Origin of the sequence: Micromonospora sp. NPDC049836, assembly GCF_044465125.1 — a bacterium.
Lineage (GTDB): Bacteria > Actinomycetota > Actinomycetes > Mycobacteriales > Micromonosporaceae > Micromonospora.
On record NZ_JBITLH010000003.1, the window covers coordinates 702,483 to 803,981 of the forward strand.

The 101,499-nt window shown below is 74.1% G+C and carries 97 protein-coding genes and 1 riboswitch; of the genes, 29 read left to right on the forward strand and 68 right to left on the reverse strand.

Annotated features, from left to right (window positions below; genetic code table 11):
• Positions 1-14: 14 nt before the first annotated feature.
• Entirely contained in the window at positions 15-620 is a 606-nt protein-coding gene (locus ACIBPB_RS11125; RefSeq protein WP_396839386.1) for a hypothetical protein, read from the forward strand.
• A 9-nt stretch (positions 621-629) separates the two neighbouring features.
• Positions 630-797, forward strand: a complete 168-nt coding sequence (locus ACIBPB_RS11130; RefSeq protein ID WP_396839387.1) for a hypothetical protein — start codon at positions 630-632, stop codon at positions 795-797.
• A 97-nt stretch (positions 798-894) separates the two neighbouring features.
• Here ACIBPB_RS11130 and ACIBPB_RS11135 read toward each other — a convergent pair whose 3' ends face one another.
• From ACIBPB_RS11135 to ACIBPB_RS11155, 5 genes are all read right to left on the reverse strand, one after another.
• Entirely contained in the window at positions 895-2,952 is a 2,058-nt protein-coding gene (locus ACIBPB_RS11135; RefSeq protein ID WP_396839388.1) for an acyl-CoA dehydrogenase family protein, read from the reverse strand.
• Between the two features lie 218 nt (positions 2,953-3,170).
• Positions 3,171-3,674 (reverse strand): DUF6328 family protein, encoded by a 504-nt coding sequence (locus tag ACIBPB_RS11140; RefSeq protein ID WP_396839389.1) that lies wholly within the window; start codon positions 3,672-3,674, stop codon positions 3,171-3,173.
• A gap of 270 nt (positions 3,675-3,944) precedes the next feature.
• The gene (locus ACIBPB_RS11145; RefSeq protein ID WP_396839390.1) at positions 3,945-4,694 is read right to left on the reverse strand and encodes a sugar isomerase domain-containing protein; all 750 of its coding nucleotides are present in this window, start codon (positions 4,692-4,694) and stop codon (positions 3,945-3,947) included.
• On the reverse strand, positions 4,691-5,515 hold the full coding sequence (locus tag ACIBPB_RS11150) for an aminoglycoside N(3)-acetyltransferase (RefSeq protein ID WP_396839391.1): 825 nt from the start codon (positions 5,513-5,515) through the stop codon (positions 4,691-4,693). The genes ACIBPB_RS11145 and ACIBPB_RS11150 overlap by 4 nt, the downstream gene beginning before the upstream one ends.
• A complete protein-coding gene (locus ACIBPB_RS11155) occupies positions 5,512-6,336 on the reverse strand; it encodes an alpha/beta fold hydrolase (protein WP_396839392.1) in 825 nt (274 codons plus the stop codon). The genes ACIBPB_RS11150 and ACIBPB_RS11155 overlap by 4 nt, the downstream gene beginning before the upstream one ends.
• Positions 6,337-6,425: 89 nt before the next feature.
• Positions 6,426-6,532, forward strand: a riboswitch (TPP riboswitch).
• A gap of 72 nt (positions 6,533-6,604) precedes the next feature.
• Here ACIBPB_RS11155 and ACIBPB_RS11160 point away from each other — a divergent pair.
• From ACIBPB_RS11160 to ACIBPB_RS11170, 3 genes are all read left to right on the forward strand, one after another.
• On the forward strand, positions 6,605-7,183 hold the full coding sequence (locus ACIBPB_RS11160; protein WP_357322539.1) for an ECF transporter S component: 579 nt from the start codon (positions 6,605-6,607) through the stop codon (positions 7,181-7,183).
• 116 nt (positions 7,184-7,299) lie between these two features.
• The gene (locus tag ACIBPB_RS11165) at positions 7,300-8,715 is read left to right on the forward strand and encodes an ABC transporter ATP-binding protein (RefSeq protein WP_396839393.1); all 1,416 of its coding nucleotides are present in this window, start codon (positions 7,300-7,302) and stop codon (positions 8,713-8,715) included.
• Positions 8,716-8,827: 112 nt separating this feature from the next.
• Positions 8,828-9,628 (forward strand): energy-coupling factor transporter transmembrane component T family protein, encoded by an 801-nt coding sequence (locus tag ACIBPB_RS11170; RefSeq protein ID WP_396839394.1) that lies wholly within the window; start codon positions 8,828-8,830, stop codon positions 9,626-9,628.
• Positions 9,629-10,173: 545 nt separating this feature from the next.
• Here ACIBPB_RS11170 and ACIBPB_RS11175 read toward each other — a convergent pair.
• A complete protein-coding gene (locus ACIBPB_RS11175; protein ID WP_396839396.1) occupies positions 10,174-10,416 on the reverse strand; it encodes a hypothetical protein in 243 nt (80 codons plus the stop codon).
• Positions 10,417-10,851: 435 nt separating this feature from the next.
• Between ACIBPB_RS11175 and gndA the strand changes: the two genes are divergently transcribed.
• Entirely contained in the window at positions 10,852-12,294 is a 1,443-nt protein-coding gene (gene gndA, locus ACIBPB_RS11180) for an NADP-dependent phosphogluconate dehydrogenase (protein ID WP_396839397.1), read from the forward strand.
• Between the two features lie 7 nt (positions 12,295-12,301).
• On the opposite strand, the gene ACIBPB_RS11185 is transcribed toward gndA, so the two are convergent.
• The 5 genes from ACIBPB_RS11185 to recO form a co-directional block, all read right to left on the reverse strand.
• Positions 12,302-13,075 (reverse strand): pirin family protein, encoded by a 774-nt coding sequence (locus ACIBPB_RS11185; RefSeq protein ID WP_396839398.1) that lies wholly within the window; start codon positions 13,073-13,075, stop codon positions 12,302-12,304.
• Positions 13,072-13,293 (reverse strand): thioredoxin reductase, encoded by a 222-nt coding sequence (locus ACIBPB_RS11190; protein WP_396839399.1) that lies wholly within the window; start codon positions 13,291-13,293, stop codon positions 13,072-13,074. Before ACIBPB_RS11190 ends, ACIBPB_RS11185 begins: the two co-directional genes overlap by 4 nt.
• 139 nt (positions 13,294-13,432) lie before the next feature.
• On the reverse strand, positions 13,433-13,618 hold the full coding sequence (locus ACIBPB_RS11195; RefSeq protein WP_396839400.1) for a hypothetical protein: 186 nt from the start codon (positions 13,616-13,618) through the stop codon (positions 13,433-13,435).
• Between the two features lie 68 nt (positions 13,619-13,686).
• Positions 13,687-14,487, reverse strand: coding sequence for an isoprenyl transferase (locus ACIBPB_RS11200; RefSeq protein ID WP_396839505.1), 801 nt, complete (start codon positions 14,485-14,487; stop codon positions 13,687-13,689).
• Positions 14,488-14,495: 8 nt separating this feature from the next.
• Positions 14,496-15,350, reverse strand: coding sequence for a DNA repair protein RecO (recO, locus tag ACIBPB_RS11205; RefSeq protein ID WP_396839401.1), 855 nt, complete (start codon positions 15,348-15,350; stop codon positions 14,496-14,498).
• A 102-nt stretch (positions 15,351-15,452) separates the two neighbouring features.
• Here recO and ACIBPB_RS11210 point away from each other — a divergent pair, with 102 nt between their 5' ends.
• A complete protein-coding gene (locus ACIBPB_RS11210) occupies positions 15,453-16,238 on the forward strand; it encodes a DUF4097 family beta strand repeat-containing protein (protein ID WP_396839402.1) in 786 nt (261 codons plus the stop codon).
• Here ACIBPB_RS11210 and ACIBPB_RS11215 read toward each other — a convergent pair.
• The 8 genes from ACIBPB_RS11215 to ACIBPB_RS11250 form a co-directional block, all read right to left on the reverse strand.
• Complete coding sequence (locus tag ACIBPB_RS11215) at positions 16,225-17,376, reverse strand: acyltransferase (protein ID WP_396839403.1); 1,152 nt, start codon at positions 17,374-17,376, stop codon at positions 16,225-16,227. The two genes, ACIBPB_RS11210 and ACIBPB_RS11215, sit on opposite strands and share 14 nt — an antisense overlap.
• A gap of 180 nt (positions 17,377-17,556) precedes the next feature.
• Entirely contained in the window at positions 17,557-18,456 is a 900-nt protein-coding gene (era, locus tag ACIBPB_RS11220) for a GTPase Era (protein ID WP_396839506.1), read from the reverse strand.
• 70 nt (positions 18,457-18,526) lie between these two features.
• A complete protein-coding gene (locus ACIBPB_RS11225; RefSeq protein WP_046571551.1) occupies positions 18,527-18,913 on the reverse strand; it encodes a hypothetical protein in 387 nt (128 codons plus the stop codon).
• On the reverse strand, positions 18,906-20,318 hold the full coding sequence (locus tag ACIBPB_RS11230; protein WP_396839507.1) for a hemolysin family protein: 1,413 nt from the start codon (positions 20,316-20,318) through the stop codon (positions 18,906-18,908). The genes ACIBPB_RS11225 and ACIBPB_RS11230 overlap by 8 nt, the downstream gene beginning before the upstream one ends.
• Entirely contained in the window at positions 20,294-20,767 is a 474-nt protein-coding gene (gene ybeY, locus ACIBPB_RS11235; protein WP_046571555.1) for an rRNA maturation RNase YbeY, read from the reverse strand. The genes ACIBPB_RS11230 and ybeY overlap by 25 nt, the downstream gene beginning before the upstream one ends.
• 17 nt (positions 20,768-20,784) lie before the next feature.
• A complete protein-coding gene (locus ACIBPB_RS11240) occupies positions 20,785-21,843 on the reverse strand; it encodes a PhoH family protein (RefSeq protein WP_396839404.1) in 1,059 nt (352 codons plus the stop codon).
• 131 nt (positions 21,844-21,974) lie between these two features.
• Positions 21,975-23,351, reverse strand: a complete 1,377-nt coding sequence (locus ACIBPB_RS11245) for a serine hydrolase domain-containing protein (RefSeq protein ID WP_396839405.1) — start codon at positions 23,349-23,351, stop codon at positions 21,975-21,977.
• A 21-nt stretch (positions 23,352-23,372) separates the two neighbouring features.
• Positions 23,373-23,723, reverse strand: a complete 351-nt coding sequence (locus ACIBPB_RS11250; protein WP_046571561.1) for a histidine triad nucleotide-binding protein — start codon at positions 23,721-23,723, stop codon at positions 23,373-23,375.
• Positions 23,724-23,815: 92 nt separating this feature from the next.
• On the opposite strand from ACIBPB_RS11250, the gene ACIBPB_RS11255 reads away from it, so the two are divergent.
• Positions 23,816-24,577: an SDR family NAD(P)-dependent oxidoreductase gene (locus ACIBPB_RS11255; protein WP_396839407.1), complete on the forward strand. Its 762-nt coding sequence runs from the start codon at positions 23,816-23,818 to the stop codon at positions 24,575-24,577.
• A 290-nt stretch (positions 24,578-24,867) separates the two neighbouring features.
• On the opposite strand, the gene ACIBPB_RS11260 is transcribed toward ACIBPB_RS11255, so the two are convergent.
• The 3 genes from ACIBPB_RS11260 to hrcA all read right to left on the reverse strand — a co-directional run bounded on the left by ACIBPB_RS11260 (position 24,868) and on the right by hrcA (position 27,842).
• The gene (locus ACIBPB_RS11260) at positions 24,868-25,602 is read right to left on the reverse strand and encodes a 16S rRNA (uracil(1498)-N(3))-methyltransferase (RefSeq protein WP_396839408.1); all 735 of its coding nucleotides are present in this window, start codon (positions 25,600-25,602) and stop codon (positions 24,868-24,870) included.
• A gap of 1 nt (position 25,603) precedes the next feature.
• Positions 25,604-26,746 (reverse strand): molecular chaperone DnaJ, encoded by a 1,143-nt coding sequence (dnaJ, locus tag ACIBPB_RS11265; protein WP_396839410.1) that lies wholly within the window; start codon positions 26,744-26,746, stop codon positions 25,604-25,606.
• A 73-nt stretch (positions 26,747-26,819) separates the two neighbouring features.
• The gene (gene hrcA, locus ACIBPB_RS11270) at positions 26,820-27,842 is read right to left on the reverse strand and encodes a heat-inducible transcriptional repressor HrcA (protein WP_396839411.1); all 1,023 of its coding nucleotides are present in this window, start codon (positions 27,840-27,842) and stop codon (positions 26,820-26,822) included.
• 224 nt (positions 27,843-28,066) lie between these two features.
• On the opposite strand from hrcA, the gene ACIBPB_RS11275 reads away from it, so the two are divergent.
• Positions 28,067-28,714: a DUF4870 domain-containing protein gene (locus ACIBPB_RS11275; protein ID WP_357322595.1), complete on the forward strand. Its 648-nt coding sequence runs from the start codon at positions 28,067-28,069 to the stop codon at positions 28,712-28,714.
• A 51-nt stretch (positions 28,715-28,765) separates the two neighbouring features.
• On the opposite strand, the gene hemW is transcribed toward ACIBPB_RS11275, so the two are convergent.
• On the reverse strand, positions 28,766-29,989 hold the full coding sequence (gene hemW, locus ACIBPB_RS11280) for a radical SAM family heme chaperone HemW (protein ID WP_396839412.1): 1,224 nt from the start codon (positions 29,987-29,989) through the stop codon (positions 28,766-28,768).
• A gap of 19 nt (positions 29,990-30,008) precedes the next feature.
• On the opposite strand from hemW, the gene ACIBPB_RS11285 reads away from it, so the two are divergent.
• Positions 30,009-30,794: an enoyl-CoA hydratase-related protein gene (locus tag ACIBPB_RS11285; RefSeq protein ID WP_396839413.1), complete on the forward strand. Its 786-nt coding sequence runs from the start codon at positions 30,009-30,011 to the stop codon at positions 30,792-30,794.
• Between the two features lie 156 nt (positions 30,795-30,950).
• Positions 30,951-31,811, forward strand: coding sequence for a hypothetical protein (locus ACIBPB_RS11290; RefSeq protein ID WP_396839414.1), 861 nt, complete (start codon positions 30,951-30,953; stop codon positions 31,809-31,811).
• 137 nt (positions 31,812-31,948) lie between these two features.
• Here ACIBPB_RS11290 and ACIBPB_RS11295 read toward each other — a convergent pair whose 3' ends face one another.
• From ACIBPB_RS11295 to ACIBPB_RS11330, 8 genes are all read right to left on the reverse strand, one after another.
• Positions 31,949-32,593 (reverse strand): MOSC domain-containing protein, encoded by a 645-nt coding sequence (locus ACIBPB_RS11295; protein WP_396839415.1) that lies wholly within the window; start codon positions 32,591-32,593, stop codon positions 31,949-31,951.
• Positions 32,594-32,638: 45 nt separating this feature from the next.
• Complete coding sequence (locus ACIBPB_RS11300) at positions 32,639-33,469, reverse strand: carbohydrate ABC transporter permease (protein WP_357322609.1); 831 nt, start codon at positions 33,467-33,469, stop codon at positions 32,639-32,641.
• Complete coding sequence (locus tag ACIBPB_RS11305; protein ID WP_046571572.1) at positions 33,466-34,452, reverse strand: carbohydrate ABC transporter permease; 987 nt, start codon at positions 34,450-34,452, stop codon at positions 33,466-33,468. Before ACIBPB_RS11305 ends, ACIBPB_RS11300 begins: the two co-directional genes overlap by 4 nt.
• Positions 34,449-35,741, reverse strand: a complete 1,293-nt coding sequence (locus ACIBPB_RS11310; RefSeq protein WP_357322615.1) for a sugar ABC transporter substrate-binding protein — start codon at positions 35,739-35,741, stop codon at positions 34,449-34,451. The genes ACIBPB_RS11305 and ACIBPB_RS11310 overlap by 4 nt, the downstream gene beginning before the upstream one ends.
• Before the next feature lie 225 nt (positions 35,742-35,966).
• Complete coding sequence (locus ACIBPB_RS11315; protein ID WP_091269914.1) at positions 35,967-36,251, reverse strand: GlsB/YeaQ/YmgE family stress response membrane protein; 285 nt, start codon at positions 36,249-36,251, stop codon at positions 35,967-35,969.
• 440 nt (positions 36,252-36,691) lie between these two features.
• Positions 36,692-36,979 (reverse strand): GlsB/YeaQ/YmgE family stress response membrane protein, encoded by a 288-nt coding sequence (locus tag ACIBPB_RS11320; RefSeq protein WP_396839508.1) that lies wholly within the window; start codon positions 36,977-36,979, stop codon positions 36,692-36,694.
• 418 nt (positions 36,980-37,397) lie between these two features.
• Positions 37,398-39,275, reverse strand: coding sequence for a translation elongation factor 4 (lepA, locus tag ACIBPB_RS11325; RefSeq protein WP_396839416.1), 1,878 nt, complete (start codon positions 39,273-39,275; stop codon positions 37,398-37,400).
• A 92-nt stretch (positions 39,276-39,367) separates the two neighbouring features.
• Positions 39,368-39,904, reverse strand: a complete 537-nt coding sequence (locus tag ACIBPB_RS11330; RefSeq protein WP_396839418.1) for a DUF4240 domain-containing protein — start codon at positions 39,902-39,904, stop codon at positions 39,368-39,370.
• 63 nt (positions 39,905-39,967) lie between these two features.
• Between ACIBPB_RS11330 and ACIBPB_RS11335 the strand changes: the two genes are divergently transcribed.
• Both ACIBPB_RS11335 and rpsT read left to right on the forward strand, forming a co-directional pair.
• Complete coding sequence (locus ACIBPB_RS11335; RefSeq protein WP_396839419.1) at positions 39,968-40,993, forward strand: aminoglycoside phosphotransferase family protein; 1,026 nt, start codon at positions 39,968-39,970, stop codon at positions 40,991-40,993.
• Between the two features lie 349 nt (positions 40,994-41,342).
• Positions 41,343-41,609, forward strand: coding sequence for a 30S ribosomal protein S20 (gene rpsT / locus ACIBPB_RS11340; protein ID WP_396839420.1), 267 nt, complete (start codon positions 41,343-41,345; stop codon positions 41,607-41,609).
• A gap of 223 nt (positions 41,610-41,832) precedes the next feature.
• On the opposite strand, the gene ACIBPB_RS11345 is transcribed toward rpsT, so the two are convergent.
• The 10 genes from ACIBPB_RS11345 to nadD all read right to left on the reverse strand — a co-directional run bounded on the left by ACIBPB_RS11345 (position 41,833) and on the right by nadD (position 51,171).
• On the reverse strand, positions 41,833-42,294 hold the full coding sequence (locus tag ACIBPB_RS11345) for a hypothetical protein (protein WP_396839421.1): 462 nt from the start codon (positions 42,292-42,294) through the stop codon (positions 41,833-41,835).
• The gene (gene holA / locus ACIBPB_RS11350; RefSeq protein WP_396839422.1) at positions 42,291-43,271 is read right to left on the reverse strand and encodes a DNA polymerase III subunit delta; all 981 of its coding nucleotides are present in this window, start codon (positions 43,269-43,271) and stop codon (positions 42,291-42,293) included. Before holA ends, ACIBPB_RS11345 begins: the two co-directional genes overlap by 4 nt.
• Positions 43,272-43,488: 217 nt before the next feature.
• Complete coding sequence (locus ACIBPB_RS11355) at positions 43,489-43,872, reverse strand: hypothetical protein (RefSeq protein WP_396839423.1); 384 nt, start codon at positions 43,870-43,872, stop codon at positions 43,489-43,491.
• Positions 43,873-44,096: 224 nt separating this feature from the next.
• Positions 44,097-46,535, reverse strand: coding sequence for a ComEC/Rec2 family competence protein (locus ACIBPB_RS11360; protein WP_396839424.1), 2,439 nt, complete (start codon positions 46,533-46,535; stop codon positions 44,097-44,099).
• Positions 46,532-47,512, reverse strand: a complete 981-nt coding sequence (locus tag ACIBPB_RS11365) for a helix-hairpin-helix domain-containing protein (RefSeq protein WP_396839425.1) — start codon at positions 47,510-47,512, stop codon at positions 46,532-46,534. Before ACIBPB_RS11365 ends, ACIBPB_RS11360 begins: the two co-directional genes overlap by 4 nt.
• Before the next feature lie 256 nt (positions 47,513-47,768).
• The gene (locus ACIBPB_RS11370) at positions 47,769-48,536 is read right to left on the reverse strand and encodes an SDR family NAD(P)-dependent oxidoreductase (protein ID WP_396839426.1); all 768 of its coding nucleotides are present in this window, start codon (positions 48,534-48,536) and stop codon (positions 47,769-47,771) included.
• Positions 48,537-48,541: 5 nt separating this feature from the next.
• Complete coding sequence (locus ACIBPB_RS11375; RefSeq protein WP_396839427.1) at positions 48,542-49,387, reverse strand: DegV family protein; 846 nt, start codon at positions 49,385-49,387, stop codon at positions 48,542-48,544.
• A gap of 48 nt (positions 49,388-49,435) precedes the next feature.
• Positions 49,436-50,065 carry a histidine phosphatase family protein gene (locus tag ACIBPB_RS11380; protein ID WP_396839429.1) on the reverse strand — a complete coding sequence of 210 codons (630 nt, stop codon included), beginning with the start codon at positions 50,063-50,065 and terminating at the stop codon, positions 49,436-49,438.
• A complete protein-coding gene (gene rsfS, locus ACIBPB_RS11385) occupies positions 50,062-50,463 on the reverse strand; it encodes a ribosome silencing factor (RefSeq protein ID WP_396839430.1) in 402 nt (133 codons plus the stop codon). Before rsfS ends, ACIBPB_RS11380 begins: the two co-directional genes overlap by 4 nt.
• 111 nt (positions 50,464-50,574) lie before the next feature.
• Positions 50,575-51,171 carry a nicotinate-nucleotide adenylyltransferase gene (nadD, locus tag ACIBPB_RS11390; protein ID WP_357322658.1) on the reverse strand — a complete coding sequence of 199 codons (597 nt, stop codon included), beginning with the start codon at positions 51,169-51,171 and terminating at the stop codon, positions 50,575-50,577.
• 152 nt (positions 51,172-51,323) lie between these two features.
• Between nadD and ACIBPB_RS11395 the strand changes: the two genes are divergently transcribed.
• Together ACIBPB_RS11395 and ACIBPB_RS11400 are read left to right on the forward strand one after the other, a co-directional pair.
• Complete coding sequence (locus ACIBPB_RS11395) at positions 51,324-51,962, forward strand: PadR family transcriptional regulator (protein WP_396839431.1); 639 nt, start codon at positions 51,324-51,326, stop codon at positions 51,960-51,962.
• 153 nt (positions 51,963-52,115) lie between these two features.
• On the forward strand, positions 52,116-53,321 hold the full coding sequence (locus ACIBPB_RS11400; protein WP_396839432.1) for an FAD-dependent monooxygenase: 1,206 nt from the start codon (positions 52,116-52,118) through the stop codon (positions 53,319-53,321).
• A gap of 48 nt (positions 53,322-53,369) precedes the next feature.
• Here ACIBPB_RS11400 and pepN read toward each other — a convergent pair whose 3' ends face one another.
• Complete coding sequence (gene pepN / locus ACIBPB_RS11405; RefSeq protein ID WP_396839433.1) at positions 53,370-55,886, reverse strand: aminopeptidase N; 2,517 nt, start codon at positions 55,884-55,886, stop codon at positions 53,370-53,372.
• 65 nt (positions 55,887-55,951) lie between these two features.
• Here pepN and ACIBPB_RS11410 point away from each other — a divergent pair, with 65 nt between their 5' ends.
• Positions 55,952-56,170, forward strand: coding sequence for a DUF397 domain-containing protein (locus ACIBPB_RS11410; protein ID WP_046571600.1), 219 nt, complete (start codon positions 55,952-55,954; stop codon positions 56,168-56,170).
• 10 nt (positions 56,171-56,180) lie between these two features.
• Here ACIBPB_RS11410 and ACIBPB_RS11415 read toward each other — a convergent pair whose 3' ends face one another.
• Positions 56,181-56,567, reverse strand: a complete 387-nt coding sequence (locus ACIBPB_RS11415; RefSeq protein WP_396839434.1) for a hypothetical protein — start codon at positions 56,565-56,567, stop codon at positions 56,181-56,183.
• A 280-nt stretch (positions 56,568-56,847) separates the two neighbouring features.
• Between ACIBPB_RS11415 and ACIBPB_RS11420 the strand changes: the two genes are divergently transcribed.
• Positions 56,848-58,095 carry a cytochrome P450 gene (locus ACIBPB_RS11420; protein WP_396839435.1) on the forward strand — a complete coding sequence of 416 codons (1,248 nt, stop codon included), beginning with the start codon at positions 56,848-56,850 and terminating at the stop codon, positions 58,093-58,095.
• Positions 58,096-58,155: 60 nt separating this feature from the next.
• Here the strand turns inward: ACIBPB_RS11420 and ACIBPB_RS11425 are convergent, their stop codons facing one another.
• From ACIBPB_RS11425 to ACIBPB_RS11440, 4 genes are read right to left on the reverse strand one after another with little or no spacing between them, the layout of a single operon-like run.
• A complete protein-coding gene (locus ACIBPB_RS11425; RefSeq protein WP_396839436.1) occupies positions 58,156-58,614 on the reverse strand; it encodes a hypothetical protein in 459 nt (152 codons plus the stop codon).
• A gap of 1 nt (position 58,615) precedes the next feature.
• Entirely contained in the window at positions 58,616-61,063 is a 2,448-nt protein-coding gene (locus tag ACIBPB_RS11430; RefSeq protein WP_396839437.1) for a molybdopterin oxidoreductase family protein, read from the reverse strand.
• Positions 61,064-61,106: 43 nt separating this feature from the next.
• Positions 61,107-62,285, reverse strand: coding sequence for a zinc-dependent alcohol dehydrogenase (locus tag ACIBPB_RS11435; protein ID WP_046571607.1), 1,179 nt, complete (start codon positions 62,283-62,285; stop codon positions 61,107-61,109).
• Complete coding sequence (locus ACIBPB_RS11440) at positions 62,282-62,920, reverse strand: cyclase (RefSeq protein WP_396839438.1); 639 nt, start codon at positions 62,918-62,920, stop codon at positions 62,282-62,284. Before ACIBPB_RS11440 ends, ACIBPB_RS11435 begins: the two co-directional genes overlap by 4 nt.
• A gap of 145 nt (positions 62,921-63,065) precedes the next feature.
• Between ACIBPB_RS11440 and ACIBPB_RS11445 the strand changes: the two genes are divergently transcribed.
• Entirely contained in the window at positions 63,066-64,172 is a 1,107-nt protein-coding gene (locus tag ACIBPB_RS11445; protein ID WP_396839439.1) for a glycosyltransferase, read from the forward strand.
• Positions 64,173-64,312: 140 nt separating this feature from the next.
• On the opposite strand, the gene ACIBPB_RS11450 is transcribed toward ACIBPB_RS11445, so the two are convergent.
• The 3 genes from ACIBPB_RS11450 to ACIBPB_RS11460 are packed head-to-tail and all read right to left on the reverse strand — an operon-like array spanning position 64,313 to position 66,220.
• Entirely contained in the window at positions 64,313-64,951 is a 639-nt protein-coding gene (locus ACIBPB_RS11450; protein WP_396839440.1) for a DUF3618 domain-containing protein, read from the reverse strand.
• Entirely contained in the window at positions 64,948-65,412 is a 465-nt protein-coding gene (locus ACIBPB_RS11455) for a phage holin family protein (protein WP_396839441.1), read from the reverse strand. The genes ACIBPB_RS11450 and ACIBPB_RS11455 overlap by 4 nt, the downstream gene beginning before the upstream one ends.
• A gap of 31 nt (positions 65,413-65,443) precedes the next feature.
• Complete coding sequence (locus tag ACIBPB_RS11460; protein WP_396839442.1) at positions 65,444-66,220, reverse strand: hypothetical protein; 777 nt, start codon at positions 66,218-66,220, stop codon at positions 65,444-65,446.
• A 199-nt stretch (positions 66,221-66,419) separates the two neighbouring features.
• Between ACIBPB_RS11460 and ACIBPB_RS11465 the strand changes: the two genes are divergently transcribed.
• Both ACIBPB_RS11465 and ACIBPB_RS11470 read left to right on the forward strand, forming a co-directional pair.
• On the forward strand, positions 66,420-66,902 hold the full coding sequence (locus tag ACIBPB_RS11465; protein ID WP_396839443.1) for a DUF4383 domain-containing protein: 483 nt from the start codon (positions 66,420-66,422) through the stop codon (positions 66,900-66,902).
• Positions 66,903-67,027: 125 nt separating this feature from the next.
• Complete coding sequence (locus ACIBPB_RS11470; protein WP_396839444.1) at positions 67,028-67,687, forward strand: DUF6766 family protein; 660 nt, start codon at positions 67,028-67,030, stop codon at positions 67,685-67,687.
• A 40-nt stretch (positions 67,688-67,727) separates the two neighbouring features.
• Here ACIBPB_RS11470 and ACIBPB_RS11475 read toward each other — a convergent pair whose 3' ends face one another.
• The 11 genes from ACIBPB_RS11475 to ACIBPB_RS11525 form a co-directional block, all read right to left on the reverse strand.
• Complete coding sequence (locus ACIBPB_RS11475) at positions 67,728-68,177, reverse strand: GNAT family N-acetyltransferase (protein WP_396839445.1); 450 nt, start codon at positions 68,175-68,177, stop codon at positions 67,728-67,730.
• An 86-nt stretch (positions 68,178-68,263) separates the two neighbouring features.
• On the reverse strand, positions 68,264-69,751 hold the full coding sequence (gene obgE, locus ACIBPB_RS11480; RefSeq protein WP_396839446.1) for a GTPase ObgE: 1,488 nt from the start codon (positions 69,749-69,751) through the stop codon (positions 68,264-68,266).
• A 90-nt stretch (positions 69,752-69,841) separates the two neighbouring features.
• A complete protein-coding gene (rpmA, locus tag ACIBPB_RS11485; protein ID WP_013288010.1) occupies positions 69,842-70,096 on the reverse strand; it encodes a 50S ribosomal protein L27 in 255 nt (84 codons plus the stop codon).
• 11 nt (positions 70,097-70,107) lie between these two features.
• Positions 70,108-70,422 carry a 50S ribosomal protein L21 gene (gene rplU / locus ACIBPB_RS11490; protein ID WP_046571626.1) on the reverse strand — a complete coding sequence of 105 codons (315 nt, stop codon included), beginning with the start codon at positions 70,420-70,422 and terminating at the stop codon, positions 70,108-70,110.
• 165 nt (positions 70,423-70,587) lie between these two features.
• On the reverse strand, positions 70,588-71,064 hold the full coding sequence (locus tag ACIBPB_RS11495) for a hypothetical protein (RefSeq protein WP_357322709.1): 477 nt from the start codon (positions 71,062-71,064) through the stop codon (positions 70,588-70,590).
• A 118-nt stretch (positions 71,065-71,182) separates the two neighbouring features.
• Positions 71,183-74,257, reverse strand: coding sequence for a ribonuclease E/G (locus ACIBPB_RS11500; RefSeq protein WP_396839447.1), 3,075 nt, complete (start codon positions 74,255-74,257; stop codon positions 71,183-71,185).
• 131 nt (positions 74,258-74,388) lie between these two features.
• Positions 74,389-75,108: a TIGR03936 family radical SAM-associated protein gene (locus tag ACIBPB_RS11505; RefSeq protein WP_396839509.1), complete on the reverse strand. Its 720-nt coding sequence runs from the start codon at positions 75,106-75,108 to the stop codon at positions 74,389-74,391.
• A gap of 313 nt (positions 75,109-75,421) precedes the next feature.
• On the reverse strand, positions 75,422-76,918 hold the full coding sequence (mycP, locus tag ACIBPB_RS11510; protein ID WP_396839448.1) for a type VII secretion-associated serine protease mycosin: 1,497 nt from the start codon (positions 76,916-76,918) through the stop codon (positions 75,422-75,424).
• A 10-nt stretch (positions 76,919-76,928) separates the two neighbouring features.
• Positions 76,929-78,368, reverse strand: coding sequence for a hypothetical protein (locus ACIBPB_RS11515; RefSeq protein ID WP_396839449.1), 1,440 nt, complete (start codon positions 78,366-78,368; stop codon positions 76,929-76,931).
• Between the two features lie 13 nt (positions 78,369-78,381).
• Positions 78,382-78,822 (reverse strand): hypothetical protein, encoded by a 441-nt coding sequence (locus tag ACIBPB_RS11520; RefSeq protein ID WP_396839450.1) that lies wholly within the window; start codon positions 78,820-78,822, stop codon positions 78,382-78,384.
• Positions 78,823-79,001: 179 nt separating this feature from the next.
• Entirely contained in the window at positions 79,002-81,041 is a 2,040-nt protein-coding gene (locus ACIBPB_RS11525; RefSeq protein WP_396839451.1) for a TIGR03960 family B12-binding radical SAM protein, read from the reverse strand.
• Between the two features lie 638 nt (positions 81,042-81,679).
• Here ACIBPB_RS11525 and ACIBPB_RS11530 point away from each other — a divergent pair.
• A complete protein-coding gene (locus ACIBPB_RS11530; protein WP_396839510.1) occupies positions 81,680-82,804 on the forward strand; it encodes a hypothetical protein in 1,125 nt (374 codons plus the stop codon).
• A gap of 56 nt (positions 82,805-82,860) precedes the next feature.
• Here the strand turns inward: ACIBPB_RS11530 and ACIBPB_RS11535 are convergent, their stop codons facing one another.
• Together ACIBPB_RS11535 and ileS are read right to left on the reverse strand one after the other, a co-directional pair.
• Complete coding sequence (locus ACIBPB_RS11535; RefSeq protein ID WP_396839452.1) at positions 82,861-83,550, reverse strand: lysophospholipid acyltransferase family protein; 690 nt, start codon at positions 83,548-83,550, stop codon at positions 82,861-82,863.
• A 158-nt stretch (positions 83,551-83,708) separates the two neighbouring features.
• Positions 83,709-86,879: an isoleucine--tRNA ligase gene (ileS, locus tag ACIBPB_RS11540; protein WP_396839453.1), complete on the reverse strand. Its 3,171-nt coding sequence runs from the start codon at positions 86,877-86,879 to the stop codon at positions 83,709-83,711.
• A 277-nt stretch (positions 86,880-87,156) separates the two neighbouring features.
• Here ileS and ACIBPB_RS11545 point away from each other — a divergent pair, with 277 nt between their 5' ends.
• From ACIBPB_RS11545 to ACIBPB_RS11560, 4 genes are read left to right on the forward strand one after another with little or no spacing between them, the layout of a single operon-like run.
• Entirely contained in the window at positions 87,157-88,179 is a 1,023-nt protein-coding gene (locus tag ACIBPB_RS11545) for an ArsR family transcriptional regulator (RefSeq protein WP_396839455.1), read from the forward strand.
• Between the two features lie 60 nt (positions 88,180-88,239).
• Positions 88,240-89,250, forward strand: coding sequence for an ABC transporter ATP-binding protein (locus ACIBPB_RS11550; RefSeq protein WP_396839456.1), 1,011 nt, complete (start codon positions 88,240-88,242; stop codon positions 89,248-89,250).
• Complete coding sequence (locus ACIBPB_RS11555) at positions 89,247-90,017, forward strand: ABC transporter permease (RefSeq protein ID WP_396839457.1); 771 nt, start codon at positions 89,247-89,249, stop codon at positions 90,015-90,017. The genes ACIBPB_RS11550 and ACIBPB_RS11555 overlap by 4 nt, the downstream gene beginning before the upstream one ends.
• 11 nt (positions 90,018-90,028) lie before the next feature.
• Positions 90,029-90,814, forward strand: a complete 786-nt coding sequence (locus tag ACIBPB_RS11560; protein ID WP_396839458.1) for an ABC transporter permease — start codon at positions 90,029-90,031, stop codon at positions 90,812-90,814.
• A gap of 84 nt (positions 90,815-90,898) precedes the next feature.
• On the opposite strand, the gene ACIBPB_RS11565 is transcribed toward ACIBPB_RS11560, so the two are convergent.
• Positions 90,899-92,449 carry an alkaline phosphatase D family protein gene (locus tag ACIBPB_RS11565; protein ID WP_396839459.1) on the reverse strand — a complete coding sequence of 517 codons (1,551 nt, stop codon included), beginning with the start codon at positions 92,447-92,449 and terminating at the stop codon, positions 90,899-90,901.
• A gap of 192 nt (positions 92,450-92,641) precedes the next feature.
• On the opposite strand from ACIBPB_RS11565, the gene ACIBPB_RS11570 reads away from it, so the two are divergent.
• Positions 92,642-93,082, forward strand: coding sequence for a carboxymuconolactone decarboxylase family protein (locus ACIBPB_RS11570; protein WP_396839460.1), 441 nt, complete (start codon positions 92,642-92,644; stop codon positions 93,080-93,082).
• Positions 93,079-93,963 carry an RNA polymerase sigma-70 factor gene (locus ACIBPB_RS11575; RefSeq protein ID WP_396839461.1) on the forward strand — a complete coding sequence of 295 codons (885 nt, stop codon included), beginning with the start codon at positions 93,079-93,081 and terminating at the stop codon, positions 93,961-93,963. The genes ACIBPB_RS11570 and ACIBPB_RS11575 overlap by 4 nt, the downstream gene beginning before the upstream one ends.
• Positions 93,964-94,017: 54 nt before the next feature.
• On the opposite strand, the gene ndk is transcribed toward ACIBPB_RS11575, so the two are convergent.
• Positions 94,018-94,443 (reverse strand): nucleoside-diphosphate kinase, encoded by a 426-nt coding sequence (ndk, locus tag ACIBPB_RS11580; RefSeq protein ID WP_357322753.1) that lies wholly within the window; start codon positions 94,441-94,443, stop codon positions 94,018-94,020.
• A gap of 144 nt (positions 94,444-94,587) precedes the next feature.
• On the opposite strand from ndk, the gene ACIBPB_RS11585 reads away from it, so the two are divergent.
• Positions 94,588-95,904, forward strand: a complete 1,317-nt coding sequence (locus tag ACIBPB_RS11585) for a VOC family protein (protein ID WP_396839463.1) — start codon at positions 94,588-94,590, stop codon at positions 95,902-95,904.
• A 24-nt stretch (positions 95,905-95,928) separates the two neighbouring features.
• On the opposite strand, the gene ACIBPB_RS11590 is transcribed toward ACIBPB_RS11585, so the two are convergent.
• Genes ACIBPB_RS11590 through ACIBPB_RS11600 form a run of 3 tightly spaced genes read right to left on the reverse strand, consistent with a single transcriptional unit; the run spans position 95,929 to position 100,407 of the window.
• Positions 95,929-96,399 carry a DUF4233 domain-containing protein gene (locus ACIBPB_RS11590; RefSeq protein ID WP_396839464.1) on the reverse strand — a complete coding sequence of 157 codons (471 nt, stop codon included), beginning with the start codon at positions 96,397-96,399 and terminating at the stop codon, positions 95,929-95,931.
• Positions 96,396-97,730: a bifunctional folylpolyglutamate synthase/dihydrofolate synthase gene (locus ACIBPB_RS11595; protein WP_396839465.1), complete on the reverse strand. Its 1,335-nt coding sequence runs from the start codon at positions 97,728-97,730 to the stop codon at positions 96,396-96,398. The genes ACIBPB_RS11590 and ACIBPB_RS11595 overlap by 4 nt, the downstream gene beginning before the upstream one ends.
• Positions 97,731-97,788: 58 nt before the next feature.
• Positions 97,789-100,407 (reverse strand): valine--tRNA ligase, encoded by a 2,619-nt coding sequence (locus tag ACIBPB_RS11600; protein ID WP_396839466.1) that lies wholly within the window; start codon positions 100,405-100,407, stop codon positions 97,789-97,791.
• A gap of 69 nt (positions 100,408-100,476) precedes the next feature.
• Here ACIBPB_RS11600 and ACIBPB_RS11605 point away from each other — a divergent pair, with 69 nt between their 5' ends.
• The gene (locus ACIBPB_RS11605; RefSeq protein WP_396839467.1) at positions 100,477-101,154 is read left to right on the forward strand and encodes a hypothetical protein; all 678 of its coding nucleotides are present in this window, start codon (positions 100,477-100,479) and stop codon (positions 101,152-101,154) included.
• Positions 101,155-101,499 lie beyond the last annotated feature (345 nt).

A 101,499-nucleotide genomic window follows, 5' to 3' on the forward strand; every position in this document is an offset into this window, starting at 1 on the left:
GCACGCTGTCCGGCGTGAAGATCTACGCTGATCGCTTTCCGATCGCCCTCCGTCAGCTCCTCACCGACCTGCTCGTGGTCGCCTGGGTGTACGCCTCGATCCGCTTCGCGCTCTGGCTGCACGACCTCATCGAGAAGCTCGCCGTACCGGGACAGAAGCTGGAGGGAGCCGGCGGCAGCCTCGCCGACAACCTGGCCGAGGCGGGCGGCAAGGTCGGCCGGGTGCCGCTGGTCGGCGACGAGCTGACCGCCCCCTTCAACCGGGCCGCCGACGCCGCCCGGTCGGTCGCCGAGGCGGGCCACGACCAGCAGGAACTCGTCGGCCAGCTGGCCCTCGGACTGAGCATCGCGGTGCTGGTCGTTCCGCTCGGCCTGGTCCTCGTCGGCTGGATGCCGCTGCGGCTGCGCTGGATGCGCCGGGCCGGCGCGGCGAAGCGGCTGGCCACCGCACCCGCCGGCCGGGACCTGCTGGCGCTGCGCGCGCTCGCCGGGCAACCGCTGGGCCGGCTGACCCGGATCGATCCGGACGTGGCCGAGGCGTGGCGGCGCGGCGACGACGCCACCGTCGACGCGCTCGCCGAGCTGGAGCTGCGCAGCCTCGGCCTGAGGACGGGCCGCTAAGGTGTGCCGGTGCTGTACTTCCTGATCGTCGTCGCGGTGCTGCTGCTGATCTACGCGGGCGTCCTGGTGAGCTTCGTCCGCAAGGGTCGCCGCATCCCGCCCGTCGCGTACCTGGTGCTGGCCGGCCTGAACGGGCTGATCCTGGCCGGGGTGATCGCCTGGGCCATCGCCCGCTGACCCGGCCGGCTCCCCGCCCGTTTCGTCGGCGCGCACCCGGACCGACCGCCGCCGCCCCGGCCGGTGGGTCGGGACGGCGGCGGGAGCGAACCCGGGGTCAGTTGGCGGGCGGGATGCGGCGGCGGACGTCCTCGGCGGTCGACGGGCCGGGCTGCCAGCGGGCCACCCAGGGCTGCTCCGCGGGCGGGGTCGCCACCCCCTCCTCCAGGGCGGCGTACCGGCCGGCGAGGATCCGCTTCGCGGCCGCCACGTCGACCGCGTCGGTGTTGGACCACAGGCCGGTGAAGAGCTCGTCGATCCGGAGCCGGGCCTGCCGGCAGAACAGGTCGGCCAGCTCCACGTTCTCGGGGTGCTCGGCCCGCTCGGCGGTGGCCCGGACGCAGACCGCCGACATCGCGAACAGCTCCGCGCCGATGTCCACCACCCGGCCGAGGAACGCCTGCTTGCGCTCCATCTTGCCCTGCCAGCGGGACATCGCGTAGAAGGTGGAACGGGCCAGCTTGCGGGAGGTCCGCTCGACGTGCCGCAGGTGCCCGGCGAGCGGGCCGAACTCGTGGTACGCCCCGGGCGCCTGGCCCCGGCCGACGGCGAGGGTGGGCAGCCACTTGGCGTAGAAGGCGCCGGCCCGGGCACCGGCCTTCGCCTTACGGCCCAGCCCGGCGTCCGGGTCGATGATGTCGCCGGCCACCGAGAGGTGCGCGTCGACCGCCTCCCGCGCGATCAGCAGGTGCATGATCTCGGTGGAGCCCTCGAAGATCCGGTTGATCCGCAGGTCGCGCAGGAGTTGCTCGACCGCGGCCGGCCGCTCGCCCCGGGCGGCCAGCGAGTCGGCCGTCTCGTAGCCGCGTCCGCCCCGGATCTGGATCAGCTCGTCGGCGATCTTCCAGGCCATCTCACTGGCGTACAGCTTGACCAGCGCGGCCTCGATCCGGATGTCGTTGCGGTCGTCGTCGGCGAGCAGGCAGCTGAGGTCGAGCATGCTCTCCATGCCGTACGTGGTGGCGGCGATGAAGGCCAGCTTCTTGGCGACCGCCTCGTGCTCGCCGACCGGCCGTCCCCACTGGACCCGGTCGGCGGCCCATTCGCGGGCCACGTTCAACGCCCACTTGCCGGCCCCGACGCACATCGCCGGCAGCGACAGCCGGCCGGTGTTCAGCGTGGTCAGGGCGATCTTCAGGCCCTTGCCCTCGCCGCCGATGACGTTCTCCTTGGGCACGAAGACGTCGTGGAACCGGGTGAGGCTGTTCTCCAGGCCGCGCAGCCCGACGAACTCGTTGCGCCGCTCCACGGTGATGCCTTCGCTGTCGCCCTCCACGACGAAGGCGGTGATGCCGCCGCGACGCCCCTCGGCGGCCGGCACCCGGGCCATCACCACGAGGAGGGTGGCGACCGTGCCGTTGGTGGCCCAGAGCTTCACCCCGTTGAGCCGGTAGCCGGTGCCGTCCTCGGTCGGCTCGGCCGTGGTGGCCAGCCGGGCCGGGTCGGAGCCGACGTCGGGCTCGGTGAGCAGGAACGCGGAGACCTCACCGGCGGCCAGCCGGGGCAGGAAGTGCTGCTTCTGCTCGGGCGTGCCGAACATCTTCAGCGGCTGCGGCACGCCGATCGACTGGTGCGCCGAGAGCAGCGCGCCGATCGCCGGGTTGACCGAGCCGGCCCGCATCAGCGCCCGGCAGTAGTGCAGGTTGCTCAGCCCGAGGCCGCCGTACTTGCGGTCGATCTTCATGCCGAACGCGCCGAGCCGGGCCATCCCGTGGAACACCTCGTCGGGGATCCGCGCGTCCCGTTCGATGGCGGCACCGTCCACCTCGGCGTCCAGGTACGCCCCGAACGCGGCGAGGAACTCCTCGGCCCGGGCGGTGTCGTCCGGGTCGGCGCGCGGCCACGGGTTGATCAGGTCGAGCTGGAACCGGCCGAGGAAGAGTTCCTTGCCGAAGCTGGGCCGGTCCCAGGCTGCCTCCCGGGCCGCCTCGGCGACCTGGCGGGCCTCCTTCTCGGAGACCTGTCCGGCCTCCGAGGGCAGCGGACCGGCCCCGCCCGCGGCGTCGACGGCCGCGGCGCTGCCGGCCGGCGGTCCGGGATCGTCGATGGGCGCCACCCGCCCGGTGGGGCCACCGTGTCCGGCGGGGTCGGGTCGACTGTTCTGTGTCGTGGTCACGGCTGCCTCCTGGAGACCTCGGTCCGGCTGCGTCGACGTGCGACGAAATCGACGCTACTCCCGGGTGTTACCCAGGGGTAGCGTCAGCGGCACGTCCGATTTGGCGGGACCCGGCGCACCCGGCACGCCGTGGATCCGGCGACCAGCACCCGGCCGGGCAGCCCGAGCACGGCGACCGCCACCGGGCCGGGCAGCGCGGCGCCGCCGTGCCGGGCGGCTCAGTCGCCGACCAGCACCTGCGGATCGTCCTCCTCGTCGTCGATGTCGTCCTCACCCCAGTTGCGCCGGGCGAACGGCAGGATCACCCAGAAGGCCAGGAACCAGGCCCCGGTGATCCCGCTGAGCAGGAAGGCGATCGGCCGGCTGAGCACGAAGTCGGTGATCAGCAGGACCGCGCTGACCATCGAGACGAGCATGAGCCCGAGGCCGCCGCTGGCCATGAGGTGGGCGAAGCGGACCAGTTCCGGCTTGCGGCCCTGCCGGAACAGCGCCCGGTGGAAGGCGACCGGTGAGATGATCATTGCGGTGGCCCCGGCGGCGGCCAGCAGGGCGACGACGTAGACGTCCTTCTGGAACGGCGTGGTCCTCGTGAATCCGTTGCTGAACGGCAGGGTGAGCAGGAACGCGAAGAGGATCTGCACGCCGGTCTGCGCCACCCGCAGCTCCTGGAGCAGGTCGGCGAAGTTACGCTGCCAACGCTGCTTCTCGGTCTCCTTGGACACCCATCACCTCCGGGCGAGACGCCTGACGCCGGTGGGGGGTCGCCCACCGGCAGCCAGGGTTTGCCCGTTCGGGCTCGCGACGAAACCGGCCCCCGCCGCGCCGCCCAGGGCTCACGACGAAACCACCACCCGCCGCCCCGCCGCGCCGCCCGGGGCTCACGACGAAACCACCACCCGCCGCCCCCGGCCTCGCCGCCCGGGGCTCACGACGGAACCACCGCCCCTCGCCCCGACCACGCCGCCCGGCGCTCGCGGGGAAACCGCCGGCGCTCACGCTCCCCGGCGGATGCGGCCGGCGTACCGGGCCTCCAACTCGGCGTTGTGCTCGTCGCCACCGGTGATGTTGGCCGACAGGTAGACCGGGGGCTGCTCCCCCGCGGCCAGCAGCCGGGCCACCACCTCCGCGACGATCTGCTGCGCCAGCAGCGCGGCGGTGATCGAGGAGACCGCGCCGACCGCGCCGCCGCCGGGCAGCGGCAGGGTGGCGTCGCCGTACGGGGCGCCGTTGTCGAGCACCACGTCGGCGAAGTCGGCGAGCTTGCGGCCGCTCGGGTGCCGGGAGGTCATCCGGGCCGAGTGCGCGGCCGAGGTGATCGCGACCAGCGGGTGCCCGCGCTCCTTGACGATGGCCGCGAACTCCACCATCGCCCCGTTGACGCCGGAGTTGGAGGCGAGCACGAAGACGTCCTGCGGGCGGACCGGGGCCAGCTCGTAGAGGCGGTGCGCCACGGCGGGCTCGCGTTCCAGTTTCGGGCCGAGCACGTCGGCCGGCTCCCCGCCGTACAGGACCAGGTCCCGCAGGGCGATCCGGTTGGTCGGGACCAGCCCACCGGCCCGGCCGGCGATCTCCATGGCGAGGGCCTCGGAGTGCCCGGTGCCGAACGCGTGCACCACCCCGCCGGCGCGCAACGATCCGCTGATCAGCTCGGCCGCCCGGGCCACGTTCTCCCGCTGCCCGGCGGCCACCCGCCCGATCGTCTCGGTCACCACCGCCAGGTACGCCTCGGCGCTCACGCTCATGCTTCCTCCGTCCGTCGGTTCCGGGCCAGCCAGTCCACCGCGAAGTCGACCGCCGCCCGCTGCCTCATCAACCGTCCCGTCCCGTCGCCGACCGGTCCGAGCCGCACCGCGCCGGTGGCCTCCAGGTCGACGCCGAGCCGGTCGAAGTCCTCCTCGTCGAGGCGTACGTCGTCCCACCACACCCAGTCCCGGCCGCCGTCGGCGGTGAGCACGGCCGCACCGCAACGCTCCCGGGGTGGCGCGGGTTGCCGGTACTCGGCCAGGTGCAGCGAGGTGTTGCTGCCGTGGTCCACGCCGAGCAGCAGCACGTCGGCGTCGAGTTCGTACAGCCGGGCCAGCGGGGAACGCTCGCCGAGCATGTCGGCCAGCGGGTGACCGGCCACGATCCGCTCGGCGGCCGGCCCGAGCGCGGCGAACGAGACGTACGGGTGCGCGCTGCGCCGGGCGCCCGGCCAGGTGCGGACCTGCTCCGCGAAGGCGCCCATGAACCGGCTCGGGGTGACCGCCGGATCGAAACCGGGTAGCTCCGCCCGGATCACCGGCCACCAGTCGGGCGGCACCGGCGGGTTGGTCCAGCCGGCCGGGTCGCTGTTCCCCGGGGTGTGGGTGGGCACCACGACCGTCCCGTCCGGGCCGAGCACGTCGCGCAGGGCGAGCAGCACGGCCTCCGGGCCGCCGCAGAGGAAACCCAGCGGGCGCAGCGCGGCGTGCACCAGGACCGTCCCGCCGGGGCGTACGCCGAGGGCGCGGAGCTGGGCGGCGAGCGACGCGCGGGTGTGCGGGCGGGTGTGCGGGCGGGCCGGCCCGGCGGTGGCGCTCACCGGCCGGCGCGGGCGAGGATCGCCTCGGCCAGCGGGGCCGGGGCCTCGTCGGGGATCCAGTGCGTCACGCCGGTCAGCGTCACGAAGCGGTAGTCGCCGGTCACGTGGCCGGCGCAGGCTTCGGCGGCGGTCCGGCCGATCGCGATGTCCCGGTCGCTCCAGACGAAGGTGGTCGGCACGTCCACCGGCCCGACGGCCTTCATGTCCGCGCCCGACATGGCCCGGTACCAGTTCAGCGCGGCGGTCAGCGCGCCCGGCTCCCGCATCGGGTCGGCGTAGCGGGCCACCCGGGCGGCGTCGCCGACCCCGGAGAGCATCCGGCGCAGGGTGGCGGCGTGCAGCGCGAGCAGCACCTTCTCCGCCTTGCCGGGCCGCCGGAACAGGGCGATGTAGGCGGAGCGGGCCTTCTGCCGCGGGTCGGTGGCGAGCGCGTGCCCCATCGCGGCCGGGTGCGGCACCGAGACCGCGGTGAGGGTGCGGACCCGCTCCGGGTGGGCCGCCGCCAGCCCCCACGCCACGATCGCGCCCCAGTCGTGGCCGACCAGGTGCGCGCGGGTCACCCCGAGCGCGTCGAGCACGGCGGCCGCGTCCGCCACCAGCTCCGGGATCCGGTACGCCTCGACGGCCGCCGGTCGCGCCCCGGGGGCGTAGCCCCGCTGGTCGAGGGCGTACGTGCGCAGCCCGGCGGCGTGCAGGGCGGGCACCACGTCGTCCCACTCGCCGGCGTGCTGCGGGAAGCCGTGCAGCAGCAGGACGGGGTCGCCGTCCTCGGGGCCGCCGGTGCGTACCTCGAACGTCAGACCTCGCGCCTCGACCCGCATGATCGCCACCCTACCCACCGGTCCACCCGGTGATCGCCCTGCTGGGCCGCGGGTGGGGGTCGGTGCTAGCGTCTGCGACGAGACAACTTCACATCCGACAGGGGAGCGCACAGCGCTGAGAGTGCGGGCCGGTGCCCGCAGACCCTCGAACCTGATCTGGGTAATGCCAGCGCAGGGAGTTCGGTCGACCTCCAGCCGCGCCGCCGTCCGGTGATCCGGGCGCGGCGTGCGTCTTCTCCTGGTTCGCCTGACGGAACTGGGAGCAACCATGGACAGCACCAACCGGTGGCGCACCATCGACATCGTCGTGGCCTCCGTGCTCGGGGTGGCCTTCGGCATCATCTTCTGGGCCTGGGGCCTGCTCTGGAACGGACCGGCGGACGCCATCCCGCTGCCCGGCCGCGCCGTCCTGTACGGCGTCTGGCTGGTGCCGGCCGTGCTGGGCGCGCTGGTCGTCCGGAAGCCGGGCGCGGCGCTCTTCACGCTCACCCTGGCCGCGCTGGTGTCAGTGGCGTTCGGCACGAGCTGGGGCTGGACGATCGTCGTGCAGGGTCCGCTGGAGGCGGCCGCCGCCGAACTGGCCTTCGCGCTGTTCGCGTACCGCAGCTACCGGCTGCCGGTGGCGCTGCTGGCGGCGACCTTCGCCGGCCTGGCCGCGTCGATCTACGACGTCTTCGTCTGGTACCCGGGCACCGCGTGGGGCAGCTTCCGCCTGCCGTACATCCTGCTCACCGCGGCCAGCTCGCTGGTGGTGGCCGGCCTGGGCGGCGTCGCCCTCACCCGGGCCCTGGCCAACACCGGTGTCCTGGACCGCTTCCCGGCCGGCCGGGAACGCGCCACCGTCTGACCGTCCCCCGTCGACCGCGTTGGGCAAGGAGTTTGCGTCGGCCGAGGCGATTCCGCGGACGCAAGCTCCTTGATCAACCAAGCTGGGGCCCGTACGGGCCGGAGGAGGGGTGCGGGGTGGGTGCGGTGAACCTGCGCGGGTTCGGGTGGCGGCACGCCGGCCGCAAGCAGTGGGCCGTACGCGGCGTCGACCTGCGCGTCGAGGCCGGCGAGCGGGTGCTGCTGCTGGGGCCGTCGGGGGCGGGCAAGAGCACCCTGCTCGCCGCCCTGGCCGGCCTGCTGCCCGAGGACTCCGGCGAGCAGGAGGGCACCGTCGAGATCGACGGGCTCGACCCGCGTAAGGCCCGGGAACGGGTCGGCATCGTCTTCCAGGACCCGGAGAGCCAGCTCGTGATGGCCCGCTGCGGCGACGACGTCGCGTTCGGGCTGGAGAACCGCGGGGTGCCCGCCGACGAGATCTGGCCCCGGGTCGACGAGGCGCTGCGCCGGGTCGGCTTCCCGTACCACCGGGACCGGCCCACCGCCGCGCTCTCCGGCGGCGAACAGCAGCGGCTCGCCCTGGCCGGTGCGCTGGCCCTGCGGCCGGGGCTGCTGCTGCTCGACGAGCCGACCGCCAACCTGGACCCGGCCGGCGCCACGCTGGTCCGGCGGGCCGTCGCGGACGCGCTCGACGCCGACACCACGCTGATCCTGGTCGAGCACCGGGTGGCCGAGGCGCTGCCCCTGGTCGACCGGGTGGTGGTGCTGGAGCCCGGCGGCGGGGTGCGGGCCGACGGCTCACCCGAGGCGGTCTTCGCCGCGCACGGCGACGCGCTGGCCGACGCCGGGGTCTGGGTGCCCGGCCGCCTCGTGCCGCCCCGGCGGGCCACCGCGACGCCCGGCGCGGTGCTGCTCACCGCCGACCGGCTCGGCCTGCCGCCCCGGCTGGCCCCCACCGACCTCGAGGTACGCGCCGGCGAGGCGCTCGCCGTCCTCGGCCCCAACGGCGCCGGCAAGTCCACCCTGGCCCTGCTGCTCGGCGGGCTGCTCCGCCCGGGCGCCGGCGCGGTCACCGCGAGCGAGGCGCTGGCCGGCCGGGACGCCGGCGCTCCCCCGCACCGCTGGCGGGCACCCGCCCTGGCCCGGCGGATCGGCTCGGTCTTCCAGGACCCGGAGCACCAGTTCGTCACCGGCAGCGTCCGCGACGAGCTGGCGCTCGGGCCGCGCCGCACCGGCCAGCCCGAGCCGGCCGTGGCGGCGACCGTGGACGCCCTGCTGGCTCGGCTGCGCCTGGACCGGCTGGCCGGGGCCAACCCGTACACCCTCTCCGGTGGTGAGGCGCGGCGGCTGAGCGTGGCGACCGCCCTGGCCACCGCGCCCCGCCTGCTGATCTGCGACGAGCCGACCTTCGGCCAGGACCGGCGCACCTGGCGGGAGCTGGTCGACCTCCTCGCCGAGCTGCGCGACGCCGGCCACGGCGTCGTGACGGTCACCCACGACCCGGACTTCGTGGCCGCGCTGGCCGACCGGACCGTCACCCTGGAGCGCCGATGAGCGCCGCCGCGGGATCCCCGGCCGCCGATCCACCGTGGCCGGGTCGACGCCCGGCGCGGCCCCGGTTCGACCGGGCCGTCGCCGGGGACCGGCGGGCGACCGGAGGCCGGCGGTGATCGGCGTCGAGCCGATCGCGGCGGCCGGGGCGCCGCTGGCCCGGCGCAACCCGGTGGCGAAGCTCACCGCCGCGCTGCTCTTCTCCCTCCTGCTGATCGCCACCCTGGACCCGGTCGCCCCGGCGATCGCCATCGGGATCGAGCTGGCGGTGCTGCCGCTGTTCGGCATCCGCCACCGGGTGCTCGCCCGGCGGGCCTGGCCGCTGCTCGCCGGTTCCGGCGGCATCCTGCTCACCCTGGTGCTCTTCGCCGCCGACCGGTCCGGCCCGGTGCTGCTCGCGGCCGGCCCGGTGCTGGTCACCCAGGGGGTGCTGGTCACCGCGCTGGGCCTGGTGCTGCGCATGCTCGCGGTGGCGCTGCCCGGGATCATCGTGTTCGCCACCACCGACGCGACCGACCTGGCCGACGCGCTGATCCAGAACGCGAAGGCGCCGGCCCGGTTCGCGCTCGGCGCGCTGGCCGCGTTCCGGCTGGTGCCGCTCCTCGAACAGGAATGGCGGATGATCAGCATGGCGCGCCGGGCCCGCGGCGTGGACGCCGGCCGCAACCCGGTGGCCAAGCTGCGGCTGTTCGCGTCGACGGCGTTCGCCCTGCTGGTCGGGGCGATCCGGCGCGGTACCCGGCTGGCCGTGGCGATGGACGCGCGCGGCTTCGACGCGGGCACCCCGCGCACGGTCGCCCGGCGGCAGCGCTTCACCCGGGCGGACACCCTGCTGGTGGTGGCCGCCGGGGCGCTGGGCGCCGCGGCGCTGGCGGTCAGCGTGCTGCTGGGCACCTTCCGCCCGCTGCTCGGCTGACCGCCGCCCGCCCACCACCCGCCGATGAGCCGCTACCTCGTGGAGCCCGGCGGCCCGCCACCGCAGCCACTCTCAGCGGACCGGCACCGAGGCAACCGCTGGCGGGCCGGCACACTCAAGCCCGATATGCCGCTGCGTCATATCGTTCGAAGCGCTGCACCGCCCCGCCCGGCACGCGCCGCGTCTCCGCGGCCGGACCGGCACCACCCGACCGGCACCACGGCAACCGCCGGCGGCCCGACATCCCCCAAACCGAATATGCCCACCAGGCATAAAGATGCCGCAGTGGCATATCGCCAGACAGCGCTGTGCCTTGCCGCCCGGCGCGGCAGATTGGTCGGCGCGGCCAGATTGGTCGGCGCGGCCAGGTCAGGCGAGGCAGCCAACCGTCCCGCGCAGCCGGACCAGGCCGCCCAGCCGAGTCAGGCGGCGCAGCCGAGTCGGGCGGCGCAGCCGAGTCGGGCGGCGCAACCAGAGTGGGGTGACGGGGTCGGGCGGCGCGGCCCGGACCGCGTGGCGTGCGGGCCGGGCCGCGAGGGGCGGGATCAGCTGCGCCGGAAGGCGTAGAACCGGGTCTGGCCGGCGCGCTGGCTGCGCCCGGCGAGGCGGGCGTCGCGCCCGGCCGGCGGGCCGGCCTTCGGCGGGGCCGGCTTCGCCGCCCCGGATGGCGTCGGCACGGCCACCGGCTCCGCCGGCGCCACGGTGAGGGCGTCGAGGTCCGTCGGGGTCACCTCCAGCAGAGACGGCGACGGCTTACGGGACTTCTTCGGACTGCGCTTGGCGGGCATCCGCGTACCTCCTGACTGTCGGGTGCCGGGGCGCGGCCCCGGCGCGAGGGCTCCGGCAGGTCCGATCAGGAAGACACCCGGCCGACGGCGGCGGGGAGAAGGATGCGGACGCCCGGAGCGGGACGGGTCCACGGCGCGTACGGCGGTGGACCGGGCTCGGCGGAAGGGCGTCAGTTACGCATGCCAGCAGGCTAACCGGCGGCCCGCCGCCGCGCACCCGAATTACCGGCCCGATCGAGGACATGCTGATCGCGTTCCCGATCACCCCGCTGGGCGTGGGTGAGTCCGTGGGTGACCTGGTCGGTCCGACCGCCACGAGGCCGCCGGTCCGGGAGTGACAGCACGGTCACCGGCCGTCGACGTCCCGGCCCGGGCCCGCGCGGACCGCGATACGGTCGCAGCACGGGCAGGTCGGACCGAAGGGTGGCGGTACGCATGGCAGAGCGGGCGACGGCGCAGATCGGGGTCACCGGCCTCGCGGTCATGGGCCGCAACCTGGCCCGGAACCTGGCCCGGAACGATTTCACCGTGGCGGTGCACAACCGCTCGCCCGAGCGCACCCGCAGCCTCGTCGCCGAGCACGGGGCCGAGGGCGCCTTCGTGCCGGCGGAGTCCATGGCCGACTTCGTCGCCTCGCTGCGACGCCCCCGCGCGGTGATCGTCATGGTGAAGGCGGGCGCCCCGACCGACGCGGTGATCGACGAACTGGTTCCCCTGCTCGACGCGGGGGACATCGTGGTCGACTGCGGCAACGCGCACTTCGTCGACACCCGCCGGAGGGAGGAGGCGCTGCGCGGACACGGGCTGCACTTCGTCGGCACCGGCGTCTCGGGCGGCGAGGAGGGCGCGTTGCACGGGCCCAGCATCATGCCGGGCGGCTCGGACGAGTCGTACCGGACGCTCGGCCCGATCTTCGAGAAGATCGCCGCGCAGGTCGACGGCACGCCGTGCTGCCGGCACATCGGCCCGGACGGGGCCGGCCACTTCGTCAAGATGGTGCACAACGGCATCGAGTACGCCGACATGCAGCTCATCGCCGAGGCGTACGACCTGTTGCGGGCCGGTCTGTCGGCGAGCCCGGCGGAGCTCGCGGAGATCTTCCGGCAGTGGAACGGCGGCGAGCTGGAGTCCTTCCTCATCGAGATCACCGCCGACGTGCTGGCGCACACCGACGCCGCGACCGGCCGCCCGTTCGTGGACATCGTGCTCGACCAGGCCGAGCAGAAGGGCACCGGCCGGTGGACGGTGCAGAGCGCCCTGGACCTGGGCATCCCGATCACCGGCATCGCCGAGGCCACGTTCGCCCGGTCGCTGTCCGGGCACGCCGACCAGCGGGCCGCCGCCCGCCGCGCGTTCCCCGACGCCGGCGAGAAGTGGCAGGTCGACGACCGGGAGCGCTTCGTCGAGGACGTCCGGCGCGCACTGCTGGCCAGCAAGATCGTCGCGTACGCGCAGGGCTTCGACCAGATCCGGGCCGGCAGCCGGGAGTACGACTGGGGCATCGACCTGGGCGGCACCGCCACCATCTGGCGGGGCGGCTGCATCATCCGGGCCCGCTTCCTGGACCGCATCCGGGCCGCGTACGACGCGGAGCCGGAGCTGTCCACGCTGCTGGTCGCCCCGTGGTTCGCCGAGCAGGTCAGCGCCGGGGTGCCGGCCTGGCGGCGGGTGGTGGCCGACGCGGCCCGGGCGGGCGTGCCGGCCCCGGCCTTCTCGTCGTCGCTGGCCTGGTTCGACGCGCTGCGCGCCGAGCGGCTGCCGGCCGCGCTGATCCAGGGCCTGCGGGACAACTTCGGGGCGCACACCTACCACCGGGTGGACCGGGAGGGGGCGTTCCACACGCTCTGGGCCGGCGACCGCTCCGAAGTGCCGGCGTGAGCGCCGGTCAGGCGCCGCTGATGGTGGCGTGCATCTCCCAGACCAGGATCTCCGCCGGCTCGGCGGCGACCACCCGCTGTCCACCGGTCATCGTGATCCGCGCCGCGTCCCCCTCCTCCAGCCGCCCCGCGCCCTCCAGGGTCACCGCGCCGCTGGGCACGTAGAGGTGCAGGTACGGCGCGTCGGGGAGGTCGACCTCGTCGCCGGGGGCGAGCCGGGCGGCGTGCAGGGTCGCGTAGCGGTTGCGGATCCGGATGGCGGACGCGCCGTCGTACCGGTCCATGCCGGAGGCGACCGGGACCAGCCCGCCGCGGAGCAGCTCGTCGCCGATCTCCAGCTGCTCGTAGCCGGGGTCAACGCCCTCCTCGTCGGGCAGCACCCACATCTGCACGAAGTGGACCGGGTCCCGGTGCGGGGCGGTGTTGTCCAACCGCCAGGAGTCGTTCTTCTCCGAGTGCAGGATGCCGGTGCCGGCGCTCATCCGCTGGGCCAGGCCGGGGTAGATGACGCCGGAGTGCCCGGTCGAGTCCTGGTGCACCAGGGAACCGCGCAGCACCCAGGTCACGATCTCCATGTCCTGGTGCGGGTGGGTCTCGAAGCCGGTGCCCGGGCGCACCACGTCGTCGTTGTTGACCAGCAGCAGGCCGTGGTGGGTGTTCGCCGGGTCGTAGTGCCGGGAGAACGAGAAGGAGTGCTTCGAGTCCAGCCAGGACAGCCGGGTGGCGAACCGGTCAGCGGCCCGGCGTACGTCCACCGCCGGGGCGGGGGCGACCGCGGTCACCAGGCACGCTGCCCGGTCTCGGTGGGTGCCCAGGTCAGCGCCGGTTCGCCGGTGGCCAGCTCACCGATCTCGCCGGCGCGCAGGGCGGGCGTGTGGCCCAGTTCGGCGCAGTGCTGCTCGGCGATCTCCGCGCAGATCTCGGCCACCTGCTCGCAGATGGGATCGCCCAGGTCGGCGGCGTTCAACGCCATGATCAGTTTGAACCGGAGATCGCTCATCCCCCACCCCCGTGGCGGGCGCGTCCCGGCGGCGCGCCCTGCGCCGATCGTACGCGCGGGCGCCCCGCCCCCGGCCCGAAAGCCGGATGCGGGGCGCCCGAGGAAAGGCCCGCCGCGACGCTGCGCCGGGCCGCCGGCGTCAGAAGAACCGACGCCGCTTGGCCTTCTGCGGCCGGAGCATGTCGGCGCCCTTGGTGAGCAACCGGCTCGCCCCGCTCGGCCCGCGACGGGACTCCAGAGTGTGGCTGAGCCGGCGCGCACCGGCCGCCGCCAGCGGCACGGCGACCGCCATGACCGCCCACTGCGCGATCCGCTTCTGAATCATGTGGGTTCACCTCCGCGATCGTCTGCTGTACGTTCTGGTACCCAGTGCGTCGCGTCGGTAAGCCTCGCCTAGCCGGTCGGCGCCACCGGGTTGGGCAGCGCGCCGCCGAAGCGGCGGTCCCGCTGCGCGTACAGCTCGCACGCGTACCACAGGTGGCGGCGGTCGAAGTCCGGCCAGAGGGTGTCCAGGAAGACCAGCTCGGCGTACGCGCTCTGCCAGAGCAGGAAGTTGGAGGTGCGCTGCTCGCCGGAGGGGCGCAGGAAGAGGTCCACCTCGGGGACCTCCGGGTGGTAGAGGTATTTCCCGATGGTCTTCTCGGTGATCCGGTCCGGGTGCAGCCGGCCCGCGGCGACGTCCCGGGCGATCGCGGCGGTCGCGTCGGCGATCTCCGCCTGGCCGCCGTAGTTGACGCAGAACTGCAGGGTCAGCGTCGAGTTGCCGCGGGACATCTCCTCGGCGGTCTGCAACTCCGAGATGACGCTCTTCCACAGCCGCCCGGCCCGGCCGGACCAGACCACCCGGACGCCGAGGTCGACGAGCTGGTCGCGGCGGCGCCGGATCACGTCCCGGTTGAAGCCCATCAGGAAGCGGACCTCCTCCGGCGAGCGCCGCCAGTTCTCGGTCGAGAAGGCGTACGCCGACAGGTACGGGATGCCCAGCTCGATGGCGCCCTCGATGGTGTCGAAGAGGCTGTGCTCGCCCTGCTCATGGCCCCTGGTGCGGGGCAGGCCGCGCTCCTTGGCCCAGCGCCCGTTGCCGTCCATCACCACGGCGATGTGCCGCGGCAGCGCGTCGGCCGGCAGGGCCGGGGGCCGGGCGCCCGACGGGTGCGGAGTCGGTGGCACCGGCTCGCGCCGGCCGGCCCTCATCGATCGGATCACTCGCTAATCTCCCTGTTCACGCCAGCGGTGGCCGGTCCGGCGCCGGCACCCGGCGGGACCACACCCGGCCCCGCGCCGGCCGCCGGGGCGCCCCGGTCGACCAGCGGCAGCGAGCGTAGCGCGCGCTCCAGATGCCACTGGAGGTGCGCCGCGACCAGGCCGCTGCACTCCCGGCGCACGCCGGTCTCGGTGGCGTCGGCGTACGCCCAGTCGCCGGTGGTCAGCGCGGACATCAGGTCGATGGTGGCCGGGGCCGGGTGGGCGGCGCCGGGGGGCCGGCAGTCCGGGCAGACCGCGCCGCCGGCCGGCACCGAGAACGCCCGGTGCCGCCCCGGGGTGCCGCAGACCGCGCAGGCGGTCAGCGCCGGCGCCCAGCCGGCGAAGGACATGCCGCGCAGCAGGTACGCGTCGAGCACCAGGGTGGTGGCGTGCTCGCCGGTGGCCAGCGAGCGCAGCGCGCCCAGGGTGAGCTGGAACAGCCGCAGCGAGGGCTCCCGCTCGATCGGGGTGAGCCGCTCCGCCGTCTCGGCGATCGCGCTGGCCGCCGTGTAGCGGGGGTAGTCGCCGAGGAACCGCTTGCCGTACAGGTCGATCCCCTCGACCTGGCTGATGCTCTGCAGCGAGCTGCCCTGATTGCCCTTGGGGTCGCCGGCGAGCTGGAGGTCGACGTGCCCGAACGGCTCCAGCCGGGCGCCGAACCTGCTGGTGGTGCGCCGCACGCCGCGGGCCACCGCGCGCAGCCGACCGTGCCGGCGGGTGAGCAGGGTGATGATCCGGTCGGACTCGCCCAGCTTCTGCACGCGCAGCACCACCGCGTCGTCGCGGTAGAGCTGTCGGCGGTACCCGGCCATCGGGCCATTCTCCCTCGGGGTGCGATCTCAGGGTCGGCTCGGGGTGGATCGGCGGTGGATCCCGGATGTGCCACCCCGGCGGTGGGTCGTAGCGTGCTCGCCATGGCTCTGCACCGGACCGCCGTCGCCGTCACCGCCGCCGCGGCCTCGCTCATCCTCCTCTGCGGGTGCGACAACCTGTCGTTCCGACGGCTGGACTACGACAACACCGAGGCGACCGGGATCAGCAGGATCACCGTGCCGTCCGGGGGCGCCGGCGACGTGGCCGTCCGCGCCACCGGGCCCGCCGGCCAGGTGCGGATCAAGCGGGTGGTCCGCTACCAGGGCGGGCAGCAGCCCGACACCCGGTACCAGATCAAGGGCGACGAGCTGGTGCTGCCGACCGACTGCGGCGCCCGGTGCACGGTCTCCTGGGAGGTGACCGCCCCGGCGGGCGTGGCGGTACGCGGCGAGACCTCCTCCGGCAACGTCGAGCTGGCCCAGGTCGGCACCGTCGAGTTCACCCTGCGCTCGGGGGACCTCAGCGTGAGCGGGGCACGCGGCGATGTCCGCGCCGAGACCACCTCGGGCAACATCCGGGTGGTCGACGCGGCCGGCGCGGTCCGGCTGCGCGCGTCGTCCGGCGACATCGAGGCGCGCCGGCTGGGCGCCCGGGTGGACGCGGAGGCCACCTCCGGCAACGTCACCGTCGAGCTGGACCAGCCGGCCCCGGTCCGGCTACGGGCGTCCAGCGGCGACATCGACCTCACCGTGCCGGACGACCGCTACCGGGTGCGGGCCAGCGCCCGGTCCGGCGACACCAACCTGGGCGTGCCCGACGACCCGGCCGCGTCGCTGCTGCTGGACGTCGCCGCCACCAGCGGCAACGTCCGGATCATCCGGCGCTGAGGCGGTCCGCGCGCGACGCGGTCGGCTCGGGAGCGCGGCGCGGGGCGGGCACCCGGCCGGCGCCGACCAGTTCGGCCGCCGCGCCGGCCGGCGCGGGGCTGGCCGGCGCGGTCGCCGCCCGCTCGGCTCCGGTCCGCCCGTGCCGGCCGGGAAACAGCTCCGGGGTACGCCGGGCCGCCAGGTCCTCCACCCAGCCGACCAGCAGGGTGACCACCCCGACCAGGACGAACACCAGCACCACCCGGACGGCCAGCCCGAGCGGGTCGCGCGGAGTCCAGCCGACCAGGCCGACCAGCGGGGTGAGCGCCACCACGAAGGGCATGTGCCAGAGGTAGCAGGTGAGGGCGCGCCGGTTCAGCACCGTCACGACGCGGCTCAGCACCGGGGTGCGGTCCACCCAGGCCGCCCCGTCGGGCGCCCGACCGATCGCCACCAGGATGAACGCCGCCGACCAGAGCGCGTTGCCGAGGTGGATGTCGTTCAGGTCGTGGCCGCGCGGGCCGGGGTGGGTGACGATCCAGGCCAGGCCGGCCGCGCCGAGGACGAGCGCGGTGGGCACGAGCACCCGGTTGCGCATCCGGCGCAGCAGCCCGTCGTGGTGGGCGAAGCCGAGCAGCCAGGCGCCGAAGTAGAGGCCGAACTCGCGCAGCACGGGCGGGGCGTCCGGGAAGATGCCGAACTCGATCACCGCGAGCAGGGCGTACGGGGCGAGCAGCACGGGCAGCGGCGCCCGGCGGAACAGCCAGAGCACCAGCGGCGAGGCGAGCACGAACCACAGGTAGTCCCGCAGGTACCAGATCGGGCTCAGCGCCAGCCCACCCCAGTAGTTGGCCGGCGGGTCGCTCACCGGGAAGAGCCAGAGCAGCACCTTCGGGGTGAACGGCAGCCCGGTGAGCAGCATGGCCGGGACGAAGACCGCGGCGAGCACCCAGAGCGACGGCAGCAGGCGACGCAGCCGGCGCAGCACGGCCGGCGCGCCGGTCCGGTCCAGCGAGGCGGCCATCAGTGAGCCGGCGAGCGCGAACATCACCGACATGGCCGGGAACACCAGGGTGAGCGTGGCGTAGCCGGTCACGTGGTAGACGACGACTCGGACGATGGCCAGGGAGCGGAGCAGGTCAAGGTATCGGTTTCGCATCAGCCTGCATCTGGGTCCGGGGGCGGGAACAGGTTCCCCCTACCCTCCGGGCCGGCCCGGCGAACCGGCCCGCGGGCCGGGCCGAAAGTGAGACTTCCCATAGAGCAGACTGAATTTGACCAGGCGGTCCCGGCCGGACGCGCTCCGCCGGCCCGGGGCCGGCGGAGCGCGCGGACGCCGTCAGAAGCCGAGCTTGCGCAGCTGCTTCGGGTCCCGCTGCCAGTCCTTGGCGACCCGGACGTGCAGGTCCAGGTAGATCCGGCCGCCGATCAGCTCCTCGATGTGCCGGCGGGCGGTGGTGCCGACCTCCTTGAGTCGGCTGCCCCGGTGTCCGATGACGATCGCCTTCTGGCTCGACCGCTCGACATACAGGTCGGCGTAGATCTTCGTGAGGTTGCCCTCCGCGATCATCTCCTCCACCACCACGGCGATGGAGTGCGGCAGCTCGTCCCGGACCCCCTCCAGCGCCGCCTCGCGGATCAGCTCGGCGACCAGCACCTGCTCCGGGTCGTCGGTGAGCATGTCGTCCGGGTAGAGCTGCGGCGACTCCGGCAGGTAGCCGGTCATCACGTCGACCAGCGTGTCCACCTGGTGCCCGGAGACCGCGCTGACCGGCACCACGTCGGCGAACTCGCCCAGCTCGCTGACCGCGAGCAGCTGCTCGGCCAGCCGCCGCTTGTCCACCAGGTCGGTCTTGGTGACCACGGCCAGCACGGTGGCCTTGAGGCTGGCCAACTCGCCGGTGATGAACCGGTCGCCCCGACCGATCGGCTCGTTCGCCGGGATGCAGAGACCGATCACGTCGACCTCGCTCCAGGTCTCCCGGACCAGGTCGTTGAGGCGCTCGCCGAGCAGCGTCCGGGGCCGGTGCAGGCCGGGGGTGTCGACCAGCACGAGCTGGGAGTCCGGCCGGTGCAGCACCGCCCGGATGACATGCCGGGTGGTCTGCGGCTTGTTCGAGGTGATCGCGACCTTGGTGCCGACGATCGCGTTGGTCAGCGTCGACTTGCCGGCGTTCGGCCGGCCGACGAAACACGCGAACCCGGCCCGGTAGGGGCGCGGCGCCTCCGGATCCGGCAGCGCGGTCGCGCTCACGCCACCGCTCCGCTTCGCCCCGCGCCGCCGCGCGCCGGCCAGGCGCCGTGCCCGGTCACTCGACCACCGTGCCGAGGACGGTGCCGTCCGGCGCGGCCACGTGGATCGGCGCGTCGGCGGCGAGGTCCCGGACGGCGGCGTGCCCGGCGCCGTCCAGCGTCGAGGCCTCGGTCACCACCACCGCCGCCTCCAGCCGGCTGGCCCCGGCGGCCACCGCCGAGGCGACCGCGAGCTGGAGCGCGGTCAGCGTCAGCGACGGCAGCGCCACGCTGGCCGCCGCGTACGTCCGGCCGTCCTGGTCCCGGACCGCGGCGCCCTCCACGGCGCCGACCCGACCCCGCGCGCCACGGGCCAGGACGACCAGCTTGCCGTCCTCGGCGCTCAGCTCGGCCGGATCGGACGGGGTGGGCCGGGCCGCCGGCACGGCGGAAGACTCAGGCATCGGCGGGTTGCCTCTCCTCGGAACGGTTGGGGTTGCCGCGGGGCTCGGCGCGCTCGCCGCGCCCGGCGCTGTCCGGCGCGTCGCTCGGCTCGACCCGGCTCACCAGCACGGTGTCGATCCGGTTGCGCCGGCCGGTGGTGCCCTCGGCGAGCAGCCGGAGCCCGGCCACCTCGGCCTCGGCGCCGGGGATCGGCACCCGGCCGAGCGACTGGGCGAGCAGGCCGCCGACCGTCTCCACCTCGTCGGTGGGCAGGTCGGTGTCGAACAGCTCGCCCAGCGTCTCCACGGGCAGCCGGGCGGTCACCCGCACCGAGCCGTCCGGCAGGCGCTCGACCGGCGGGCGCTCGACATCGTACTCGTCGGTGATCTCACCGACGATCTCCTCCAGGATGTCCTCGATGGTGACCAGGCCGCCGGTGCCGCCGTACTCGTCGACCACGATGACCAGGTGGTTGCGGGCGGCCTGCATCTCGGAGAGCAGGTCGTCGACCGGCTTGGACTCCGGCACGAACGTCGCCGGGCGCATCAGCTCCGACACGGCCAGCCGCCCGCTGCGCGGGTCACCGCCCTGGGTGCGCCGGATCAGGTCCTTCAGGTAGAGCACCCCGAGCACGTCGTCGACGCTCTCCCCGATCACCGGGATGCGGGAGAAGCCGGAGCGCAGGAAGAGGACCAGCGCCTGGTTGAGCGTCTTGTCCTCCTCGATCCACACCATCTCGGTACGCGGCACCATCACCTCCCGGGCGATGGTGTCGCCGAGCGCGAAGACCGAATGGATCATCTGGCGTTCGCCGTGCTCCACCACGCCGCGCTGCTCGGCCAGGTCGACCAGCTCACGCAGCTCCACCTGGCTGGCGAACGGGCCCTCCCGGAAGCCCTTGCCGGGGGTGACCGCGTTGCCGATGAGGATCAGCAGCGACGCCAGCGGGTTGAGCGCCCGGCCCAGCCAGCGCACCAGCGGGGCGACCGCGCGGCCCACCGCGTACGCGTGCTGCCGGCCCAGGGTGCGCGGCGCCACGCCGACCACCACGAAGCTGACCACGGTCATCGCCCCGGCGGTGACCAGGGCGGCCCGCCAGCCGGCGCCGAAGCTGTCCACCGCCACCAGCGCGACCAGCGTGGTGGCGGTCAGCTCGGCCAGCAGCCGGACCAGCAGCAGCAGGTTGAGGTGGCGGACCACGTCACCGGCGACCGCCTGGAGGGTACGCGCGCCGCGCGCCCCGTCCCGGGCCAGCTCGGCGGCCCGGGCCGGCGACACGGCGGCCAGCGCAGCCTCGGTCATCGCGATGAGCCCGGCCAGCACCACCAGCGCGGCCGCGACGGCGATGAGCTGGAGATCGGGGAGGTTGGCGGGAGCGGCCACGGCCGCCAGGGTGGTCATCACCGCGACCGGGTCGACCGCCAGCTGTCCAGCAGCCGGGCCTGGAGACCGAACATCTCCCGCTCCTCCTCCGGCTCGGCGTGGTCGTAGCCGAGCAGGTGCAGCACGCCGTGCACGGTGAGCAGGTGCAACTCGTCCGCGGTGGCGTGCCCCGCGGTGGCCGCCTGCTTGGCCGCCACCTCCGGACAGAGCACGATGTCGCCGAGCAGGGCCGGCTCACCGCCGGCCGGGCCGCTCTCGCCCGGGCCGTGGTCGACGCTGCCCTCGTCCATGGGGAAGGCGAGCACGTCGGTGGGGCCGTCGCCGCCCATCCAGCGATGGTTCAGCTCGGACATGTAGTCGATGTCGACCAGCAGCACGGAGAGCTCGGCGAGGGGGTTGACCCCCATCTCGTCGAGCGCGTGCCGGGCGACGGCGAGCACGGCGTCGGTGTCGACCTCGACACCCGACTCGTTGGCGATCTCGATGGACAACTGTCTTCCTCTGGTGGTTAGCGGCGCCGGCCGGCCCGGCCGCCCTGGGCGGTCCGCCCGGGCACGGCGTGCACGCTCTGCGCCTGCTGGTTCTCCCGCTCGGCGTCCCAGCGGGCGTACGCGTCGACGATCTCGCCCACCAGCTTGTGGCGGACCACGTCGGCGCTGGAGAGCTGGGCGAAGTGCACGTCCTCGACGTTGCTCAGGATGTCCCGGACCACCCGCAGGCCGCTGGTCGTCCCGCCGGGAAGGTCCACCTGGGTGACGTCACCGGTGACCACGATCTTGGAACCGAAGCCGAGCCGGGTGAGGAACATCTTCATCTGCTCGGGCGTGGTGTTCTGCGCCTCGTCCAGGATGATGAACGCGTCGTTGAGGGTACGCCCGCGCATGTACGCCAGCGGCGCCACCTCGATGGTGCCGGCGGCCATCAGCTTCGGGATGGACTCCGGGTCGAGCATGTCGTGCAGCGCGTCGTACAGCGGGCGCAGGTAGGGGTCGATCTTCTCGTTCAGGGTGCCGGGCAGGAAGCCCAGCCGCTCCCCCGCCTCGACCGCCGGCCGGGTCAGGATGATCCGGTTGACCTGCTTGGCCTGCAGCGCCTGGACCGCCTTCGCCATGGCCAGGTAGGTCTTGCCGGTGCCGGCCGGGCCGATGCCGAAGACGATGGTGTGCGCGTCGATCGCGTCGACGTAGCGCTTCTGGCCGAGGGTCTTGGGGCGGATGGTGCGGCCGCGCCGGGAGAGGATGTTGAGCGTCAGGACCTCGGCAGGCCGCTCGGCGCTGCCCTGCTCGAGCATGCCGACGGTACGCCGGACGGCGTCTGTGGTCAGGGTCTCGCCTTTCTCGATGAGTTCGAGCAGCTCGCTGAAGAGGCGCTCGGCGAGGGCGTTGTCCCCGGGGGCGCCGGTGATGGTGATCTCGTTGCCCCGCACGTGGACGTCACTGTTGACGGAGCGTTCGACAAGCCGGAGGATCTCGTCGCCCGCACCGAGCAGGTTCACCATGATCTTCTGGTCGGGGACCGTGATCCTGGTCTGCACCCGGGGCGGGGCGGGAGGTGGGGTGTCCGTCATAGCTCGGGCCGTCCGGCCCTGCGCCACCTGCTCTCGATCTCGGCGCCGGGCCCCTGCTGGCGCGGCGGACGACTCATCCATCGTATCGGGTCAACACCGCACGCACCGCGCCCATTTCCCGTGGTCGAAGGTCAACTACCGGTGCGGAAGTCGTACCCCTCGAAGGTCTCCTGGGCCCGGGTGAAGCGGTAGGTGGCCCAGTGCATCCGGACCACCGCGCCGCGCTCGTCGCGGGTGAGCCGGAGCAGCTCGCCCACCTCCCGGCCGGCGACGGTACGGAACACGTCCGGCCGGTCCGGCAGCGGGGCGAACACGGCGGGCGGCTTGCCGGCCGGGTCGTCCGCGCCCCGGGCCCGCAGCGCCCCGTCGTGCCAGGAGAAGACGTACTCGAAGCCCTCCCCCCACCAGCGGCCCAGCACGCCGCGCAGGTGCTCCGGGGCGGGCGGACCGGGCGCCCACGGCTCGACGTCGGCCGGGTCGTGCTCGGCCGCGGCGGCGAGCAGCCGGTGCGGCAGGTCGAAGACCGCCACGCCGGTGCCGGAGGAGCCCAGCACCGCACAGCTCATCGCCCCCGCCGTACCGTCCCCGCCGCGGCGGCCGTAGGCGGCGGCCAGGAAACCGGGCATGGCCCCGTCGTGCCCCACGTGCATCACCCGCCCCGGCTGCGGCACCAGGATCAGGCCGAGGCCGAAACCGGCCGCCCAGACCGTCTCGTCGGTGCTGGTCAGCGGCCAGCGCATCTCGTCGAGGGTGGCCGGGGCGAGCACCGCGCCGGCCGGGTCGAGCGCCGCCGGGTCGGCCAGGAAGGCCGTCCAGCGGGCCAGGTCCGTCGCGGTGCTCCAGAGCTGCGCGGCGGGGGCCACCGCGCCGAAGTCGGTGGGCGGCTCCGGCCGGGCCTCGTCGGAGTACGCGTCGACCAGGTACCCGGTCGCCGCCCGCGGCCCCGGGTCGGGCCGGGTCGCGGTGAGCCGGAGCGGAGTCAGCACCCGGTCGGCCAGCACCTCGGCCCAGGTCCCGCCGCGCCGCCGGGCGACCAGCTCGCCCAGCAGCGCCATGCCCAGGTTGGAGTAGTGGTAGCGCCGCCCGGTGGGCAGGACCCGCTCCACCCGGGCCAGGTCGGCGAGGAGCTGGTCGACGTCCGGGGCGCGCAGGCTGTCCCACACGTCGCCGTGCGGCTCGCGCTGCAGGCCCGCGGTGTGCGACAGCAGCCGGCGTACGGTCAGCTCGCCGTGTGCCGGCAGGTCGAGGTGCCGCCCGATCGGGTCGTCGAGGTCGAGCAGCCCCTCGTCGCGGCACTGCATGACCAGCACCGCGGTGAAGGTCTTGGTGACCGAGCCGATCCGGAACACGGTCTCCGGGTCGAGCGGGGTGTCGTTGCCGGTCCCGCCGACCGTGCAGGTCCAGAGCGGGCGGTCGGCCCGGTGCAGGGCCACCGACACCGCCGGGATCCGCCCCTGGGCCTGCGCCTGCCGCACCATCCGGCCGAGCCGGTCATGCACCGTGATCATGTGGGCAGTCTAGGCAGCCGCTCAGCGGCAGAGCATCGGACCGAGCGGGGCGCCGCCGAGCAGGTGCGCGTGCACGTGGAAGACCTCCTGGCCGCCGTACGGGCCGGTGTTGAACATCAGCCGGAAGCCGTCCGCGGTCAGCCCCTCCTCCTCGGCCACCACGGCGGCCGTGGCCAGCACGTCGGCGGCGAGCGCCGGGTCGCCCTCGGCCAGCGTCGCCACGTCCGCGTAGTGCTCCTTGGGGATCACCAGCACGTGGGTGGGCGCCTTGGGGTCGATGTCCCGGAAGGCGAGGGTGGTGGCGGTCTCCCGCACGATGGTGGCCGGGATCTCCCCGGCGACGATCCGGCAGAACAGGCAGTCGGTTCCCATCCGGGCAGTGTAAGGAAGGACCCGGTCAACGCGGTGTACGCCGGGAAGGGCCCGTGCCGGACCGGCCGGCCGGGTGGGGCAGGATGGCCGGCATGGCGGGACGGGCGGTACTGGTGACAGGGGCCTCGCGCGGCATCGGCCGGGCGGTGGCGCGGGCGTTCGCGGCGGGCGGCGACCGGGTGGCGATCCACCACCGCGACTCGGCTGAGCTGGCCGAGGCGCTGCGCGCCGAGTTGCCCGGGGACGGTCACCTGGTGGTCCGCGCCGACCTCGCCGACCCGGCGGCCGTCCGGGCCATGGTCGACGACGCGGCCCACCGGCTCGGCGGCCTGGACGTGCTGGTCAACAACGCCGGCGTGTACGGACCCCGGGACCTCCCGCACCCGGTCTTCGGCAACACCTACGAGCAGTGGCGCGAGCAGTGGCGGCTGGTGCTGGAGACCAACCTGACCGGTGCCGCCAACGTCACCTGGTGCGCCGCGCAGCACATGCGCGGGCGGGGCGGCCGGATCGTCAACGTCTCGTCCCGGGGCGCGTTCCGGGGCGAGCCGGAGCAGCCCGCGTACGGCGCGAGCAAGGCCGGGCTGAACGCGCTCGGGCAGTCCCTGGCGCTGGCCCTGGCCCCCTACGGCATCGCGGTCGCGACGGTCGCGCCCGGTTTCGTCGAGACGGACATGACCACCACGCACCTCAGCGGCGAGCGGGGCGCCGCGATCCGCGCCCAGAGCCCGTTCAACCGGGTCGCCCGCCCCGACGAGATCGCCGCCGCCGTGCACTGGCTCGCCAGCCCCGAGGCCGAGTGGGCCTCCGGCACCATCATCGACCTCAACGGCGCCTCCTACCTCCGCACCTAACCCCCACCCCACCCCACCCCACCCCACCCCCGCCTCCCCGCTCCCGCCTCCCGCTCCCGCCACCCCCGGCGATCATGGAGTTATGGCACCTTACAAAGCGGGCATATCACTACCAAATGGGCACCACAACTCCATGATCGACGCGGCGAGGGCGCGGGGACGCCCGGGACGAGCGGGGCACCCGGGACGGGCGGGGTCGGGGGACGCGCGGGGCCGCCCAGGGCGCGCGGGGACGCGGGGGTGCGCGGGGCCGCCCAGGGCGCGCGGGGACGCGGGGGTGCGCGGGCGGGTTACCAGCGGGAGAGGCGGGTGGAGAGGACGCTGAGGGCGGCCACGCCGGCCGTGGAGGTGCGCAGGACCGAGGTGCCGAGGCGGACCGGGCAGGCGCCGGCCTCGCGGAAGGCGGAGATCTCGGGCCCGGCGATGCCCCCCTCCGGGCCCACCACCAGCACGATCTCGCCGGTCGACGGCAGCGCCGCGGTGGTCAGCCGGTCCGTGGCCTCCTCGTGCAGGACGAACGCGGCGGCCGCCCCGGCGATCCGCCGGGTCACCGTGCCGGTCGACTCGTCCGGCGTACCGGCCACCACGGGCAGCCACGCCCGGCGGGCCTGTTTGGCCGCCTCCCGGGCGGTGGCCGCCCACTTCTCCCGGGCCCGTACGCCCCGCTCGCCGCGCCACTGCACCACCGAGCGGGACGCCGCCCAGGGGACGATCTCGTCCACCCCGACCTCGGTCATCGCCTGCACGGCCAACTCGCCCCGGTCGCCCTTGGCGATGCCCTGCACCACCACGAGCCGGGGTACGGCGGCGTCGACGTACCCCCGGGAGGTGATGGCGAGGTCGAGGGTGCCCCGGCCGACGGCGGTGACCACCGCGGCGGCCGTGCCGCCCCGCCCGTCGGCGAGCAGCAACTCCTCGCCGGCGCGCAGCCGCTGCACGGTCGCGGCGTGGTGCCCCTCCGGGCCGTCCAGGGTCAGCGTGTCCCCGGTGGGCAGCGCCTCGACCAGGAACAGCGGGGCCGACACGTCAGGCGTGCCCGTTGAAGGCGTCGCGCATCCGGGAGAAGAAGCCGCCCTGCTTGGTCAGCTCGGCGACCTCCTCGCCCCGGGTCTTGGCGAAGTCGCGCAGCATCCGCTCCTGGTCGGCGTCGAGCTTGGTGGGGGTCCGCACGTCCAGGTGGACGTAGAGGTCGCCCCGGCCGGTGCCCCGCAGGTGCGGTACGCCCCGGGCGCGCAGCCGCAGCGTGCTGCCCGGCTGGGTGCCCGGCTTGACGTCGACGGGCTCCTCGCTGTCCAGCGTCTTGATGGTCAGCCGGGTGCCGAGCGCGGCGGCGGTCATCGGCACGGTGACCCGGCAGTGCAGGTCGTCGCCCTTGCGGGAGTAGACGTCGTGCGGCCGCTCGTGGATCTCCACGTAGAGGTCGCCGGCGGTGCCGCCGCCCGGGCCCACCTCGCCCTGCTGGGCCAGCCGGATCCGCATGCCGTCCTCGACCCCGGCCGGGATCTTGACGGTGAGCGAGCGCCGGGTCCGCACCCGGCCGTCGCCCGCGCAGGTCGGGCAGGGGTGCGGGATGGTGGTGCCGTAGCCCTGGCAGACGGTGCACGGCCGGGCGGAGACCACCTGGCCGAGGAAGGTCCGCTGGACGGACTGCACCTCACCCCGGCCGCCGCACGCCTCGCAGGTCGCCAGGTGGGTGCCGGCCGCCGTGCCCGCGCCGGAGCAGGTGGTGCAGAGCACCGCGGTGTCCACCGTGATCGGGGCCTCGACGCCGAAGGCGGTCTCGTTGAGGTCCAGCTCCAGCCGCAGGATCGCGTCGGCGCCCGGCCGGGTGCGCGGCCGCGGGCCGCGGGCGCCGCCGGCCGCGCCGCCGAAGAACGCGTCCATGATGTCCTGGAACCCGACGAACGGGCCGGCGCCGCCGGGGCCGCCCGGGCCGCCGCCCCCGCCGCCCGGCGCGAGCGGGTCGCCGCCCAGGTCGACGATCTGCCGTTTCCGATCGTCCGAGAGGACCTCGTACGCGGCGTTGATGTCCTTGAACTTCTCCTGTGCCTCCGGGTCCGGATTCACGTCCGGGTGGAACTGCCGCGCCAGCTTGCGGTAGGCGCGCTTGATCTCGTCGTCGGAGGCGTCCCGGCTCACGCCGAGAATGCCGTAGTAGTCCCTGGCCACTGCGTTCGGTGTCCTCGTGTTTCGTCTCGCGTTGCGCCGCGTCGGCCGCAGGTCGGCCGTCGGCCCTGACTGGTCAGTTCTGGGCCAGCAGTTCGCCCACGTAGCGTGCCACGGCCCGCACCATGGCGATATTGCCGGGGTAGTCCATCCGGGTCGGCCCGAGCACACCGAGCCCACCGACGATGGTGCGGCCCGGTCCGTAGCCGGTGCTGACCACCGAGGCGGCCCGCAGGTTGTCGAATTCGTTCTCGTCGCCGATCAGCACCCGGGTGGTGCTCGGCTCCGTCTCGCCGATCAGCTTGAGCAGCACGACCTCTTCTTCGAGCGCCTCCAGGATGGGCCGCAGCGAGCCCTGGAAGTCGAGCAGGCCACCCCGGGTGAGGTTGGCCTGGCCGGCCAGCGCGATGCGCTCCTCGTGCCGTTCGACCAGCGTCTCCAGCAGCACGGTGGAGAGCGTGGCCATGGCCGGGCGCAGCCGCGGGGTGGACTCGTCGACCAGCGCCTGGACCAGCGGCGGGGTCTCCGAGAGCCGGCTGCCGACCAGCTTCTCGTTGACCAGCCGGCGCAGGTCGGTGACGTCCTCGGCGGGGACCGGACCGGGCATCTCCACCAGCCGCTGCTCGACCCGGCCGGTGTCGGCGATCATGACGACCATCAGCCGGGTGGTGGAGATCGGCACCAGCTCCAGGTGGCGCACCTTGGAGCGGGCCAGGCTCGGGTACTGCACGACGGCGACCTGGCGGGTGAGCTGGGCCAGCAGCCGGACCGTGCGGTGCACCACGTCGTCCAGGTCGACCGCGCCGACCAGGAACCGCTCGATCGCCCGGCGCTCGGCCGGGCTGAGCGGCTTGACCCGGGAGAGCCGGTCGACGAAGAGCCGGTAGCCGCGGTCGGTGGGCACCCGGCCGGCGCTGGTGTGCGGCTGCCGGATGTAGCCCTCCTCCTCCAGCACCGCCATGTCGTTGCGTACGGTGGCCGGGGAGACGCCCAGCTGGTGGCGCTCGACCAGGGCCTTGCTGCCGACCGGCTCCTGCGTGGCGACGTAGTCCTCGACGATCGCGCGCAGCACGGCGAGCTTGCGGTCGTCGAGACCCATCTCCCCCACCTCCCTGACGCACCTCGACCCGCCGGCGCACCGGCCAGGCGGCCTGGCACTCGACTGTAGCGAGTGCCAGTCTACGTCGGCGGGCCCGTTGACGCGATGATCAGCGACGGACCCCTCGTGCGGCCCCGGGCACACTCCGCCAGGGCCGATCAGCCGGACATCCCGGTCGTTACCGCTCTGGTGCGGCCTTGCGTGCCGCACCTACCGTGACCCCCATGACTGAACCACCTCGCCCTCCCGGAGCGGGGGACCCCGGCGCCCAGCCGCCGGAGGCGACCCCGCCGTCGGCCCCATACGGCTCGTCGCCAGCGGACGAGCCCCCCACCGCACCACTGTCCGGGCCGCCGGTCGGAGGCGGCTATCCCCCGCCCGGTGGCTATCCGCCGCCTCCTGGCGGCCAGCCGCCGTCGGGCGGCTACCCGCCCCCAGGTGGCTACCCTCCGCCGGGCGGCCAGCCCCCGCCGGGTGTCGGCTACCCGACCGGCGGCTCGTACGGGCCACCGCCCGGCTACGCCAACAACGACGAGAAGACCTGGGCCCTGATCGCGCACTTCGGCGGTCCGGTCGGGGTGGTCGTCGGTGCCGGCCTGCTCGGCTGGGTCGCCCCGCTCATCGCGCTGATGACCCGGGGGCAGCAGTCGCCCACGGTCCGGGCGCACGCCGTCGCGGCGCTGAACTTCCAGATCACCTGGGCGATCGTCGGCGTGCTGAGCTGGGTGCTCACCCTGGTGACCTGCGGGATCCTGTTCTTCATCCCGATGCTGGTCTGGATCGTGCCGCTGATCTTCGGGATCATCGCCGGGGTCAAGGCCAACGAAGGGGTGCTCTACCGCTACCCGATGAGCTACAGCTTCACCAAGTGACCCGGGCGACGAGATGATCCCGGTCGGCCGGTGGGCCGGCCGGGATCGTGCTCAGGGCAGCAGGTCGCGGACCACCGCGTCGGCGAGCAGCCGGCCCCGCAGGGTGAGCACCGCCCGGCCGGCCGCGTGGCGGTCGGCGTCCAGCAGGCCGTCGGCCAGGGCGCGGCGGGCCGCCGCCCGCCCCGCCTCGTCCAGCACGTCCAGGGGCAGGCCGGAGGCGAGCCGCAGCCGCAGCATCACGTCCTCCATGTGCGCCTCACCGGGGGTGAGCACCTCCCGGGCCAGGCCGGGCGACTCCCCCGCCGCCAGCCGCTGGGCGTACGCGCTCGGGTGCTTGACGTTCCACCAGCGCACCCCGCCGACGTGGCTGTGCGCCCCCGGCCCGAGGCCCCACCAGTCGGCGCCGGTCCAGTAGAGCAGGTTGTGCCGGCACCGGGCCGCCTCGGTGCGGGCCCAGTTGGAGACCTCGTACCAGGAGAAACCGGCCGCGCCGAGGGCCGCCTCCGCGGCCAGGTAGCGGTCCGCCGCCACGTCGTCGGAGGGGTACGGCAGCTCGCCGCGGCGCATCCGGGCGGCCAGCCGGGTGCCGTCCTCCACGATCAGGGCGTACGCGCTGACGTGGTCCACCCCCGCCGCGACCACCTGGGCCAGCGAGGCGGCGAAGTCCTCCGCGCTCTCCCCCGGCGTGCCGTAGATCAGATCCAGGTTCACGTGGTCGAACCCGGCGTCCCGCGCCTCCAGGGCGGCGGCCGTGGCCCGGCCGGCGCTGTGCGTCCGGTCCAGGATCGCCAGCACCCCGGGCGCGGCGGACTGCATGCCCAGCGAGATCCGGGTGTAGCCGGCCGCCCGCAGGGTCTTCAGCGACTCCGGCGTGACCGACTCGGGGTTGGCCTCGGTGGTCACCTCGGCGTCGACGGCCAGCCCCCAGGTGCGGTCGATGCCGTCGAGGATCCGGGCGAGGTCGTCGGCGGGGAGCAGGGTCGGGGTGCCGCCGCCGACGAAGACCGTGTCCACCCGCGGCGGCGGGGTGTCGCCCAGCACCCGCCGGGCGAGCGCCAGCTCGGCCAGCACCGAGTCGGCGTACGTCTCCCGGCTGACGCCGCCGCCCAGCTCGGCGGCGGTGTACGTGTTGAAGTCGCAGTAGCCGCAGCGGCTGGCGCAGAAGGGGACGTGCACGTAGACGCCGAAGCCGCGGGCGCCGACGGCGCGGCGGGCGGCAGCGGGCAGCGATCCGTCGCGCGGGACGGACTCGCCTTCTGGAAGAGCGCCGGGCATGGCCACTAGTGTGCCCGGCATGACCTCTCCGGACGCTCTCGTGCGGGTCGCCACGGCCCGTGGGGTGACCACCCTCACCCTGGACAGCCCGCACAACCGCAACGCGCTCTCCACCCCGCTGATGACCGAGCTGCTGGCCGGGCTGGCCGCCGCGGTCGCCGACGACGCGGTCCGGACGATCGTGCTGGACCACACCGGCCCGGTCTTCTGCTCGGGGGCGGACCTGAAGGAGACCGCCGCCGCGTACGCCAGCGGGAGCGTGCCCGCCGGGATGCTGGGCGACGTGCTGGTCGCGGTCCGGGAGTGCCCGAAGCCGGTGCTGGCGAAGGTGGCCGGTCCGGCGCGGGCCGGCGGGCTGGGCCTGATCGCCGCGGCGGACCTGGCGGTCTGCGCCGAGGAGGCGACGTTCGCGTTCACCGAGGTCCGGATCGGGGTGATCCCGGCGGTGATCTCGGCGACCGTGCTGCCCCGGCTGCTGCCCCGGGCGGCCGCCGAGCTCTATCTGACCGGCGACACCTTCGACGGCCGGCGGGCCGCCGAGATCGGCCTGGTCACCGCCGCGGTGCCGGCCGACGGGCTGGACGCGGCGGTGGAGCGCTACTGCGCCTCGCTGGTCCGGGGTGCGCCGGCGGCCCTGGCCGGCGCCAAGGAGCTGCTGCGCCGCCCGGCCGCCGGCGACCTGCGCGCGGAGATCGCCGAGTTGGCCGCGCTCTCCACCGGGTACTTCCTCTCCGACGAGGGCCGGGAGGGTGTGCTGGCGTTCCGCGAGAAGCGCCCCGCCGCCTGGGTGCCGACGGGAGACTGAGGGCGCCGCGGCTGCGATGCGGCCGACGGGAGACTGAGGGCGCCCGCGGCTGCGGTGGGTGGCCACGGCGTGACCGACCGGGAGGCAACCGGTCGGACGACCCGATCCACCCATCCGGACACGTACGCTTGCGGACTGTCGGGACAGGAGGTGCGGGTGCGAACTCGGGCGGCGATCGTGGCAGCAGGGGTGGCCGTGTGCGTGCTGGCGCTGCTCGGTGTCTGGTTCGTCGCCAAGCAGTTCGGCCACCAGATCGGGCTGCCGATGGCGAGCCGCACCTGCACCGTCGAGGCCGACGGCGAGGTCGTGCTCAGCGCCGAGCAGATGGCGAACGCGGCCACCATCGCGGCGATCGGGGTGCAGCGGCGGATGCCGGAGCGGGCCGTGGTGGTGGCGCTGGCGACCGCGTACCAGGAGTCGCACCTGCGCAACATCGCCCACGGCGACCGGGACTCGCTGGGCCTGTTCCAGCAGCGCCCGAGCCAGGGTTGGGGCACGCCGGCCCAGATCCGCGACCCGCGCTACGCGGCGGAGAAGTTCTACGCCGCGCTGAAGAAGGTCAAGGGCTGGGAGAAGCTGCGGGTCACCGAGGCCGCCCAGCGGGTGCAGCGGTCGGCCTACCCCGAGGCGTACCAGAAGTGGGCGGTGAAGTCCGAGGTGCTCAGCCGGGCCCTGCTCGGCCACGCCACCGGCGCGGTGGCCTGCACGGTCGGCTCGACGCCGACGATGCGCGGCCCGGCCGCGGCGGCGGCGCTGGCGCAGAACCTGGCGCTGGACTGGGGGCTGGCCGGGCTGGCCGCGCCGGTCGACCTGACCGACTTCGCGGTGCCCGCGTCGGACAGCCGCAACGGCTGGCGGTACGCGCACTGGCTGGTCTCGCACGCCGACGACCACGGCGTGAAGCGGGTCCGCTTCGGCGACCTGGAGTGGACGGCCGAGCACGGCACGTGGAGCAAGGTGAAGTCCGGCCGCTCGGCGCCGACCCAGGTACTCGCGGAGGTCTTCGCGGCCACCTGACCGCCGCCGCTTGACACCGCGACCCGAGCGGGCCGCAGCCGGGCGCCGCGGGACACCGCGGCCCGAGCGGGCCAGCGTGACACCGCGACCCGTGCGGACCGCAGCGGGACGTCGGTGCCCGGGGGGCCGGCCGGCGGTCAGGCGGGGGTGACGCCGAGCCGGCGGCGGACCTTCTCCTGGAGCGCCGCGGGCAGCTCCGGCACGTCGAGCAGGGCGGGCAGCAGGTCGGGCTCCAGGGTGGTGGCCCGGAACACCTGGCCGATGGTGACCCCGTGCGCCGGCCGCTCGACCACCTCGACGGGGTCGCCCGCGCCCACCGCGCCCTCGCGCAGCACCCGCAGGTACGCCCCGGGCGCGGCCCGCGCGGTGAACCGCTTGATCAGGTCGGGCATGCCCCAGAAGCCGGCGAACGTGGCGCACGGGGTGCGCGGCTTGGTCACCTCGAGCAGGGCGGAGCCGACCGCCCACCGCTCGCCGATCACGGCGCCGGTCACGTCCACGGCGTACGTGGTGAGGTTCTCGCCGAAGGCACCCGGCCGCAGCGCCCGGCCCAGCTCGGCCGACCACCAGGCGGCGTCCTCCTCCGCGTACGCGTAGACGGCCTGGTCCGGGCCGCCGTGGTGGGCGCGCTCGCCGATGAAGTCGCCGGTCAGCCCGGCGAACCGGACGGCCACCGGCCCGTCGGCCGGCCGCTTGTCGATGCCGCTACGGCCGCTCGGGTCGCCCGCCCACTCCGCCTCGGTGATCACGCCGAGGTTCACCGCCGCCAACCTGCCCGTCATGGCGGCCAGCCTAGTGGTGGGGCCCGACCGGGGCCCGCCCGGCGGTCAGCCCTTGACCGCCCCGGCGACCAGGCCGGACACCATCCGGCGCTGCACCAGCAGGAAGAAGACGATCACCGGGAGGGTGAACAGCGTCGAGGCGGCCATCACCGAGCCCCAGGCCGTGTCGTCCCGGCCGAAGAAGAACGTCATGGCCACCGGCAGGGTGTACCGGTGCTGGTCGTTGATGAAGGTCAGCGCGAAGATCAGCTCGTTCCAGGCGGTGATGAAGGAGAAGATGCTGGTGGCCACCAGGCCGGGGGCGACCAGCGGGAAGAGCACCTTGCGGAAGGTCTGGGCGCGGCTGGCGCCGTCGATCGCCGCGGCCTCCTCCAGTTCCTTGGGCACCGCGGCCACGAAGCCGCGCAGCATCCAGACCGCGAACGGCAGCGAGAAGCCCAGGTAGGTCAGGATCAGGCTGGGCAGGGTGTTGTAGAGCCCGAGCCGCTGGATCATCAGGAACAGCGGGATGACCAGCGCCTCCAGCGGGATCATCTGCACCACCAGCAGCAGGATCAGGAAGGTGGTGCGCAGCCGGAACCGGAACCGGGCCACCGCGGTCGCGGCGAGCAGCGCGACCAGCCCGCTGAGCAGCACGGTGGCCACCGCGACCAGCACGCTGTTGAGGAAGAAGTCGGTGAAGGTGACGCCCGGGATGAGGTTGCCGGTGAGGATCTCCCGGTAGTGGTCCAGGGTCGGCTCGGCCGGCACCGGGCGCGGGGTGGCCGAGAAGATCTCCTTGTTCGGCTTCAGCGAGGTGGCGACCATCCAGTAGACCGGGAATGCCGCGAAGAGGGCGACCAGCAGGCCGGCGCCGTTGAGGGCGATCTTCTTCACGCCTGGTCCTCCTGCCGCAGCACCATGCGGACGTACACGGCGGTCACCACCAGCAGGATCAGGGTGAGGATGACCGCGATCGCCGAGCCGAGACCGTACTTGGGCGGCGGCGAGAAGGCCTCCGCGTACGAGTAGATCGAGAGCATGAAGGTGGTCCGGTCCTGGGTGCCGCCGGCCAGCACGAACTGCTGGGTGAAGACCTTGAAGTCCCAGATGGTGGAGAGCACCACGAGGATGCCGAAGACCGGGCGCAGCATCGGGAAGGTCACCGACCAGAAGACCCGCCACGGACCGGCCCCGTCCACCCGGGCGGCCTCCTGCAACTCGCTCGGCACGCTCTTCAGGCCGGCCAGCACGCTCACCGCGATGAACGGGAACGAGTGCCAGACCACCACCAGGGTGAGGATCGCGAAGAACAGCAGCGGGTCGTTGAACCAGCCGTAGCCGGTCCAGTCGCTGCGCCCGAAGAGGGTGGTCGACAGCCCGTCGGGCAGCTTGTTGAACAGCCAGGTGACCAGCCCGCTGGTGTCGTCGAAGATCCACTTCCAGACGATGGTGCCGGTCAGCGCCGGGGTGGCCCAGGCGAGCATCACGCAACTGGCCACGAAGGTGGCCATCTTCCGGCCGAGCCGGTTGAGCAGCAGCCCGACCAGGGTGCCGAGGATCATGGTGAGCGCCACGTTGGCCAGGGCGAAGAGCACGGTGTTGCGCAGCACCGTACGGAAGAACGGGTCACCGAGGATCTGGGTGTAGTTGGCCAGGCCGACCCAGGGCCACTCGCGGTCCCCCCGCAACTGCCGGACGCTGTCCAGTTTGTAGAAGGACATCATCACGACCTGGCCGAGCGGCCAGAGCAGCAGCACCGCGATGATCGCCAGGCAGGGCAGCAGCAACAGGTACGGGAGGCGGTCCGGACGGCGACGCCGCCGCGCGGGGGTCTCCCGCGCGGCGGACGTGCCGGTGGCCTCGGTCAGCGTCGTCACTTGGCGTTGAGGATGCTTTCCATCTCGGCGGCCGCGTCGGCGGTGGCCTTCTCGACCGTCTTCTGACCCTTGATGACCGAGCTGTTCATCGCCTGGGTCACCGTCTTGGTCCGGCTGACCTCGACCCACTTGGGGGTCAGCGGGGTCAGCTTGGTGTTCTGCATGGCGGTCGCGAACGCCGCCATCACCTTGTCGTTGGCGTAGTCACCGCTGCCGACCAGGTCCTGGTAGACCGGGAAGAAGCCGAGGCTGCTGGCGAACTCCTTGTCCTTCTGCTTGCTCAGCAGCACGGTCAGGTAGTCCCAGGCCAGGTCCTGGCGCTTGCTGTCCTTCCAGAGGGCGATGTCGGAGCCACCGGCGAAGGCCGGGGCGGCCTTGCCGTCCGGGCCGGGGATGGGGAAGGTGCCCCAGACCTTCTCGATGTCCGGGTTGTCCTTCTTCATCGCGCCGCCCTGCCAGCTGCCGGCGAACGCCATGGCGGCCTTGCCGGTGGCGAACTGGGTCCGGGCGTCGACCTCGTTCCAGCCGGCCGCGGCCGGCGGGGCGACCTTGTGCACGGTCACCAGGTCGGTCCAGAACTTGACCGCCTTCTGCGCCTCCGGGGTGTTGTAGCCGGACTTCCAGCTGTCCCCCTGCTTGGTGGCGATCTCGCCGCCGGCCGCCCAGAGGAACGAGTAGAACGGCAGCTCGGAGTTGCCAGGCAGGGCGATGCCGTAGGTGTTCGGCTTCTTGGCCTGGACCGTCTTGGCGACGCTGACCAGCTCGTCCCAGGTCGTCGGCGGCTTCACGCCGGCCTCGGCGAACCAGTCGGTGCGGTAGTAGATGGCCCGCACGCCGGCGTACCACGGGACGCCGTACTGCTTGCCGTCGAGCTGGGCGTTCTTGACCAGGCCGGGAAGGATGTCCTTGCCCTCGGACCAGCCGCTGAACTTGTCGGTGACGTCGGCGAGGGCCTCCTGGGCCGCCCAGCCCTGGGTCTCGGTGTTGCCCAGCTCGGTGACGTCGGGCCCCTCCCCACCGGCGAGCGCGGCCTGGAACTTCTTCGGCGCCTCGAGCCAGGGGATGTACTGCACCACGACGTCGGTCTCGGGGTGCTTCTTCTTGAACTCCGCCTCGACGCCGTCGAGGAACTTGGTCTGGGCGTCGCCGCCCTCACCCATCATCCAGACCGTCAGCTTGCTGTTGTCCGCGGCCTTGTCGTCGTCGCCGGAGCCACCGCAGCCGGCGAGCACCATCGCGGCCGAGGCCACGATGGCGGTGACCGGGGCCAGCCGCTTCCACCTGTTCACGCCATATCTCCCTCGCGCCGGTTTGGCACTAACCTTCTCCGCCGCACCTTAGTAGGAAAATTTCCTTTACAACAGGGGGCAGTCGCGGCGGGCGGCCGTGGCGACGGTATCGCAGCCCCCCGCCCCGGCGGCAGGGGTGCTGTCCAGGCAGGTCAGCACGGTGAACGCGAAAGCGGGCGCCCGACCTCGTGGTCGGGCGCCCGCTGAGCGCTTCGGTGCGGATCGTCAGTAGCGCGAGACCCCGCGGCGGCGGCCGACCCCGGCCACCAGGGCCACGCCGATGGCGGCGAACAGGACCTGCAGCAGCAGCTCGCGCCAGTCGATCCCGGCGGTGTCGGCGAAGCCCGAGGCGCGGGCCACGATCGTGCCCAGCAGCGCGGCGCCCACGCCGATCAGCATGTGCAGCCACATCGGCATGTTCTGGCGGCCCGGAACGACCAGGCGGCCCAGAGCGCCGACGATCAGACCAACGATGAGCGCGGTGATGATGCCCCAAACGGTGAGCTCCACGGTCGCCCTCCTTCTGCGAATTTGTCACACGTCGCCGTCTGCTTCGTGTCGTGACCGCTAAGTTCCCGACCTGCCGAAAATCCAAACCGACTCCGGTGACGAATTGCTCGAGACGGCCATGAGCTGGGCTTTCCCGGACCGATCCGGGCCGTGAGCCGGGGCTTTCCCCGGTCCATCCGGGCCGAGCCCGGGCTTTCCCGGGCCGATTCGAGTCGCTGGTGCGCGGGCCGTCCGGTCCGGGCACCAGAACCGGTCGCCACGGCAAACACGCGAAGGCGGCCACCCGGACAACGGGTGACCGCGAGGCCCATTTCAAGGCTGGCCGTGCCCGCCGGCCCTTTCCGGTGGCCGCCGGCCCTTTCCGGTGCCCCACCGGCACGGACGCCGGCGGGCGCCCGACCGGTCGGTCGGGCGCCCGCACAGGCGCTTGGCGAGCGGCGTCAGTAACGCGAGACGCTGCGCCGACGGCCCACGCCGGCCACCAGGGCCACGGCGATGGCGGCCAGCACGACCTGGACCAGCAGCTCCGTCCAGTCGATGCCGGCGGTCTCGGTGGCGATGCCCACGGCACGGGCCAGGACGGTGCCCAGCAGCGCGGCGCCCACGCCGATCAGCATGTGCAGCCACATCGGCATGTTCTGGCGGCCCGGAACGATCAGGCGACCCAGAGCGCCGACGATCAGACCAACGACGAGCGCGGTGATGATGCCCCAGACGGTCACTGTCAGCTCCTTCTAAGAAGTTTTATCCGGTCTGTTGTGTTTCCTGTCGTGACCGATACATGCCCGAGGCGCCGAAAACCCAAACCGACTCAGTCCGCGCCCGATCGCCGCACCACCCCCGGCCAGCGCCGCGTCGGTTCCGCTCCGACCGGCGAATGCGCAGGTGGGAGCGATCCCATCCGGGCCCGGCGGCGGGCCGTCGCGGCAGCAAAAATCCGTTCGGGTACGCGGAAACGGCCGGCGCCCCGGCCCGGACGGACCCGGACCGGGGTCGTCTCGAGCGGGGCGCCGGCCGTCACGTCGGCGGTTGCCGTCGCCTGCTTCTCGCCGGCGGGCCTGCCCTCGCCGACTTCACGCCGGCGGGCCTGCGTCGCCGACTGCACGCCGGCGGGCGGGCTTGCCCTCGCCTGCTTCTCGCCGGCGGCTACTTCTTGCCGGCGGGTTTGCCGTCGCCGGAGTCGGAGGAGAGCGCGGCGATGAAGGCCTCCTGCGGGACCTCCACCCGGCCCACCATCTTCATCCGCTTCTTACCTTCCTTCTGCTTCTCCAGCAGCTTGCGCTTGCGGCTGATGTCACCGCCGTAGCACTTCGCGAGCACGTCCTTGCGGATGGCGCGGATGGTCTCCCGGGCGATCACCCGGCTGCCGATGGCCGCCTGGATCGGCACCTCGAACTGCTGACGCGGGATCAGCGTGCGCAGCTTCGCCGCGATCGTGGTGCCGTAGGTGTACGCCTTGTCCTTGTGCACGATGGCGCTGAACGCGTCCACCGGCTCGCCGTGCAGCAGGATGTCGACCTTGACCAGGTCGGACGCCTGCTCGCCGGAGGGCTCGTAGTCCAGCGAGGCGTACCCCTTGGTGCGGCTCTTGAGCTGGTCGAAGAAGTCGAAGATGATCTCGGCGAGCGGCAGCGTGTAGCGCAGTTCCACCCGGTCGGCGGAGAGGTAGTCCATGCCGAGCAGGCTGCCCCGGCGGCCCTGACACAGCTCCATCACGGCGCCCACGTAGTCGTTCGGGGTCAGCACGGTGGCCCGCACCACCGGCTCGTACACCTCGGCGATCTTGCCGGTCGGGTACTCGCTCGGGTTGGTCACCACGATCTCCTGACCGTCCTCGGTGATCGCCCGGTAGACCACGTTCGGCGCGGTGGAGATCAGGTCGAGGTTGAACTCCCGCTCCAGCCGCTCCCGGATGATCTCCAGGTGCAGCAGGCCGAGGAAGCCGCAGCGGAAACCGAAGCCGAGCGCCCCGGAGGTCTCCGGCTCGTACACCAGGGCGGCGTCGTTGAGCTTGAGCTTGTCCAGCGCCTCACGGAGGTTGGGGTAGTCGGACCCGTCGATCGGGTAGAGGCCGGAGTAGACCATCGGCTTCGGGTCCTTGTAACCGCCGAGCGCCTCCTTGGCCGGGTTCGTGTTGATGGTGACGGTGTCGCCGACCCGGGACTGGCGGACGTCCTTCACCCCGGTGATCAGGTAGCCCACCTCGCCGACCCCGAGCGCGTCGGCCTTCACCATCTCCGGGGAGATGACACCGATCTCCAGCAGCTCGTGCACGGCGCCGGTGGACATCATCTTGATCCGGTCCCGGGCGCTGATCTTCCCGTCGATCACCCGGACGTAGGTGACCACGCCCCGGTACACGTCGTAGACCGAGTCGAAGATCATGGCGCGGGCCGGGGCGTCGGCGTCGCCGACCGGGGGCACGAACTGCCGGACGATCTCGTCGAGCAGGTGCGGCACCCCTTCCCCGGTCTTGCCGGAGACCCTGATGCAGTCCGCCGCGTCGCCGCCGATCAGGTGGGCCAGCTCCTCGGCGTACTTCTCCGGCTGGGCGGCCGGCAGGTCGATCTTGTTGAGCACCGGGATGATGTGCAGGTCGTTCTCGAGCGCCAGGTAGAGGTTGGCCAGGGTCTGCGCCTCGATCCCCTGCGCGGCGTCGACCAGCAGGATCGCGCCCTCACAGGCGGCCAGCGACCGGGACACCTCGTAGGTGAAGTCGACGTGACCCGGGGTGTCGATCATGTTGAGCACGGCCGTCTCGCCGGTCCGGTCGCCCTCCCGGATCGTCCACGGCATCCGCACGGCCTGGCTCTTGATGGTGATGCCGCGCTCGCGCTCGATGTCCATCCGGTCGAGGTACTGCGCGCGCATCTGCCGGGGGTCGACCACACCGGTGAGCTGCAGCATCCGGTCGGCCAGGGTCGACTTCCCGTGGTCGATGTGGGCGATGATGCAGAAGTTCCTGATCCGCGCCGGGTCGGTGGCACCAGGAGCGTTCGCGCCGGGATCGAGCGTCGGTGGCACAGCGGTCCGTTCTGGTCGGCTGACGTGAGCGGGCCGGCGCGCGCCGGCCCCCTCTATGCTCCCACGCCGGCCGGGACGCCGGTCCTCCCCCGTCACTCCTCGGGCGGCTCCACGAAGAGGGTGGCCAGCCGGGGCAGCCGCCGGCGCGCCTCGTCCGGGTCGTCGAAATCCCAGAAGTCGTTCAGGTCGGGCACCGCGACCGGCTCACGGACCGCCGGCAGCTCGGCCGCGGTGGCCTTCCGGTACGCCTCCCAGGCGACCACCAGCATGTCCTCGCACTCGAACTCCTCGCCGCTGAGCGCGGCGGCCCGCACCCGCGGCAGCTCGGCGAGCGAGTCCGGGTCGGCCACGGCCCTGGCGAACACCGCCCGACCCTGGGTCATCAGCCAGCCGCGGAAGTACTCGAAGCCGTCGTCCGAGGCACCGCCGTTGATCAGGTAGGCCGCGCCCCACAGGTCGACCTTGTAGGAAGCGACGAGCACCCGGCGCTGGTGCTCGGCGTACCCGATGATCTCCGCCGGGTCCCGCTCCGCGAGCAGGGCGACCGCCCGCGCGGCCACCGCGTCGGACTCTCCCCCGGCGCCGGCCCGGGCGGACTCGATCAGCTGCCAGAAGTCCTCGGTCCTCATGGCCCCGCAGTCTCCCAGACACCCTCGGCCCTCGGCCGGCACCCATTCGTCGCCACGCCCCGGATGCTGCCAGCGCCGTACGACATCCCGATCCGGCAGCATGGTGGCGTGCCCGAGAACCGCCCGCCCCCGGTGCCGTACGAGGCGACCGCCGTCCGCCCCGACTGGGCCGCGCTGCCGGCCGGGCTGCGGAGCGCGCTCGCCGGCCGGCTCGGCGGGCCCCCGGCCGAGGTCCGGGTGGCCGGGGCGGGCTTCACCCGGGGCTTCGCCGCGCTGCTCACCGGCCCCGACGGGGACCGGGTCTTCGTGAAGGCGGCGGAGCTGGCCGGGCAGCGCCACCTGGTCGACTGGTACGCACACGAGGCAGCCGTGCTGGCCCGGCTCCCCGCCGGCCTGCCGGTGCCCCGCCCGCGCTGGGCGCTGACCGGGGCCGGCTGGTACGCGGTCGCGCTGACCGCGGTCGACGGGCACACCCCCCGGCTGCCCTGGGACCCGGCCGAGCTGGACGCCGCCCTCGCCGCGTACGCCGAGGTGGCCGCCGCGCTGGCCGACCCGCCGGCGGACCTCGTCGCGCTCGGCCTGCCCCGCCTCGCCGACCTGGCCCGCGACGACATCCTCTGGTGGGGCGAGGTGGCCGCCGGCCGGGAGCCGCCGCCCGAGGTGCCCGCCTGGGCCCCGCTGCCCGAACTGGTCGCGCTGGAGTCCCGGCTGCCCGGGTACGCCGCCGCCGGCGCCGGGCTGGCCCACGGCGACCTGCGGGTGGACAACCTGCTGCTCGACCCGGCGGGCCGGGTCTGGCTCTGCGACTGGACCTGGCTCTGCCACGGGCCGGCCTGGTTCGACCTGGTCAGCCTGCTGCTCACCGGGTACGCCAGCGGCCTCGACGCGGACACCGCCTTCGCCACCCACCCGGCCGCCGCCGGCGCCCCGCCCGACGCGCTCGACGTGACCCTCGCCGCCCTGGCGGGCTACTTCCTCACCGGCGCCGCCGCCGGCCCGTCGACGGCGTCCCCGCACCTCCGGGCGCACCAGCGGTGGAGCGGCGAGCAGGCACTCGGCTGGCTCGCCGCCCGGCAGGGCTGGCGCTGATCCCGACTCGATCCACTCCACCTGCCGCAACCCGGGGTGTCCGGCCGCCCGGATGCCACGACATGCCGCAACCGGAGTGGATCACACCCCCGACCGCCCCGCCCTGGTCGGCTCGGTCGGCGTCGACCAGGCGCCACGGCGGCGCGGTCGGCGCGGTCGGCGCGGTCGGCCCGGTCGCCACCCGGTCGGCGCGGTCGGCGTAGGCTCGGCGGGCAGGTCGGACCGGGGATGCCGGGGCGTTTTGGCTCGTCGCGACCGGACCTGGTAACCTGGCTTTTCGCGCGGCGATGACGCATGCTCGTCGTGCGCGGAAGCTGACCAACCCGAGCTATCAAGACGAGGCTGTCGCGTGGCGAACATCAAGTCCCAGATCAAGCGCAACCGGCAGAACGAGAAGCGCCGGCTGCGTAACAAGTCGGTCAAGTCGTCGCTGAAGACCGCCATCCGGAAGTTCAACGAGGCTGCGGAGGCCGGCGACACCGAGACGGCCGCCGTTCTCATGCGCGAGGCCGCCCGCAAGCTGGACAAGGCGGCCAGCAAGGGCGTCATCCACGCCAACCAGGCGGCCAACCGGAAGTCGGCGATCGCCAAGCGCGTCGCCTCGTTCTCGGCCTGACGCACTTCAGACCTGACCGGAAGCCCCGGGGTGTACGCCCCGGGGCTTCCGGCTGTCTGTGTTGCCGGCCGAGCACGCATCAGGTGACCTGCGCGGATCGAGTGACCTGCACGGATCAGGGGTGGGTCCGGCCAGCGGCGACGGCCGCCCGAGGCGTGGGCCCCTGACGCCGGCCTTCGACGGTCGGCGCCGACTCGGCGCTCGGCCGACGGAGCCGGTCGGCTCAGCGCTGCCCCTCGTCGTAGCGGTACAGGGTTTCGCCCGGTCGGGCCGCCCCCGGCGTCGGGTCGCCGGCCGGCAGCGCCGGGACCGTCGACGGTTGCCCGGCGCGCAGCGCCCGGGCCGTGGACGGCACCCGGGCCCGCCCGACGACCGGCTCGATCTGCCGGCGGAACCGGTCCCGCTCCTGCTCCGGCACCTGCGCGGCGCTGTGGATGACCTGCTCGGCGACCAGGTCGTTGAGCTTCACCATGGCCGCCACCACGGCGGGCAGCACCAGCACCGCCCACCAGGTGACCAGCTCGGCGAGGGCGAGCAGCGCGGCCAGCGCCACGGATCCCTCGAAGAAGAGGAAGCAGAGCACGCCGCCCGGGTTGACGAAGCGCAGTCCGAGCACCCGGGCGTAGAGCGGCCGGTACCGCTCCTCGTCCGTCGGGACCGTGGCCCAACGCCGGGCTCGGGTCACCGGGCGCCACCCTGCCGGGCGGCGGCGACCGAGAACACCGCCCGCTCCAGCGCGTACGCCCGGTCGTCGGCACCGCCCTTGACGGCCGCGTTGCACTCGGCGGCCACCCGCATCGCCTCGACCAGGCCCTCCGGTGTCCAGCCCCGCCCCTGCCGCTGGGCCCGCTCGATCTTCCAGGCCGGCATGCCCAGACTGCTGGCGAGCTGGTACGGGCTGCCACGGCCGGCGGAGGCGACCCGGGCCACGGTCCGTACCCCGTCGGCGAGGGCGTCGGCGATCGGCACCGGGTCGACGCCGACGTGCAGCGCCCAGCGCAGCGCCTCCAGCGCGGCCGGCACGTCACCGACCATGGTGGCGTCGGCCACCGTGAAGCCGGTCACCTCGACCCGCCCCCGGTAGTACCGGGAAACCGTGTCCGCCCCGATCCGCCCGTCGGTGTCCGAGACGAGCTGCGAGCAGGCCGCGGCCAGCTCCCGCATGTCGGTGCCGACGGCGGCGATCAGCGTCTCGGCCGCGTCCTCGGTGCAGGTGCCCCCGGCCCGGCGGACCTCGTCGCGGACGAAGGCGACCCGCTCCCGGTGCCCCTTGAGCTTCGCCGCCGGCACCACGGTGGCGCCCGCCGCGCGAAGCCCGTCGGCGAACGCCTTACCCTTCGCCCCACCGAGGTGCAGCACCACGAGCTGCACCTCGGGGTCCGGATTCTTCGCGTACGCCAGCAGCGCGGTGACCAGGTCCTTGCGCGCGTCCTGGGCGGAGCGGAGCACCAGCACCCGGCGCCCGCCGAACAGCGAGGGGCTGAGCATCTCGGCGATCTCGCCGACCATCAGCGAGCTGGCCTGGTACTCCCGAACGTCCACATCGGGGTCGACACTGCGGGCCCGGGCGACAGCTTCGGTGACGGCTCGCGTGGCGAGCAGCTCCTCGTCGCCGAGAACGAGCAGAATAGGCGGCAGGCTGGCGGGGGTCACGTCGCCCATACTCGCACGCCCCCGAGCCGGATCGTGCCTGGTCATTGGGGACGGTGACGGCCGGACCCGCACTTCGCGCGAATCCAGACATTTGATTCAATCCACCTGGTTGCTCGGAAATCACCCGGCCCGCCGCACCGTCGTCACGGTCGATCCCGGGAACGGGACACCCCTGCGCCAAGGGTTCCGGGCCCGGCCCCCTTCTCCGCCGCGCTGACCGCGAGCCTCAGCGCGGCACGGCCACCTTGTGCTTCCTGGTGAACAGCCAGGCGCAGAACCACACGGGCAGCCAGAGGCCGCAGGTGAACAGGGAAATCATCGCGTGCATCCCGTGCCGGGTGCCGCCGGTCTTGATCACCTTCCACTGCTGCGGGGGCATCTGCGGCGGGTAGCCCGAGGCAGCCTGCTGCGGCACTGCCTGCTGCGGGTAGCCCGGGGCAGCCTGCGGCGGGTAGCCCGGGGCAGCCTGCTGCGGGTAGCCCGGGGCAGCCTGCTGCGGGTAGCCCTGGGGGTAAGCCTGCTGCGGGGGCATCTGTGGCGGGTAGCTCTGCGGAGCCTGCTGCGGCGGATATGGCGGGTGCTGGGGATCGTTCAGGCTCATGTCGATCATGGTGCCATTCACTGATGCCAACTTTCCACGACGCAACAACTTTCCGGACGATCGGCCAGCTGTCGAGGGCCAGACGACTCGTTCTTGATCAACTAGACGTACCTCGGCCACGAGGAACGGCGGTGCCGCACCCGGATGTCGTGCCGCCCACCGCCCCGGAGGGACGGTGTGCGCCGGCTGGCTCACCTCGTACTCCCGGCTGCCGGGTGCGCGGCGGCGGCGTTTCAGGAGCGGCGGCCGGGACCGACCCCTCGGGCGACCACGGCCAGTCCGCTCCCGTGGCGGATCGCGGCCACGTCTCCCCCGGTGTCGGTACGCAGCACCCGGGCACCGTCGCGGCGCAACCGGTCCAGCAGGCCCGCGTTCGGGTGCCCGTAGTCGTTGCCGACGCCAACCGACACCAGCGCGACGGCCGGTCGGACGGCGGCCAGGAACTCCGGGTCCTGGTACGCCGACCCGTGGTGGGCGACCTTGAGCACGTCGGCCCGGACGGCCTCCGGAGGGCCACGCTCCAGCAGCGCCCGCTGCTCCTCCGTCTCGGCGTCCCCGGCCAGCAGGATCCGCACCCCGGACACGGTCGCCACGAGCACCAGCGAGTTGTTGTTCGGGTCCGATCGGCTGCCACGCAGCGGGTACGGCGGCCCGAGGGCGGTCAGCTCCACTCCCGAAACCCGCCAACTCCAGCCCACCGGCACGGCCCGCAGCCCGGCGGCACCAGCCCGGGCCGCCGCGCGCACCTGGGCGACACCGTAGGGCGGCTCGGCCCACTCCGGGGTCACCACCTCCCCCACCCGCCGGCCCCGGAACACCCCGGCGACCCCGCCCACGTGGTCGGCGTGGAAGTGGCTGACCACGAGGAGCGGCACCTCGCGTACGCCGAGCCGGCGCAGGCAGCCGTCCACGCCGGACGGGTCCGGGCCGGCGTCGACCACCACCGCCCGGCCCGGGGTGACCGGCAGCACGATCGCGTCTCCCTGCCCGACGGCGCAGGCCACGACCACCCATCCCGGCGGCGGCCAGCCGGGCGCGAGCAGCCGGACCGGCAGCGCGCCGAGCACCACGGCGACCGTGCCGACCGCCACCAGCCGCCGGAGCAGTGGTCGCCGGCTGGCGATCAGCAGGGCCACGGTGAGCCCGGCGAGCAGCAGGGCCCCGGCGGCCCCGCCCGGCCAGGGCAGCGTCCCGGCGGGCAGCCGCGCGCCCTGCTCGGCGATGAGCAGCAGCCACCGGGCCGGCCAACTCGCCAGCCAGGCGGCGAACTCGGCACCCGCCGGCCAGACCGGTGACACCACGGCGGCCAGCACCCCCAGCACCGTGGCGGGCGCGACAGCCGGCACCGCCAGCAGGTTCGCCGGCACGGCGACCAGGCTCACCGTCCCGGAGAGACCGGCGATCACCGGACCGCAGGCGAGCTGCGCGGCGGCCGGCACGGCAAGGGCCTCGGCCACCCCCGGCGGTACGCCCCGGCGGCGCAGGGCGTCCCGCCATCCCGGCGCGAAGAGCAGCAGCCCGCCGGTGGCGCAGACGGAGAGCGTGAAGCCCGGATCCCCGGCCAGGTCGGGATCGACCAGCAGCAGCACGGTGACCGCGGCGGCGAGCGCGGGCAACGCGGCCCGGGGCCGGCCGGCGGCGAGCGCGGCCAACCCGATCGCACCCATCGCCGCGGCGCGCACCACGCTCGGGGACGGCCGGACCAGGATGACGAACCCGACCAGGGCCAGTACGCAGAGCACCGCGGCCGTCCGGGGGCCGGCCCGGGCCCAGCGGGCCAGCAGCAGCACCGCCCCCACCACGATGGCCACGTTCGAGCCGGAGACGGCGTTCAGATGGGTCATGCCGGTGGTACGGAAGTCCTCCACCACGGCCGGGGGCAGCCGGCTGGTGTCCCCGACGACGAGGCCGGGGAGCAACCCGCCCGGCTCGTCGGGCAGCGGCTCGCAGGCGCGGTGCAGCCCGGCCCGCAGCGCGCCGGCCGCCCGCTGCACCCACGGCGGCCGACCGCGCACGGTGGGCGGACCGGTCGCGGTGAGCACCGCGGCGGTCAGGTCACCGCCGCGCGGCTCGGCCAGCCGCCCCCGCGCGGTCACCCGCTGCCCCGGGAGCAGGTTCCGCCAGGCCGGATCGGTCGCCAGCACCAGACCGCGCACCGACCCGGTGATCCGCCGGCCACCCGCCCCGGTTCCCGGCGCAGGGGCGGCCCGGTTTCCGGTGTCGGATGACGGTTCGGTGAGGACGACCAGGTCGGCCCGGACCAGCAGGGTGGCCGGGCGGCCGGGCACACCCCGCACCGGGCGCGGGTCGTCCCGTACCACCAACTCGGCGGTGACCGATGCCCGCGCGGTGGTCAGCGCCCGCACCGGGGCGGCGTCGCGGACCTGCACCCGGGCCGCGGTCGCCGCCCCGCCGCAGAGCACCCCGAGGAGCGCCGCCACGGCGATCCAGCCGTACCGGCGGGCCGGGGCCGACGGCCGTCCGAGGACGCCGCAGAGATGCAGGCCGAGCACCGCGGCCAGGCCGGCGGCCGACCCGGCCACGGCGGCGGTCTCGCCGGCGGTGAGGCGCAGCCCGGCCAGGGCGGTGAGCCAGGCGGCCACCGCGAGCCCGGCCAACCGCAGGTCGGGGACCGCCTGCGCCGCCTCGTCGGCCCGTTCGCCGGGCTTCACACCGTCACCAGGTCTTTGAGCTGCTCGTACCGGGCGTCGCCGATGCCGTCGACCTGGCGCAGGTCGGATACGGACCGGAAGCCGCCGTGCCGCTCCCGGTGGTCCAGGATCCGCTGGGCGAGCACCGGGCCGACCCCGGGCAGCGCGTCGAGCTGGGCCAGGGTGGCGGTGTTCAGGTTCACCGGACCGGCCGGCGCCGCCGCACCACCGGCCCCGGGGACGGTCCCGGCCGCCCCGGGCCCGCCCGCCGGGACCGGTGGCGCGGTGACGCCGACCAGGATGAGTTCGCCGTCGGTGACCTTGCGGGCCGGGTTGAGCAGGGCCACGTCGACGCCGGGCAGCGCGCCGCCGGCCGCCTCGATCGCGTCGCCGACCCGGGCTCCGGCGGGGAGGCGGACCAGCCCGGGACGGCGTACCTTGCCGGCGACCGCAACCACGAGCGGGGCGCTCGTGGCGGACGAGGGCGCCGGGGCGGGCTGCGCCGCCTCCGCGGTGGCGGCGACCGGGCGGACCGGCTCGGCCCTCGGCCGGGACCGCCAGGCCCAGACCGCGGCGACCAGCACCACCACGGCGGCGACGGCGGCCAGCGCGCGGACGCCCCGGCGGCCGGGGTCGAACGCCCCGGGCCCGGGCAACCGGGAGACCGCCGGCCCGTCGCTCACCTGACCCGGCGACGGCAGGGCCGTCGACCTGTCGCCCAACCGGGAGACCGCCGGCCCGTCGCTCAGTCGACCGGCCGGTCCGGGTCGCGGCTCGGCTCCCCGTGCCGGCGCCGACCAGGGCTCACCGGGCCCGCCAACACCGTCCACCGGCCCGCCGGATTCGTGGGCGCGGTCCACCGGCTCGCCGGGCCCGTCCACTGCCGCGGTCGGTGCGGCGCGCGAGGCCGGTCCGACCGGCGAGACAAGCCCGGCCGCCACCGGGTCGAACAGCCGCACCAGCCGCTGCCGCACCGTCGTCTCCTCGTCGTCTGGCACGGTTGGGGAGGCTACGGCGAGCAGGGGCGCCCGCTCCGGGCTCCGATGGTCCCCTGTGGATGAAGGCGCTGGCTGTGGACAGGCCCCCACTCAGCTTCGGAGTGTGCTAGCGGGCCGGGAACAGGCGCTCAACGAAGGGGCGCCGGCTCGGATCCCACGCTCACCGGGGCGGCAGCCGTCGCGACCGACCCCACCGAGCCCGACCAGGTGCGCGCGCCGCGCAGGATCCGGAGGCGTGTCCGGCGGCCGCGACCGATCAGCGCGCCTCCGGGTCCACGCCGAGGGCCGCCCGGCCGCCGTCGACCGGCAGGGTCACCCCGTTGACGAAGGCGGCCCGGTCGGACAGCAGGAACGCGACCACCTCGGCCACTTCGCCGGTACGCCCGATCCGCCCGACCGGATGCAGCCGGGTCAGCTCCGACGTCACCCGGTCGGCCTCGGCCGGATCGAGCCCGGCGAGGAAGGCGTCGTGCCGCTCGGTCCGGATGGAGCCGAGCGCGACCGTGTTGGTGCGGATCCCCCGCCCGCCGTAGTCGACGGCGAGGGCCCGGGTCAGACCTTCGACGGCGGCCTTCGCGGTGGCGTACGGCAGCGCGCCCGGCACGGCCCGGCGGGCCTGGTGGGAGGAGACGTTGACGATCGCGCCGCCGGTGCCGGCGGCCAGGAACCGGCGTACGGCGGTGCCGGCGCCGATCACGGCGGGGCGCAGGTTCGCGGCGATCAGGTCGAACACCTCGGTGGCGGGCGCGGTGTGCAGGGCGGCGTCCCGGAAGACCGCCGCGTTGTTCACCCAGCCGGCCAGCGGCGCGACCGCCTCGGCGAGATCGGCGGCGCGGTCCGCGGTCTCCTGGTCGGACGCGTCGCCGGTCACCGCGGCCAGCCGGCCGGCGGCGGGGTGCTGCGCGAGCCAGGCCAGCGCCGACGGGTCCCGCTCGACGACCACCACGGTGCCGCCGTCGGCGGCCAACCGCTCGACGATCGCCCGCCCGACACCCCGGCCGCCGCCGGTCACCACGTAGGACATCGCGCTCACCGCCGGTGCACGACCACGCAGGCCAGGCCCGGTCCGGCGTGCGCGGCGACCACCGCGCCGGCCTCGGTGACGTAGGTGTCGTGCAGGCGGTCACCGAGCCGCTCGGTCAGCGCCGCCACCAGTTGCTCGGCGCGCTGCGGCGCGGCCAGGTGGTGCACGGCCAGGTCGACCTCGGCGTCGCCGGCCGCCTCGACGGCCAGGTCGACCAGGCGTGCCACGCCCCGGCTGGCGGTGCGGACCTTGTCCTTGACGACGATCGCGCCGTCCGGCATGTGCATGATCGGCTTCACCGAGAGGGCGGTGCCGAACAGCGCCTCGGCCGCGTTGATCCGGCCGCCCCGGCGGAGGAACTCCAGGGTGTCGACGTAGAAGAAGATGGTGGTCCGGGCGATCGCGTCGACCGCGGCCTGGCGTACCCCGTCGAGGTCGGCGCCACGGTCGACGGCGGCCGCGGCGGCGAGCACCGGGAAGCCGAGGCCCATGCCGGTGGAGCGGCTGTCGACCACGGCGATCCGGTCGCCGATCTCGGTGGCGGCCAGCCGCGCCGCCTCGACGGTGCCGGACAGTTCGGCGGAGAGGTGTACGGAGACGACGCCGTCCGCGCCGCCGGCGATCAGCTCGCGGTAGACCTGGGCGAACTGCTCGGGGGCGGGCCGGGAGGTGCTCACCGAGACCCGCCGGCCGCCGAGCGCCCGGGTGGCGTCCGCCGGGAACGTCTCGATCCCTTCCAGTCCTTCCGCGCCGTTGAGCACGACGGTCAGCGGGACGACGGTGAGCCGGTGCGCGCGCACCAGCTCGGGCGGGAGGTAGGCGGTGGAGTCGGTGACGACCGCGACGGGCATGCCCGGCACGCTAGCCGATGTCGCGGCGCCGCGCCGGGGCCGAACGGCTCAGACCGCGTCGGTCAGCGCGGGTTGGGTGACGAGCCCGACATTGTGGGCGCGCAGGTGCCAACCCCGGACGTCGTCGTGGCGCAGCTCGGTCCAGTGGCAGTTGGCCAGCGATCCGACGGCGCGCAGCACGCGGTGGTCCCAGCCGAGCAGGTGGCCGATGCCCTGCCGGGCGCCGCCACCGTGGGTGGTCACCACGACGGTGCCGCCGGCGGCCAGGTCGGCCGCCTCCTGGAAGGCGACGCCGAGCCGCTTGCCCAGGTCGTCGAGGGTCTCGATGCCGGCGCCGGGGTCCGGGTCGCCGGCGCGCCAGCGGGCGTACTCGGTGGGGAACCGTTCGGCGGCCTCGGTGAGCGACAGGCCCTGCCACTGGCCGAAGTGCCGTTCGCGCAGCTGGGCGTCGGGGCGTACCGGCAGGCCGGTGACGGCGGCGAGCGCCGCCGCGGTGTCGGCGGCGCGGCGCAGGTCGCTGGCCACGATGGCGTCCGGGCGCAGCGCGGCCAGCACCGGCGCGACCGCGCGGGCCTGCTCGCGGCCGAGGTCGTTGAGCGGTACGTCGGTCTGCCCCTGGACCCGCCCGGCGGCGTTCCAGTCGGTGTTGCCGTGCCGCCAGATGATCAGGCGGGTCATTCGGCGACGGTGCCGGCGGTGGAGTCGGCGAGGTCCCGGTCCACGAACGGGACCTGGGGGCAGTCCTTCCAGAGCCGGTCGAGGGCGTAGAACTCGCGCTCCTCGGTGTGCTGGACGTGCACCACGACGTCGACGTAGTCGAGCAGCACCCAGCGACCGCCCCGCTCGCCCTCGCGCCGGACCGGCTTGGCCTTCTCCGGCAGCTCCAGCAGGCGCTCCTCGATGGCGTCGACGATGGCCAGCACCTGCCGCTCGTTCGGGGCGGCGGCCAGCACGAACGCGTCGGTGATGGCGAGCTGGTCACCCACGTCGATGATGACGATGTCCTGCGCCTTCTTGTCCGCCGCCGCCTGGGCCGCGGCGATGGCGAGCTCGTGGGCGCGTTCGGAAATTGTCACCGTTCTCCTTCGATCAACCGTGCGATCCTCCAAGCGTCTCACACCCGGCGCTGCGACGACTTGCCAGTTCTGGTCGATTTCAGGGACAGGAGCTGACACTGCGGGGCAAAGTCACCGCTGGTAGAGGCGCCGTTTTGCGATGTACTGCACCACACCGTCCGGCACCAGGTACCAGACCGGCTCGCCGCGGGCGACCCGGGCCCGGCAGTCGGTCGAGGAGATCGCCATGGCCGGCACCTGGACCAGGCTGACCGTGTCGGCAGGCAGGTGCTTGTCGGTGAGTTCGAAGCCGGGCCGGGTCACCCCGATGAAGTGGGCCAGCTCGAACATCTTGTCCACCTCCTTCCAGGACAGGATGCGTTCCAGCGCGTCCGCCCCGGTGATGAAGAAGAGCTGGACCTTGGGGCCGTACTCGGCGTGCAGGTCGCGGAGGGTGTCGACGGTGTACGTCGGGCCGTGCCGGTCGATGTCGACCCGGCTGACCTGGAACCGGGGGTTGGAGGCGGTGGCGATCACCGTCATGAGGTAGCGGTCCTCGGCGGGGGTGACCGTCTCGTCCGCCTTCTGCCAGGGCTGCCCGGTGGGCACGAAGACCACCTCGTCCAGGCCGAACCGGTCGGCCACCTCGCTGGCCGCCACCAGGTGCCCGTGGTGGATGGGGTCGAAGGTCCCGCCCATGATCCCGATCCGCCGGATGTCTTCCTCCACCCCGCGATCGTAGGCCCGCCGCCGGGGCGACCGGTCCGGCCCCGGACGGGTCCCCGCGCGGAGGATGTTCCGGTGGGGCTTCCCCGCGAGCACTCTCATCCGTATACTCGTCTACGAGTAATCGGGGACGAGCAGTGTCGAGGGAGGCGGGAATGGCGGCGCGCCGGAAGGTCAACAATCTGCTGGCACTGGCCGTGCTCTCCGCCCTCGTCCAGCAGCCGATGCACCCCTACGAGATCGCCACCGCGCTCCGTGCCTGGGGCAAGGACGAGGACATGACGATCAAGTGGGGGTCGTTCTACACCGTCGTCCGCAACATGGAGCGGCACGGCCTGATCGCGGCCGTGGAGAGCGTCCGCGCCGGCCGGCGGCCGGAACGCACCGTCTACCGGATCACCGACGCCGGGCGGGCGGAACTGGTCGACTGGGCCCGCGAGCTGGTCGGCGACCCGGTCTCCGAGCAGTCCCGCTTCCGGGCCGGCCTGTCGGTGCTCGCCGCGCTGCACCCCGACGACGCCAGCACGCTCCTGCGGCAACGGCTGGACCGGGTGGAGGCCGGCATCGCGGCCGGCCGGGCGGCGCTCGCCGAACACCTGCGCACGGTGCCCCGCCTGTTCCTCATCGAGTCGGAGTACGACCTCGCCGTCCGCGAGGCCGAGGCCGCCTGGCTGCGCGACCTGCTCGCGGAGCTCGGCACCGGCCGCTACCCGGGGCTCGACCAGTGGCGCGCCTTCCACGAGGACGGCGGGGCGCCGGATGGGGCCGCGGAAGGGAGCGGCCCCGCGCAGTAGCTGGACGGCCCCGGCACGGTGCGCCAACACCACGCCGGGGCCCTTACCCCGAACCGACACCCGAGGGCGCCCGGCCCGAAGCGACCACCTTGAGGATAGCTGGGCTCCCTCCGGGTCGGTTCACCACGACCACCGACCATCCCGGGAGGGACCATGACCAGAGTACGAAGCGCCATCGTGATCGGTGGCGGCATCGCCGGCCCGGTGACCGCGCTGGCGCTGCACCGCGCCGGCATCACCGCCACCGTCCATGAGGCGTACCCGAGCACCACCGACGGGGTGGGCGGCACGCTCGCCCTGGCCGCCAACGGCGTCGCGGCGCTGCGCATCGTCGGCGCCGACGATGCGGTGACCGCGATCGGCACCCCGATCCACCGCACCGCCATGGCGGTCGGCCGCCGCCGTTTCGACCTGCCCGGCCTGCCCGACGTGGGACCGATGCAGGCGGTGCACCGCAACGAACTGCACCGGGTGCTGCACGAACGCGCGGTGGCCGAAGGGGTGGTCATCACGCACGGCCGCCGGCTGGTCGACGTGCACGAGTCCGACGACGGCGTCACCGCCCGGTTCGCCGACGGCAGCACCGCCACGGCCGACGTGCTGATCGGCGCGGACGGCATCCGCTCCACGGTCCGCACCCTGATCGACCCGGACGCGGCCGGCCCGCGCTTCACCGGGCTGCTCGGCTTCGAGGCGGTGGCCCGGCACGAGGTCGACGCCGCCCCCGGCACGATGACCTTCGCCTTCGGCCGGGGCGGCTACTACCTCTACTGGCCGGAGCCGGGCGGCGGCACCCGGTGGGGGGTCAACCTGCCGCAGGAGCGGCCGATGAGCCTCACCGAGGCGCGCGCCGTCCCGGCCGAGGAGTGGCTGCGGATCCTGCGGACCGCGTACGGCGACGACGACCCGGGCGGGGAGCTGATGCGGACCAGCAGCGCGGCGGACCTGCGGGTGGTCGGCTCGCTGCACATCATGCCGCCGGTCCGGCACTGGCACCGGGGCCGGATGGTGCTGGTCGGCGACGCCGCCCACGCGCCGTCCAACAGCTCCGGCCAGGGCGCCTCGCTGGCCATCGAGAGCGCCGTGCAGCTCGCCCGCTGCCTGCGCGACCTGCCCGACATCCCGGCCGCCTTCGCCGCGTACGAGCGGCTGCGGCGCGGCCGGGTCGAGCGGATCGCGGCCCGGGCGGCGCGGATCAACCAGGCCAAGGCGCCCGGCCCGGTGGCGCGCACGCTCATGCCGCTGCTCATGCCGCTGCTGATCCGCACGGCGATGAACCCGGAGAAGACCCTCGGCCCCGAGCTGCGCTACCGGATCGACTGGGAGTCGCCGGTGGCCGCCGGCGCGGCGGCCGGCTGAACCGGGCCCGGTGGGTGGCGCGGCGGCGCCACCCACCGGCCCGATCGGTCACGCGCCGGCGGCGGCCACCGCCGTCCGGGCCACCAGCGCCCGGCGCAGGTCGTCGTCGAGGTCCACCACCCGCCGGCGCAGCCCCGGGGTGAGGTCATCCCGGGCCAGCAGCGCGGCGGCCAGGTCCCGGGTGGGCTGCGCGACGGCGTACCGGGGAAACGCCAGGCTGGCGACCCGGTCGGCCGTCCAGGGGGTACGCAGCCGCGCCGCCGCCGGCATGTCGGCGAAGTACCGCTCGACGTAGCCGGCGGTCAGCGCGGCCTGCTCCGGCTGCCAGAAGCCCTCCGCGGTGGCCTCCACGAGCCGGTTCGACAGCTCGGTGTTGTGGATGACGATCTCCCAGGCGGCCAGCTTGGCGTCCGCGTCCGGTCGGGCCGCCCGGCAGCTCGCGGCCCGCTCGGCGCCGAGTGCGCTGCGGTCGGCGGCCGCCTCGGCGGCGATCTCCGGCTCGCCGGCCGCGCCGAGCACCACCAGCCGGTGCAGCAGCGCCCAGCGAAGGTCGGCGTCGACCGCGAGCCCTTCCGGCACGCCCTTGCCGGCCAACCACCCGGCCAGCAGTCCGGGGTCGGTGCTGGCGGCGATCAGGCCACGCGCGGCGGCCAGCTGCAACGAGCCGCCGGCCGGCGCCCCGGCGAGCATGGCGGCGCAGGCCCCGGAGATCCGGAGCAAGGCCGCCTCCCGGGCCAGCGGCTCCAGGTAGCGGTCGACCAGGTTCCGGCTGAGGGTGAGCACGTCCTCCGCGATGACCACCTCGGTCTCGACCGGCAGCGCCGCCGCGATCAGCGACACCACCGAGGCCACCGGCCGCTCGCCGTCGGTGGCCGCGTCCAGGGCCTCGCCCCAGAGCAGCGCCCGGGCCAGCGGGTCGTCCAGGCCGGGCAACAGCAGCGGTACGGCGTCCGCCGAGGCGGCGTCGAGCCGGATCTTGGCGAAGGTGAGGTCACCGGCGTTGGGCAGCAGCAGGCCGGTGGCCGGCTGCCCGAGCAGCTCGGTCAGCTCGGTGCGGCCGTGGTCGGCGTCCGGGTCGAGGTCCACCTCGAAGCGGCGCACCGGGGTGTCCGGGGCGAACCGGGCCACCCCGACGCGGTGCGGCCGCAGCACCGGGTACGCCTCCGGCGCGGTCTGCACCACCGCCGCCTCGGTCCACCGGCCGTCGGCGTCCACCGCCGTCACCATCCGCAGGGTGTTGACCTGCGGGGTGCGCAGCCAGCGCTGCGCCCAGTCGGTCAGGTCCCGCCCGCTCGCCGCGCCGAGGCTCTCCAGCAGGTCGGCCAGGGTGGCGTTGCCGAACCGGTGCTTGGCGAAGTGCGCGTTCAGGCCGGTGAGGAAGGCCTCGTCGCCCAGCCAGGCGACGAGTTGGCGCAGCACGCTGGCGCCCTTGGCGTACGAGATGCCGTCGAAGTTGAGCAGGCCCTGGGCGGCGTCGGCCACCTCCGCCGGAGCCACCGGGTGGGTGGACGGGCGCTGGTCGGCCGCGTACCCCCAGGCCTTGCGGCGCATCGCGAAGGTGGTCCAGGCCTGGTCGAAGCGGGTCGCCTCGGCGGTGACCCGGGTGCCCAGGTACTCCGCGAACGACTCGTTCAGCCACAGGTCGTCCCACCAGCGCATGGTCACCAGGTCGCCGAACCACATGTGCGCCATCTCGTGGGCGATCGTGGTGGCCCGCAGCTCGCGCTGGGTGTCGGTCACGGCGGAGCGGAAGACGTAGTCGTCCCGGAAGGTGACCAGACCCGGGTTCTCCATGGCGCCGGCGTTGAACTCCGGCACGAACGCCTGGTCGTACTTGCCGAACGGGTAGCGCTCGGCGAAGAGCTGGTGGAACCGGTCGAGGCACTGTCGGGTGATGGTGAAGATCTCCTCGGCGTCGGCGTCCAGGTGCTCGGCCAGCGAACGCCGGCAGTAGATGCCGAGCGGGATGCCGTCGTGCTCGGCGTGCCGGACGTGCCACGGGCCGGCGATCAGGCTGAAGAAGTAGGTGGCCAGGGGCGCGGTCGGGGCGAACTCCCAGCGCCCGGGCGCCGGCCGGTCGGCGAGCTGCCCGTTGGCGGCCACCGTCCACTCCGGCGGGGCGGTGACCGAGAGGGTCACCGGGGCCTTCAGGTCGGGCTGGTCGAAGGCGGCGAAGATCCGCTGCACGTCGTCGAGGAAGGACATCGCGTACAGGTAGGTCTCCCCGTCGGCCGGGTCGACGAACCGGTGGATCCCCTCGCCGGTGTTCGAGTAGGCCATCTCGGCGCTGACGGTCAGCGTGTTCGTCGCGGCCAGGCCGGTCAGCGGCAGCCGGTTGTCGGCCAGCACGGCCGGGTCGAGCTCCCGGTCGTTGAGCCGTACCGCGTGCAGGTGCGCGGGTTTTACCTCGGCGAAGGTCTCGGCACCGGGGGTCGCCCGGAACTGGACGGTCACGGTCGAGCGGAACCGCTCACCGCCGCCGGTCAGGTCGAGGTCCACCTGGTAGGACTCGACGGTGATCGCCGCGCCACGCGCGGTCGCCTCTACACGGTTCAGGCTCGGCATCCGCTTATCCTGCCCGATGAGGTCCACGGGAATCTTCCCGTGGCGCGTGGTGATGGAGGAACACGATGGGTCAGCACCCCAAGGGCGACTTCGACCTCTCCCGGGCGGTCTGGCAGCGGGCCGACGGGGACAGCTCCGAGAGCGCGGTCGAGGTGGCCTTCGTCGACGACCTGATCGGGATGCGCAACTCGGCCGAACCGGACGGCCCGGTGCTCGTCTTCACCCAGGCCGAGTGGGACGCCTTCGTGGCGGGCGCCCAGGACGGCGAGTTCGACCTCGACTGAGCGGCGGCGGTCAGTCACCGTCGCCCCAGCCGAGCCCGCCGGGACCCGGCGCGTGGTGGAAGCCGGGATGGCCGGCCACGTCGGTGCAGCGCTCGCCGTCGGGCCCGAGCGCACCGCAGAACAGCCGCTCGGCCCGGTGCCAGGCGTCGGCCGGGGAGAGCGCCGCCGCGCCGAGCGCCAGCTCCGGGCGGAGCAGGGCCAACGCCTCGGCGTACGCCACGGCCAGTTCCCCCGCGACGGCCCGGTCGGCGGCCTCGAAGCCCAGGTGCACGGTGAAGAACCGGGGCGGACGGGAGCCGGCCCGGCGGGCGGGCGCGAGCAGCGGCTCACCACCGCCCGCACCGAACCCGGTGCCCAACCGTCGTTGCCGCCAGCGCGGCGCCCTGTTGTCCCGCATCCGGTCCTCCCCGTCCTCGTGCCCGGCCGCCGCCGACCCGGTGCGGCCGGTGCGGCGGTGGCCCGGACCGGCCCACCGCCGGTCCCGCACCCGAGCGAACCAGCTTTCCGCCGCCCTGGGAGGGGCCAGCTCGCGCGCGCCGGCTGGCCCCTCCCCGGCGCGCGGGCCGGCCGGCGTCCGGCGGCGGGCCCGTCCGGACCACCCGGCGGCGGGATTCACCCGCGCGGACCGGGGTAGACGCGCAGCGACCAGTGCCACGCCGCCCGTGCAGGAGCCACCGATGAGCGCCATCCCCACCGACCGCAGCCCGGACAGCACGCTGGCCTTCCTCCGGACGGGGTACCGGTTCATCGGCGAGCGCTGCGACCGCTTCGGCACCGACATCTTCCAGACCCGGCTGCTGCTGGAGCCGACCATCTGCCTGCGCGGCCGCCCGGCCGCCGAGCTGTTCTACGACAACGACCGGTTCGTCCGGCGGGGCGCCCTGCCGATGCGCGCGCAGCGCACCCTCACCGGCGTCGGCGGCGTGCAGGGGCTCGACGACGCGACGCACCGGGCCCGCAAGGCCATGCTGATGTCGATCATGACGCCGGCCGCGATCCGGCACCTCGGGCAGCTGGTCGAGGACGAGTGGCACGCCCGCATCCCGGTCTGGGCCGGCGCCGGGCCGGTCGTCCTCTACGCCGAGGTCGGCCGGATCCTGACCCGGGCGGTCTGCGCCTGGGCCGGGGTGCCGCTGGCCGACAGCGAGGTGGCCCGCCGCACCGACGAGCTGCACGCGATGATCGACGCGCCGGCCGCCCTCGGCCCCCGGCACTGGCGCGGCCTGCTCGCCCGCCGGCGTGCCGAACGGTGGGCCGACGAGCTGATCCGGCGGGTCCGCGCCGGCGACCTGCCGGCCCCGGAGGGCGCGGCGCTGCGGGTGATCGCCGAGCACCGCGACGAGCACGGCGCGCTGCTGCCCCGCCGGATCGCCGCCGTGGACCTGCTGAACATCCTCCGGCCCACGGTCGCGGTCGACCGGTTCGTGGTCTTCGCCGCGCTGGCCCTGCACGACCACCCGCAGTGGCGGGACCGGGTCCGCGACGACGCCGGCGCCGCCGAGCGCTTCGTGCAGGAGGTACGCCGCTACTACCCGTTCTTCCCGGTGGCGGCCGCCCGGGTCCGGCGCTCCTTCGAGTGGCAGGGGTACGCGTTCCCGCTGGGCCGCCGGGTGCTGCTCGACCTGTACGCCACCAACCACCACCCGCGGCTGTGGCCCGAGCCGGAGCGGTTCCGGCCGGACCGGTTCGCCGGCGGGCCGGCCGACCCGTTCAGCCTGATCCCGCAGGGCGGCGGCGACCACCTCGCCGGGCACCGCTGCGCCGGCGAGTGGCTCACCATCGAGCTGATGAAACGGGCCGTCGCCACCCTCACCGGCGCGATGAGCTACCAGGTGCCGCCCCAGGACCTGGCCCTGGACCTCGGCCGGATGCCCACCCTGCCCCCCAGCGGCCTGCTCATCGACACGGTCCGCCGGACCCGGTGAGCACCGGCCGCCAGCGGCCCGTGAGCACCGACCGCCGGCGGTCGAGCGGGCCGTGACCGGTCACCGGGCGACCACGAGGGCCTGCGGGGCGGCCTGCTTCATCCGGGTCCGCAGCCACTTGAGCTGGATCGCGGTCTCCTGCTCGCACGCCTTCACCACGCCGAGCAGCTCCTCGTCCCGGGCCCCGTACGCGGCCTGCCCCACCACCGTCCAGCAGACGTCGCACTCGGCGGCCATCAGGTAGAGGTCCTGGAGATCCCGGAGCAGCCCGATCGGCCCGGTGCGGGTGCCGGAGAACAGCTCCGAGTGCAGCCGGTCCGGCTCGGCCGGGGCCTCCTCGGCGTACCGGCGGGCGAACGGGGCCAGCTTCCCGGCGTGCCCGCGGCACTGGGCGGCCAGCTTCTCGCAGGTGTGGAAGACGTCCGGCTCGTCCCCGTGCGCCTTGCCCACCTCGGTGAACGCGTCGCCGAGCCGTTCCTGCGCCTTGTGCAGCAGCCCGAGATAGTGCGCGAGGTGCATCTCATTCCCTCCTCGACGGCGCCTCGGCGGCCGGCCCGCCGACCGTGGCCGGGATGCCCGAGCCCTCCGGCGGGGCGGCGCCGCCCACCGTCGGCGCGGGCGACGGCCGGCCGCCGGAGTCGGCCTCCTTCACCACCCGGACCGCCGCCACCTTGAAGATCGGCTGCTTGGAGACCGGGTCCCAGGCCGTGATGGTCAGCTCGTTGGCCGCCCGGTCGTGCCGGCCCTCCCCCGGCGCGGCGCCGTCGGCGGCGTCCCAGTAGCCGTAGTGGAACGGCACGAAGACCACGCCGGGACGGACCCCGCAGAGCCGGGCCCGGCCGCGGACCGCGCCGCGCGGCGACTCGACCCGCACCAGGTCCCCCTCGGCCACCCCGAGCGCGCCGGCGTCGGCCGGGTTCAGCTCGACCCACGACTCGGGCGCGGCGTGCACGAGCTGGCTGGCCCGGCCGGTCTTGGTCCGGGTGTGGAACTGGTAGACGGTCCGGCCGGTGGTGAGCAGCAGCGGGTACTCGTCGCTGGCCACCTCCGGCGACGGCTGGTACGCGGCCGCCTGCAGGAACGCCCGCCCGGCCGGCTGCTTGGCCCGATACTCCTCGGGCAGCAGCTCGGCCCCGGTGGCCAGGTCGTGGCCGTACGACTCGCAGTAGTCCGGGTCGGTGTTGAACACCCCGTCGGTGTAGAGCCGCTCGGTGCCGTCCGGGTGCTCCGCGGTGCACGGCCACTGCACGCCGCCGGTGCGCAGCTGGTCGTAGCTGATGCCGGTGTAGTCGCAGGGCCGGCCGCGGGAGCACTCCTTCCAGGCCTCGAAGACCTGCTCCGGCCCGGTCCAGGTGATCAGCGGGTCGCCGTCGGCGTTCCGGAAGTCCATCCGGCGCGCGTAGTCCAGGAAGATGTCCAGGTCGGGGCGGGCCTCGCCGGGCGGCTCGACCGCCTTGTCGGAGATGTGCACGGTCCGGTCCACGCTGGTGAACGTGCCGGTCTTCTCGCCCCAGGTGGCCGCCGGCAGCACCACGTCGGCCAGCTCGGCGGTCTCGGTCAGGAAGAGGTCCTGCACCACCACGAACAGCTCCGGGTCGGCCAGGATCCGGCGGATCCGGGCCAGGTCGGGCAGGGACACCGCCGGGTTGGTGGCCGAGATCCAGAGCAGCCTGATCGAGCCCTGCTCGGCGTACCGGAAGATCTGCATGGCGTGCGTCGGCGGCGCCCAGTGCGGGATCTTGTCGACCTCGACGTTCCACAGCCGGGCCAGCTCCGCGATGTGCTCCTCGTTGGCCCAGTTACGCAGGCCGGGCAGGTCGCCGTCGGCGCCGCACTCGCGGTTGTTCTGCGCCGTGGGCTGGCCGTTCATCTGGTACAGCCCGGCGCCGGGCCGGCCGAGCATGCCGCGGATCAGGTGCAGGTTGTTCACCTGGCAGGACGCCGCGGTGGCCTGGTTGGACTGGTAGAAGCCCTGCAGGACGGTGGAGAGCAGCCGCTGCGACTGCCCGAGCAGCTCGGCGGCCCGCTCGATGTCCCGCGCCGGCAGGTCGCAGATCTCCGCCACCTTCGCCACCGGATAGTCCTCGACCACCGCGCACAGCTCGTCGAAGCCGATGGTGTGCGCGCGGACGTACTCCTGGTCGTACCAGCCGCGGTGGATCAGCTCGCGGAGCAGGCCGTTGAGCAGCGCCAGGTTGGTGCCGTTGCGCACCGCCAGGTGCACGTCGGCTTCCCGGGCCACCGGGGTGGCGCGCGGGTCCACCGCGAGCATCGCCGGCGGCTTCGGTCCGCGCCGCCGGTCCAGCATCCGCATCCAGAGCACCGTCTGGGTCTCCGCGACGTTGTGCCCCCAGAGCGCGATCGCGTCGCAGTGGTCCACGTCGGTGTACGACCCGGGCTGCCCGTCCGTGCCGAAGGAGGCCTTGAGGGCCGCCGCGGCGGTGGCGGTGCAGAGTCGGGTGTTGCCGTCCATGTGCGGGGTGCCCAGCCCGGCCTTCCCGATCACGCTCAGCGTGTAGTACTCCTCCAGGAAGAGCTGCCCGCTGGTGTAGAAGCCGAAGTGTCCCCAGCCGCCGGGGCCGTCCAGCAGCTCCTTCGAGCGGGCCACGAGCCGGCCCATCGCGGTGTCCCAGTCGGTCTCGACCAGCCGGCCGCCCTCCCGGACCAGGGGCCGGCGCAGCCGGTCCGGGCTGTGGTTGGCCTGCCAGCCGTACAGGTCCTTCGGGTCGACCCGGCCGTGGTTGATCCGGTCCCCGGGCCGGCCGCGGACGCCGACGATCCGGTCGTCGCGTACCGCGATGTCCATGGCGTCGCCGTTGGAGTGCAGGATGGAGGCGCTCGGCACCCAACGGTGCACGTCCGCCTCGGTGTGCCCGTCGGCGAGGAAACTGTCCACCCGCACCGGCCAGCGTTCCCCCGGCCCGTACGGCGTGCGCTCCCCCCACGGGTCGGCGATCCGGTCCACCATCTGCCCATCCCTCCTTCGACGCACGTCCCGGGCCGTGACCCGGTCAGGCCGCCTGCGGGTGCAGCACCGTCCGCAGGCAGCCGTCCTGCTTCTGCTCGAAGATCTCGTAGCCCCGGGCGCCGTCGGCCAGCGACATCGGGTGGGTGGCCAGGTAGCCCGGATCGATCTCGCCGACCGCGATCCGGTCCAGCAGCATGGGGATGTAGCGCTGGGCGTGCATCTGCCCCATCCGCAGCACCAGGGCCTTGTTCATGGCCGCGCCCAGCGGGAACTTGTCGACCAGCCCGCCGTACACCCCGACGATGCTCACCGTGCCGCCCTTGCGGCACGCCATGATCGCCTGGCGGACCGAGGTCGGCCGGTCGCTCTGCAGCCGGGCGCTCTGCTTGGCCTTGTCGTAGGCGTACGTCGGACCGACGTCGTGCGCCTCCATCCCGACCGCCTCGATGCAGGCGTCCGGCCCGCGCCCGGCGGTCAGCTCGCGCAGCGCCTCCAGCACGTCGGTCTCCGCGTAGTTGATCGTCTCGACGCCGAGCCGCCCGGCGGCGGTGGCCAGCCGGTCCGGCAGCCGGTCGATGACGATGACCCGCTCCGCGCCGAGGATCTGCGCGGACCGGGCGGCCATCTGCCCCACCCCGCCGGCGCCCCAGACCGCCACCACCTCGCCGCCCTTGAGGCCGCAGAAGTCGGCGGCCATCCAGCCGGTCGGCATGGCGTCGGAGGCGAACACCACCGAGTCGTCGGGCACCCCGTCCGGGACGGTGAACGCGCCGACGTCGCCGAACGGCACCCGGATGTACTCGGCGTGGCTGCCGGCGTAGCCGCCCGCCGCGTGCGAGTAGCCGAGGATGCCGGCCGGTGAGTGCCCCCACAGCTTCTCCGTGAAGACCGGCTGCGGGTTGGAGTTGTCGCAGAGCGAGTACTGCTCGGTGCGGCAGTACCAGCACCCGCCGCAGGCCACCACGGAACCGACCACCACCCGGTCACCGACCTTGATCCGGCGCACGTCGGGACCGGTCTCCACCACCTCGCCCATGAACTCGTGGCCGAGGATGTCGCCCTCCCGCATCGCCGGCAGGTACCCGTTGATCAGGTGCAGGTCGGAGCCGCAGACGCTGCTGGCCCGCACCTTGACGATGATGTCGCCGCCCGACCGGATGGTCGGCTCCGGCACGTCGCGTACGGCCAGCTTGCCGACGCCCTCCCAGCACAGCGCCTTCACGGCCGGCCTCCCACCATCAGCTTCTCCCGGACCCGGTCGGTCGCCCGCTCCTGCTTCGGGTCGCGCCCCGAGGGGTCGCGCCGGGTGTCCAGCACCTGGCCGGTCTCGATCAGCGACTTGATCCGCCGCAGCGCGCTACGCAACGCCAGGTCCGGATCGTGCCCGCCGGCCAGCCCCAGCACCCGGCGGGCCGGCCCGGAGCGCCAGCGCAGTTCGGTGCGGATCTCGGTGCCCCGGTCCTGCGGCGCCTCGGTCAGCTCGACCCGCCCGCGCTGCTCCGTCGGCCCGTCGGTCACCCGCCAGCTCAGCCGGCCGGGACCGTCGACGGTGAGCTCGGCCCGCCACTCGGTGCCGCCGCCGGCCGGGTCGCTGGCCACGCAACGCCAGCGGGTCCCGTCGAGCTGCTCCAGGGTCGCCCACTCGGCGAGCCCCCGGTCCAGCCGTTCCCGGTCGGTCCAGAAGCCGATCACCGCGTCCATCGGCCGGTCCACGGTGATCCCCCGGTGGACGACGTACCAACCGTCCTCCCGCGCCGGTTGATGCCGCCGTCGCCGCCGGAGCACCACCCGGCCGACCCCGACCGCGGTCGCCGTGGCGGCGCCGGCCAGCGCCCACCTCGTCGCGTTGCTGCTCATCACGTCTCCTCCGCCCGGGCGTTGCGGTCCGCCCCACCCCCCGCAGCGCTACCCGGCAGGAGCGCGTCGAAACGGCGAACCGGTTTGACCCCCGAAATTTCGGGCACGCCGCCGGCCACCCGCGAGTGTGGAGGGGATACGTCCCTTGCCCGCGAACCACCGCTCCACCGGCCCGGCCGGCCCGGACCCCGGCCCGCGACCGGCCGTCCGGCTGGGGATCGAGTACGTCCTGCCGCTGCGCTGGTCGGCCGACACCGGCCTGGCCGAGCTGACCGGCTACCTGCGGCAGCTGCGGCGGTGGGTGGACGTGACCGTGGTGGACGGGTCCGCGCCGGAACTCTTCGCCCGGCACGCGGCCGCCTGGCGGGGGCTGGTCCGGCACCTGCCGCCGGACCCCGCGCTGCGCGGCCGCAACGGCAAGGTGCTGGGCGTGCTCACCGGCGTGGCCGCGGCCCGGCACGAGCACGTGGTGATCGCCGACGACGACGTCCGCTACGACGAGGCCGGGCTGCGCGCGGTGCACGACCTGCTGGACCGGGTGGACCTGGTCCGGCCGCAGAACCACTTCGACCCGCTGCCCTGGCACGCCTGGTGGGACACCGGCCGGACCTTGCTGAACCGGGCGGTCGCCGGGGACTGGCCGGGCACCCTGGCGGTGCGCCGGAGCACCTTCCGGGCGATGGGCGGCTACGACCCGGACGTGCTCTTCGAGAACCTGGAGCTGGTCCGCACGGTCCGCGCGTACGGCGGCGTCACGGCGGCCCCCGCCTGGCTGTACGTGCGGCGGCTGCCGCCGAGCGTGGCGCACTTCGGCGGGCAGCGGGTCCGCCAGGCGTACGACGACCTGGCCCAACCGGTCCGGCTGCTGGCCGCGCTGGCGGTGCTGCCGGCGGTGGCGGCCGCGCTGGCCGCCCGCCGGCCCGGGCTGCTGCTGCGCGCCGGGGTGGCCGCCGTGGCCGTGGCCGAGCTGGGCCGGCGGCGCGGCGGCGGCGCCCGGGTCTTCCCGGCGCACACCGCGCTCGCCGCCCCCGGCTGGCTGCTCGAACGCGGGATCTGCTCGTGGCTGGCGCTGGGCCGGCGGCTCCGCGGCGGCGTCCCCTACGCCGGCGTCCGGCTGCGGACCGCGGCGAACCCGACCCGGGCGCTGCGCCGCCGGCTGGCCGAGCGCCGCCCGGCCGAGCTGCGGCTCTGGGTGGAGGCGGGCGACCTGCCGGTGCCGGCCCGCCGGCCCACCCACCGGCTACCCGGCTGACCGCCATACCGCCACAGCATCTCCTGCCGCCGGCCCAGCTCCGCGCCGAGCAACTCCACCTGCCGCCGGACGCCGCAGCTCGCGGCCGCTCCCCGGCGTCCGGCCGGGAGGCGGCCGCGAGCTGCGGCGTACGGGGACGGTCAGGACCGGGCCTGCTGCGCGGTGTCCTTGACGTCCTGGGCGGCGGAGCGGCTGTCCTCCTTGACGGTCTGCGCGGCGTCCTGCGCGGTGGACTTCACCGACTGGGCGGCGTGCTGCGCCGGCTCCCGCAGCTCGTCCTTGATCTCGCTGGCCACCTCGCCCAGCTTCTCCTTCACCACGCCGCCGTGCTCGGCGGCCTTCTCCTTGACCTGCGCGGCGACCTGCTGCTCGCGCCGGGTCGGTGGGAGCAGCGAGGAGACCAGCATGCCGACGCCGAAGGCGATCATGCCGGCCGCGATCGGGTTGCCCTCGGACTTCTCCCGCAGCGCCTGCGGGGCGCGCTGGGCGGCGTCGCCGACGCTGGACGCGGCGGCGTGCGCCTTGTCGCCGACGGTGGACGCCGCCGAGGAGGCGTGGGCACCCATGGCGTGGGTGGCGTGGCCGGTGCTGTGGCCGAGGTCCGATGCGGTTCCCATCACCTTGTCCTTCACGTTCGTCAGCGCGTGCTGGACGCGCCGTTTGCGGTCGTCGACGATGCGGCTCGGGCTGACCTTGTACGCCAGGGCGTCCACGTCCGAGCTGAGGTTGTTGCGGGTGGCTTCGATCTCCCGGCGGATCTGGTCGGGATCGGTGCTCATCGGGTGACTCCCTCCGGGTGCGGCTTGAGCGCGTCGGGGATGCGCTGCACGCTGTCGTTGGTCTGCTTGAGGCCGCGGATCCGCTCGGCGTTCTTCTTGGCCATCGAGTAGAGGACCGCCGCGACGGCGGCCCAGATCACGGCCACGATCAGCGCGGCCAGGCCGGAGTCCATGACGTTGTCCAGGAACTGCCAGAGCGCGATCGAGACGAAGAGCGCCACCATGTAGCCGCCGAACCCGGCGCCGCCGAAGAGCCCGGCGGCCTTGCCCGCCTTCCGGCCCTCCTGGCGGATCTCCGCCTTCGCCAGCTCCACCTCCTGCCGCATCAAGGTGGACAGGTCGGTGGTCACCTGGCGCATCAGGTCGCCGAGCGAGCTGCCCCGGACCTCTTCCGCGGTGTGCGGGTCGCCCGCCTGCTGATAACCGGAGTTCAGCCCGGACCCCTGCGTCGGCATGCTCATTCCGCCGCCTCCCTTCTGCCGGATCGGCCGGTCACGGCCGGGTCGAGCCGCTCGACGGCACGCCCGGCAGCGGGTCGGTGCGCTCCGGCGGGGGCAGCGGCTGGCCGGTGCCGCCCTGCGGGTCGGCCCAGCTGTTCGGGGCGCCACCGCCCGGGTAGGTCGCGCCCGGCGCCGAGTAGCCCGGGTCCGGCTCGGCGTAGCTGCCCGGCGTCGGGTCGAGGTAGCCGCCCTGCGGCAGCTGGTCCGGCACGGCCCGGGTGGTCGGGATGACCGCCGTCCGGTCCGGGTCGTACGCCGGCTGCGCGCCGCCGTCGCCGGCCGCGGCCACGTTGCGGGTGAGCCGGCCGGCGACCACACCCAGCAGGGCGGCGCCGACCAGGAAGGTCCCCGGGTTGCGCCGGGCGTACTCCTTCACCTCGTGCAGCAGGTCGCCCGGTTCGCGCTGCTCCAGCCAGCCGGCCACCCCGTGCACCCGGTCGGCGGCCTGGTGGGCCAGCTCGGTGACCGGGCCGGAGCCGCCACCGTTCTGCGCCATCGCGCGTACCTCGTCGGCGAGCGAGCGCAGCCCGCTCGCGGCGCGCTGCTGCTGCTGGCTGCTCTGGGCGGTGAGCTGGGTGCGGGCCTCGCCGTAGAGGTTGCGGGCCTGGCGCTTCGCCTCGCCCACGACCTCCTGACCCTGTTCCTTGGCGGTCTGGGCGACCGCGCCACCGGCGTTCGCGGCCTCGGAGCCGACCTGCCGGGCCTGGTCGCGAACCCCGCCGTTGTTCGATTCGTAGGTGGCAGACGTCGGTGAGAGATCGTAAGTCATGGTGTCCCTTCCGCTCGATGTCGTAGCGGTTCCTGCTCGGGGGATTCCGCCGGCCGTGCTGCCGGCGTGTCGAAGTCCCTACCCCTGGACATCGGGTCCATGCCTGATTCGTGATTTCTCTGCGGAAGCGCCCGGTCCCGATCACACAATGGAGGGTCTGCCCGTTCCGGGCGGCGGCGGATCAACGGAGGTGACAGCGATGGCACGTGACGTGCGCCGACGCGCCCCGGCCCGGTCCCGGCCGGCGGTCCAGAAGGCCGCCCTCGCGGTCGCCGCCGGGTTCGTGCTGATCGGCGTGCTCGGGTTCGTGCCCGGCTTCACCACGCACTACGGCGACCTGCGGTTCGCCGGCCACCACTCGGAGGCCAAGCTGCTCGGCCTGTTCCAGGTGTCGATCCTGCACAACCTGCTGCACCTGCTCTTCGGCCTGGCCGGGCTGGTGCTGGCCCGCCGGGTCGGCGGGGCCCGGCTCTTCCTGGCCGGCGGCGGCGCCGCCTACCTGGGCATCTGGCTGTACGGCTTCGCCATCGACCGGAACGCCGAGGCCAACTTCTTCCCGTTCAACGACGCCGACAACTGGCTGCACCTCTTCCTCGGCTTCGGCATGCTCCTGCTCGGCCTGCTGCTCTCCAACGAGCTGGGCACCGGCGGGCGGCCGGACACCCCGATCGACCGGCCCTGAGCCGTTGTCACCCGGCCGGGTGACAACGCCGCGCCGACACTCCGACGCGGCGTTTACCCGATCACCGCGCCGGGCACCGAGGGACCACTACACGGAGTAGTCCCGAGGGACGAGGAGGTCCGGGGATGCCACGGTGGTTGCGGGACAACGCGCTCACGGTCGCCATGCTCGGCGCGTTCGCGGTCTTCCTGGTGTTGCAGAGCGTGTTCGGCTGGCAGGTGCACAACGAGGAGTTGGCCGAGTACGGCGCGGCCCCGCTGAGCTGGTGGGCGTACCTGGGCACCGGGCACTTCGCCGAGGCCGTCTTCGAGAACTGGGAGTCGGAGTTCCTCCAGATGGGCGGCTACGTGCTGCTCACCGCGTACCTGGTGCAGCGGGGGTCGGCCGAGTCGAAGCCGGAGGGGCAGACGGACCGGCCCGAGGACGACCCGCGCCGGGCCACCCCGGACTCGCCCTGGCCGGTCCGGACCGGCGGCCTCCCGCTGGTGGTCTACCGGAACAGCCTGTCGCTCGCGCTGTTCATGATCTTCGGCGGCGCGTTCCTCGGCCACCTCTTCGGCGGCGTGGCCACCTACAACGAGGAGCAGGCGTTGCAGAGCGGCGCGGCCCCGATCAGCGCCTGGCAGTTCCTCGGCACCAGCGACTTCTGGTTCCAGTCCATGCAGAACTGGCAGAGCGAGTTCCTCGCCGTCGGCGTGCTGATCCTGCTCAGCATCGTGCTGCGCCAGCACGCCAGCCCGGAGTCGAAGCCGGTCACCGCCGCGCACGCCGAGACAGGCGCCTGACCCGGCGCTAACCGGGCTGCCGGCAGCCGCCGGCCCGGCGCTAGACGGCGACGGGCAGCCGCTTGGCGAAGCAGACGCTGTACGGGTTGGCCACGTACTCGCCGTAGACCGGGATGGGCCGGTAGCCGCAGGACCGGTAGAGGCCGATGGCGGCCGGCAGGTAACTGCCGGTCTCCAGGCACACCCTGGTGTGCCCCTGCCGCAGGGCCAACTCCTCCAGCGCGGCCAGCAACTGCCGGGCCACCCCCCGACCCCGGTACGCGGGACGGACGTACATCCGCTTGAGCTCGCCGGTCTCGGCGTCGAGGGCCTGGATCCCGCCGCAGGCGATGGCCCGCCCGCGCTCGACCACCGCCAGGTAGCGGATGTCGTCGTGGGTGACCGTCGCCTGCCCGTCCAGGCCACCGTCGGCCGCGCGCAGCTCCCGCTGCTGGGCGGTGACCAGGGCGGCGATCTCCGGATCGGTGGCCGGACGGGATTCGATCAGCATGCCCGGCAGGCTAGGCCGGGCCCGTTTCGGCCAGGTTTCCGGCGTGCGACCCGCACCTGACCAGGTGCCGTAGCGGCGGGTCCGCCCTACTCCCAGTCCTCGTCGTCGTCGGCCGGGTCGAGGTCGGCGTCGGCATCGGCGTCGCCCGGCGCGGCCGCCACCTCGTCGCCCGGGCGCTGCCGGCGCGCCTTGCGGGCGGCCAGCCGCTCCGCGGCCGAGGCGCGGTTCGACTTCTCCTCGAGCCGGACGTCGGTGCCCCGGTTGCCGGGGACGAAGTCGACGCCCGCGTACAGGGTCGGCTGCCAGTCGAACTCCCGGTCGCCGATCCGGACCAGGTCACCGGCCTGCGCGCCGGCCTTGGCCAGCTTCTCCTCCACGCCGAGGCGGGCCAGCCGGTCGGCCAGGTAGCCCACCGCCTCGTCGTTGTCGAAGTTGGTCTGCTTGACCCAGCGCTCCGGCCGGCTGCCCCGGACGGTGAAGGAGCCGTCCTGCTCCGCCTCGATGGTGAAGCCGGCGTCGTCGACCGCCCTCGGGCGGATCACGATCCGGGTCGGCTCGGCCGGCGGCGCGGCGCTGCGGCCCTGCTCGACCAGCTCGGCCATCGCGTACGTCAGCTCCTTGAGCCCTTCCCGGGTGGCCGTGGAGATCTCGAACACCCGGAAGCCGCGCGCCGCCAGGTCCGGCCGGACGATCTCGGCGAGGTCCCGGCCGTCCGGCACGTCGACCTTGTTGAGGGCGACCAGCCGGGGGCGGTCGGCCAGCCCGCCGTACTGGGACAGCTCGGACTCGATGGCGTCGATGTCCGCGAGCGGGTCCCGGCCCGGCTCCAACGTCGCGGTGTCGACCACGTGCACCAGCACGGCGCAGCGCTCGACGTGGCGGAGGAACTCGAGGCCCAGCCCCTTGCCGGTGGCCGCGCCCGGGATCAGGCCCGGCACGTCGGCGACCGTGAAGGTGTGGTTGTCCACCCGGACCACGCCGAGGTTCGGCACCAGGGTGGTGAACGGGTAGTCGGCGATCTTCGGCTTGGCGGCGGAGATCACCGAGATCAGCGAGGACTTGCCGGCCGACGGGAAGCCGACCAGGCCGACGTCGGCGACGCTCTTCAGCTCCAGCACCACGTCGAGCTTGTCGCCGGGCTCGCCCAGCTCGGCGAAGCCGGGGGCCTTGCGCCGGGCGTTGGCCAGCGCCGCGTTGCCCCGGCCGCCCCGGCCGCCCCGGGCCGCCTCGAAGGTGGTGCCGGCGCCCACCAGGTCGGCCAGCACCTCGCCGTCGAGGCTCAGCACGACGGTGCCGTTGGGCACCTTGATGAGCAGGTCGTGACCGTTGGCCCCGTCCCGGTTCGACCCGGCGCCGCCCTTGCCGTTCTCGGCCTTGAGATGCGGCCGGAAGTGGAAGTCGAGCAGCGTGGTCACCTGCGGGTCCACCACCAGCGACACGCTGCCGCCGTGCCCGCCGTTGCCGCCGTCCGGGCCGCCGAAGGGCTTGAACTTCTCCCGGTGGATGGAGACACAGCCGTGCCCGCCGTCGCCGGCCTGCATGTGCAGGACGACCCGGTCAACGAACGTCGTCACGACGCCAATCCTTCCAGCGGGGCACGTCCCCGCGTGAGAAAAGGCGAAGCGGGCCGGGACCCGAGGTCCCCGGCCCGCTTCGCCTTCGAACTACTGCTGCGGCACGATGCTGACGGTCTTGCGACCGCGCTTGGTGCCGAACTGGACCGAGCCGGCGGCCAGCGCGAAGAGCGTGTCATCGCCGCCGCGGCCGACCAGGTCACCGGGGTGGAACTTGGTGCCACGCTGACGGATGAGGATCTCACCCGCGCTGACGACCTGACCACCGAAGCGCTTCACGCCGAGTCGCTGGGCCGCGGAGTCACGGCCGTTACGCGAGCTGGACGCACCCTTTTTGTGAGCCATTGGAGGACGACCTACTTCCCGCTGGAGATGCCGGTCACCTTGACCTGGGTCAGCGGCTGGCGGTGACCCTGGCGCTTGTGGTAGCCGGTCTTGTTCTTGAACTTGTGGATCCGGATCTTCGGGCCCTTGGTGTGCGCGGCGATCTCGCCGGACACCGCGACCTGCGCAAGCTTCGCCGCGTCGGTCACCAGGTCGTCACCGTCGACGAGGAGCACCGCGGTGAGCTTCACCGCGTCGCCGGGGGCACCGGCGAGCTTCTCGACCTCGATCACGTCGCCCTCGGCGACCTTGTACTGCTTGCCGCCGGTCTTGACGATCGCGTACATCGGAGGCGGACTCCCTGTCGTTGAGGCTGCTGGCGGTCGTTCCCACGGCGTCTCGCCGGGAGCCGTGACACCGGCAGCGCGGGCACGCGGGAACTCGGCACACCAAAAGTGCGCCGCAGGCAAGCGTACGCCATACCCGCCCCGCCGCCCAAACCGGGCCGCCGATCAGGCCGGACAGAGCTCGTCGAGGCGCCCCTGGAGCCGGTCGAACTGCGTCTCGTCGATCGCCCGCACGTCCGTGCCGAGCCCGCCGACCTCGTCGGCCAACTCCGCCAGCAGGGTACGCAGCCGCGGGTCCTCGGCCCGCGCCGAGTGCTGCCGCAGGGCGTCCCGCCAGCCGGCCAGCGCCGCCTCCGCGTCCCGTCGGGCGGCCTGCTCGGTCTTCCGGTCCCCGGTGGCCCCGGCACCCAGCATCTGGGCCAGTTCCTGCACGTACGTCTGCACCGCCGCGGAACCGGCCTGCTTGGCGCCCGCGCAGACGCCCGCGTCGCCGGTGGCGGTCGGGGACGGTGCGACCGCCGTGGACGACGGGGCCGGTGAGGCGAAGCCCACCGCGAAGGGGTTGTCGTCGTCCCGGTCGGCGCAGCCCGCGCCGGCCAGCAGGACCCCGGTGAGCGCGGTGACCGCGAGCACCCGGCGCATGTCTCCTCCCGTCCGGGGCCGGCGTCCCGACCGGGGGTCGACGGGTACGGCAGGGCCCCTTCCTGCCGACTCTGTTGCCGGGGAAGGGGCCCTGTCAAACGTCGTGCTGGTCAGCGCCTCACGGCCGGGTACGGCGCCGGGCGCCACCGCGCCGGGACCGGCGCCGCCCGGTGCCCGTCTCGCCGCTCTCCTCCTCGGCCGCACCGTCGCTGATCGCGTCCGGGTCGTCCGCACCGGCGAGCCGGGCCGAGTCGCCCTCCTGCGCGTCGGCGACCGCCGGCGCGGCCGGCGTCTCGGTCTCGAACCGGGACAGGTCGTAGCCCTGGGTGTCGTAGTAGTCGTCGTCGGCCACCTCGGCGACGGCCCTCACCGGTTCCACCGGCGGCTCGGCCGCGGCCTGCTCCGGGGCGGCCGGCTGCTCCGGCGCGGCCTCGGCGGCGGGCTTCTCGGCGGCGGCCTTGCGGCCCCGGCGCCGGCCCTTCTCCTCGGTGGCCGGCGCGGTGACGGCCGAGGCGACCGCCTTGACCCGCTCCCCCGCCCCGCCGGCGCGCGGCTTCTCCGGCACCGGCTCGGTGTGGATGATCACGCCGCGGCCCTTGCAGCACTCACAGGTCTCGCTGAACGCCTCCAGCAGGCCCGCGCCGATCCGCTTGCGGGTCATCTGCACCAGGCCCAGCGAGGTGATCTCGGTGACCTGGTGCTTGGTCCGGTCCCGGCCCAGGCACTCGGTGAGCCGGCGCAGCACCAGCTCCCGGTTCGACTCCAGCACCATGTCGATGAAGTCGATCACCACGATGCCGCCCAGGTCGCGCAGCCGCAGCTGGCGCACGATCTCCTCGGCCGCCTCCAGGTTGTTGCGGGTGACCGTCTCCTCCAGGTTGCCGCCGGAGCCGGTGTACTTGCCGGTGTTGACGTCGATCACCGTCATGGCCTCGGTCCGGTCGATCACCAGCGACCCGCCCGAGGGGAGGAAGACCTTCCGGTCCAGCCCCTTGAGGATCTGCTCGTCGATCCGGTACTCGGCGAAGACGTCGCTGGTGCCGGCGTGCCGGCGCAGCCGGGCCACCAGGTCGGGCGAGACGTGCGACAGGTACGACTCGACCAGGTCGTACGCCGGCTCACCCTCGATGACCAGCTCGCGGAAGTCCTCGTTGAACAGGTCCCGGACCACCCGGATGACCAGGTCCGGCTCCTCGTAGAGCAGCACCGGGGCGCCACCGGAGGCGGCCTTGGCCTGGATGTCCTCCCACTGCGCCTGGAGCCGCTTGACGTCCCGCGCCAGCTCGTCCTCGCTGGCCCCCTCGGCCGCGGTCCGGACGATCACCCCGGCGCCGTCCGGCACCAGCTTCTTGAGGATGTCCCGCAGCCGCTTGCGCTCGGTGTCCGGCAGCTTGCGGCTGATCCCGGAGGCGTTGCCGTTCGGCACGTACACCAGGTGCCGGCCGGAGAGCGCGATGTGGCTGGTGAGCCGGGCGCCCTTGTGCCCGATCGGGTCCTTGGTGACCTGCACCAGCACCGAGTCACCGGACCTCAGCGCCTGCTCGATCGAGCGGGCCCGGCCCTCCAGGCCGCTGGTGTCCCAGTTGACCTCGCCGGCGTAGAGCACCGCGTTGCGGCCGCGCCCGACGTCGACGAAGGCGGCCTCCATGCTCGGCAGGACGTTCTGCACCTTGCCGAGGTAGACGTTGCCGGCCATGGTCCCCGACGAGTTGCGGGTGACGTAGTGCTCGACCAGCACGCCGTCCTCGAGGACCGCGATCTGCGTACGGTCGCCGCGCTGGCGGACCGCCATCACCCGGTCGACCGCCTCCCGGCGGGCCAGGAACTCCGACTCGCTCAGGATCGGCGGCCGGGTACGCCGCTGCTCGCGGCCGTCCCGGCGGCGCTGCCGCTTGGCCTCCAGCCGGGTCGAGCCGGAGACGCCCTGCACCTCGTCGACGGCCTTGCGCGGTTCCCTGATCTTGACGACCGTGGGCACCCCGTCCTCGGCCGCGGTCTCCACGTCACCGGCGCCCCGGCGGCGGCGCCGGCGCCGGCGGCGGGTCAGCCCGTCGCCCTCCGACTCCTCCTCGGCCTCCTCGGCCTCCTCCTCGGGCTCGCCGGCCTCGGCCTGGGCGGCCTCCTCGGCCTCCTCGTCGGCATCGTCCGCGCCACCCTTGCCCCGGCCCCGACCCCGGCGGCCGCGACGACGGCGGCGGCGGGCGGCGGCCGTCTCCTCGTCCTCGTCCTCGTCCTCGTCGGCCTCGGCGATCTCCTCGGCCTCGACGGCCGGCTCCTCCTCGACCTCGACCTCGACGTCGACCGGCTCGACCTCGCGGCGGGCCCGGCGGCGGCGCCGACCGGTCTCCACCGGCTCCTCGGCCGGCTCCTCGGTGGCGGCCGGGTAGGTGACCCGGACGGTCGGCACCTCGTCGGGCTGCGGCGCCATGAACAGGACGGTCGGCGCGGAGAGCGCGGCCCGGCGGCGCCGGGTGGTGGGGGCCGGCTCCTCGGCCGGCCGCTCCTCCTTGCCCGGCACGGCGGCGCCCGGCGAGACCTCGCCGGTGCGGTCCTGCAGGCCACCGGCCCGGGCCAGGGTGGCCTCGTCGGCCGGCGGCAGCTCGGCCACGCCGGCCGGTGCCGACTCGTCCTCGGCGTCCTCGCCCACCGCGTCCTCGTCCTCGGCCGCCTCGTCGGCGGTCTCCGCCGGGACGGTCTCCCGGGCGGGCGGTGTGCGCCCGGCGTCCCCGGTGTCGGCCGGCGCCTCGGCGAGCGCCGGCGGCTCGACGGCCGCCGCCTCGGCGGCGGGCTCGGCGGGCGGGGTGGCCTTGCGCCGGCGGGTACGGGTCACCTTGACCGGCGGGACGACCTCGTCGGCGGCCGGCGCCACGGCGTCGGCGGCCACCGGCTCGGCGGCCGCCTTCGCGGGGGTCGCCTTGCGGCGCCGGCGGGTGCTCTTCGCCGCGCCGTCGAGTTCGCCGGAGACCGGCGCGAAGACCTCGGCCTGCGGCGCCTCGCCGCTGCCGGCGCCGAGGCCGGTGGACGCCTCGACGGGTGCGTCGATCTGCTCCGGCTGATTCAGCGGGGCGGTCTTGCGGCGGCTGGTCCGCTTCCGGACCGGCTTCGCCTCGGGCGTGGCGTCGGTGCTGGCGGCGGAAGCCTCGGCCGGTTCCGCACCGGTCCGTTCGCCGCCCTCGGGCTCGTTCTCGAGCATGGACGTTCTCCAGTTCTGGCTGCCCCGGGCGCGGGTGAGCGCTGCCACGCAGGGTCGCCGCAAAAGGTGTTTCCGCCGGGCGCGCAGGCGCGCGACCGCCGAAGTCTGCCTGCCAGAACGCTGACCGTCGGTCAGTGTTCTCCGATGGCTGCCCCGTCGCGATCCGCATCCAACGGATCGACGATCTCGCCCTGCGCGGTCAACGTGCCCTGCGCCAGCCGGATCACCCGTGGGGCGACCGGCGGCTCCAGGGCGGCCACCACGCGGAGGCCGGAAAGGACGTCATCGGGTCGTACGGAGGGGGTGACCTGCCGCACGACCAGTTCGAGTATCGCACACGGTACGGCCGCCGCCCCGGAAGGCGTCTCCGAAGGGGGCACCACATCGATGGCGATGACGGCGGCACGGGCGTCGAACGTGCGCCGGCCCTGCTTGGTCATCCGCTCGACCTGGATCTCCCCGGCGGCGCGGAACGCGGCCACCGCCTGCTCGGCGAGCGCCGGGTCGACCTCGGGCAGCTCGATCCGCCACCGGGACGCCTCGATCCGGTCGGCCAGGCTGCCGCCGCTCGCCTCCACCGCGTCGAGCACGTCCAGGCCGGGTGAGAGCGCGGCGTCCAGCGCCTGCCGCAGCCGCTCCGGGTCGACCGGCTCGCGCAGGCCGATCTCCAGGTACTCCGCCTCGCTGGCGACGCCGGTCGGCGCCGCCGAGGCGTACGAGATCTTGGGGTGCGGGGTGAAGCCCTGGGAGAAGGCGATCGGCACGCCGGCCCGGCGCAGCGCGCGCTCGAAGGCCCGGGCGAAGTCCCGGTGCGAGGTGAACCGCAGCGGTCCACGCTTGGCGTACCGGATCCGGACCCGCTGGACGACCGGTGCCTGGCCGCCCTCGGGTTGAGGCTTTCTGGCGATCGTGAGCTCCTCGGGTGCTGCCTGCCTGTCCGCCCCATCCTGGCGCAGCGCCCCGGACGACACGCAGCCGGGGCAGGCGCGGCGCTCCGGACGGCACGCAGCCGGGGCGGGCGCGACGCCGTGGGTGGCCTACGGCCGGGCGGGCGCGGCGGCCCGGCAGGTCGGCCGGAACGGCCCAACCGGTCGCGGTCCGCCGCCCCACCGGACGCCGACGGCCGGCCGGGTGACGCGCAGGTCACCCGGCCGGCCGCGGCGATCAGGACTGGTTTCCGCCCGGTGGCGGTGTGGGCGGCCCGCTCGGCGGTGGTGGATAGCCGGCGGGCGGGGCGTACCCGCCCGGCGGGTAGCCCTGGCCGGGAGCCGGACCGCCCGGCGGATAGCCCGGAGCCTGGCCGCCGGGCGGATAGCCCGGGGCGGGAGCCTGGCCGCCGGGCGGATAGCCCGGGCCGCCCGGCGGGACGTGACCGGCCGGCGGGCCGTAGCCGGGAGGCGCGCCGGGCGGGCCGTAGCCGGTCGGGACCGGCGGTAGTTCTTCGGCGGCCATCCGGTCGAGCACCTCGTCCGGCAGGTCGGCCGCCCGGGCCGCCTCCCGCCGGTAGCGGCGACGGTTCCAGATCAGGAAGACCGTCAGGCCGATCAGGATGACCAGCACCACGACGATGCCGATGCCGATGATCATGACCTGCTGATCGGTGGGGCCGCCCCGGTCGCCGTACTGGGTGACGTCGAAGTTGTCGTCCTCGCCCGCCTGCGGCGCCGCCGGACTGGCCGACTGCTCACCGAGGAGCGGGTTGGCGGAGACCTCCGGCACCTTCGCGGTGAGCGCGGCTGTCGGGTCGATCCGGCCGAAGCCGTACTGCGGGTCCCGACCGGGTGGGCCGGCGTCCCGGGCCGTCCGGATCAGCCGGTTGATCACGTTCGGCGCGTCGAGGTCCGGGTACTTCGACCGGATCAGGGCCGCGATCCCGGAGACGATCGCGCTGGCGTCGGAGGTGCCGTCACCCCAGCCGTAGCCGTGCTCCGGGCCGATGTTGTAGATGCCGTCGCCGGGGGCGGCGATCACCGCCTCCGGCCCCTGCACCGAGCCGGACCAGAACCGGCCGCCCTTGGTGGTGCCGGTCACCGCGATCACGCCGGGGATGTTGGCCGGGGCGTTCACGTCGGTGTCGCCCCGGTCGGTGTTGCCGGCCGAGGACACCACCACGGCGTCCCGTTCCAGGGCGTACCGGATCGCCTGGATCTCGTCCTCCGAGGCGGCGCCGTCGCTGCCGAAGGAGAGGTTGATCACCTTGGCGCCCCGGTCGGCGGCCAGCCGGATGCCGTCGGCCGCCGCCGTACTGGTGATGCCGCCCCGCCGCTTGGTGGTGATACCGATCGGCATGATCTTCGCGGCCGGGGCGATGCCCGTCACGCCGTCCCGGGCGGCGTTGGTGGCGGCGATGATGCCGGCCATGTGGGTGCCGTGACCCTCCGGGTCGGTCCGGGCGTCGCCGCTGCGGCCGTCGGTCCGGCGCCCCGGCACGACCTGACCGGCGATGTCCGGGTGGCTGCCGTCGACGCCGGTGTCCACCACCGCCACCAGCACGCCACGACCGGTGGCCAGCCGGTGCACCTGGTCGATGCGAAGCTCGTCCAGATACCACTGCTCGGCCCGCCGGGGCGCGGCCGCCGCCGGTTGGGCGGCCCCCAGCACCAGCAGGCCGGTCACCAGGGCCGCCACGACCGGCCGGAGGCCGCCCACGTTGAACCTCATCCGTCCGTCCTCATCGCAGGATGCCCGGGGACGCCGCGTCACCGCTGCCCCACGGATCGTCGTCCTCAGTCAACCACGACGAGTGCTCGCTGCCACCGCCGCCGTGCCCGGCGCCGCCGTGGCCGCCCATCATGCCGCCGCCCATCATCCCGGCGCCGCCGCGCAGCGCGCCCGCGCCGCCGGCGCCGGCACCGGCGCCGGCCGCGTTGCGCAACGCGCTGGCCGCACTGGTCATCGGCGGCACCTTGCCGTTGCCGCCGCCGACCATGCCGGGGATGCCGCCGACCCCGATGCCGCCGGCCGCGCCGACGCCGCCGCCGATCCCGCCGGCCGAGCCGACCCCGCCGCCGACGCCACCGCCGAGGCCGCCCGCGCCGCCGAGGCCGGCCGATCCGAGGCCACCACCCAGGCCGGTCCCGGTGCCGACCGTCGGTGCGGCCGCACCGGCCAGGCCGGTGCCGTACTGATGACCGCCGGTGCCCGGAGCGCCGGTGGACGGCGAGCCGATGGTCCCCACGCCACCGGAGTGGCCGCCACCGGTGGGGGGCGACCCGATGGATCCGACGCCACCGCCGCCGCCGAACGAACCGCCGCCACCGCCACCGCCGATGCTGCCGACGGAGGGACCGCCGCCGCCGAAGCCGCCGCCGCCACCTCCGCCCCCGCCACCGCCGCCCGGAATGTTCACGGAGGACGGGGTCTGCTTGTCCGGCGTGTAACCGTCGGCCACGTCACCGGCGTCCGGCCTCGGCACGACCAGCCGGGGCCGTTCGGTCTCCACCGCGGTGGGCAGCGGCGACATCGCGCTGGCCGCCGCCTTCTGGTTGTCGTTGTACCAGTTGTCCAGGTGCGACTTGGTGTCCCACCAGCCGCCGCGCTTGTGGTCCTCCGCGTTGCCGTCGATCTTCATGGTCGCCTCGAGGTCGTCGGCCTTGTCGCGGAACGCGCCGTCGGCGTACGAGGCTGGGTTGCTCTGGTAGTCCTTGCGCAGCGCGGCGAGGAAACCCGACGAGCTCTCGCCGTCCCGGGCGTCGTCGAGCTCGGTGCCGTTGGGCAGGCTCCACTCGTTCCACCCGAAGTTGTCCATCAGCGGGATGGGGATGCTGGCGACCGACTTGCGGATGTCGCCCTCGATCCGGGACAGCGCCCCGCTGACGTTGGCGGCGTGGGTGATCAGTTGCTCGATGTCCTTGCCGATCTCCGCCAGGTGGTCGCGGTACGCGTCGCCGCCGCTGCCCTTCCAGCCGGCCAGCAGGGCGGGCAGGCCACCGGTGTGCGGGCGCTCCTGGCCGGACGCGATCGGACCGACGAAGGAGCGGCCGACCAGCGCGTCCCGCAGGTAGCCCAGCCCGGTGGAGAGGCTGTTCCAGCCCACACTGACCGAGCCGACCGTCTCCGGGTCGGCCGAGAGCGTCACCTCGCGGACGCACTGCTCCCAGGTTCCTGCCATGACCGTCTCCCCCTCAGGCCGTGTACGGGTAGGTGGGCTGGTCGCCCGTGCTCGGCGGCGGCGCTGCCGACTCCAACAGGCGCTCGATCTGCTTGCCGTTGGCGGCGTTGCGCGCCTCGACGTCGCGGAACGCCTTGGCGATGTCCTCGGTGCCCTGCTTGAGCCCGGCGAGCTTGGTGGAGAGCCCCTTGAGGTGGGCCTCCATGTTGGCCGTCGACCGGGTCAGCGCCTGCCACTGCATCCGCGCGTCCTCGTACGCGCCGAACGGGGTGCCGTTCGGGACGGTCTGGGCGTTGTTGCTGTCGCCCTTCATCCGCTCCTTGATGCGTTCCATCTCGTAGCTGATCGTGTCGTCGATGTACTGCTTCAAACGCTCGACGTACGCCGCCGCGGCGTCCAGGTCCTCGACGCTGACGTGCAGATCGCCGGTGTCCGGCGGCTTGATGTCACCCATGGCTGCTGCCTCCCCGCTGCCGACCACGGTCGGTCCAATACGGACGCAGCGTATCGAGTGACGGCCAGTCGAGGCACCCCCACCCCGCGTTACGGGACATCGACCCGGTCGAGCGTCCCGAAATGCACCGGAGCGCGGGACCCCGAGGGGTTCCCGCGCTCCGCTGCGCGTCGGCCGCGTTACCGCGCGGCGCCGCTGGGCAGCTTCAGGCCGTTGACCGGGGTCAGCGGCAGCAGCTTCCGGCCGGTGGGGCCGATCTGGATCTCGGTGTCCATGGACGGGCAGACGCCGCAGTCGAAGCACGGCGTCCACCGGCAGTCGTCCTGCTCGTACCCGGAGCGGGAGTCCTGCCAGTCCTGCCAGAGCCAGTCCTTGTCCAGGCCGGAGTCGAGGTGGTCCCAGGGCAGGACCTCCAACTCCTCGCGCTCCCGGGTGGTGTACCAGTCCAGGTCGACGCCGTACGCCGGCAGCACCTCGGCGGCCGCCTCCACCCAGCGCTGGTAGGAGAAGTGCTCGCTCCAGCCGTCGAACCGGCCGCCGTTCTCCCAGACCTTGCGGATCACCGCGCCGACCCGGCGGTCGCCCCGGGACAGCAGGCCCTCGATGAGCGACGGCTCGCCGTCGTGGTAGCGGAAGCCGATCGCCCGGCCCAGCGAGCGGTCACTGTTGATGGCCTGCTTGAGCAGCCGCAGCCGGCCGTCGATGACCTCCGGCCGCTCCATGGCGGCCCACTGGAACGGGGTGTGCGGCTTCGGCACGAACCCGCCGATGGAGACCGTGCAGCGGATGTCCTTCGACCCGGTCGCCGCCCGGCCGGCCCGGATCACCTCGTGCGCCATGTCGGCGATCTCGAGGACGTCCTCGTCGGTCTCGGTGGGCAGGCCGCACATGAAGTAGAGCTTCACCTGCCGCCAACCGTTGGTGTACGCGGTGACCACGGTGCGGATGAGGTCTTCCTTCGACACCATCTTGTTGATCACCTGGCGGATCCGCTCCGACCCGCCCTCGGGGGCGAAGGTCAGACCGGTCCGCCGGCCGTTGCGGGACAGCTCCTGGGCCAGGTCGATGTTGAAGGCGTCCACCCGGGTCGACGGCAGCGACAGCGAGACGTTGGTGCCCGCGTACTGCTCGGCCAGGCCGGAGCACATGTCGCCGATCTCGGAGTGGTCGGCCGACGACAGCGAGAGCAGGCCCACCTCGTGGAAGCCGGAGAACTCCAGACCCTGCTGCACCATCTGGCCGACCGTGGTGATCGAGCGCTCCCGCACCGGGCGGGTGATCATGCCGGCCTGGCAGAACCGGCAGCCCCGGGTGCAACCCCGGAAGATCTCCACCGCGTACCGCTCGTGGACCGTCTCGGCCAGCGGCACCAGCGGCTTCTTCGGGTACGGCCAGGCGTCCAGGTCCATCGTCGTGCGCTTGTGCACCCGGAACGGCACGTCCGGGCGGTTCGGCACGACCCGCTGGATCCGCCCGTCCGGCAGGTAGTCCACGTCGTAGAAGCGCGGCACGTAGACGCTCTCGGTGCGGGCCAGCCGCAGCAGCAGCTCGTCGCGCCCGCCGGGGCAGCCCTCGGCCTTCCAGTCCCGGACGATCGCGGTGATCTCCAGCACCGCCTCCTCGCCGTCGCCGAGCACCGCGGCGTCGACGAAGTCGGCGATCGGCTCCGGGTTGAACGCGGCGTGCCCGCCGGCCACGATCACCGGGTCGGCGTCGGTGCGGTCGGCGGCGAGCAGCGGGACGCCGGCCAGGTCGATCGCGGTGAGCAGGTTGGTGTAGCCCAGCTCGGTGGAGAAGGAGACGCCGAACACGTCGAAGTCGCGCACCGACCGGTGCGCGTCGACGGTGAACTGCGGCACGCCGTGGGCGCGCATCAGCTTCTCCAGGTCCGGCCAGACCGCGTAGGTCCGCTCGGCGAGCACGTCGGGCAGCTCGTTGAGGACCTCGTAGAGGATCTGCACGCCCTGGTTGGGCAGGCCCACCTCGTACGCGTCGGGGTACATCAGCGCCCACCGGACGGTCGCCGCGTCCCAGTCCTTGACCACCGCGCCCAGCTCACCGCCGACGTACTGGATGGGCTTGGTCACCTGGGGCAGCAGCGGCTCCAGCCGGGGCCAGACCGACAACCCCAGGTCGCCGCGCGGCGCCGGGGCCGCGGCGCCGGAGCCGTCGCCAGAATTGGCCGCGACCGGGCGCGGCGTCGTGGACGGGGCACTCATGATGCCCAAGGGTACGCGGTGCTCCCCCGGTCACCACGGCGCACCGCAGGACCCGGAGCGGCCGAGGCGGCGGATTCGGCGGCGGTGGCGCGGCGGTACTAACCTCGCAGCGGGCGCGAGAGGAGATAGCCGCGATGTCGCAGCCGCAGCCGGGGGCGGACCGGCCGGCCGACGGGGGCAGCCCGGCCACGAGCCGGGAGCCGGGCACCGACGAGCCGGCCCGCTCCCCCGTACCGCCGGCGCCGGCCGACCAGGGCGGCGCGGACGCCCCGGACCACCTCGCGCCGGATTCGGCCGACCCGCCGCCCACGACCGGCGTCGGCCCGGTCGGCACCCCACCGGCGAGCCCGGCCGGTCACGACGGTGACCAGCAGCCGGACGCACCCGACCCCAGCGACCGACCCGAGCCGACCGACGCACCGGACCCCGGTGACGCGGACCCCCGGACCGCCGGGCCCGAGCCGGCCGACGCACCGGACCCGGGTGACGCGGAGCCCCGGACCGCCGGGCCCGAGCCGGCCGACGCACCGGACCCGGGTGACGCGGAGCCCCGGACCGCCGCGCCCGAGCCGACCGACGCACCCGACCGGACGGACCCGAGCGGCCCCGCGGACGCGCCCACAACCGGCCCGGGCGACCTGGATCCCCGGACCGCCGCATCCGAGCCGGCGGAGCCAGCCGGGCGACCCGACCCGACCCGGGTCGCCGGTCAGCCCGACCCGACCCGGGTGGAGACCGCCGCCGAACCGGCCGCGCCCCGCTGGAGCGGTTCCGCGCCGGTCCCGCCCCCGCCGCCGCGCCGGCGTGCCTGGGGCGAGTCCGCCGAGCCCACCCCCCTGCCACCCCCGGCGCCGGAGCACCAGGTCCCGGTCGACCCGTGGGAGGGCGTGGACACCACCGGCTGGGACCTGCACTCGGTCGATTTCCCGGCCCTGCCGCCGACGCTGCACTATCCGCCGCCCCCGCACACGCTGCCGTACCCGGCGCCGGTCGGCCCACCGCCGGTGGCGCTCCCGCCGGTGGCGCACCCGCCGGTGGCGCACCCGCCGGTCGTCGCCCGCCCGGCCGCGCCGCCGGTGCCGGTCTCCCCGCCCCGGCCGGCGCCGCCCGTGCCGGCGCCGAAGCAGCGCCGCCGCCGGAACCCGCCCCCGCCGGTGGCCCCGCCGCCCGACTGGCGGCCACCCAAGGGGTACGTGCCGGTGCCGGTCCGCCGCCGGCGGCGCTGGCCGTGGGTGCTGCTGCTCACCGTGGCCTGCTGCTGCGGCGTGCCGCTCTGGTGGGCCCAGCCGATGTCCGAGCAGTACCCCGCCAGCGCCACGCTGCCCGACCGAATGACCGGATTGCGGCTGCGCGAGGACCAGCGCAGCGTGGCCACCGCCCGGAAACTCAAGACCGAGGTACGCCAGGCGCACCTGTTCGCCGAGGACACCTTCGCCGGCATCTACAGCACGAACGACGGCAAGCGGGTGATCCTCTTCGGCGGCACCGGGTTCCGGCTGACCCCGGAGTCGGACGCGGACGCCGAGATCGCCCGGCTCCGCGAGCGGTACGCGCTGGACGCCGCCGAGCCGGTCGACACCGGGGTCCGGGGCCGGTACGAACGCTGCGCGGTGGGCCGCGACGACGGCGAGGCGGTGGTGGTGTGCACCTCCGTCGACCACGGCAGCCTGGCCACCGGCGTCTTCACCCGGCTCTCCGTCGACGACAGCGCCCGCCTGCTGGACACCCTGCGCCAGCAGGTGGTGACCCCGAAGCAGTCCTGACCGGCACCGGCCGGCCGGCACCGGCCGGCCGGCACCCGCCGGGGGCGGGCCGCCGGTCAGGCGGTGGGGTCGGCGGTGGGTTCGGCGCGCCGGGGCGCGTAGCGCGGGACGTACTCCTGGCCGGTGAGCTTCTGGATCTCGGCCATCAGCTCGTCGGTCATCTGGCGCAGCGACGTCCGGTCGTCGGACCGGCCGGTGAAGTCCAGCGGCTTGCCGAACTTGATGGTGATCTTGGCTCTGCCTGGCCGGGGGATGCGCGTCCCGATGGGCTGGGCCTTGTCGGTGCCGATCACGCCGACCGGGATGACCGGCACCCCGGCGGCCAGCGCGAGCCGGGCCGTGCCGGTCCGCCCCCGGTAGAGCCGCCCGTCCGGCGAGCGGGTCCCCTCCGGGTAGACGGCGACCAGGTCACCGGCCTTGAGCACCGGGATGGCGGCGTCGAACGCGGACAGCGCGGCCCGGCCGCCGGCCCGCTCGACCGGGATGGCGCCCAGCCCGGTGAGCACGAACTTGGAGAAGGTCCCCTTCACGCCGGTGCCGTTGAAATACTCCGACTTGGCCCAGAAGGCCAGGTGCCGGGGCACCACCGTGCCGAGCAGCAACTCGTCGGCGACGGAGAGGTGGTTGCCCGCGAAGATCGCGCCGCCGGTCGGCGGGATGTGCTCCAAACCCTCCACGTGGGGGCGGAAGGCCAGCCGCACCGTGGGCGCCACGGTGAGCTTGCCGATGGTGTAGAGCAGGGGCACGGGTCCTCCGGCGTTCGAACGTGAAGCAGGCGCTGTCACGGTAGCGGACGCCACCACCTGCGACCGATGGGGTGGCCGGCAGTCCACCCGCCGGGGCGGGTGCCGGGCGGGGGCCCCTCCTGCGCCGGATCCGGCTGGGTGGGCCCCCGCCGCGCACCTCAGACCCGCCGGACCGCGACCGTCACCCGCTCGCCCTCGCCGACCTCGCCGGGGAAGCCCTCGACGCCCTCGGCGAAGTCGATCGTGTCGGCCAGCACCTCCCGGGCCACGAAGTCGGTGTACGCGGCCACCGCGGCGCGCACCTCCTCCGACGCCGAGACCGCCACCGCGATCCGGTCCGAGACGTCCAGGTCGGCGTCCCGGCGGGCCTGCTGCACCACCCGGACCACGTCCCGGGCCAGCCCTTCGGCGGCCAGCTCCGGGGTGACCTCGGTGTCCAGCACCACCACGCCCTCGCCGCCGGGCAGCGGCGCGGAGTGCTCCGCGTCGGCGGCGACCAGGCGCAGCTCGTACTCGCCCTCGGCCAGGGTGACCCCGGCGGCGACCGGGGCGCCGTCGACCAGCTCCCACTCCCCCGCCTTGACCGCCTTGATCACCTGCTGGACCGCCTTGCCGACCCGCGGCCCGAGCGCCCGGGGCACCACGGTCAGCACCTGCTGGCAGTACGCGGACACCTCGTCGGAGAAGACGACCTCCTTGACGTTGACCTCGTCGGCGACCAGGTCGGCGAAGGGCCGCAGCTGGGCCGCGACCGGGGCGGCCACGGTCAGCGTCGACAGCGGCAGCCGCACCCGCAGGCCCTTGGCCTTGCGCAGCGACAGCGCCGCCGAGGCGACCGCCCGCACGTTGTCCATGGCGGCGACCAGCTCGTGGTCGGCCGGGAACTCCTCCGCCGACGGCCAGTCGGTCAGGTGCACCGACCGCTCACCGGTCAGGCCCCGCCAGATCTCCTCCGCGGTCAACGGCGCCAGCGGCGCCACCACCCGGCAGAGCGTCTCCAGCACCGTCCAGAGCGTGTCGAACGCGTCCGCGTCGCCGGCCCAGAAGCGGTCCCGGGAGCGGCGCACGTACCAGTTGGTCAGCGCGTCCAGGTAGGACCGGACGGTGCCGCACGCGCCGGAGATGTCGTACGCGTCCAGCTGCGCGCCGACGGTCGCCACCAGCTCGTTCGTCTTCGCCAGCACGTACCGGTCGAGCAGGTGGGTGGAGTCGGTGCGCCGCCGCGCCTGGTACCCGTCGGCGTTGGCGTAGAGCGAGAAGAAGTACCAGACGTTCCAGAGCGGCAGCAGCACCTGCCGCACCGCGTCCCGGATCAGCGTCTCGGTCACCGCCATGTCGCCGCCGCGCAGCACCGGCGAGGACATCAGCATCCAGCGCATCGCGTCCGACCCGTACGAGTCGAAGACGTGGTAGACGTCCGGGTAGTTGCGCAGGCTCTTGGACATCTTGCGCCCGTCCGAGCCGAGCAGGATGCCGTGGCTGAGGCAGTTGCGGAACGCCGGCCGGTCGAACAGCGCGGTGGCCAGCACGTGCATGGTGTAGAACCAGCCGCGGGTCTGTCCGATGTACTCGACGATGAAGTCGCCCGGGTAGTGGTGCTCGAACCACTCCCGGTTCTCGAACGGGTAGTGCACCTGGGCGAACGGCATCGAGCCGGACTCGAACCAGCAGTCCAGCACCTCCGGCACCCGGCGCATCATCGACCTGCCGGTCGGGTCGTCCGGGTTGGCCCGGACCAGCTCGTCCACCGCCGGCCGGTGCAGGTCGGTCAGGCGTACCCCGAAGTCCCGCTCGATGTCGGCCAGCGAGCCGTACACGTCCACCCGCGGGTAGTTCGGGTCGTCGGACTTCCACACCGGGATCGGCGAGCCCCAGAACCGGTTCCGGCTGATCGACCAGTCCCGGGCGTTGGCCAGCCACTTGCCGAACGAGCCGTCCTTGATGTGCCCCGGCGTCCAGTTGATCTGCTGGTTCAGCTCGACCATCCGGTCCTTGAACCGGGTGACCGCGACGAACCAGGAGGAGACCGCCTTGTAGACCAGCGGGGTGTCGCAGCGCCAGCAGTGCGGGTACGAGTGGGTGTAGGTGTCCTGCTTGAGCACCACCCCCCGCTCCTTCAGCTCCCGGATCACCGGCTTGTTCACGTCGAAGACCTGCTCGCCCTGGTAGGGCGGGACCAGTGCGGTGAACCGGGTGTGGTCGTCCACCGTGACGATGGTCGGGATGCCGGCCGCGTTGCAGGTGTTCTGGTCGTCCTCGCCGAAGGCCGGGGCCAGGTGCACGATCCCGGTGCCGTCCTCGGTGGTGACGAAGTCCGCGCCGAGCACCTGGTAGGCGTTCTCGCCGGCCCGCTCGACCAGGAAGTCGTAGAGCGGGCGGTACCGGCGCCCGACCAGGTCCCGGCCGGACACGGTGCCGACCTGCTCGTACCCCTCCAGCTCCTTGGCGTACGCGCCGAGCCGGGCGGCGCCGACCACGAAGCGGTCGCCGCTGCCTTCGCGGTCGGCGGAACCCCGGTGCTCCAGCACCGCGTACTCGATGTCCGGGCCGACGGCGAGCGCCAGGTTGGACGGCAGGGTCCACGGCGTGGTGGTCCAGACGCCGAGCCGGACCGGGCCGCGCACGAGTTCCGGCGCGGACTCGTCCGGGGTCAGCCCGAACCAGACCGTCAGGGTGGGGTCGTGCCGGTCCTTGTAGACGTCGTCCATCCGGGTCTCGGTGTTCGACAGCGGCGTCTCGCACCGCCAGCAGTACGCCAGCACCCGGAAGCCCTCGTAGACCAGACCCTTGTCGTGCAGGGTCCTGAAGGCCCACATGACGCTTTCCATGTAGTCCAGGTCGAGGGTCTTGTAGTCGTTGGTGAAGTCGACCCAGCGGGCCTGCCGGTTGACGTACCGCTCCCAGTCCTGGGTGAATTCCAGCACCGAGGTGCGGCAGGCGTCGTTGAACCGGGCCACGCCCAGGTCGAGGATCTCCGCCTTGGAGGTGATGCCGAGCTGCTTCTCGGCCACCACCTCGGCGGGCAGCCCGTGGCAGTCCCAGCCGAACCGGCGCTCGACGTGCTTGCCGCGCATGGTCTGGTAGCGCGGCACCACGTCCTTCACGTACCCGGTGAAGAGGTGGCCGTAGTGCGGCAGGCCGTTGGCGAACGGCGGGCCGTCGTAGAAGACGTACTCGTTCTTACCGTCGTCGCCGGTCGGCCTGGCCTCGACGCTGGCCTCGAAGGTCTTGTCGGCCGTCCAGTGCTCCAGGACCCGGCGCTCGACCGCGGGCAGGTCCGGGCTCGCCGGGACGCCGGCGGCGGTCGGGTCGTGCAACGGATAGGCCATCGGGGTCGCTCTCTCCTCAGCAGCTCACGGTCCGTGGGTCTGCGAGGACGAGCCTGATCCGGTACGCCGTGACCGGCGCCCCGGGCCGGGCCCGCGGTACCACCCCGCTTGGCGGCCGAGGTGCGACCGCCCGCTCGTTGGCCGGCTGTGACGGGCCGGTCCCGTCCGGTTCTACTGGGCCGGTCACCCGGCTGTTCTTCCGGAGGCTCGCCGGTGATGGCCGGGTCGTCGCCTGTGTGCCGTCCAGCGTACTCGACCGCCCGGCTAGGCTGCCGGCGTGATCCGGATCGAGCTGGACGAGCCCACCCTGGCCCGCACCCGGATCGCCACCAGCCCGCTCTGGGAGGCCAAGTGCAGCCTCTACCTCCTGCAGCGCTACCGGGACGAGGCGCCCTGGCCGTACACCGGCTGGGCCCGGCACGCCCGGCGGGTGCTCGCCGAGCGGCCCGCGACCGCGCCCGCGCTGCTCTACACCCGGACCGGGCCGTGGTATCCGGACTTCCTCGGTCCGGTGCCACCGGGCGCCAGCCCGACCATCGAGGAGGAGCTGGCCGCGCTGCGGGCCACCCCGGCCGAGGTGATCGCCGAGCAGATCCCCCGCTACCACGACCCCGGTGACCTGCCGGACTGGCTGCGCCCGTTCGTCACCGACCGGCAGGGCGCGCTGGACCGGCTGGCCGACGGCATCCAGGCGTACTGGGACGCGGCGATCGCCCCCTGGTGGCCGGCGATGCGGGTGGCCCTCGACGAGGAGGTGCTGCACCGGGCGCGGGCCCTCGCCGCCGACGGGCCCGACGCGCTCCTGGCCGACCTGCACGAGCGGGTCCGCTGGGACCGGCCGGTGCTCAGCCTGGTCAAGCCGTCGGAGTGGAGCTTCCGGGCGGTCGACCAGCGGCTGCTGCTGATCCCGCTGATCTTCTCGCGGGGCGCGCTCACCCACTCCACCGACCATCCCGAGGTCATCGCGGTCTCCTACCAGGCGCGCGGCGCGGTGCTGCTGGCGGACCGGCCGGCCGACGCCCGCGCGCCGGAGTCCCCGGGGGCCGACCGGCTGGCGGTGCTGGTCGGCCGGGGCCGGGCCCAGGTGCTGCGGGCGCTGTCCCGGCCGGGCACCACGGCCGGGCTGGCCGCCACCCTCGGCCTGGCCCCGAGCACCGTCTCGGAACACCTCGCGGCGCTGCTCAGCGCCGGGGTGGTGCACCGCCGCCGGGTCGGCCGCCGCGTCCTGTACGGGCTGGAGCCGGCCGGCGTGGCCCTGGTCACGCTGATCGGTGCGGGTTCGGCAGCCGCCTCCGCCTGAGGATTCGGCCGGCACCGAATTCGTTTCCCCGCCCCGCCCGCGGTCCCTAGATTCGCCGGCATGAGCGAGTACGCGATCGAGGCGGCCGGGTTGCGCCGCACCTACCGCAGCCGCACGGGCTGGCTGCGACCACAGCGCCGGGAGGTGGAGGCGGTCCGCGGCGTCGACCTGACGGTCGGCAACGGGGAGCTGTTCGGCCTGCTCGGACCGAACGGCGCCGGCAAGACCACCACCATCAAGCTGCTGAACACGCTGCTGATCCCGACCGCCGGCACCGCCCGGGTGTGCGGCCACGACGTGGTCACCCAGACCCGGGAGGTACGCCGCCGGATCGGCTACGTCTTCGGCGGCGACCGGGGCCTGTACGACCGGCTCTCCGCCCGGGACAACCTGCGCTACTTCGCGGAGCTGTACGGCGTGCCGGGACGGGAGCAGCAGCGGCGCATCGCCGAACTGCTGGAGCTGGTCCGGCTGGCCGGCCGGGAGCACGAGCGGGTGGAGGGCTATTCCCGGGGGATGCGGCAGCGGCTGCACATCGCCCGGGGCCTGCTGCACCGGCCGCGGGTGCTCTTCCTCGACGAGCCGTCGATCGGGGTGGACCCGGTGGCCGCCCGGGAGCTGCGCCGGACCGTCGCCGAGCTGGCCGCCACCGGCACCACCGTGCTGCTGACCACGCACTACATGGCGGAGGCGGACGAGCTCTGCGACCGGATCGCGGTGATCGCCAACGGCACCATCCAGGCCCTGGGCACCCCGGCCGAGCTGCGGCACCACGCCGACGGCCGGCAGGTGCTGGAGGTCGAGGCGTACGGGGTGGCGGACGCGCAGCTCGCGGCGATCCACGCCCTGCCCGGGGTGCGGGAGGCGAGCGTGGCGGTCACCGGCGCGGCACAGGTGCTGACCGTGCAGTCCGACGCGGGGGTGGACGTGCAGGCGGCCGTGCTGCGCGAGCTGGACGGAGTCCGGCTGGGCCGGGTCACCGCCCGCCAGCCGACGCTGGAGGACGCGTACGTGACGATCGTCAACCGGGTCGGCGCGCCGGCCGCGCCGGTCGAGGCGGTGCCGGCGTGAGGGTGCTGCGCATGATCGAGGTGGGCCTGCTGCTGCACACCAAGCAGCTCACCCGCTCCCCGTTCGAGATCGCCACGGCGTTGATCGTGCCGGTGGTGCAGGCCACCCTGGCGGTCTACCTGTTCCGGGCCGGCGGCGAGCCGGGCCGGCTGCTGGAGGCGGCGGTGGGCGCCGGGCTGATGGGGGTCTGGTCGTCGGTGCTCTTCGGCTCCGGCGGCGCCATCCAGAACCAGCGCTGGCAGGGCACCCTGGAAATGATCATGTTGGCGCCCCGCCCGCCGGCGTTGATGATCCTGCCGATCACGCTGGCCACCGCGGTCACCGGCACGTACGCCATGCTCGCCACCCTGCTCTGGGGCCGGCTGCTCTACGGCGTGCCGCTCGATTTCGCGCACCCGCTGCTCTTTCTGGTCGCGGTCCCCGGCTGCGTGCTCGGCCTGGGCATGTTCGGCATGCTGCTCGCCTCCACCTTCGTGCTGATGCGCAACGCCAACGCGTTGACCAACACGCTCGAATATCCGATCTGGCTGGTCTCCGGGATGCTGGTGCCGCTCACCGTGCTGCCCGGTTGGACCGGCCCGGTCGCCGCGGTGCTCCCCACCACCTGGGGCGCCCGCGCGGTGCACGAGGCGGCCGTCGGCGGCCCGGTCTGGCCGTCGCTGGGCGTCTGCCTGGCGATCAGCCTCGGCTGCCTGGCCGTCGGGGCCGTGATGATGACGTACGTGGAGCGACGGGCCCGCGCCGCGGCGACCCTCGCGCTGGCCTGAGGGGGACGACGATGGCACTCTTCCGGCTGATCGGCACCGGCGGCGTGATCGCCTACCGGGCCCTGTTCAACTGGACCACCCCGGCGATGTTCATCGGCTCGCTGCTGGTCGGTCCGATCTTCCAACTGCTCTTCTTCGCCTACCTGGGCCGGCAGTTGGGCGTCGCCGACGACCGGTTCTACATCGTCGGCAACGCGGTGCTCGCCGCCTCGCTCTCCTGCGTCTTCGGCGGCACCATGGCGGTGGCCAACGAGCGGCGCTTCGGCACCCTGGGGCACGTGCTGCTCTCCCCGCGCAGCCGCACCGCCGTCTTCCTCGGTCGGGTCCTCCCGTACGCCGGCAACGGGCTGCTCATCGCGGCCAGCACGCTGACGGTGGGTGCGCTGCTGCTCGGGTTACGGGTGCCGGTGCGGGCCCTGCCGGGGCTCCTGCTGGCCCTCGCACTGGCGGCGCTGGCCTGCGGGTTCTTCGGGCTCACCCTGGGCGCGCTGGGTCTGCGGTTCCGGGACGTCTGGGTGGTCTCGAACGTGTCGGTGGCGCTGCTGCTCCTGCTCACCGGCGTGAACGTGCCCGCCGCCGGGCTGCCCGGCTGGATGCGCGTGGTGGGTGACGCGCTGCCGATCACCCACGCCGCCCGGGCCGCCCGGCACCTGGCCGCCGGCGAGCCGTTCCGGGCGGCCGTCCCGGCCCTGGCCGCCGAGGCCGCCGTCGGCCTCGGTTACGCGGTCCTCGCCGCCGTCCTCCTCAAGGTCTTCGAGGCCGAGTCCCGCCGCCGCGCCTCCCTGGACACCCTCTGAGCCCCGCCCCCGGGCCCGTCCGGTTGATCATGAGGTTGGTGATCCACGTCATGATCAACCAGTGGCGGCCCGGGGGCCGGGGGGTCAGGGGGCGGGGAGGGTGGTGGTCCAGAGGGAGGCGCCGTCGCGGTCGCGCAGGTGCACCGTGAGGTCACCGGTCGCGCCGTCGATGGCGACCTCGCCGAAGTGCTGGAAGCCCTCGGCGGGTGAGGTGTTCGCCCGCGGCGGGGCGTGCACGAAGACCGCCTGCGGGCCGAAGGTGCCGTCCAGGGCGTTCGGGCCGAACGCGCCGGCGTGCGCCGGCCCGGAGACGAACTCCCAGAACGGGGTGAAGTCCCCGAACGCCGCCCGCGCCGGGTCGTAGTGGTGGGCGGCGGTGTAGTGCACGTCGGCGGTGAGGAAGACGACGCCGGTCACCCCGGCCCGGTGCACGGCCCGCAGCACCTCGGCGAACTCCACCTCGCGGCCGGCCGGTGCGCCCGGGTCGCCCTGCGCCACGCCCTCCTGCGCCCCGGGTCCGTCCGGCACGACGAGGCCGAGCGGCAGGTCGTTGGCGATCACCTTCCAGGTCGCCCGGGACCGGGTCAGTTCCCGGATCAGCCACTCCCGCTGCTCCCGGCCGAGCAGTCCGCGCGCCGGGTCGGCGTAGGTGTTGCCGTCGTTCGGGTCCTTGTACGTCCGCATGTCGAGCACGAAGACGTCCAGCAGCGGCCCGTACGACAGGCGGCGGTAGAGCGGGCCCTCGGCGGGCGCCGGCAGCCACTCGTGGAACGCCTGCCGGGCCCGGGCGGCGAGCACGTCCACCCGCTTCTCGGTGTACCGGTCGTCGGCGAGGATCTCCCCCGGGTACCAGTTGTTCAACACCTCGTGGTCGTCCCACTGGTTGACCTGCGGCACCTCGGCGGCGAACGCCCGCAGGTGGTCGTCGAGCAGGTTGTACGCGAACTGCCCGCGGTACTCGGCGAGCGTCTCGGCGACCTTGCTCTTCGCCGGGGTGACCAGGTTGCGCCAGATCCGCCCGTCGGGCAGCGGGACGCTCTCGACGAGCGGTCCGTCGGCGTAGACGGTGTCCCCGCTGCACAGGAAGAAGTCCGGGCGGCACGCCCGCATCGACCGGAAGATCGCCATGCCGTCGAAGTCCGGGCTGATCCCCCAACCCTGGCCGACGATGTCGCCGGTCCAGACGAACCGCACGTCGCGGCGCTCCTGCCGGCCGGGCGCGGTCCGGAACGAGCCGACCAGCGGCTCGCCGCACACCCCGTGCCGGTCGAGGCTCTCCACGCTCACCCGGTAGTGCAGCCGCTCCCCGGCGGGCAATCCGCGCAGCCGCAGCCGGCCGGTGCCGTCGGTCGACGGGTCCACCACCGGCCCTCGCACGAGCCGGGCGCCACGCAGGTCCGGCCGGCGGCTCACCTCCACGAGCATCCGCCCGGGGCGGTCGGCGCGGGTCCACACCAGCGCCGAGTCGGCGGTCACCTCCCCGCTCTGCACGCCGTGGGTGAGCACCGGGCGGCCGGCCGGGTGGAAGGCCGGCGCCGCACCGGCCCGGGCGCCGCCGAGCAGGCCACCGCCGGCCAGCCCGGCGCCGGTCAGCAGGCCGGCGCGCAACAGGGTACGTCGGTCGAGAGAAGTCATCGGTCCCCTCCGTCGGAATCGGTACCCGTGGGTCTACCGGGGCGAGGTGAGCCGGACCGGCGGTCCGGATGGCCGGCGGGAGAACCAGGGCTGACCACTCGTCGACATGACCACCGTCACAGGACCGCCCTGTCACGCCGGCACCCCCGCCACCCGTCGTACGGGCGGAAAGCCGAACCGAAGGAGGCCGAGATGAGTCGGATCAACATGGCGGCGGCGGTGCCGGAGGCGTACCGGGCCGTGCTCGGGCTGGAGAAGTACGTCCAGGCGAACGTGGACCACACCGTGCTGGAGCTGGTGAAGCTGCGCGCGTCGATGCTCAACGGCTGCTCGTTCTGCGTGGACATGCACAGCCGGGACGCGCTCGCGGCCGGCGAGGACACCCGCCGGCTCTTCGCGGTGGCGGCCTGGCGGGAGGCGCCGTTCTTCGACGAGCGGGAGCGCACCGCCCTGGCACTGACCGACGCGGTCACCCGCCTCGGCGACCACGGCGTGCCGGACGACGTGTGGGACGCCGCGGCGAAGGTGTGGTCGGAGAAGGAACTCGCCGACCTGGTCGTCGCGATCGCCACAATCAACGTGTGGAACCGGATCTCCGTGACCAGCCAGACCCAGCCGCCCCTCGAGGTGTGACCCGATCCGGGGCAGCGCAGGCGGCCGGTGCGCTCACCGCGCACCGGCCGATGCTGCTCGGGCTCGCCTACCGGATGCTGGGCAGCCTGCACGACGCCGAGGACGTGCTCCAGGAGGCCTACCTGCGCTGGCTGGACGTGGACCGGGCGGCGGTCGCCGAACCGCGCCGGTACCTGTCCCGGGTGGTGACCCGGCTGGCGCTGGACCGGCTGCGCGCACGGCAGGCCGCCCGGGAGACGTACGTCGGGCCGTGGCTGCCGGAGCCGGTGCCCACCGACCCGTCGCCGTTCGGGCCGCTGGACACCGTGGAGCAGCGCGAGACGCTCTCCACCGCGCTGCTGCACCTGATGGAACGGCTCACCCCACCGGAACGCGCGGTGTACGTGCTGCACACCGCGTTCGCGCTGCCGTACACCGAGATCGCCGACCTGCTGGACCGGTCGGAGGCGCACTGCCGGCAACTACACCACCGGGCGGTGGCCCGGATCCACGACGAGCGGCGACGCTTCACGGCGGGCCCGGCGGAGCAGCGGAGGCTGCTCGACGCGTTCCTCGCGGCGGCCCGCGACGGCGACCTGGCCCGGCTGACCGATCTGGTCGCGGCCGACGCCACCGCGTGGAGCGACGGCGGCGGTCGGGTCCGGGCCGCGCTCAACCCGGTGTACGGGTCGGACCGGATCGCCCGCTTCTTCGCCGGCATCTACGGCCGCCGCCAGCCGCACGTCGGGGCGGCGCCGGTGGAGCTGAACGGCGCCCCGGGGCTGCTGCTGCGCTGGCCGGACGGGACCCGCTACACCCTCGCCGTGGCCGCCGACGGCGGCCGGATCACCGGCCTCTACCTGATCGGCAACCCGGACAAGCTGACCCTGGTCGCGGACTGACCACGCGCGACGGCCCCGGTCCCGCAGTGCGGGCCGGGGCCGTCGACGGTGAGGTCAGCCCAGCTCGGGGAACCAGAGCGCGATCTCCCGCTTGGCGCTGTCCACCGAGTCGGAGGCGTGCACCAGGTTCTCCCGGTTGGACAGCGAGAAGTCGCCGCGGATGGTGCCGGCGGCGGCCTTGCGCCCGTCGGTGCTGCCGATCATCGCGCGGACCACGTCGATCACCTGATCGCCGGAGAGCACCAGGGCAACCAGCGGGCCGCCGGTCATGAACGCCTTCAGCGGCGGGTAGAACGGCTTGTCCACGTGCTCGGCGTAGTGCTGGTCGGCGAAGTCGCCGTCCATGGTCCGGGAGACCATCGCGTCGATCCGCAGCCCCTTGCGCTCGAACCGGGCGAGGATCTCGCCCACCAGACCGCGGCGGACCGCGTCGGGCTTGATGAGGACGAGGCTGCGCTCCTCGGGGCTGCTGCTGGACACGCTGGGTTCCTCCTGTGCGCGGATGCGGCTTCGGCTGGGTACGGTCAGCCTAGCGACCCGGTCCCGGCGCCGGGACGGCGGCTGCTCTTTCCCTTGGTCGCCGCCCCGGCCTAGCCTGGCCCTGGAACCCCTGGGAGGTCCACTGTGGCGAATGGCGGGAACCGAACCATCGCGCCGGTACGGAAACTGATCGGCGTGGTGCTGGGCACCGTGGCGACCTTCATCACGCTGTTCGGGCTGGGCATGACGAGCTGGGCGATTGTCGCGCTCGGCGTCGCGCTGCTGGTCCTGGCGATCGCCCTGGCCACGGTGCGCGGCGGCGGGCGCACCTGGGTGGTCGGGCTGGGGCACGTGCACAGCGCCTCCGAACCGCCCACCCAGTACGCGTTCGGCCGCTGCGAACTGCAACTGGTCATCGACGCCCCCGGACTGCCGCCCCGGTCGAAGAAGATCATCGAGCCGCGGGTGCCGGTCGCCAAGTGGCCGTCGCTCGGCCAGGCCCTGCCGATCCGGGTCGCCCTGGACGACCAGCGCCACGTCCGGGTCCTCTGGGACGAGGTGCCCACCCACACGGAGAGTGCCGCCACCCTCGCCGACCTGCCGCCCGAGTACGGCGGGCCGGAGCCGGTGGAGGAGGTGCTGATCGGGCAGGAGGCCCCGCCGTGGGCCGGCCGGCACCCGGAGGACGACTTCCGGGACGACTTCCGCGACGACTTCCGGGACGCGTCGGATCCGCCGCTGGACGACGTGCTGCGCAGCGAGGAGCGCGAGCCGGTGGTGGTGCACCAGCGTCCCGGTGGACCCAAGGTCGTCGAGGGCGAGGTCGTGGAGCCATCTCCCGGCGGGTCGTTTGCCGGCGGGCCGATGGCCGGCGGGCCAATGGCCGGCGGGCCGATGGCAGCCGGCGGGCCGCTGCCCCGCCGGGCCACCCCCGCGCCGCGCCCACCCGCCGAGGAGGGCTTCGACCCGATCGACCTACCGCTGGACGAGCCGGGACCGGAGGCCGGCCCCACCGCCGAGGAACTGGACGAGGCCATCTTCGGGCCGGCGGCCGACCCGCCCGCCGACCCGCCCGCCGAGGCGGACAACCCGATCAGCGGGGTCGGGATCACCCTGCTCGTCACCGACCTGGACCGGTCCCTCGACTTCTACCGGGAGCTGGGCTTCGACGAGCTCGACCGGGGCGCCGGCAACGCCGTCCTGGTCTCCGGGCCGACCCGGCTCGTGCTGCGCCAGGTGACCGGGGCCGCCCCGATCAGTCGCCGGCTGGTCCACGTCAACCTGGAGGTCGCCGACATCCAGGCCGCGTACGAGCGGCTGCGCGGGTCCGGGGTCCGGTTCACGTACGCCCCCCGGGTGGTCAACCGGGGCAGCCGGCTGGAGGTGTGGGCGGCCGCCTTCAAGGACCCGGACGGGCACGGGGTGGCGCTGACCCAGTGGCGCAGCCTCACCGACGCCTGACCCGCGGACGGCGTCGCGGGCCGCTCAGCCGAGGATGACCCGCCGCACGTGCAGCGCGTACGCCCACACCAGGGCGAACATCACGCCCAGCACGAGCAGCGACCAGTGCAGCAGCCCGGCGAGCATCAGCAGGCCCTGCAGGACCGTGCCGGCGTGCCAGGCCCACCGCCGCTTCATCTGACCGGCGAGCAGCACGCAGGCCACCGCCAGGGTGACGATCGCCGCGATGGCCGGGCCGCCCAGGTCGCCGCCGACGACCCGGATCGGCTGGATGGCGAGCACCAGCACCAGCGCCTCCAGCGCGAGCGTGCCGGCCCCGAGCCCGCGGACGGCCTTGACCGGGTTGCGCAGCCCGGACCGCCGCTCCCCCGGCCCGGCCGGGACGCCCGCCTCGGCCCCGTCCTTCGTCCCACCGGCCGCTGCCTCGCGGTCACCGGTCGGGGCCGGCGGCGGGTTGCCGTCGGTCACCGGCCGGTCCTCCGCCGGGCCGGTCATCGCTTGAGCAGCCGGCGGGCGTCGGCCACGGTCACCACCGATCCGGTGATCAGCACGCCCACCCCGGCCAACTCGCCCGGCACCTCGGACTCGGCCTCGGCGACCGCGGCCTCGATCGCGTCCGGCAACTCCTCGGTGACCTCCACCCGCTCCGGCCCGAAGATCTCCCGGGCCAGCTCGGCCAACTCCTCGACGGCCATCGCCCGGGGCGAGCTGTTGCGGGTGACCACGACCGAGTCGAGCACCGGCTCCAGCAGCTCCAGCAGGCTGGCCGCGTCCTTGTCGCCGAGCACGGCGAGCACCCCGACCAGCTTGCTGAACGCGAACTCCTCCTGGAGCGCGGTCACCGTGGCGGCCATCCCGTGCGGGTTGTGCGCGCCGTCGAGCAGGATCGTCGGCGCGGTACGCACCTTCTCCAGCCGCCCCGGCGAACTGGTCGCGGCGAAGCCCTCCCGGACCGCCTCGATGTCCAACTGCCGGCGGGCCCCCGCGCCGAGGAACGCCTCCACGGCGGCCAGCGCCACGGCCGCGTTCTGCGCCTGGTGTGCGCCGTGCAGCGGGATGAAGATCTCCTCGTACACCCCGCCCAGGCCCTGGATGGTCAGCACCTGGCCGCCGACCGCGACCGCCCGGCGCAGCACGCCGAACTCGGCGCCCTCCCGGGCCACGGTGGCGTTGACCTCGGCGCAGCGTTCCAGGATCGGGCGGGCCGCCTCCTCCTCCTGGGCCGCGGCGATCACGGTGGCACCGGGGTGGATGATGCCCGCCTTGTGCAGCGCGATGTCCTCGATCGTGTCGCCGAGCCACTCGGTGTGGTCCAGCCCGATCGGGGTGATCACCGCGACGCCGGCCTGGATCACGTTGGTGGCGTCCTCGGCGCCGCCGAGCCCGACCTCCACCACGGCGACGTCGACCGGCGCGTCGGCGAACGTGGCGAACGCCAGCGCGGTGGTCAGGTCGAAGTAGGTCAGCGGCTCGTCGAACCGCTGGTCGACCAGCTCGGCCAGCGGCGCGATCTCGCGGTACGTGGCGACGAAGCGGTCCTCGCTGACCGGCTCGCCGTCCAGGCTGATCCGCTCGCGCACGGTCTCCAGGTGCGGGCTGGTGTACCGGCCGGTGTGCAGCCCGAACGCCCGCAACAGCGAGTCGATCATTCGGGCCGTCGAGGTCTTGCCGTTGGTGCCGGTGAGGTGGATCGACGGGTACGCCCGCTGCGGGCTGCCGAGCAGGTCGAGCAGGCTCTCGATCTTCTCCAGCTCGAAGCGGATCCGGGTGAAGCCGCGCGCGTTGAGCGCGGCCTCCACCTCGGCGAATGCGGTGCGGTCGGTCACGCGGAGCCACCTTTCGTTCGCGACTGCGGGGCTCGCAACAGCGGCTCTCTCCTCGCGCTCACGAGGGCAGCGCCGCCAGCGCGGCGTCGATCCGGATCAGGTCCGCCTCGGCCACCGCCAGCCGTTCGCGGATCTTGGCGACCACCGGCTCGGGGGCCTTGCCGACGAACGCCGGGTTGTCCAGCTTCGCCCGCGCCTGCGCGGCCTCCTTCTCGGCGGCCGCCCGGTCCTTGGTGAGCCGGGCCCGCTCGGCGGCCACGTCGATCGACCCCCGGGTGTCCAACGCCACGCTGACCTCGCCGGGCATGGCGAGGGTGGCGCTGGCCTGGAAGTCGTCGCCGGGTGCGTCGAGGCGGACCAGCGAGCGGATCAGCGGCTCGTGCGCGGCGATGCCGGCGCCGGCCAGGCCGTCCAGCCGGGCCGACACCCGCTGCGTCGGGCGCAGCCCCTGGTCGGAGCGGAACCGCCGGATCTCGGTCACCACCCGCTGCAGGGTGCCGACCTCGCTCTCCGCGGCGTCGTCGATCCGGGTACGGTCGGCGGCCGGCCAGGTGGCCGTCATCACCGTCTCCCCGCCGGTGAGCGCGGTCCACAGCTCGTCGGTGACGAACGGGATGACCGGGTGCAGCAGCCGCAGCAGCTGGTCCAGCACGTGCCCGAGCACCCGGCGGGTGGCGTCGGCGGCCGGCCCGCCCTCGGCGAGCACCGGCTTGCTCAGCTCCACGTACCAGTCGCAGACGTCGTCCCAGGCGAAGTGGTAGAGCAGGTCGCAGACCTTGGCGAACTCGTACGCCTCGAACTGCTCGTCCACCTCGGCGGTGACATGCGCCAGCCGGGACAGGATCCACCGGTCGACGGTCGACAGCTCGGTCGCGGCCGGCAGCGGCCCGTCGGTGTGCGCGCCGTTGAGCAGCGCGAACCGGGTGGCGTTCCAGAGCTTGTTGCAGAAGTTCCGGGAGCCCTGGCACCACTCCTCGCTGACCGGCACGTCCTGGCCGGGGTTGGCGCCCCGGGCCAGGGTGAACCGGGTGGCGTCGGCGCCGAACCGGTCGATCCAGTCCAGCGGGTCGACCACGTTGCCGAAGGACTTCGACATCTTCTTGCCGTGCTCGTCGCGGACCATGCCGTGCAGGGCCACCACGTCGAACGGCTGCACGCCGTCCATCGCGTAGAGGCCGAACATCATCATCCGGGCGACCCAGAAGAAGAGGATGTCGTAGCCGGTGACCAGCACGCTGGTCGGGTAGAACTTGGCCAGGTCCGGGGTGCGCTCCGGCCAGCCGAGGGTGGAGAACGGCCACAGCCCGCTGGAGAACCAGGTGTCCAGGACGTCCTCGTCCTGCCGCCAGCCCTCGCCGGTGGGCGGCTGCTCGTCAGGGCCGACGCAGACGATCTCGCCGTCCGGGCCGTACCAGACCGGGATGCGGTGGCCCCACCAGAGCTGCCGGGAGATGCACCAGTCGTGCATGTTGTCGACCCAGGCGAAGTAGCGCTTGGCCAGTTCGGCCGGCTCGATCGCCACCCGCCCGTCGCGCACCGCGTCGCCGGCGGCCTTGGCCAGCGGGGCGGTGTTGACGAACCACTGCAACGACAGCCGCGGCTCGACCGTGGTCTTGCACCGCGAGCAGTGCCCGACCGCGTGCAGGTACGGGCGCTTCTCGGCGACGATCAGGCCCTGCTCGCGCAGCGCGGCGACGATCGCCGGGCGGGCCTCGTACCGGTCCAGGCCCTGGAACGGGCCGGGCGCGGTGATGATGCCCCGCTCGTCCATGATCGTCAGCGCCGGCAGGTCGTGCCGCTGGCCGATCTCGAAGTCGTTCGGGTCGTGCGCCGGGGTCACCTTGACCATGCCGGTGCCGAAGCTCGGGTCGACGTGCTCGTCGGCCACGATCGGGATCCGCCGGTCGGTGAGCGGCAACTCCACCTGGGTGCCGATGAGGTGCCGGTAGCGCTCGTCGTCCGGGTGCACCGCGACCGCCGTGTCGCCGAGCATCGTCTCGGCCCGGGTGGTGGCCACCACGACCTCGTCGCTGTAGCGGATCGAGATCAGCTCGCCCTCGTCGTCGGTGTGCTCCACCTCGATGTCGGAGAGCGCCGTGAGGCAGCGCGGGCACCAGTTGATGATCCGGTTGGCCCGGTAGATCAGGCCGTCGTCGAAGAGCTTCTTGAACATGGTCTGGACGGCCCGGGAGAGGCCCTCGTCCATGGTGAAGCGCTCCCGGTCCCAGTCGACCGCGTCACCGAGGCGCCGCATCTGGCCGAGGATCGCGCCGCCGGACTCGGCCTTCCACTGCCAGACCCGCTCGACGAACTTCTCCCGGCCCAGGTCGTGGCGGGACAGGCCCTCACCGGCGAGTTGCCGCTCGACCAGGTTCTGGGTGGCGATGCCGGCGTGGTCCATGCCGGGCAGCCAGAGCGCCTCGTAGCCCTGCATCCGCTTGCGCCGGCTCAGCGCGTCCATCAGGGTGTGCTCGAACGCGTGGCCCATGTGCAGCGAACCGGTCACGTTCGGCGGCGGGATGACGATGGTGAAGGGGGGCTTGTCGCTCTCCGCCGACGCCCGGAAGTGCCCGGCGGCTACCCACTGCTCGTACCGTCGCTGCTCTACCTCGCCGGGCTGGTACTGGCCGGCAAGGGTCGGGGCGTCGGGGCGTCGGGCATCCAGTCTCTCGGTCACCCTGAAAGTCTACGGAGCGCTTTCGGAGACCTGACGTGAGCCACCTCCTGTTCGCGTACGGTGGCGGACATGTCCGACGCGCACCTGACCGAGCGGCCGGTCGACGACGGTCCCGATCCCGTCGAGCTGACCGACGAACCGATCCAGCTGAGCCGCCGCGACCCAGCAAACGAGCCCGAGCCGGGCCGCCGCTCGCGCCGGCGCCGGATCGCCCTCGCCGCCGTCCTGGTCGTCGGGCTGGCCGGGCTGGGGGCGCTCGGCGTGGGTGGTTGGCGGGTGCTCCAGCAGAAGGATCCGCGGCTCAGCACGCCGGCGGAGGTGGCCGGGCTGCACCGGGACGACAGCGACCGGGCCCGGAGCACCGCGGACTACCTGCGTGACGGCTTCGCCGCCGACATCGAGCTGGACCGCAGCTTCGGCACCGTGTACGCGGACCCGGCCGACGCGAAACGTTCGGTGCTGATCTTCGGTGGCGCCACCCTGCTCTGGCAGCCGGAACGGGACCTGGACAGCCTCTTCGGGCTGATGGCGGACGAGACCGGCAAGGTCACCGGCCTGCGCGAGGTGGACGCCGGCCGGCTGGGCGGGGTGATGAAGTGCGGTACCACCAACGGCGACGGTGGCGACTTCGCGGTGTGCGGCTGGGCCGATCACGGCAGCGTGGTGATGGCGATCTTCCCGAACCGGTCCGTCAACGACTCGGCCGCCCTGTTCCGCCGCATGCGCGAAGCCATCGAGCACCGCTGACCCGGCGGCGCATTCCCGCCCGCCGGCTCTAGGTCCGTCCGCGCGTCACTGCCGGTCCTGACCCGACGGCGTTTCGCCCACCGGTCCAGCGTCCGCGCGTTTCTGCCCGCCCTGACCCGACGGCGTTCGCCCGCCGGCTCTGGGTCCGTCCGCCACCGCATCTGTCCGGGGTGGGGAAATGCAGTGAGGGCCACCCCGTTGGGGGTGGCCCTCGACTGAAAGATTGTCCGGCGGTGTCCTACTCTCCCACACCCGACTTGGGCCAATTAGTGCGTGCCGTGGATCGCGTCGAGAGCGGCGTGGAGGTCGTCGGGTAGGGGGTCAGCAGCGGTGATCGTGTGTTCC

Excerpts from the sequence above, each read along its gene's own strand:
- ACIBPB_RS11145 (WP_396839390.1), bottom strand. The coding sequence starts at position 4,694 with ATGAGCGTGAGCGCCGAGGCGTACCTGGCGGTGGTGACCGAGACGATC.
- ACIBPB_RS11155 (WP_396839392.1), bottom strand. The coding sequence starts at position 6,336 with ATGCGGGTCGAGGCGCGAGGTCTGACGTTCGAGGTACGCACCGGCGGC.
- ACIBPB_RS11160 (WP_357322539.1), top strand. The coding sequence starts at position 6,605 with ATGGACAGCACCAACCGGTGGCGCACCATCGACATCGTCGTGGCCTCC.
- ACIBPB_RS11175 (WP_396839396.1), bottom strand. The coding sequence starts at position 10,416 with ATGCCCGCCAAGCGCAGTCCGAAGAAGTCCCGTAAGCCGTCGCCGTCT.
- gndA (WP_396839397.1), top strand. The coding sequence starts at position 10,852 with ATGGCAGAGCGGGCGACGGCGCAGATCGGGGTCACCGGCCTCGCGGTC.
- ACIBPB_RS11190 (WP_396839399.1), bottom strand. The coding sequence starts at position 13,293 with ATGAGCGATCTCCGGTTCAAACTGATCATGGCGTTGAACGCCGCCGAC.
- ACIBPB_RS11195 (WP_396839400.1), bottom strand. The coding sequence starts at position 13,618 with ATGATTCAGAAGCGGATCGCGCAGTGGGCGGTCATGGCGGTCGCCGTG.
- ACIBPB_RS11200 (WP_396839505.1), bottom strand. The coding sequence starts at position 14,487 with ATGAGGGCCGGCCGGCGCGAGCCGGTGCCACCGACTCCGCACCCGTCG.
- recO (WP_396839401.1), bottom strand. The coding sequence starts at position 15,350 with ATGGCCGGGTACCGCCGACAGCTCTACCGCGACGACGCGGTGGTGCTG.
- ACIBPB_RS11210 (WP_396839402.1), top strand. The coding sequence starts at position 15,453 with ATGGCTCTGCACCGGACCGCCGTCGCCGTCACCGCCGCCGCGGCCTCG.
- ACIBPB_RS11215 (WP_396839403.1), bottom strand. The coding sequence starts at position 17,376 with ATGCGAAACCGATACCTTGACCTGCTCCGCTCCCTGGCCATCGTCCGA.
- ACIBPB_RS11225 (WP_046571551.1), bottom strand. The coding sequence starts at position 18,913 with ATGCCTGAGTCTTCCGCCGTGCCGGCGGCCCGGCCCACCCCGTCCGAT.
- ACIBPB_RS11240 (WP_396839404.1), bottom strand. The coding sequence starts at position 21,843 with ATGACGGACACCCCACCTCCCGCCCCGCCCCGGGTGCAGACCAGGATC.
- ACIBPB_RS11245 (WP_396839405.1), bottom strand. The coding sequence starts at position 23,351 with ATGATCACGGTGCATGACCGGCTCGGCCGGATGGTGCGGCAGGCGCAG.
- ACIBPB_RS11250 (WP_046571561.1), bottom strand. The coding sequence starts at position 23,723 with ATGGGAACCGACTGCCTGTTCTGCCGGATCGTCGCCGGGGAGATCCCG.
- ACIBPB_RS11255 (WP_396839407.1), top strand. The coding sequence starts at position 23,816 with ATGGCGGGACGGGCGGTACTGGTGACAGGGGCCTCGCGCGGCATCGGC.
- hrcA (WP_396839411.1), bottom strand. The coding sequence starts at position 27,842 with ATGGGTCTCGACGACCGCAAGCTCGCCGTGCTGCGCGCGATCGTCGAG.
- ACIBPB_RS11275 (WP_357322595.1), top strand. The coding sequence starts at position 28,067 with ATGACTGAACCACCTCGCCCTCCCGGAGCGGGGGACCCCGGCGCCCAG.
- hemW (WP_396839412.1), bottom strand. The coding sequence starts at position 29,989 with ATGCCCGGCGCTCTTCCAGAAGGCGAGTCCGTCCCGCGCGACGGATCG.
- ACIBPB_RS11285 (WP_396839413.1), top strand. The coding sequence starts at position 30,009 with ATGACCTCTCCGGACGCTCTCGTGCGGGTCGCCACGGCCCGTGGGGTG.
- ACIBPB_RS11295 (WP_396839415.1), bottom strand. The coding sequence starts at position 32,593 with ATGACGGGCAGGTTGGCGGCGGTGAACCTCGGCGTGATCACCGAGGCG.
- ACIBPB_RS11330 (WP_396839418.1), bottom strand. The coding sequence starts at position 39,904 with ATGAGGACCGAGGACTTCTGGCAGCTGATCGAGTCCGCCCGGGCCGGC.
- ACIBPB_RS11335 (WP_396839419.1), top strand. The coding sequence starts at position 39,968 with ATGCTGCCAGCGCCGTACGACATCCCGATCCGGCAGCATGGTGGCGTG.
- holA (WP_396839422.1), bottom strand. The coding sequence starts at position 43,271 with ATGGGCGACGTGACCCCCGCCAGCCTGCCGCCTATTCTGCTCGTTCTC.
- ACIBPB_RS11355 (WP_396839423.1), bottom strand. The coding sequence starts at position 43,872 with ATGATCGACATGAGCCTGAACGATCCCCAGCACCCGCCATATCCGCCG.
- ACIBPB_RS11370 (WP_396839426.1), bottom strand. The coding sequence starts at position 48,536 with ATGTCCTACGTGGTGACCGGCGGCGGCCGGGGTGTCGGGCGGGCGATC.
- ACIBPB_RS11375 (WP_396839427.1), bottom strand. The coding sequence starts at position 49,387 with ATGCCCGTCGCGGTCGTCACCGACTCCACCGCCTACCTCCCGCCCGAG.
- ACIBPB_RS11380 (WP_396839429.1), bottom strand. The coding sequence starts at position 50,065 with ATGACCCGCCTGATCATCTGGCGGCACGGCAACACCGACTGGAACGCC.
- ACIBPB_RS11395 (WP_396839431.1), top strand. The coding sequence starts at position 51,324 with ATGGCGGCGCGCCGGAAGGTCAACAATCTGCTGGCACTGGCCGTGCTC.
- ACIBPB_RS11400 (WP_396839432.1), top strand. The coding sequence starts at position 52,116 with ATGACCAGAGTACGAAGCGCCATCGTGATCGGTGGCGGCATCGCCGGC.
- pepN (WP_396839433.1), bottom strand. The coding sequence starts at position 55,886 with ATGCCGAGCCTGAACCGTGTAGAGGCGACCGCGCGTGGCGCGGCGATC.
- ACIBPB_RS11410 (WP_046571600.1), top strand. The coding sequence starts at position 55,952 with ATGGGTCAGCACCCCAAGGGCGACTTCGACCTCTCCCGGGCGGTCTGG.
- ACIBPB_RS11415 (WP_396839434.1), bottom strand. The coding sequence starts at position 56,567 with ATGCGGGACAACAGGGCGCCGCGCTGGCGGCAACGACGGTTGGGCACC.
- ACIBPB_RS11420 (WP_396839435.1), top strand. The coding sequence starts at position 56,848 with ATGAGCGCCATCCCCACCGACCGCAGCCCGGACAGCACGCTGGCCTTC.
- ACIBPB_RS11425 (WP_396839436.1), bottom strand. The coding sequence starts at position 58,614 with ATGCACCTCGCGCACTATCTCGGGCTGCTGCACAAGGCGCAGGAACGG.
- ACIBPB_RS11430 (WP_396839437.1), bottom strand. The coding sequence starts at position 61,063 with ATGGTGGACCGGATCGCCGACCCGTGGGGGGAGCGCACGCCGTACGGG.
- ACIBPB_RS11440 (WP_396839438.1), bottom strand. The coding sequence starts at position 62,920 with ATGAGCAGCAACGCGACGAGGTGGGCGCTGGCCGGCGCCGCCACGGCG.
- ACIBPB_RS11450 (WP_396839440.1), bottom strand. The coding sequence starts at position 64,951 with ATGAGCACCGATCCCGACCAGATCCGCCGGGAGATCGAAGCCACCCGC.
- ACIBPB_RS11455 (WP_396839441.1), bottom strand. The coding sequence starts at position 65,412 with ATGAGCATGCCGACGCAGGGGTCCGGGCTGAACTCCGGTTATCAGCAG.
- ACIBPB_RS11460 (WP_396839442.1), bottom strand. The coding sequence starts at position 66,220 with ATGACTTACGATCTCTCACCGACGTCTGCCACCTACGAATCGAACAAC.
- ACIBPB_RS11465 (WP_396839443.1), top strand. The coding sequence starts at position 66,420 with ATGGCACGTGACGTGCGCCGACGCGCCCCGGCCCGGTCCCGGCCGGCG.
- ACIBPB_RS11470 (WP_396839444.1), top strand. The coding sequence starts at position 67,028 with ATGCCACGGTGGTTGCGGGACAACGCGCTCACGGTCGCCATGCTCGGC.
- ACIBPB_RS11475 (WP_396839445.1), bottom strand. The coding sequence starts at position 68,177 with ATGCTGATCGAATCCCGTCCGGCCACCGATCCGGAGATCGCCGCCCTG.
- rpmA (WP_013288010.1), bottom strand. The coding sequence starts at position 70,096 with ATGGCTCACAAAAAGGGTGCGTCCAGCTCGCGTAACGGCCGTGACTCC.
- rplU (WP_046571626.1), bottom strand. The coding sequence starts at position 70,422 with ATGTACGCGATCGTCAAGACCGGCGGCAAGCAGTACAAGGTCGCCGAG.
- ACIBPB_RS11495 (WP_357322709.1), bottom strand. The coding sequence starts at position 71,064 with ATGCGCCGGGTGCTCGCGGTCACCGCGCTCACCGGGGTCCTGCTGGCC.
- ACIBPB_RS11500 (WP_396839447.1), bottom strand. The coding sequence starts at position 74,257 with ATGCTCGAGAACGAGCCCGAGGGCGGCGAACGGACCGGTGCGGAACCG.
- mycP (WP_396839448.1), bottom strand. The coding sequence starts at position 76,918 with ATGAGGTTCAACGTGGGCGGCCTCCGGCCGGTCGTGGCGGCCCTGGTG.
- ACIBPB_RS11515 (WP_396839449.1), bottom strand. The coding sequence starts at position 78,368 with ATGGCAGGAACCTGGGAGCAGTGCGTCCGCGAGGTGACGCTCTCGGCC.
- ACIBPB_RS11520 (WP_396839450.1), bottom strand. The coding sequence starts at position 78,822 with ATGGGTGACATCAAGCCGCCGGACACCGGCGATCTGCACGTCAGCGTC.
- ACIBPB_RS11525 (WP_396839451.1), bottom strand. The coding sequence starts at position 81,041 with ATGAGTGCCCCGTCCACGACGCCGCGCCCGGTCGCGGCCAATTCTGGC.
- ileS (WP_396839453.1), bottom strand. The coding sequence starts at position 86,879 with ATGGCCTATCCGTTGCACGACCCGACCGCCGCCGGCGTCCCGGCGAGC.
- ACIBPB_RS11550 (WP_396839456.1), top strand. The coding sequence starts at position 88,240 with ATGAGCGAGTACGCGATCGAGGCGGCCGGGTTGCGCCGCACCTACCGC.
- ACIBPB_RS11560 (WP_396839458.1), top strand. The coding sequence starts at position 90,029 with ATGGCACTCTTCCGGCTGATCGGCACCGGCGGCGTGATCGCCTACCGG.
- ACIBPB_RS11565 (WP_396839459.1), bottom strand. The coding sequence starts at position 92,449 with ATGACTTCTCTCGACCGACGTACCCTGTTGCGCGCCGGCCTGCTGACC.
- ACIBPB_RS11570 (WP_396839460.1), top strand. The coding sequence starts at position 92,642 with ATGAGTCGGATCAACATGGCGGCGGCGGTGCCGGAGGCGTACCGGGCC.
- ACIBPB_RS11590 (WP_396839464.1), bottom strand. The coding sequence starts at position 96,399 with ATGACCGGCCCGGCGGAGGACCGGCCGGTGACCGACGGCAACCCGCCG.
- ACIBPB_RS11605 (WP_396839467.1), top strand. The coding sequence starts at position 100,477 with ATGTCCGACGCGCACCTGACCGAGCGGCCGGTCGACGACGGTCCCGAT.